We start from the raw sequence: 112,238 nt of genomic DNA, 5'->3' as shown, positions 1-112,238 counted from the left end.
GTGCGTGGGCGGCAGCGCCGCCGGCATCCGCGCGGGACGCGCCGCCGAAGGTGACATTGCCTGTCATTCCACCGCCCGCATATGGGTTTTCACGGTCGTTCATGTCGGCCTTCCTAGAATTGTCCGTCCCTTGAAACTTGCAGATAACAGCCGATCCGGCAAACGCAAAGCGGCTCCCGTGATGTGGCGTTCATTGCGTTATTTTCAAGATGGCCGGCTCGTGTCCGGTTGAGCGGAGAAAGCGTATCAAATCCACGTTGCGGATGGAAGTCGTGGCCTCGTTGTGAAGAGGATGGACGTTGATCACTTCGCTTTCAACAAGCGCCTCATCCAGGACGACCTGAACACGCCGCTCGATATCATTGATTACGCCGAACAGCGTCACGGAGCCCGGCGTCACACCAAGGAACGCCATCAGCTTTTCCGCGCTGCCGAAGGATACGTGACCGGATGCCCCCGATGAGCTGATGGATGGCTTTAAGGTCCAGTCGCGCCTCCTCTTCCACAGTCAGGAGAAAGAGCCTGTCCTTCTTATCCTTCAGGAACAGGTTCTTTGTATGCGCGCCGGGGATTTTGCCGCGCAGGCTACGCGACTCCTCAACCGTGAAGAGGGGCGGATGCTCAAATGTCTTCACCTCGATGCCGAGTTCGTCGAGATAGCGCATCAGGTCTTGAGTGGTTGCCGGCACGCTGGCTCTCCAATTCGCGAAGCGGTCTGTTTAGGCGCTTTGCCTGACTATGTGCAAGCCGAGGCGCAATGTCGGTAAGGAAACATGAATTCCCTGTTGCAATCGCCGAGGAGTTCGGCCATATAAGCGCCGCTTGCGGTGTTTCACCGCGCGAGCGGGTGTAGCTCAGGGGTAGAGCACAACCTTGCCAAGGTTGGGGTCGAGGGTTCGAATCCCTTCGCCCGCTCCAGTTTTCCTTAAAATTGAATGGCTTAGGGCTCGGGGCATCCGAGCCTTCTTGCTGTCTGGACGCCGGGGAGCGCGCGGGGAAGCAGATGCACATCCACCTTGGCCCTGATTAGCAGCAAGAAGGCCGCCCAGGTATCCAGGCGGCCTAGTTGAACATGTCCGCTCTATACGTGCGAGCGACGAATCATGGCCTCGGCAGATGCCAAAGCGGCCTTGGCCGCAGCCAACGCGGCCATCGCGTCAATGAGCAACCCGACCTGCAGGATAAGGGCCGGGAGGTGGAAGGTCAGCCACATCAGCCTGCGCGACCCAATCATACCGAGAGCCGGTGGCAATTTCCGCAATGCGGCCGCCGTTCACTCCGAACCATGCAGCAACATCATGCTGCCGGTCGCCACAGGCCAACACCCCCTTCACGATTGCCGCATCGTCCGCCGAGAGGATGATGCCACTGGGTTCAGCGCGCTTCGCCATGACACACCTCACTGCACGCTGATCTTAAGGAGGCGCTGCTGCATCTTCGCAACCAGCACACGGCGCCCAGCACTGCTCGAGCAGGATCCAGCGGCACCCAGCGGGGCAGCGCGCCAGAAGGTGACGCTCTTGACGGGATCGCCCGAAGCGTTCTCGCCTTCGACCTCTTCGAGCGCGCCGCGCAGGATGCTGGCGTAGCTCGCGGGTTCCGTGACCCCATCCCCCGCGAGCGAGCAATATCGATCACCTGGATCAGGAGCATGTGGAGCGCGGTCACGCCTATGCCCTTCTGCACCGAGAACTCCGACGGTTCATCGAAAGCCTCGGGCACGACGTTCCTGATGCCACGCCAGTAGGCGTCTAGGATCGACCCTGCTGCTCAGGCGAGAGCGCCTTGAAGTAGGGCGAGTTAAGCGCCGGCTTGAGCGAAGACACCATAGACTCAGACGGCATAACAGTATCGCCCTTCTCCATCGCGGCGAAGCGGATGCGGTTGCGCCAGACGGGGCTGTTCTCGACAGCTGCTTAACGATGTTCGTGGCATGGACCTGCCCGTCGCGACCGCGCTCAACGAGCGATTCCATCACTTCGGGGTCTGCGCCCGCTGCGACAGGAGCTCTTAGGCGAGATCGGTGCGAACCGACTTGGCCTTCGAGTTGACGATGTAAAACTGGTCCATTTCTTCGTCTTCCGTCGCGCCGAGCATGCAGGTGAAGGGAATCATGTACTTCGACCACCGATCTTCCTCGAAGTCCTAGATCAGGCGCATAAGGGCAAGGATACGGTGCTGCCCGTCAACGACATAGAACTTAGGTTCGTAGCCTAGGGACCGCCCCGAATCGTTCAACGATGGCAACGCGCTCTTGCGTCTGGCCGAGTTTAAATGGCGGTGGCAATGTGGCTTTGCGGTTCTGTCAAATGGGACTCGATCCGACTTCTGCATTTGAGGCAATACAGCTAGCCCGGGAAGAATTGGGGAATGCTCTGCAAGACGCAGCGGCTATCCAACCACGATCCGTTTGCCTGGTTTTGGCGACGACACTTCCTATTGGTGGAGGCGCTGCTCGCCGCCGCCTCGGTTGCGGTGGAATTTGCGGTTTGGCTTCTCCAGTACGGAGGCTCGGTTGTCGTGGAGTGCCCTCTTCGAGAAAATAGGGCAACACTATACGGCACCACTGCATCTATCTTTGGTTCGCTGCTTGGTTTTGCGATTACAGCGACCTCCATTGTCCTCGGCTTTCCGCGTCCGATCGGCCCGCAGTAATTCGGGGAAGCGCCCATTATCCCACGCTATGGAAAGCCATTGTTAACATTGAACAGTAGGCGCTTCGTCCAATTCAGCCAGTGCAGGGGACACATCTCTTGGCGAAGATGTGAGATGGAGCTCACCTGGATTCGTCCGTTAGACCCACAGCCCGCCGACGGCGCTGTCAAGCACTTCGAGGTGCGCCACCGCGACTACGGCGCGCTGACGCTGCTGCGTAGGGAGGTGGTTGGTCCGGAACTCCCAGGACCGCAACATGTTCGCGGCGTTATTCGCGCCAGCGGACCGGAGGTTCGGCGAGAAAGACCTGCTGCAAACTGTTCAGGACGGAACAACTGTAACAGCTGCCGGAAAATAATGTTGGCCACTAGCTGTTATTCGCAATGAATCGACTTTCCCCACCTGGGTTCGTTCCAGTCGCCGGACTCAACAAGACGCGGTCACCGCATTTGGCTATGGCGGATCCTCAGCGGCAGCTTTCCGTAAAATGTATTTTGGATTGAAACACCGAAGTGGAAGCTCTATAAGCCAATGGTAGAACCATTCTATTGGTTTACAGTTGCGCGGCTCGTGGGAGCCATTGGAGGAGAAGCGGAATGACCCAGATGCAGCATCCGGGACGGTTTGCAGGCGTGACCACTCTTGATCAGCTCTACGAGAAGCTGAAGGACGTCAAGATGGGTCCCGGATGGAACAAGCCCGAGCCTTCCCTTTACCCGGCGCCGAAGAAGACCTTTGTTCCTGCTCACTGGTCCTACAAGGACGCTCGCGCGGCTTTGTCGATTGCGGGCGATCTGGTGAGCACTGAGCTTGCGGAAAGGCGCAACCTGATCCTGGCCAATCCGATCCCAGGAAACACCTATGCCACCACGCGCACGCTGGTTGCCGCCTATCAGATGGTGCGCGGGCATGAAACGGCGCGTAGTCACCGCCACACGCCCAACGCGCTGCGCCTGGTCGTCGAGACCGGACCGGAGACTTATACGATCGTCCAGGGTCAAAAATTCCTGATGGAGCCGGGCGATGTGCTTTTGAGGCCAAACTGGCTGTGGCACGGCCATGCCAATGGAAGCGATTCCGACGCATACTGGATCGATTTCCTCGATGCGCCTCTGGTGCAGCTGCTTGAGCCGATGTTCTTCGAGCATTTCCCCGATGGGGTGGAGAAAGCGACCAACATCGCGCACGACTCGCCTATGCGCTTTGCCTGGAAGGACACAAAGGCGCGGCTTGCCGAGGCCTCGCGGAAAGGAGGTGTCCGCGAAGTCTCGCTTGGCAATCCTTCTGGGGGCCCGGCCCTCGATTCAACAGCGCTTTATGTCCAGGAAGTCGAGGGCGGAGCGACCACCGACCGCGCCCAGACAACGGCAAACAGCATTTTCGCTGTCATTTCGGGTGAGGGCGAAAGCGACATCGATGGAATGCCGTTTCGTTGGTCGCGCGGCGATGTCTTCGCGGTGCCCTCATGGCGCCCCTTCACCCACACCGCAATCGGCGGTTCGGCCTACCTGCTGCGCGTCACTGACGAGCCGGTGATGAAGATGCTGAATTGGCTGCGTACCGCCGGCTGAGCGGCCAATAAAACCACCCTTTGTGCCTGATCTCAGGCCGGCGGCAAATATTCGGAGGGAGCAATGAAGCTTGCATGTTTCGACGGAGGACGCATCGGCGTCGTGTCCGGTGACAGAATCGTTGACGTGACGCCGGCGGCTGGGGTCGACCCCGCGTCCTGGCCTCCGGTCGGCATGGTGCAGGTGATAGCGAATTTCGAGCGGCTGCGTGCGACATTTCAGCACCAGCTGGATGCAGGCGGCGGGAAACCGCTTGCGTCGGTGCGGCTCGAATGTCCCATCGCATGGCCGAATAAGGTGGTAGCCTTCCCTGCCAATTATCACGCTCATATCGATGAGATGAAGGCCGGCTCGGGCCTGATCTCAAATTTTGCCGCGGCCGGCCAGGGCTTTTTCCTCAAGGCCAATTCGAGCCTGAGCGGGCCAGCCGACCCTATCGTGCTGCCCAACCTAGACGGCCGGGAGGTCCATCATGAGAGCGAACTTGCGGTCATCATCGGCAAACGAGGGCGCAATATCCCGAGGGAGAACGCCCTCCAACATGTTTTCGGCTATTCCTGCCTGATCGACGCCGTGGTGCGCGGCAAGGAAGAGCGGGTGATGCGCAAATCTTACGACACATTCTGCCCGCTCGGGCCTTGGCTTGTCACCGCCGAGGAAGTACCTGACCCGGCCAATATCGACATTGAGCTGACGGTAAACGGCGAAGTCCGGCAAAAGGCCAACACACGCGCCCTGATCGTGGACGTGCCGGAGATGATCGCGATGGCCTCTTCGGTGATGACACTTGAGCCGGGTGACATCATTGCCTCGGGAACGCCGTCAGGAGTAGGCCCGATGCTGCCCGGAGATGCCGTTTGCATCACGATCGCCGGTGTCGGCGAAATGCGGCTGAATGCGGTGCGTGGCGAGGGACCCGTCCATCCCGTGTGGATCAAGGATTGAGGTAAGAGGCCTAGATGCTGCACAGTTTTCGTCTGGACACGTCAAAGCTCCCACCCGCGCTTGAAACTCTCCGCGAGGAGGTCCGCGATTTCATCGAGTCCGAAAGAAGGGAGGGATCCTTCACCATCGGGCCAGGGGGATGGCAGCGCTATGACCGCAGCCTCAGCATGAAAATTGGCGCCAAAGGCTGGATCGGAATGACCTGGCCGAAGCGCTACGGAGGCCACGAGCGGAGCGCCATGGAGCGTTACGTAGTGACAGAAGAACTACTGGCCGCCGGCATGCCATTGCGTGCTCACTGGGTGGGCGACCGGCAGATCGGCCCGAACCTCCTGAAATTCGGCACCGAGGAACAAAAGTCGTCCATACTTCCACGGATTGCACGCGGTGAGCTTTCCTTTTGTGTCGGACTAAGCGAGCCGGATTCCGGCTCCGACCTCGCTTCCATCCGCAGCCGCGCCATTGAGGTGGATGGTGGCTGGCGGGTGCAGGGGACGAAAATCTGGCAGAGCATCGCGCACAAGGCCGAGTACATGACGCTGTTCGTGCGGACCTCCCCACTGGGAGAGAACAAGCACGAGGGCATCAGCCAGTTTCTGGTCGACATGACCTCGCCAGGAATCTCCGTACGCCCGATCATCAATCTCGTCGGTGAGCACGATTTCAACGAGGTGCACTTCGAGGACGTCTTCGTTCCCGACAGTGCGGTGATCGGGACGATCGGCAACGGCTGGAACCAAGTTTCAGGTGAACTCGCCTATGAGCGATCGGGCGCGGACCGCTGGTTTGGCACTTTCGACGTCTTCGCCGCCGGGGTCGACCGTACTGCGGAGGGCGCTGAGAACGAATGTGCGATCGGCCGGCTGGCCGCCCAGTTCTGGACATTGCACCGCATGTCGCTCGGCATCGCCCAAATGCTTGAAGAAGGCGTCACCCCCAATGTTGAGGCGGCGCTGGTGAAGGACCTTGCGACAAATTTCGATCAGGAGATTCCGGCCGTGCTGCGCCAGGTGGTCCCGGCGGACGCGCGGGCGCGCTTGCCCGAAGACGATCCTTTTCCCGCTATGCTCGACCATGCGCTGAAGTTTGCTCCGGCGCTTACGATCAAAGGCGGCACGAAGGAGATCCTGCGCGGCATCATTGCCAGAGGGCTGGGGTTGAGATGATGGACAATTTACTCCTTAATACTGCCACGCGGGTGTTCTCGGACATCTGCACCCCGGCGCTCAAGGAAGCGGGTGAGGAGGGGCATTTTTCAACCGAGGCCTGGGCCCTCCTCGTGGAAACGGGACTGGTTTTGGCCAACACCTCGGAAGATCGTGGGGGTGTTGGCGCTTCAGCCTACGAGATGGCCGAGATCCTTCGCATCGCCGGCTCCCAAGCTCTTCCGCTCCCCTTGCCCGAGGTGTTTCTTGCGGAAACCGCCCTGTCCGCGGCTGGGTTGCCCCCCGCGGAGACTCCTCTGACAGTGGCGCCGGCGATCTCCGGAGAGCGGCTTGAAGCGGTGTGCCACAACGGCGCGTGGACGGTTCGGGGAACGCTTCACATGGTGCCATGGGGGCGGCATCTAGACATCGTCACGATCGCCGCGACTTGCGATGGGCCATTAACCGTGGTGCTGCGCCGTCCGGCGGAGATCAAGGCGGGCATGAATCTCGCCAACGAACCGCGCGATCGCGTTACTTTCATGGGCGCCGAGGTGCTCGCCGCCGGGGAGCCGGGAAAAGGTCTGTCCGCCACGCAGCTTTATCTCGCCGGTGCGCTGGCCCGATCTGTCCAGACCGTCGGCGCAATGGAGCGCATCCGTGACCTAACGGTGGAATACGCTCAAGCACGCCAGCAGTTCGGTCGTCCTCTTGCGAAATTCCAGGCGGTTCAGCAGCAGATTGCGGTTCTCGCCAGCCAAGTGGCAGCGTGCCAGGCAGCGGTGGATGGCGCGGTCGAAGCCTCGGCTGCCGGGCCTGCCACCTTTGAGATCGCTGCCGCCAAGGCGGTAACGGGCGAGGCGACAGGGACCGTGGCCGCCATCGCCCATCAGATCCACGGTGCGATGGGATTCACGCATGAGTATCCCCTGCACCTCAACACGCGGCGAATCTGGTCCTGGCGCGAGGAATTCGGAACCGAAGCGGAGTGGCAGCGCTGGATCGGCCGGAACATGAAGGCACTGGGAGGTGCAGGAATTTGGCCGTTCCTTTCCGCCAAGGCAAAAAACCCGCCGGTGGAAATCGATGCCTAGGCAACTTGCGTCCAAGCGTCCGCCCCGTGCGTTATTTGAGGAGAACAGGCAGTGACTTCCAGCGTCAACCCACCCCTCCATGGCGTGAAGGTGCTCGACTTCACTAGCATCCTGGCGGGTCCTTATTGCACGCGGATGCTGGCGGATGCCGGTGCCGAGATCATCAAGGTGGAGCCGCCGGAAGGAGATCACAAGCGCACCGTGCCGCCGGTACGAGCGGGCTATTCAACCCCGTTCGCTCAGGCCAATGCCGGGAAACGCAGTGTCGTTCTCAACCTTAAAACGCCGGAAGGCCGGGCAGCGGCAACCGCGCTGGCAGCCAAGTGCAACGTGGTGGTCGAGAACTGGCGCCCTGGCGTCGCCAAGAGGCTGGGGCTCGATTACGATACGCTCGTTAGCGTAAACCCGTCCATCATTCACTGCGCCATTTCGGGTTATGGCCAGGAAGGACCCAATGCGCTGCGGCCGGCGCTAGCGCCCATTCTCCACGCCATGAGCGGTTATGAAATGGCACAGATGGCCTATCAGGAAGGTGCCGACCGGCCGGCGGCGACCGGCATTTTCCTGGGTGACGTGGTTTCCGGCCTCTCGGCTTTCGGCGCCATCAGCTCGGCGCTCTATCGCCAGCAGCAGACGGGAGAGGGTGCCTCCATCGACGTTGCAATGTTCGATGTGATGCTGAACCTACTGGTCTATGAATATCATCAGGCGATGTTCCAGCCCGTTCACCGGCGTATTTTCCCACCCCTCAAGGCGCGCGACGGGTTCGTCGTCGTGGCACCCGTAAGCGCGAAGAATTTCGAGAATACTGCACGCGCGATGGGTCACCCTGAATGGATCACCGATCCGCGCTTTTCGACGCCGGCGGCCCGCGTGGCAAATTGGAAAGAGCTGATGACTCTGATCGAGGAGTGGACGGTTGAGCGAGACGCCGCTGAATGCGAGCGCATCCTTGTGGCAGGAGAGGTCCCGGCTTCGCGCTATTATACCGTGAAGGAAAATTTACAGGATCCCTACCTCTATGAACGCGGCACTCTCGCGCGAGTGATGGACGGGGCCGGAGAACTGACGATTCCGGCCGCTCCCTTCCAGTTCGGCGACCGCAGCGTTTACCCTCACCCCTATGTGCCTGGCCTCGGCGCCGACACGGGAGATGTGCTCAGGGAGTATCTGGGATATTCCGATGGCCAAGTCGCGTTGCTCGAGGAGCAGATGCGCAAGGGAGGAGGCAATCATGGATGAATTGGCCGAGATCGCGCCCGCCGCAGGTATGGTCGAGGATTTCCTGACGGCAGAGCAGGTCGCCATTCGGGAAATGGCCCGTGACGTCGCGGAAAACCTGGTTAAGCCCCTCGCCGCTCAAATCGATGAGGATGACGCATTCCCGCGGGAGCTGATCGAGGAGTTTGGCCGCCTTGGGCTCATTCAGCTGGCCGTGCCGGAAGAGTTCGGCGGTGCCGGCGGCCGGGTGACGGAAATGTGCCTGGTCCGGGAGGAGATCAGCCGGGTATCCGCCTCCGCCGCCTGGCTCGCCGGCAATAACACTGCAGGCGGTGTCATGCCGCTTTTGCTTGGCTCGACCGAGGAAATGCGGCGTCGCTACCTGCCCGAACTTGCGACAGGCAAGCATCTGACCTGCATCGCGATGAGCGAATCCGACGCGGGCTCCGATGTCAGCGCCATTCGCACGACGGCGGTGCGCGATGGAGATCATTATGTGGTGAATGGCACCAAGACCTTTATCTCCTCGGGCCCCGTGGCGAGCTTCGGCACAGTTCTTGCCAAGACCGGCCCCGTATCGGCAGGCAAGGACGCTATATCGTCCTTTTTCTTCGACGCCAGCTGGAAAGGCATCAGCGTCGGCAAGAAAGACCGGAAATTGGGGATGCGCGGCACGCCAACCGGCGAAATCCGGTTCGAGGATGTGCGCATACCGGCCTCGCACATTCTTGGTGGCGGCGAGGGACGCGGCTTCGCGCTGGCCATGAAAGTGCTCAATCGAAACCGGCCCACGGTTGGTGCATTTGGCTGCGGAATCGCTCGCGGCGCCGCGGATTATGCCCTCGCCTACACAAAGGAGCGCCGCGCCTTTGGCCGGGCCGTCTATGATTTTCAGGCCACGCGCTTTGCCTTTGCAGACATGTACATGCAGATCGAAGCCGCACGTTCTCTCCTTTATCGGACGGCTTACCGCCTGGATAGCGATCCGGATGCGCCGGAGACGGAATGCTTATCGGCCATGGCGAAATGCTTCGCGTCCGAGATGTGCATGCGAGTGGCGATCTCGGCCATGGAGCAGCTGGGCGGCCATGGCTACATGGTTGATCACCCACTTGAACGCATGATGCGGGATGCCAAGGCCCTTCATTTCCTGGAGGGAACGAACCAGATTGCCCGGATCGTGATGATGCGCGACAAATGACCGTGCGGAAGAACTGATGATTCGGGAGACCGCTACTGTGAAGGAATTTGCTCCGCTCAAATCTAGCCGGCTAAGCGATGCTATAGGCGAGCAGATCCGCACCCGGCTGGCCACTGGCGACCTGCGTCCGGGGGATAAGCTTCCCTCGGAACGCGAGCTTGCCAATCAACTCAATGTCAGCAGGAATGCGGTGCGCGAGGCGCTTCGCATGCTCGAGATGAGCGGCGTCGTCAAATTGCAGAAGGGCGCCAAAGGCGGAGCCTTCATTGGCGACGGCAATGCCGAGGTTCTGGCGACCGGGCTCAAAGACCTGCTCAATTTGCGCGGATTGACGATCGAGCAGCTGACTGAATCCCGAATCTGGTTAGCAGAGATCGTCGTTCGTGTAGCCTGCGAACGCGCAACGGAGCGCGATCTCGATCTACTCGAGGCAAATATAGATGAAGCGGAGCGCTGCTTTGCCAGGGGCGACCTGGACGGAAAGCTCGCGTGTCAGATTGAATTCCACAACATCTTAGCGCGGGCTACCGGCAATCCCGTGCTGATCATCATCATCGCCTCTACTATGGATTTAATGCATCACGTAGCCCAGACGGTGGGCGCCGAAAGCAACGATCTCGCGCTGAAATCACGGCGACGGTTCATGAAGTATTTTCGCGCGCGCGACATTGCGGCCGCGGTGGCCGAAATGACCGATCATCTGGAGCAGCTCAAGGCTCGCTATGTAGAGCTGATGCATGAGCGAGAGAGCCGCATGACAGGAGTCGGCGCTAATTCGGCGGTGCAGACGAACGTAAAATAGCGGTTACGTTAAAAAAGAGCGAGGATGATAAATGGGGCCGCTTGCGGGCTTCAAAGTGGTTGAGTTTGCCGGCGTCGGGCCGGGCCCGATGGCGGCCATGCTTATTGCTGATCTCGGGGCGACGGTGCTACGCATCGATCGGGCCAAACCGGTGGAGCTTGGACGGCCGCGGCCGCTCAAATACAACCTGCCGCTGCGCAACCGACACTCGATCGCGCTCGACCTCAAGAATCCCGATGCGGTTCGCTTCGCGCTGTCGCTCGTGGCGAAGGCCGATGCGCTTATCGAGGGCTTTCGCCCCGGCGCCATGGAACGCCTGGGTCTGGGACCTGATGAATGCCTGAAGATGAACCCACGCCTCATCTACGGCCGCATGACGGGGTGGGGCCAGGATGGACCGCTCGCCAAAACCGCGGGTCATGACATCAACTATATCGCGCTTGCCGGCGCGCTGAACGCCATTGGCCGGCGGGATCAGCCCCCCTCCATACCTCTGAATTTTGTCGGAGATTTTGGGGGCGGCGCGCTTTACCTTGCCTTCGGCATCATGGCTGCCGTCTATGAAGCGCAACGCTCAGGCAAAGGGCAGGTGGTGGACGCGGCGATTGTCGATGGCGTCGCTTCCATGATGGTGAACTACTGCGGACTGACAGCAGCCGGACTTACCTCCCCGCGCGGGACCGGACCAACCGATTCGGGCTCGCATTTCTATGACAGCTATCAATGCGCGGATGGCAAATGGGTTTCTGTCGGCGCAATCGAGAAGCGGTTCTACAAACAGCTTTTGAGCATTCTTGGCCTAGACCCCGTCACTTTGCCGGACCAATGGGACCGGGAAGGCTGGCCGACAATGAAGCAGCGTCTCGCCGAAATCTTTTCGACGAAGACTCAGGCGGAGTGGTGCGCGCTTCTGGAAGGAACCGACGCCTGCTTTGCTCCGGTGCTTGAAGTCGGGGATTTAATGCAACACCCGCACCTCAAAGCAAGGAAGACTTACATCAAGGTCGATGATGTTGTGCAGCCCGCCCCCGCTCCCCGTTTCAGCCGCTCCCGCCCCGAACAGCCACGGCCGCCGCAACCCGCCGGAGCGGTACCCTGCGAGGTCGCGCTTGAAGGATGGCTCGACAGCGCGGCCATTAACGTGGCGAAAGACGCGAAACTGATCTGACCCGATGCCAAGGAGCTGAGTCGATCGCGTGCCGGATCGGCACGCGAACTGCCGCGTACGTCCATACGCGCAAGACGGATCGGTCTTCCCGCTCCCTCGCAAACGACGCATTTCATGCAAAACCGTTGACGTCTTTTATCAATGGTTCTACCAATAAAATAGATCATAGGTCCAGCCAGTGGAGGACGGACATTCGCATGAGTTTTGACACCGACGTGGTAATCGTGGGGGCTGGTCCTGTTGGCCTTGCGCTTGCGGGGGACCTGGGCTGGCGGGGAAAACAGTGCATCGTGATCGAGCGGGGAACCGGGCAGATCTACCAACCCAAAATGGACATGGTGGGCATCCGCACCATGGAATATTGCCGCCGCTGGGGGATCGTTGGCGATGTGGAGTCGTGCCCCTATCCGCGAGACTATCCGCAGGACAATGTTTATCTGACCTCGCTCAACGGCTACGAGCTTGGGCGGGAAAAGTTTCTGTCGATGGGTGCGGACCGCCCACCTCCCGTAAGTCCGCAAAAGCGGGAGCGCTGCCCGCAAAACATGTTCGACCCGATTCTGAAGAAATTCGCGTCTTCTTTTGACACGGTGTCGATGCTCTACCGGACCGAGAGCGACGGTTTCGAGCAGGACGAGGATGGCGTCACAGTGAACGTCACGGATCTTGAAACCGGGTACCCCCGCAGCATCCGCGCGAAATTTCTGATCGGTTGCGACGGGGCTCGCAGCCGGGTGGCGGCATCGCTTGGCATTACCTATTCAGGCGCGGGGGTGCTTACCTATACCACGAATGTGATCTTCCAGACACCCGACCTCAATTCGCTTCACGATAAGGATCCCGGTTACCGGTACATCTTCATCGGGCCTGAGGGTACTTGGGGGACGTTGGTCGCCATCAACGGACGCGATCAGTGGCGCATGTCGATTGTCGGCTCCGGCAAGGAGCATAAGACTTACAGCGAAGTGGAGGTGCGCGAGTTTGCATGGCGCTGCCTGGGGCGCAAATTCAACCTGGAGATCCTGTCCGTTGTCCCTTGGATCCGCTCGGAATTGGTCGCCGACAGTTATGGCGCCGGCCGGGTCTTCATCGCGGGAGACGCGGCGCATGTCATGTCTCCCACGGGCGGCTTCGGCATGAATTCCGGTATTGGTGACGCCGTGGATCTTTCATGGAAACTTGCGGCAGTTCTCGATGGATGGGGCGGGCCGGCGTTGCTCGCTTCATATGAGCCGGAGCGCCGCCCGGTCGCGGTGCGCAATGTGACGGAAGCAAGCACCAACCTCCGCCACATGCTGTCACCAGGCCGCAATCCGGCCCTGCTGGACGACACGGAGGAGGGGCGCGCCTTACGCGAGGATCTCGGCAGAAGATTTTCCGAGGCGATGAAGAACGAGTGGTACACGCTGCATATCCATCTCGGCTATGTTTATTCTGACTCGCCTGTCGTCATCCCGGACGGCACTGCCCCGGACTGGAAGGCATCCAGGAAATACGTACAGAACACCGTGCCAGGCGCGCGCGCGCCGCACGCTTGGCTGGAAGAGGGCCGGAGCACGCTCGACCTTTTCGGGAAGGGCTATGTACTCATGGCCTTCGGCGACGTGCAGACCTCCGGCCTGGAGGCGGCAGCCTCTCAACTCCACCTGCCGTTGAGCGTCTACCGGAGCGGCTCTACGGAGCTTGCACGCCTTTATGAGAAGGCGCTCGTTCTCGTGCGCCCGGATGGCCATGTTGCTTGGCGCTCCGACGGGGCGCCGGACGATGCCGCCGAGATCTTGCGCTGGGTGTCCGGCTGGAAGATGACAGATGCCGGCCGGCCTCCCGCCGCAAGCGGTAAGGAGCGGGCATCGGTGAATTAACGGGAGTATCCATGAGCGAGTTGCTTTTTGATGTGCAGGACAGCGTCGCACTGCTGACACTCAACCGGCCGGAGCACAAAAACGCTTTCACCACGTCCATGCTCGATGCCTGGTCAGAAGCGCTGCTGCGCTGCCGTGACGACGAGCGCATTCGAGCTCTGGTTCTGACCGGCGCGGGCGATGCGTTCTGCGCAGGCGGCGATGTGGGGCGGATGAAGGACAATGCCGATGCAGGCGTGGAAACGCCGCTCGATCAGAAGGACTACATCTGGAAAAATATTGCCCGCATTCCAAGACTCCTCCAGGAGATCGACAAACCGTTCATCGCGGCGGTGAATGGTGTGGCGGCCGGCGCCGGAATGGACATGGCGCTAATGGCCGATATCATTTTTGCCGCGCGCAGTGCCCGTATGGGTGAAACCTACATCCGGGTCGGGTTGATTCCGGGGGATGGAGGGGCATGGCTGCTGCCTCGGATCGTCGGGATGTCGAAGGCGCTGGAACTCCTATGGACCGGCGATATGATCGACGCCGAGGAAGCCCTGCGCATAGGACTCGTGAACCGTCTCTTCGAGGACGAACGGCTGCTGGATGAAACGCTGGCATTCGCCAGCCGGCTTGCTCGCGGACCATCGGTGGCGATCCGAATGACCAAGCGCCTGTGCCGTCAGGGCCTGCAGACTGGCCTGATCGAGCATCTCGATCTTGCCACTTCTCACCAGCCCGTTCTCAAAGGGACGGCGGATCACAAGGAGGCGGTAGCTGCCTTCAAGGAAAAGCGAAAGCCCGAATTCCGCGGCCGCTGAAGCCCGAGGTTTTCAAGCGAGTAGGCCGCGAGAGCACGCCCGCTCCTGCTTCACTTCACGGGCGCGACCTGTGGCGGCTCTTTCGTGCGAGAGCCCTGGCAGGCGCGGATTGTCTCCTTACCATAGCCCAGAAGCTCCGACAAAACCTCTTCCGTCGAGGCGCCGAGCGCCGGTACATCCGTGCGGGGGCGCGCGTCCACACCGGGCATCTGCCAAGGTGCGGTTGGGATCAGCACATCGCCCGCGCCATCAACGACGGTGGCCAAAGAGCCCCGTTCGGCAAGCGCGGGATCGCTGAGCGATTCGGCGACCGTGCGGTAGCGCGCGCAGGGCACCTGATGGGCTGTCATCAGTTCCTCGCACTCTTGCGCGGTGCGCTCGCGCACCCATTCCGCCGCGAGCACCATCAGCTCCTGCCAGTTGCTCACGCGCGCCGAGGGGCTCGAAAATCTCGGATCGCTCTTGATCTCCGGCCTGCCGATGCAATCTGCCAGTGCGTGAAAATTGCGCTGCGTGACCGGCGCTACCACGATGAAGCCGTCGCTGGCGCGCAGCGGCGGATAAATCCTTCGAGGCACCTCGAAAAACTGCGCCTGGTGCCATTCGAACATGAGCAGGTTGAGCATTCCATCATACATCGAAACGTCGATGAACTGACCCCTTCCCGTCCTCTGCCGGCGCAGCAGGGCAGCGTTAATTGCGCCGAAGGCCGACATGCCGGCGAAAATATCGGCGATGAAGATACCGGTTGCCGCTGGCTCTGTCGCGCCGGGCTGATATTGCATCTGGGCCAGTTCGTAGCCGCTTGCGGCGTGCACGATCGGCGCATAGGCGGGGCGCATGGCCCTTTCGCCTTCCTGACCATAGCCCGAGATCGCACAATAGACGAGGGCAGGGTTTTCCTTCGAGAGCGCCGCATAATCCAGCCCGAGCCGGACCGCCACGTCCGGCCGCCAGTTCTGTACCACGACCGCTGACCGGGCAGAAAGCTCGCATGCCGCCTGTGCGCCCTCCGGTGACTTCAGGTCCAGCACCACGCTCTTCTTCCCGCTGTTCACGTGAGCGAAGGTGGATCCATGGCCGCTGCGCAGCGGTGGAACCAGCCGTTTGTGATCGCCCTCCGGCGGCTCGATCTTCAGCACTTCGGCGCCGAGATCCGCCAGCAGACGCGTGCAGTAGGGGCCGGAAAGCACACTCGTGAAGTCCAGCACACGAATTCCGGACAGCGGGCCGGGAGCAATCTTGATGTCAGTCATTCAGTTTCCAATTCCATCTCCGCGGGCCGGTACATTCAGGTTACGTTTGGGACAATACATATTGCCCCGGCCATGCCAAATTGCCGTTCCAAGCCAATCTATCAGTTGACGAAAAATGTGAAAGGTTCTACCAATAAAAAAAAGACCACCTAGAGGCTAACGGGAGGAAGGAATGCGCGCAGTGGTATGTCGCCAGTTCGGCGACCCGGAAGTTCTCGCGGTCGAGAATATCCCGGCTCCGCGTATCGGTCCTCGCGACGTGCGGATATCGGTACAGGCCGCAGGCGTGAATTTTCCGGACGTCCTTACCGTTCGAAACCAATACCAGCATAAGCCGGAATTACCTTTCGTTCCGGGGCAAGAACTTGCCGGAATCGTGATCGAAACAGGCAGCGACGTGACGGAGTTCGAGGTCGGTGACCGGGCGGTCAGCCGCTGCCGGCTCGGGGCCTTCGCCGAGGAAGCCGTTTGTGCCGCCGATGGCCGGACGGTGCGGCTGCCGGACAGAGTGGATTTCGTCACCGGTGCAGCCTTCGCCGCCACCTACGGCACCGCGTACCACGCTTTTAAGCGGCGCGCGAGCCTCAAGCCCGGCGAGACCGTGCTGGTGCTCGGCGCTGCGGGAGGCGTCGGCCTCGCCGCCGTGGAACTTGCCAAGCTGATGGGTGCCCGCGTGATCGCTGCAGCGTCATCGCCGGAAAAGCTGGAGGTTTGCCGCAGGGCGGGAGCGGACGAACTTATCGATTACACTCAACAGGGGCTGCGCGAATCGATCCGGGAACTGACCGACGGACGCGGTGTAGACGTGGTCGTCGATCCGGTGGGTGGCGATCTTGCAGAACTGGCGCTGCGCGGCATGGCATGGGGAGGCCGCTATCTCGTCATCGGTTTCGCCGCAGGCTTCATCCCCCGCGTTGCTCTCAACCTGGTGCTCCTGAAGGGTTGTTCCGTTATCGGCGTTGCGGCAGGTACAGCCGCCAAGCACGACATGGCGGGCGCGATTCAAGAGATTGAGACGCTGGCACGGTGGATTGCCGAAGGTCGGTTGAAGCCGTTGGTCTCCGCCACGCTCCGGCTCGAGCAGGCAGCGGAGGCGCTCCGCAGCCTTGCCGAGCGCACGGCGACGGGAAAAATCGTTCTGATGCCGCAGAGATGATCTGCCGCCACTGCATAAACGAGCAGCCGGTCGCGTCGGCTGTGGGCGGCAAGGTCCATACGGTCCAAATGACAGCGCAGGCTAGATCCTGCGTCAGCGTAGTCGAAAACGAGGCAGGAACTCCGGACCGGTTCTGCCTTTCAGCAGGAGAGGAGAAACAATGAGACTGTCTTTGAAATTTATTGCCGGCGCCGTGATGGCCGCGTGCCTTGGCCTGGCACCAGCCTCGGCCCAGGATTATCCAACGCGGTCGATCACGATCGTCGCTCCCTTTGCCGCAGGCGGCTCAGTGGATGTCGCCGCCCGCATCTTCGCCGAGGCGATGAGCAGATCCCTAGGGCAGCCGATACAGATCGAAAATGTCGGCGGGGCGGGCAGCATCCTTGGTGCGCAGCGCGTCGCAACGGCGGCTCCGGACGGCTATACGATCCTCTACAATTCCTCCAATCTGGTGCTAAACCTCTCCCTCTACGCCAAGCTCGACTACGATTTGTTCAAGGATTTCGACCCGATCGCGCTAACAGCCACGGGCCCCCAGGTCCTCGGGGTGACCAAGTCATTGCCGGTCGAAAACTTCACGGACTTTGTCGAATATGCCCGCGCCCATCCGGGCGAGATGAGCTTCCCCTCATCGGGGCCTGGCAACATCACGCACATCATGTGTGAGATGCTCATGTCGGAGATCGGATCGAGCGCCGCGCACATTCCCTATCAGGGTGGCGCCAGCCAATATCCCGACCTCATTTCGGGCCGCACCCATTTTGCGATGGCCTCGGCCAGCTCAATGATACCGTTCCACCAGAACGGAGAACTGCGCATCCTGGCCGTTACAAGCGAGCAGCCCATCCCGCAGCTTCCCGGCGTGCCGACTTTCGCGGAGCTTGGCTATCCGAACATGACCGTCGGCGCCTGGCAGGGACTTCTCGCCCCGGCGGGAACGCCGCCCGAGATCATCGCAAAGCTTGAGAAGGCGGCGAACGATGCGGCCGCCGATCCCAAGGTGATCGAAGCTCTAGGTAGACATGGGCTCATCCCTTTCCCTTCCACCGCTGAAAAATACGGGGAATTCCTTGCCTCCGAAGCAAAGCGCTGGGGCCCAATCATGACCTCCATGGGCATCCAGCCTCAATAACAGTCTCGGTCCGCGCCGCACAGGAAGTGCGGCGCGGCCGAATATCGAACGCCGGCAATCAGGCATGCCAAGGGGGACAGCCCATGAAAGTGAACCGTAAGGATGTGGCCTCGGCCTTCATCTTCCTGGCTATCAGCGGCTTTTTCGCGATGTATTCCCTGGGGACGCTTTCCATGGGCAGGCCTTCGCAAATGGGGCCTGGTTTTTTTCCGGTCGCCGTCGCAGCCATTCTTGCCCTTCTTGCCCTGATCATCCTCATGAAGAGCTTTGGTTCCGAGGATACGTCGATTGGCGCCTGGCCGCTGCGGGGGGCCGTCTTCATCCTCGTTGCACCTCTCGTCTTCGCCTTGATGATCCGCACGGCGGGCCTGGCGCTGACAATCTTCGCCATAAGCCTCCTGACGGCCTACGCCTCGCAGCGGATGAAGCTCACTATAGCCCTGCCGCTTGCGGTGGGGCTGGCGGTATTCTGTGCGATCGTCTTCATCTGGGCGCTCGGCCTCGTCATGCCGATTCTTCCGCCGGCCCTGGTCTACTGAGGAAAAGCCCATGGAATTCGCGTTTCTCGATCATCTGGGCCTCGGCTTCGCCACGGCTTTTACAATCGGCAATCTTGGATACTGCCTTGTCGGCGCACTGCTCGGAACGCTGATCGGCATTCTTCCCGGCGTCGGACCGGCCGCCACCATCGCCATGTTGCTTCCGGTCACCTTCACACTCTCTCCCGTCTCCGCCCTGATCATGCTTTCCGGTATCTACTACGGCGCGCAGTATGGCGGCTCGACGACCGCCGTCCTCCTCAACCTTCCAGGCGAATCGGCATCCGCCGTCACCACGATCGACGGTTACCAGATGGCCCGTCGCGGTCGTGCGGGACCGGCCCTCGCCATTGCCGCGCTCGGATCCTTTGCAGCCGGCTGTTTCGCCACGCTCCTGATAGCCCTCTTCGCGCCGCCGCTCACTCGGGTTGCGCTGATGTTCGGCCCTGCGGAATATTTCTCGTTGATCGTCCTTGGCCTAATCGCCTCCGTGGTGCTCGCGCGGGGCTCGTTGGTGAAGGCGCTTGCGATGATCGCGGCCGGAGTGCTCTTCGGAATGGTCGGCACCGACATCTACACCGGGGCCGCCCGTTTCACCTTCGGTACGACCGAGATGCGCGAAGGGATAAGCTTCGTAGCCGTGGCGATCGGCATCTTCGGCATCAGCGAGATACTGAGGAATCTCGAGAACGAGCGCGACCGCGATGTCTCCGTGCAGCCGATCGGCAGCCTCATGCCCTCGCGAGAGGATCTGCGCCGTTCCGCCGGGCCGGTCGCCCGGGGCACTGTCATCGGCTCCTTACTTGGCATCCTGCCAGGTGGCGGTGCGCTTCTTTCTTCCTTCGCCGCCTATGCGCTTGAAAAGAAGATCTCGCCGCGTTCTTCCGAGTTCGGCCACGGGGCGATCGAAGGCGTCGCTGCGCCGGAGAGCGCTAACAATGCGGGCTCCCAGACCGCCTTCATCCCGATGCTTACCCTCGGGATCCCGGGTAACTCGGTGATGGCACTCATGATGGCCACGCTGATTATGCAGGGCATCGTCCCCGGTCCCGCGGTGATGGGCAATTATCCCGAGCTTTTCTGGGGCGTGATCGCCTCCATGTGGATCGGCAATCTGATGCTCGTCGTTCTCAACCTGCCGCTCGTAGGCCTGTGGGTGCGCCTGCTCAAAGTGCCCTATTTTGTGCTGTTCCCCTGCATTATGGCCTTCAGTGCGATCGGCGTCTATAGCATGGCTCTCAGCACTTTCGACGTGATCTATATCAGCGTCTTCGGCCTGATCGGCTATACGCTGGTGAAGCTCGACTGCGAGCCGGCGCCCTTCGTGCTCGGCTTCATCCTCGGACCGATGCTGGAAGAGAATCTGCGTCGAGCTATGCTGGTCTCCCGCGGGGACTTCAGCGTCTTCCTGACGGAACCCCTGAGCGCAGCTCTCCTGTTCCTCGCAGCGCTTGCCATTCTGATCGTGAGCCTTCCGACCATCAACCGCAAGCGCGACGAAGTGTTCGTGGAGGACTGACCGAGTTTCAAAGCCGGCATTTTGCATGCCCGGCCCGCTGCCCCACGCGAAACACCACCCCAGGGAGAACGCTGTGCAATTCGCACTCAACGCTGATCAGATCGCTGTTCAAGATCTGGTTCGTCGCTTTGCCAATGAGAAAGTGGCGAGCCGGGCGAACGAAATCGACAGGCTGGGCGAATATCCCCAAGACATGTTCGACATGCTTAAGGAATTGGAGCTGTTCCGGCTCCCCTTCCCCGAAGCCTATGGCGGTATGGGCAGCGTACTCTCGGCAGCGGTCGCCGCGGAGGAACTGTGCCGCGTCTGCTACAACACAGCCTATGTGATGATCGCCCAATGGGGACCCTTTGGCGCCATCCACCATGGCGGCACGGACGAGCAGCGGCTGCGCTTCCTTCCGGGTCTGTGTTCGGGCGACCTGCGCGCGTCGATCGCTGTCACCGAGCCGCAGAACGGCTCCGACGTCGCGGGCATCAAGTCCCGCGCCCGCGCTGTCTCCGGTGGCTATCTGCTGAACGGCGCGAAGATCTGGTGCACAAACGCTGCGGTCGCCGATTTCATTGTCGTAGGAGCCAAGCTCGGCGATGACGACTCGCGCCACGCAGTCAACCTTTTCATCGTCCAAAAGGGAACGTCGGGCCTAACGATCGGGCCCAAGGAGGATAAGCTTGGCGCTCGGGGCCTTCCCTCTTGCCCGCTTTTTTTTGAGGATGTTTTCGTCCCGGAGGAAAACAGGCTCGGCGGCAACGACGGCGGCGGGTTCAAGGCCGTCATGGCTGGGTTCAACGAGTTCAGGCCGATCATCGGCGCCCGCGCCGTGGGCCTTGCTCAGGGCGCGATCGACCATGCGATCCAGTTCGTGACCAACCGCTATACCTTCGGCGCAAGGGTGAGCGACAATCAGGGCATCCGCTGGATGCTTGCCGACATGGCGATGCAGACCGAGGCAGCGCGCATCCTGGTCTATAGCGCCGCTGCGATGGTCGATAGCGGCGAGCGCGGTGAAAAACTCGCCCAGCAGGCGGCCATGGCCAAGGCCTTCGCCACCGATGTTGCGATGAAGGTTACCACCGATGCCGTCCAGCTGTTCGGCGCGGCGGGCATTTCGAACGATTCTCCCATCAACCGATATATGCGTGATGCCAAGGTGACGCAGATCGTGGAAGGGACCAACCAGATCCAGCGCACCATCATCAGCAATGTCATGCTCGGACGTCCCGAGAAGAAGCGCGCATGAGCTGACGCGAGGACATTCAATGAATCTGCCCGAATTCAGGTATTATTTCGAGGATTTTACTGTCGGAACCACCTACTGGACGGCGGGTCGCACGATCACCGAGGCCGATCTCGTCGCCTTTGTGAACTGCTCGGGTTTGAATGGCGAGCTTTTTACCAACGTCGAGTATGCCAAGTCGGCTTCCGTCTTCGGCGCTCGCCTTTCGCCGGGGCTTCTGCCTTTCGTCCTTTGCGAGGGTCTCAACAGCCAGGGCCCGATGCGCGGCTCCGGAATGGCTCTGCTCGGAATTGAGATCGAATTCAGCGAGCCCGTTCTGGTGGGTGACACGGTGCATGCGGAGGTCGAAGTGATCGAGGCGCGCCGCAGCAAGAGCCGCCCCGGCGCCGGGCTCGTGAGGTTCCGCCATCGCATCATGCGGCAGGACGGCCAAGCCGCGATTACCTACACCGCCTTGCGCATGATCAAGGCACGCCCAGCCGAAGGAGATTCCGAATGACGCAGGTCCATCTCAAACCCTCGAGCCGTTCCGGACTAGAGCAGCCACCAGGCACCGTCCGGCTCACCGTCGAAGGCGCGCGCGACCTCACGCGCCGCGCGCTTGTCGGGGCCGGCTACTCCGTGGAGGAAGCGAAAATCATTCAGTCTCAGCTGGTAACCAACGCGCTGGACGGCTATGGGCCGGCCGGCTTGAACCGCGCGCTGGCGATTATCATGGAGCCGCGCGCCCGTGAGCCGCGCCGGGCGATTCGGATCGTCCACGAGACGCCGAACTCCGCACTGCTCGACGGTGGCAACAATGTGGGCTACCTCGCCTGCTGGCGGGCGAGTGAAGTCGCCCTGGAGAAGGCGAGGGCAACGGGCTTCGCCGTGGTGGGCGTGAACAATTGTCCTTTCAGCGGTCGCAATGCGCATTATGTCGAGCCACTGGCGCGCGCCGGCTTTGTTGCCCTCCACACAACGTCCGGCATGCCGCATGTGCTGCCGCTGGGCGGCCGAAAGGCAGTCATGGGCACAAACCCGATCTGCTTCGCTTTTCCGACGAAGGGCCGGGATCCGATCATCGTCGATATGTCCACTTTGGCTATCATGTGGGGCGACGTGCTCTTGCATGCGCGCACGGGCGAGCCCCTTCCGGAGGGGGTGGGTTTTGACAGCGATGGCAACCCGACCACCGACGCGTCCAAGGCCGCCAAGGGCGGTGTGGCCCCCTTCGGCGGGCACAAGGGTTACGCCCTGTCATTAGTTGTCCAGATCCTCGGGCTCATGGCTGGCGCCCATCTGCCGCGCGGTCTAAGCAGCGACTATGCTGGCCTTTTTATAGTAGTTGATCCGAAGCTCACCCTTCCAGCCGGCGCATTCGAGGAGCATTTGGACCTGTTCATCCGCGACCTCAAGTCAACGCCGCGCCGAGAGGGCGTGAACGACATTCTCGTTCCCTCCGAACGCGCTTTCCGGCAGCGCCGTATTCAGCAAGAGGCCGACGTGGTGGACATTGATGTCGCGCTGCACTCGGCCTTAGAGCAGTGGGCAAGCGGCGAAAAGTCAGCGGTGATTCAGCCCTGCGACGCAGACTGATGTCGCGCCGCTTCGTCTCCGCCGTTGCGCTGCTAACGCCATCACGGTCTGCCGACGAACATGACAGCTCTCTGGCGTTCCGGCGGGGGGAGGTTTAGCACCCATGTCGGCGCCTTCCGCAGGCAGTTTGCTTCGCAGACGCTTCTTGCTTCAGGTTTTTCCGGCAATCATGCTGCCGATGTTCATCTCGGTCTCAGATCAAACGATGATCGCCATGGCTTTGCCGGCCATCGCCGTGGACCTGGGCGAGGCAGACATGATCTCCTGGACGGTTGTCGCCTACCTGATGGCGGCCGCCGTGGCCACTCCTGTTTACGGGCGCCTGGGAGATCTTGCCGGCTGCAAGCACATGCTCAGTATAGCGCTCTGCATCGTCGTAGCCGGCGCCCTGGTCTGCTGCACGGCGCCCAATCTCTATGTGCTGGTGCTCGGGCGCGTTATCCAGGGCCTGGGCGGCGGCGGGCTCATGGCGCTTTCCATGGCTTTGGTCGGCCACATCATACCCCCGCGTGAACGGGGCAAATACCAGGGCTATCTCGCGATCGTGCATCTTTGCGCCTCGACACTTGCCCCTCTGATCGGCGGTGTCATTACTGAGCATTTCGGCTGGCGCTTTCTGGTCGCCGCCGCCGCTCCGCTCGCGGTATTCGCCCTGATCATGGTGCGGCGTCTTGACGTCGTGCAGGTTACCTATGGCAAGCTGGGCATCGATTTTCCCGGCATCTTTCTCTTCTCAAGCTTCGTGGTGCCTTTCATCGTCGCGATGAATGAGCTCCGCACCCCGCAGATGGACAATATGGCGGCTGGCGCCGGGTGTCTGGCGATTGCCGGAATGGCTCTTCTCCTTTTGCTGCGCTTCGAGCGCCGAGCGCTCATGCCGCTTTTCCAGCTGGATGTGCTCTCGCAACCGGCGATAAGCCGCAGCGCGGCCATAGCCTTCTGCCATGGAGCAGCCATGATGGCGATGATCACGCTCACGCCGTTCTATCTACAGACCGAGCACGATCTTACGCCCATGGAGATTGCTCAGTATCTGATGACGCTGACCGTCGTTCTGGCCTTGAGCTCAATCGCTACCGGGCAGATGGTCAGCCGGACCGGCCGCGTCGGCATATTCCCCTCTTTGGGCCTAACGCTTCTGGTGCCGATCATCTCCCTATTCGCCATCTTCGGAACAAGGACGGACGCCGGCATCTGGTTGGCTCTGTGGTATGCGGCCATCGCGCTCTGTTTCGGAACTGTAATGAACGTGCTGCAGCTTTCGGTGCAGATCGCTGCCGGTGCCGCGCATCTTGGGGCAGCGGCGGCGGTTCTGCAGATGGCGCGAACATTGGGCGCGGCAATGGGAGCCTCTGCCGTCACTGCGGTTTTTTTCGCGATCATGGCATCACAGGGGACTAGCGCTGAAAAAGCCGTTCTGGAAGCGCTTGCCAACGCGTCCTCCGGCGACACATCATTCGTGCACAACCAACTCACAACCGCTTTCCAAGGCGCTTTCTTTGCGATCGCCATTTTCGTCGGAATCGGGGCTGCACTGGCGTGGCGAATGCCGCTTCGAAAGCTAGACTAGCCAAGTACCAATGCAGCGTGCTTCCCGACGAAAGGATGCAGAGAGGACAGTTAGAACAAGGAATGTAAGAAAGACTATCGTGATCAAAATTCGTCATACAACCGCGAGAGGCGCGACTTACGCCGCCTAAGGGTCGCCTGAAACTGGTCAGCTCGATGGGCAACGGACACCACGCGGTTACACATCCAGGATTTCAGAGCGGTTCGCACCAGTTCAATTCCATATAAATCCAGAACACGTGCAGCCACTCGAAGAGTGTCGGAGAAGAGAGAATTCTCACGCGTTAGAGGATTGCCAAGTCAATCCTCATGAAATACAATGACGATGCAATTTTTGCTTGCCAAGGTTGGGGTCGAGGGTTCGAATCCCCTCGCCCGCTCCAGTTTCTAAAGCTTCTCAAAGCCGCGGAACGCCGTGGCTTTTTGCGTTTCCAGGGCGGTCGAAATCGCAATCCGAAATCTTAGCTCGATAGGCCAGGTTAAAGCGCGGTCACCAGTTTGCGAATTCTACGCAGCGTGAAATCGCGGCGTTCGCCCGCTGCCACACCGTCGACAGCCCTGCTCCAGAACGCGAACTCCAGCCCGAGCACCATCCCCTCGGGTGGGCCCACCCCGCAATACTCCAATGAAGGACCCTGACTGAATCCATGAGCAAGAACGCTATCCCGGATTTCAACGATCGCCGCAAGCAGCAGGCAGAGGCACGCCAGGCCATGCTGGAAAAGTTCCGTTCGGCGCCGGGGCCGGATGATCCGCGCATGATCGAGAAGCGCCGCGAGCGAGAGGCCATCGCCGCGGCCCGGGCGAAGCGGCAGGCCGAGCGTGAGCGCGCGCGGCAGGCTGAGGAGGCTGAGCTTGCCCGTCAGGCCGAAATTGCGGCGGCCGCCGCCGCGGAAACCGAGCGCCTGGCAGCCGAGGAAGCGGCGCGCCTTGCCGCCGAGGAGGCGGAGCTCGACAGGCTTCTCAAGGCCGAGCAGAAGGCCGCCCGCGACGCGCGCTATGCAGCCCGCAAAGCCGCGAAGAAGGATCGCCGCAAGGGCGGCGGCAGGGGATATTAAGCAAGCAGCGCATCCGAGTGTGCAGCGGTCTCAACAAAAAGACCGCGGACAAAAATCCTCAGAAAGACGAAGCCCGGCGCGCACATTCTTCCGGTCTTGACGCCGCGGTCTGGCGCGTATAATTTCAGTTTTAGAACTTAATTTCTATAGAGTAGAAACTTGAAAGAGTCCGATCGACATATCCTGGCAGTTTCAGCGGCGCTGGAAGTTCTGACGGCTTTTGACCGGGATGTTCCCCTTCGCCTCAAGGACTTGCACGAGCGCACCGGACAGAACAGGAGCAAGCTGCTGCGGCTGCTCGGGACGCTTGAGAACCACGGCTTCGTTCAGTTCAATCCAGGCGAGGGTACATACGAACTCGGCGGCGTACTCCACCGTCTCGGCGCGCTGATGAACGACCGCCTCTCACGCGTCGACGCGGCTGTGCGGCCGATCCTCGCCCGCCTCGCGGCCGAGACAGGCGACACCGCCTTCTTCTCGACCGTCGAGGGATTGCGCCGCGTCGTCGTCGTGGCGGAGGAATCGACGGAAGGACTGCGCTTCACCGCCCGTGAAGGGCAGATGCGTCCGCTGCATCTCGGCGCCAGCAGCAAGGTTTTGCTCGCCTTCACCGACACCCAGACCCGCGAGAAGGCTCTGGCCATCGCGCCCGAGGAGGAACATGCGGCCATTCTGCGCGATCTGGAGGAAATTGCTGCGCGAGGATTCGCCGTCAGCCGTGCGGAGCTGACGCCCCATGGCTTCGCGATTTCGGTGCCCATCCGGAGGGCCGACGGCCGTGTCTACTCGCTCAGCCTTGCCGGCGTGCTCAGCAAGCTCACCCCCGAACTCACCGACGCCCATATCGAGCGGCTGCGCGACGCGGCCGCCAAGATCGAGGCGTCATTTGGATCTGCAGTTTCCGCCCGCTGACGGCCTTTCAAAACAGGAGCAACACGTGACCAAAACCCGCGACCAGATTGACCGTGAATATGAGGAATACAAACTTGCCGGCCGCGTATGGGGCCAGGTGCCTCAGGAGCGCATTTCCAAGATCAAGTTCCCGCGGCCGAGCAAGGAAGTGATCGCCGAATTCGAGGCGCTCGACGATCTGACCACGACCGTTTCGGACGTGCTCGACTCTTTCGGCATTCGTGGCGCAATAGCAGCCTCCCATCTGCCGCCGCTGATCCCCGGTAAGAAGATCGTCGGCACGGCTGTCACCGTGCGCTCCATCCCCGAGCGCAAGACCCCGACGCAAGGCCATATCGACAAGGACTTCATCCAGATGTCGACGCGCGAGTCGTATTATCTCGGCGAACCCGGCGACGTCCTGGTCTGCGATTTCGGCGGCAATCTCGACGTCTCGAATATGGGCGGTCAATCGGTAACCGTGGCGAGGTCCATGGGCTTTGTCGGCGCGATCGTGAACGGCGCGGTGCGTGATATCGATACAATCCGAAATACCGACTATCCGGTCTGGAGCAAGGGCGTGACTCCTATCACGGGCAAGTTCCGGATGCAGGCGATGGAGCTCAACGGTCCGGTGACGGTGCACGACATCATGGTCGATGCCGGGGACCTGATCGTGGCAGACAGTTCGGGCATCTGCGCCATCCCGTTCGACCTCATCGATACGGTGCTCGCCAAAGTGAAGTCGATCCTCGCGGAGGAGGCGACGATGCGCGATCTCATAGAAAACCGCCGGCCCCTTGACGAACTGCGCCCGCTGTACCGCAAGCGCTATTCCTAAGCCTCCGCGAGGCGGAATATCCGACAAGGGAGGAACGGCTTGAACCGGATCATCGTCAATACCGATTTCTTGAGCGGAGCGCTTTTTGTGCTCCTGGGAGGGGGCTTCGTGCTCATCTCCCGCAATTATGATCTCGGGACCGCGGTGCAGATGGGGCCAGGCTATTTCCCCCTTGTCCTCGGATGCTGCGCCGTGCTCATAGGGCTGGCATTGATAGTCAAGGCTATCTTCGCCAGCGACGGCGAGCACGCGCATTTCCATCTTCGGCCCGGCTTCTTTGTGCTTGGCGCCATGGTTGTCTTCGCGCTTGCGCTGCGCCCGTTGGGCCTGATCGTGGCGGCAGCGCTAACGATCCTGGTCGCCAGCTTTGCCGGCTCGGAGCGGCGGTGGTGGGAGATCGCCCTTCTGGCGGCGGGACTTTCCATCTTCGGCGCGCTTGTTTTTGTTGAGGCGCTCGGCGTTCCGATGCCGATCTGGCCACGGGGCCTCTGATGGATTTTGTCTCGAATATCGCGCTCGGCCTCGCCGTCGCCGTCACACCCTGGAACATCCTTTATTGTTTCGCGGGCGTCACACTCGGCACGCTCATTGGCATCCTGCCCGGCATAGGTCCGCTGGCCACAATGGCAATGCTCTTGCCCGCCACCTATGCACTCGACCCGACATCCGCGCTCATCATGCTTGCCGGCATCTATTACGGTGCCCAATATGGCGGATCGACGAGCGCGATCCTCCTTCGTCTGCCCGGCGAATCCTCTGCCGTTGTGGCGACGCTGGACGGCTATGCCATGGCCCAGAAGGGGCAGGCAGGCGTCGCGCTGGCAATCGCCGCCATCGGATCACTGATCGCCGGCACTTTCGGCACGCTCGTCCTGGCCGCTTTCGCGCCGGCTCTCGCTAACTTTGCGATCAGCTTCGGCGCCGCCGAATACTTCGCGCTCATGGTGGTTGGCCTGGTAGCGGCGATTGTCCTGTCGTCCGGCCCCATCCTGAAATCGTTCGGCATGCTGATACTGGGCCTGCTTTTCGGTTTGGTCGGCGCTGACATCAATTCCGGCATTGATCGTTTCACCTTTGGCGTACCGCAGCTTTCGGGCGGTATCAGCTTCGTCGTCGTGGCTCTGGGCCTGTTCGGCATCACCGAGATCCTGGGCAATCTTGAGCGCAGCGAAACACGCCGTCTCGTCTCGGCCAGAATAGGACGCCTGCTGCCGCGCCTAGCCGAGCTGCGGTCGGTGATGCCGGCCATCTTGCGAGGGTCCGGGCTCGGCTCGCTGTTGGGCATCCTCCCCGGCGGCGGCGTGACGATGGCCGCTTTCGCCTCCTACACCATGGAGAAGCGGGTCGCGGCTCAGCCGGAGCGCTTCGGCCAAGGCGCGCCGGAGGGGCTCGCCGGACCGGAATCGGCCAATAATGCGGCTGCCCAGACCTCTTTCATCCCGCTGCTCACCCTCGGCATCCCCTCGAACGGGGTGATGGCGATGATGATGAGCGCCATGCTGATCCACAACATCCAGCCAGGGCCTCAGATCATCTCCGGAACGCCTGACCTTTTCTGGGGTCTCGTTGTCTCCATGTGGATCGGCAATCTGATGCTCGTGATCCTGAACCTGCCGATGATCGGCATTTGGGTACGGCTGCTGCTCGTTCCATACCGGTTCCTGTTCCCAGCCATCCTGCTGTTCTGCTGCATCGGTCTCTACAGCGTCCAAAACGACGTAACGGATATATATCTGGCAGTGATCTGCGCCGCGCTGGGCTACGTTTTCTTGAAGCTGCGCTGCGATCCTGTGCCACTCCTGCTCGCCTTCATCATTGGGCCGATGCTCGAGGAGAATCTTCGGCGCGCCATGCTGCTCGCCCGTGGCGACTTTGGCATGCTGCTCACGCGCCCTCTCACGGCGAGCCTTCTCGCGCTGGCGCTCATCCTGCTCGTCATGGCCGTGCTGCCCAAAATCCGACGCACGCGAAAAGTCGCGTTCCAGGAAGAATAACCGTCAATAGAAGGAGGAAACTATGTTCAGACACATATTGAGCGGCTCGGCCGCTCTGGTCGCCGCGGTGGCAATCGCCCTGCCTGCCGTTGCACAGGAATGGAGGCCCTCGCGCCCGGTCGACCTGATCGTACCCTCGGGCGCCGGCGGCGGCCACGACAACAATGCGCGGCTGCTCGGCGCGATCATGGAGAAATATGCCGGCCAGCCGATCAACATTATCAACCAGCCGGCCGGCGGCGGCGTGGTCGCCTATCGCGAGATGCGCGACGCCGAGCCGGACGGGCACAAGATCGGACAGGTCTCGGTCTCCATCGTCTCCGACCAGTTTCGCATCGAGGGTGTCGATTACAACAAGGACTCTTACGCCTATATCGGCCAGATCTCGGCCGACCAGAACGTGCTGGTGGTTGCTGCCAATGGCCCATATGGCGAGATGGACGTAACGCAGTTCATCGAGGCTGCGAAGGCCGAACCGCAAGCGATCGCCTTTGGCGTTTCCGGCAACTGGACCAATCACGACTACACACGTTACCAGATCGAGCAGGCAACGGGCGCGCAGTTCCTGCGCGTGCCGATCAAGGGCGGTGCGCAGATCGTGCTCTCGCTACTGTCGGGCGATGTGCAGGCGGGCGCGCTCTACCCGTCCGAGATCAAGGCGCAGGTCGACGCCGGTCAATTGAAGCCCCTTGCGCACAACGGATCCGAGCCGCTCGCGGCTTGGCCGGACGTTCCGAGCTTCAGTTCCCTCGGACTGGAGGTAAATCTCGCGATCTGGCGGGCGCTGGTGATGCCGAAGGATACGCCGGAGGAAATCCGGAAGGGCTGGGAAAGCATCCTCGAGCAGGCCATGAACGATCCTGCGCTCAAGGAAGGCTACGCCAATGCTGGAATTGGTTATGCCTACAGAAATGCCGAAGACACGATCGAGCTCGTGAACGAAGCGGAAGCCGCTTATCGCTCCATTTCTGAAGCGGCCGGCGTGCAGAAAGCGTCGCAGTAAATCAGCAAAAAAGAGGATGGCGCTCGCCGTTCTGCTCGACAAAAAACGGCGGGCCGAGCCCGCCGTTTTTTGTCAGCGAGGAGTTTTGCCACCATTCATTCCGGCCAAAGCCCGGTGGCGGCTCGATATCGGCTTGCTCCCGCCGGCGGCAACGGCCTGGAACTAGTGAGCCCTATTGCCACTATGCGCCCAGCTGGCATTTGGTGGAAAGGATGATGCGCGAGGATCTCGTGAAGCTCGAAATGGATGCGCAGTTTGCCGAAATCGGCAAATCAGGCATGCGCACTCTCGCCTACCCGCTCTATGTTGCGGCTAAAACCCGTATTTAGCTCGCGCACCACTGAACGCGCCTGCTCTATCAGCACCTGATGATGCTGGCTGAGGTCCGCCTCTTCCTCATAGGCAAGCGTGTTATAGAGAAAAGTCACGGTCGAGTTTTCAACGCCACAGTAGATGGCAATGCCATCGTTAAGAAGGTCTTCCATGTAGCGATCCTTATGCTCGCGCACGAAGCGTGTCTCACCACCGCCCACAAGCGCGACCCAGCGGATTGCTGAGAATGGCAGTCGTTTGCCATTGCCGTAAAGAAGACCATAGTTCCACACGCGATCGATATACCCCTTGAGCATCGCAGGCAACGAATACCACCAGACCGGGAAAACGATGATGGCGGCATCGGAACCGGTCAGCGAGCCAGCGAGCTCCAAAACCTCGTCGGAATACCGTTTGTGGGGGTTCGTGAAATCAGGCTCATCCTCCGGCTCCAGCACGGGATCAAAGCCGGACCGGTATAGGTCGAGCTCAACAATTTTCATCCCCAACTGTTGCGCCTCGGTCGAGATTGCATTGACAACCCGCCCGGTCAGGGAGTCGCGGCGCGGGTGCGCCCAGATAATATGAATCCTTGGGGAATGAGTGCTGTCGTCCATTACGAGAGTTCCTATTCAAGAATGATGCGGTGTGCCTTCACGCACGCATCGCGGTTTGGAACTCGTAGTTAGGAGTGGTTGATTGTTATGATAATACGATGTATTCTAAAATAATAGATTAGCAGAGCTTAACAATGAAACCTTCGCTAGCTGAGTTGCAGACCTTCGTGTCGATTGTCAGGACTGGGAGCTTCCGCGCCGCGAGCGTGGAGCTTGAGGTATCGCCACCTGCCGTGAGTCTGTCGCTCAAGCAGTTGGAAGACCGGCTAGGTCTGAAACTCATCAATCGCAGCACGCGCAGCATGTCGCTGACGGAGGCTGGGGCAAGGCTCTACGAAGATCTCTCGCCGGCGCTCTCGAATATCGATCATGCCGTCAACAACCTGGCGGAATTGCGCGACCGGCCCGCCGGCACACTTCGTATCGCGGCATCCCGACTGGCTGCACGCCTGTATATGGCTTCACTGGTGCACGGCTTTGTCCGCCGCTATCCCGAGATGAAGGTAGAGTTGTGGGCGGACGACAATCTAACTGATTTGTCCGAAGACAATTTCGACGCTGGCGTGCGGCTCGGAGCCATCGTGGATGACCGGATGGTCGCGATTCCAGTCGGACCGAAGGCGCGTTTTGTCGTGGTGGCGACTCCTGCCTATTGGCACGATCATCCAGTGCCTTCGCATCCTCGCGATTTGTTGGCGCATGAATGCGTGGAATTTCGTTTTCCCACCAGCAGGCGTCCTTACCAATGGATGTTTCGCCGTGGTGACGAAGACATCTCGATCGAGGTCAACGGCAGCACGATAGTCAACGATATGGAGGTGGCAGCCGAACTGGTGCGCAATGGCTTGGGCGTGGGATATCTGTTGTATGACCAGGTCGCCGAGGAAATTGAATCTGGCCGGCTGGTGATGGCGCTTGAGTCATGGCTGCCCCCGCGCGCGGGCCACTATTTGTACTATCCCAGCAATCGATTGGTATCGCGAGGCTTTCAGGCCTTTAAAGACTTCGTGAGAGAGGCGGCGGTTGAATAAAAATCACGATACGCTGCCGGGTAGAGCGTGCTCCAAGTCACCCCCGCTGCCGCACACCGTAACAGGGAACCGCGCCTCTGCGGCTATGCTCACCGGGTAAGACTGATTTCGACATCACCGGCCACGCGCTTCACGCTTTCCGCGGCCATGCTGATGAAATCGGATGTGAACCGGGTCTTCGGGCCAAACACCGCCACCGTGAGAAGGAGATCGCCCTGAGCATTGCGGATAGGGGCGGCCACGGCAGCAATATCAGGCTCGGCATCACCATAGTTTTGTGCAACGCCGTCGCGGCGAATGGCTGCGAGATCCGCTTCGAGGCCGGGACGATCAACGAGATGCGACTCGCCAGCGAGCAGTTCGTCTCGCTCCCACGGTTCGAGGCTTGCCAGCCATAACCGCCCTTGCGCCGATGTGAGGAAATTGAGTGTGGTGCCGATCCGTATGGCGACGGTGATTGGCCGCTCGGCGAGCGCAACGGCAACGCAGGTCGGTCCGGCACGGCTAAACCTGCAGAGCATTACCGACTCGTTGAGACGTGCGCGGAGCGCGTCCAGAAATGGCTGGATGGCCTCAAGGTGAGGAGTGGTGGATTCCGCAAGCCGCCCCATTTTTCCGACGGACGGGCCCAAACGGTAGACGCCGCGCCTTATCGAGATGAGCGCTCCCGCCTCCTCAAGCGTCACGAGGAAACGGTGAGCAGTGGCAAAATTCATTCCAAGTTCCGACTGGACGCGTTGCGCCGATATGTCCGGCCGCTCGAACGAGGCGAGCCGAAGTATCTGGAAAGCCTTCAAAATTGTGCCGTTCAGCGGCGTCGCCATCACAACCCTCCACTGGCCTGCGCCCTCGAATTGACTCGCTGGCGCATCTTTCGTATCCTAAGATATATATCTCATTATATGAGATTAGAAAAGTTTTTTGTACCGGGAGTAGGTGAGATGGGCCGAATAACTGCGGGGGCGGCACTGTTGTCGCGATTGAAGCGTCTGGGTATCGACGTCATTTTCGCGAACTCAGGAACAGATTTTCCGCCGATCATCGAAGGCCTTGCGGAAGCCCGGGCAAAGGGAATGCCGCTGCCCGAAACGCTGGTGATGCCTTTCGAGGGCGCGGCCACGGGCATGGCCTATGGTTATTACCTGGCCACCGGGCGGCCGCAGGCGGTCATGGTCCACACGAATGTCGGCCTGGCTAACGCCGCACTGGGCGCAATCAACGCTGCCTGTGAGCAGATCCCGATGATGCTGATCGGCGGACGGACGCCAACGCTCGAAAAGGGGAGATTCGGTGCCCGGACCGTTCCCATCGGGTGGGGGCAGGAAATGCTCGATCAGGCGGGGCTGGTGCGTGAAGCCTGCAAATGGGATTACGAGCTCCGTTTCCCGGAACAGATAAACGACGTGATCGATCGCGCTCACGGCATCGCCTGCTCATCGCCAAAAGGTCCGGTTTACATCAGCCTGCCCAGGGAGGTTTTATGTGAAACGATTCCCGAGGAAGGCAGTGCCCGGCGTCCGCAGATGCAGCCGTCGCAGGTAGCATCGCTCCGTGCCGATTTGGAGCATGCGGCGGATATACTGGCCGAGGCAAAACATCCGGTGATCTTTGCGCAGCGCGGGGCAGGAAACGAGCGCGCATTCGCTACGTTGGCGGAGTTAGCAGAGGAATGGGGAATTCCCGTCTGCCAATATTGGGCCGTTCAACTCGCTTTACCGACAGATCATCCGATGGCGGCCGGCCCGGACCCAAAGCCGCTCCTCGAGAAGGCGGATGCGATCCTGGTGATTGACAGTCTCGCGCCTTGGTCTCCTGCTGAGATGGAGCCGAGCGAAAATGCCTTTGTCATCCAGATTGGTGCTGATCCCTTGCACGCCCGGACCGCAGTGCGAAATTTCCGGTCCGACCTCTCATTGGTCGGCGATGCCGGTTCGACGATTTTGGCTTTGAAAGCGCTGCTGGATGCACGGATGTCCGGCCATCGCGCGCGCAACGAAGAGCGTGCGGCAACGGTCGGTCGCACCAATGCCTTGGCTCGGAACGCGCGGCTCGATGCAATTCGCAAGCGCCGCGACGCGCCGCAGCTCACGAAGGCGTGGGTCAGCTACAGCCTGTCGGAAGCGCTTCGCGGCACGAAAGCGGCTGTCTTCAACGAACTTGGCGTGCAGATGCATGCGATGCATCTCGACCATCCCAAGGCATGGTTCGACGGGCCGCACTCCGGCGGATTGGGTTGGGCATTCCCGGCCGCCCTGGGTTTCAAGATGGCCGACCCGGAACGCCCTGTGATCGCCGCGATGGGTGACGGATCTTACATATTTTCCAACCCGGTCGCTTGTCACCAGATCGCTGAAGCGCGCAATCTCCCGATCATCGTCATTGTCATGAACAACGCTGAATGGGGAGCAGTCCGCCAGTCTGTCGTGGAGCTCTATCCGAACGGACATGCAGCGCGGTCCAATACGGTGCCGCTCACAGCGCTCTCGCCCTCACCTGATTTTGTCCGCGTCGCCCAGGGCAGCCGTGCCTGGGCACGCAAGGTAGCGACCCCTGGTGCGTTTGAAACGGCACTTGCCGAGGCGCTGGTACACACAAATGCGGGCAAAGGCCTCGCCCTGATCGAAGTGACGATCGGACAGGACTGATCCGGGATTAGCAAAGGGAAATAGTGAAATGGAAATAGCGCTTTTAATCAAAGGCGAAGACCGCCCCGCTTTGGGCGGGGGGACGTTCGACCGGAAAAATCCCGTGACCAACGAAGTCGTGACGACTGCCCCGGCTGCGAAGAAGGTGGATGTGGACGCGGCGGTTGCCGCCGCGGATGCGGCGTTTGCCGATTGGTCGAAGACCGGCCCCAACGCGCGGCGCACACTCCTGAACAAAGCGGCCGATATGCTGGAGTCGATGGCGGACGAATTCGTCAGGACCTCGATCGACGAGATAGGCTGTACCGCCGCTTGGGCAGGTTTCAATGTGATGTTCGGCGCTAAGATCCTGCGCGAGGCCGCGTCCATGACCACGCAGATCCGCGGGGAAGTGATCCCCTCCGATAAGCCGGGCTGTCTGGCGATGGCCATCAAGCGGCCGGTCGGGGTTCTTGTCGGGATGGCGCCTTGGAACGCCGCGGTGATCCTTGGGGTGCGCGCGGTGGCTATGCCGATCGCGTGCGGCAACACCGTCGTTCTGAAGGCTTCGGAGAAATGCCCGCGTGTCCACATGCTTATCGGGGAGGCGTTCCGCCGGGCAGGATTTCCAGACGGCGTTCTCAACGTGGTCACCCACTCGCCCCAGGACGCTCCAGAAGTCGTCGAGGCGTTAATCACCCATCCAAAGACGCGCCGCATCAACTTCACGGGATCGACCAGGGTTGGGCGGATCGTGGCCGAGATTGCAGCACGCGAGCTGAAGCCGTGCCTGCTGGAACTCGGCGGCAAGGCACCGCTGGTCGTCCTCGACGACGCTGACATCGACGCCGCGGTGAACGCGGCGATATTCGGCGCTTTCATGAACCAGGGGCAAATCTGCATGTCCACGGAACGGATCATCGTCGACGAGCGTGTCGCGGACGATTTCGTGGCCAAGTTCACCGAGCGTGCGTCTCAGCTTCCCGTGGGCGACCCCAATGGGAATGTGGTCATCGGCTCGGTCGTTGATTACGAGACCATCGAACGTGTTGACAAGCTGGTGGATGCCTCCGTCGCATTGGGCGCCCGTGTCACGACGGGCGGCAAGAGCAACGGCAGCACCATAATGCCCGCGACGGTTGTTGATCACGTCAATGAGACGATGCCGCTGTTTTCAGATGAAAGTTTCGGCCCGGTGGTCTGCGTCGTGCGTGCCCGCGATACCGAGCACGCTGTTGAGATCGCGAACGCCAGCTCCTATGGCCTCTCTTCCGCGGTCTTTGGAAGCGACATCAACAGAGCGATCAGCGTGGCCGAGCGTATTGAGGCAGGAATATGCCATATCAACGGCCCCACCGTCTCTGATGAGGCGCAGATGCCGTTCGGCGGGATGCGGGATAGCGGCTACGGCCGCTTTGGCGGCACGGCGGGGATCGACGCGTTCACAGAGACGCGGTGGATCACCGTCGAGGATCCGCATCAGCATTACCCATTTTGAGCTCTGCTGATCTTCTAAGGTTTGGCTTAGCGGATCTGGTTCGAAATGATGCTGGAGAACATCGCCGGCCGTTCAAAAGGACAGTCGGCGATGGTCACGTCAGTGGCGGGCTGACAGGCTGGCCCAAAGCAAAAAGGCCGGGCAAAGCCCGACCTCTCCTCTCGTCTCGACGAACCGTGCCAGTACATCCGTGGTCACGGTTCGAAGACGAATGCTTATGCAGCCTGCAGGTTTTCCGCGGCGCTTTTGCCCGAGCGGTTATCCCTGACGACGTCGAAGCTCAGCTTCTGGCCCTCAACGATGGTGCGCATGCCGGCACGCTCGACGGCGGAAATATGGACAAACACGTCCGCGGCGCCGTCATCAGGCTGGATGAAGCCGAAGCCTTTGGTTGCGTTGAAGAACTTTACGGTTCCGATAGTCATGACGAATTCCTTTCAATTGGTCACGATAATAGCGCCCGTCACGCCGAATGCGTGACGATGCATTGAATCGACTTTGATAAGGAAGATCGCCATAAGCGCGGCTTGCCGCGCGGTAACAAAGTTCAGCAAACAAGATCGATCATCGCCATATAAGCACGACCGGCGCGTAATACAAGACGCTGCAGAAGGAGCTCTATCGCGAATGCGATGATACGCAATATCAACTATCTCGCACCGAGCCGTCGTGAAATTTCGTTTGCGGCCTCAACCACCCACTGCCCGATCTCGCGAACCTTGGAGTCAGGCAGCCTGATGGTCGGGCCGGATACCGATATTCCAGCAACCGCCTCGCCGTAGCTGTTGAAAATGGCGGCGGCTACACAGCGCATGCCGATTGTCCGCTCCTCGTCATCCAGCGAATAGCCTTGCCCGCGCGTTTGGCGCACCGCTTCTCGCAGTTGGTCTGCATTGGCCACCGTCTTGTCGGTGAAGCGGATGAACCGCGCTCTATTAATGAATGCCTCCAGCCTTTCGTCGTCGAAAGCGCTCAGCAAAGCCTTCCCGATACCGGAAGCATGCAGTGGCGATCGGGTGCCGGGCGGAAAAAATGCGCGGATTGTCTCATGCGTTTCAACCTGGCTGACAAAGAGAACATCGCCGTCACGCTCGATCCCCAGATTGGAGGTCTCGCCGGTCCGCGCCATGAGGTCCCGCATGATCGACCGGCTGCTCTCGACGATATTGGTGCGCCGCAGGAAGGCCGAACCCAGGCGGAATGCCTCAGGGCCGATGAACCATTCCTGACGCTCGGGGTTGATCTCCACATACTGGCGTCGCTCCAGTGTCGACAGAACGCGATACATGGTTGCCGCCGACTGCCGGAGATGATCGGAAAGTTCGGTAAGGGTCATCCCGTCATGGGAGGCGAGCGCCTCCACCACATCAAGCGCCCGGTCGAGCGCCTGTATGTTTGAGCCCGGCGGCTCGTTTCTGCCGCTCTTTGGGCGGCCACGGCGGCGGACAGGTAGTTGCACGAGAGCACTCCAGTTTGGTTTGCCTTCAGACAAAAAATCATCATGAAATTCGATTGCGCACAATGAAAAAATATAGGCTGCTGCTTTGCATACCAAAAAGATCGATATTCCGCTGTTTTGAAAAACGATTTCGAAAAAATTTACTGGACTGCACTCCTGTGCTAACGTCCCCTTGAACGAGGAGGAATGGTGGTGAGCACACAGAATCCGATCTTCATTCCCGGCCCGACGAACATTCCCGAAGTCCTGCGCAAAGCGGTCGACATGCCGACCATCGATCACCGCAGCCCACTCTTCGGCAAGATCCTTCACCCGGCGATCGAGGGGGTGAAGAAGGTGCTGAAAACCAAACAGGCAAAGCTCTTCGTGTTCCCTTCCACCGGCACGGGCGGTTGGGAGACGGCGATCACCAATGTCCTTTCGCCCGGCGACAAGGTGCTCGCCACCCGCAATGGCATGTTCAGCCACCGCTGGATCGACATGTGCCAGCGGCACGGGTTGGATGTCATCGTCGTGCCGCAGGATTGGGGCGAGAGCGTGCCGGCCGATCGCTTTGAGGAAATACTCGCCGCCGATAAGGCGCATAAGATCAAAGCCGTCTTGGCGACCCATAACGAAACCGCCACCGGCGTCCGCTCGGATATCGCCGCAGTGCGCCATGCGATGGACGCAGCCGCTCACCCGGCGTTGCTTCTCGTCGACGGCGTCAGCTCGATTGCCTCGATGGATTTCCGGATGGACGAATGGGGCGTTGATATTGCCGTTACCGGCAGCCAGAAGGGCTTCATGTTGCCGCCCGGCCTGGCAATCCTTGGCTTTTCGCCCAAAGCTCTGGAAGCGGTTGAAGCCGCAAAGCTGCCGCGGACCTTCTTTGATATTCGCGACATGGCCCGGAGCTACGCCAATAACGGCTATCCTTATACGCCGCCGGTCGGGCTCTTGAACGGCCTGAAGATCGCCAGCGAGATGCTGCTGGAAGAAGGCATGGAGAACGTCTTTGCCCGGCATCACCGCATTGCCGAAGGAATCCGCCAGGCTGTCGCCGCCTGGGGCCTCAGGCTTTGCGCCGTCCGGCCGGAACTTTACTCGGACACGGTCAGCGCCATCCGCGTGCCTGACGGGTTCGACGGAAACAGGGTCGTCGCCCACGCACTCAACGTCTATGGCGTCGCATTCGGAACCGGGCTTGGCGATGTCGCCGGCAAGGTCTTTCGCATAGGCCACCTGGGCAGCCTGACCGATGTCATGGCGCTATCGGGCATCGCCACTGCCGAGATGGTGCTGGTCGATCTCGGCCTGCCGATCAAACTCGGTTCAGGCGTGGCGGCAGCACAGGAACATTATCGTTTGAGCGCGGGCAACGCACAAAAAAGGGCAGCGTGACGATGGATACGCCGATTTATATTCCGACATTGAACGACATGCTCGCGGCACGTGAGCGGATTAATCCTCATATCCATCATACGCCGGTCCTGACCTCGCGCATGCTGAACGAGCTGACCGGGGCGGAACTGTTCTTCAAATGCGAGAATTTCCAGAAGGCCGGGGCTTTCAAAGCGCGCGGCGCCTCAAACGCCGTCTTCGGCCTTTCCGAGGAGCAGGCAAAGAACGGCGTCGCCACCCATTCCAGCGGCAATCATGGCACCTGCCTGTCCTATGCCGCCGGGCGGCGGGGCATTCCCTGCACAGTGGTGATGCCGCGCACGGCGCCGCAGGCCAAGAAGGATGCCGTTCGGGGCTATGGCGGGCGTGTGGTGGAATGCGAACCTTCGACCAGCTCCCGCGAGGCAGTCTTCGCCGAAGTCGTTGCCGAAACCGGCGCCGAATTTGTGCATCCCTACAACGATCATCGCGTGATCGCCGGGCAGGCAACCTGTTCGGCGGAACTGATCGACCAGGTCGAAGGCCTGGATGCGGTTATTGCGCCCATCGGCGGAGGCGGAATGGTTTCGGGAACCTGCCTGACGCTGTCGAATCTGGCGCCGCATATCAAGATCTACGCCGCCGAGCCCGAGCAGGCGGACGATGCCTATCGCAGCTTCAAGGCAGGCCATATCATCGCCGACGACGCGCCGGATACGATTGCCGACGGGCTGAAAGTGCCGCTGAAGGAGCTGACCTGGCATTTCGTCAGCAATCATGTCACCGACATCCTGACCGCCTCCGAGCAGGAGATCATCGACGCGATGAAGCTGATCTGGAAACGGCTCAAAATCGTCATGGAGCCGTCGAGCGCGGTGCCCCTGGCTACCATCCTGAAGAATCCGGAAGTGTTCGCCGGCAAGCGCGTCGGCGTGATCGTTACAGGCGGCAATGTCGATCTCGACAAATTGCCCTGGAATTGAGGAGAGCAATGATGAACGCACCTGCAAGCCTTGCCGGCCTTGAAGTCGGTTACGATGTTCCCGCACTGCCGGGCATGGCCGAAGCCGATATCCAGACGCCGTGCCTGATCCTCGATCTGGATGCGCTGGAACGCAACATCAAGAAGATGGGTGACTATGCCAGGGCGCACGGGATGCGCCATCGCGCCCACGGCAAGATGCACAAGTCCGTCGACGTGCTGAAGCTCCAGATGGAACTGGGCGGGGCGATCGGCGTCTGCTGCCAGAAAGTCTCGGAGGCCGAGGTTTTCGCGCGGGCAGGATTCAAGGACATTCTGGTATCGAACCAGGTGCGCGATGCGGCGAAGATCGATCGTCTTGCAAAGCTACCGGCCTATGGCGCCCGCGTGATCGTTTGCGTCGACGATCCGGCCAATGTCGCCGATCTGTCGGCGGCGGCACAAAAACATGGCACGGTAATCGAGTGCTTTGTGGAGATCGACTGTGGCGCCGGGCGCTGTGGGGTCAAGACAAGCCCCGAGGTCGTCGAGATCGCCACGGCGGTCGATGCCGCGCCGGGCCTGAAATTCACCGGTATCCAGGCCTATCAGGGAGCGATGCAGCACATCGACGGCTATGAGGAACGAAAGGCCAAGCTCGACGCCGCCATCGCGCAAGTGAAAAAGGCGGTCGAAGCCCTTAAGGCCGTGGGTCTTGAGCCCGAGCTGGTCTCAGGCGGCGGCACGGGCAGCTATTATTTTGAAAGCAATTCGGGCGTCTATAACGAGCTGCAGTGCGGGTCCTATGCCTTCATGGATGCCGACTATGGCCGCATCCGCGATGAGGAGGGAAAGCGCATAGATCAGGGCGAATGGGAGAACGCGCTGTTCATCCTGACATCGGTGATGAGCCATGCCAAACCGCATCTGGCGGTCGTCGATGCCGGTCTCAAGGCGCAGTCGGTCGACAGCGGCCTGCCCGTTGTCTACGGCCGCGACGACGTCAAATACATCAAATGCTCCGATGAGCATGGCGTGGTCGAAGACCCCAACGGCGTCCTCAAGATCAACGAAAAGCTCCGCCTGGTCCCTGGCCATTGCGACCCCACCTGCAATGTCCACGACTGGTATGTCGGCGTTCGCAACGGCAAAGTCGAAACGCTCTGGCCCGTTTCGGCCCGCGGCAAGGCCTATTGAAGCAGTGCCCGGGCAAACGTCCCGGGTATCGTCTCACGGAGAATATTCATGATAATTGTCCCCGAGCGCGAGATCTCCGGGCTTATTTCTGCCGCCGACTGCTTCACGGCGGTCGAGCAGGTCTTTGCCTCGATGGCCAGGAAGTCGGCCACCAACTTCCCGGTCATTCGTGAAGCCATCGGCCATGCCGGCGCCCTTTACGGCTTCAAATCGGGGTTCGATCGCGAGAGCCTGGCGCTCGGTCTCAAGTCGGGCGGCTTTTGGCCGAACAACGTCGAGAAGGGACTGACGAACCACCAATCCACGATCTTCCTGTTCGATGCGGATACCGGCCGCTGCCGGGCGGTGGTCGGCGGCAATCTTTTGACCGCGCTGCGCACGGCGGCCGCTTCGGCCGTCTCGATAAAATATCTCGCGCGCCGCGATGCCCAGGTCATCGGGATAGTTGGCGCCGGCCATCAATCGACGTTCCAGCTCAGGGCAGCCCTTGATCAGCGCGCCTTCAAGAAGGTGGTGGGCTGGAATATCGACCCTGAGATGCTGAGCCGCCTCCAAGTCGTAGCGGCCGAACGGAACATCCCCTTCGAATCGGTTGATCTTGACCGCCTCGGCGCGGAAGCGGACGTGATCATCACCATCACCTCGTCCTTTGCCTCACTCCTCAAGGCCGCGCAGGTCCGTCCCGGCACGCACTTGGCCTGCATGGGAACCGACACAAAGGGCAAGCAGGAGGTAGAAGCCGAACTCGTCGCCATGGCGACGGTGTTTACCGATGAGGTCGCTCAGTCGATCTCAATTGGCGAGGCGCAGCATGCGGTCGAAAAGGGGCTATTGGCTGCCGGCGATATCATCGAGCTCGGGCAGGTCATCAACGGTATGCATCCCGGACGCAGTTCTGATGATGAAATCACATTGTTCGACGGCACAGGCGTGGGCCTGCAGGATCTCGCGGTCGCCTCGGCCGCCGTCGATCTGGCAATTGCCCGCGGAGTGGCCCTAGAGGTGGATTTCTAGACTGCGATAACCGCTTCCGGCAGCGCTCTCGGTACAGCCGTCTTAAGAAGCTCAGCTTCGCTTCTTCAGCCTCTGAACTTCGCGCTCCAGAAGCGGCTGATCGTGGCCGAACCGCTCGTGCAGGTCGCGCGCCTGTTCCAGAGGTAGGCCATAACGCTCGGCCAGATGCCGAACGGCGGGATCGTCGCCGTGCGGCACCCGCGCCCGATTTTCGGCGTCTGTAAAAGTCTTGTCGTCGCCCATCATTGCCTCTTTGGTGGCGATCAATGCACGTCGGCGACCGCTTCGCGGCAGGCATCCGCACAGCTCATGCATGCTTCGGCACAAATACGGCAATGCTCGTGCTGATCCGCATGCATGTGGCATTCCTCGCCGCAGGTGCGGCAGGCCTGCTCGCAAACCTCGATCATCGCCCTCATCACATCCGCGTTCCGGCCGGTGCGCCGAGAAGCAACCGCCCCCGTCACCGCACAGATATCCGCGCAGTCGAGGTTTAGACGGATGCATTGTTTCAGCATGTCCACAGACGATTCGGCCAGGCAGGCATCGGCGCATGCCGTGCAGGTCTGGGCGCAGTTATAGCATTCCTCTATGCAGCGAAGCAGCCTGTCAGCGGTGCTTCCCTGAACGTCCGGATGGGCGCTGATCATCTCCTGCACATGCATGGTGCTCTCCCGGTCGAAGGTTCCAGAACCCTCCAAAGCGCCCGCTTGTGTCCTTTGTTCCGTGGAGGTGCTTCGACCAAATGACGGGTTGCCAATCGGTCGGAGCGTGGCTACCCCAAGCCCAGTGGAGCCGTCGCCTACGGTGATATTCCCTGCTATTGTGCTGATTGCCGGATAAGGGGGACCGAGCGCAAACAGGCCGGCCTCATGAATGATCGAGAGAAAGGGAGGATTTGCCCGTGAAGCATTTTATCTTGGGAACCATCATTGCCGGTGCGTTGGCATTGCCGGTCCATGCGGCGGATTACAGGATCATGGCGCCGGCCGCACCGGGCGGCGGCTGGGACCAGACCGCGCGCGCGATGCAGACGGCGCTTCAGGACGAAAATATCTCCAGCAGCGTGCAGGTGGTGAATGTACCGGGCGCGGGCGGCACGATCGGTCTTGCGCAATTCGTGAACCAGGCCAAGGGCGACCCATTTCAGCTTATCGTCGGCGGCTACGTGATGGTCGGCGCGATCCTCACCAACAACTCGCCTGTCACGCTTGAACAGGTCACGCCGATCGCCCGCCTGACGGGGGAATACGAGGTGATCGTCGTTCCCGCCAATTCGGACATCCAGGACATGGCCGGCCTGGTGGAAAAACTGAAGGCAGATCCCGGCGCTGTCTCCTGGGGCGGCGGCTCGGCCGGCGGCACCGACCACATCACCGCCGGACTTATCGCAAAGGCCATCGGCGTCGATCCCACCCAGGTGAACTACATCGCGTTTTCAGGCGGCGGCGAAGCCTTGGCCGCCATCCTGGGCGGGCAGGTGACGGTTGGCATCTCCGGCTATGGCGAATTCGAATCGCAGATCGAGGCCGGGCAGCTCCGTCTTATCGGTATTTCCAGCGAGGAGCGCGTGGAAGGCATCGACGCTCCCACCTTCAAGGAAAGCGGCGTTGACGTCGCGATTCAGAACTGGCGCATGGTCGCTGCAGGACCTGACCTGACCGAGGAGCAGACGGCGGCGATCACCGCCGATATCGAGAAGATGGTGAATTCGCAAACCTGGCAGAACATCCTCGAAGAGAGAGGGTGGGCGAACACATATCTTGCGGGCGACGCCTTTAAGCAGGAACTTCAGAAGGACGTCGAATCCACCGAAGCGGTCCTGAAAGAGATCGGCCTCGTGCAATGAGCCTGGGCGGCGGATCGGGCGCCGGGCGCCGCCCGGACTGGGCGGCGCTCGCCATTGCGGCGGCGCTCGCCATGGTGGCGGGCGTGATTGTCTGGAGCACGGCGGGCGGCACAAGCGGAGGAGGCTATGCCCGCATCGGCCCGGCCGCTTTCCCTTACGTCATAGCCGCAGGGCTTTTTCTCCTCGCCATCTGGACGGCGATTGCCGCCTGGCGCGGCGATTTTCCCAAGCGCGAGCCACAGCAACTGGGCCCCTTGGCGTGGATTGTCGGCGGTCTGATCGCCCAGATGCTTCTTCTGACGACAGCCGGCTTTTCGATCGCAACCGGCATTCTTTTCGCAGCCACCGCGCGCGGCCTGGGCCGCGGTCCCCTCTGGCTCACCGTGCCGGTCGGCATCGTGCTCGCCTTCGTCGTCTGGCTCATTTTCGCCAGGCTCCTGCAGCTTTCTCTTCCGGCGGGGCCGCTGGAGCGGCTCTTCTGATTCCGGACATACCCGATGGATACATTCTCCCTCCTCGCGCAAGGACTTCTCACCGCGATCGAGCCGATCAACCTGCTCTATGCGCTGATCGGCGTTACGCTCGGTACGGCGGTAGGGGTGCTGCCCGGCATCGGCCCGGCGCTTACCGTGGCGCTGCTCCTTCCCGTCACATACAAGCTCGATCCCGCCGGGTCGCTCATCATGTTCGCCGGCATTTATTATGGCGGCATGTATGGCGGGTCCACCACGTCTATCCTCCTCAACACGCCGGGTGAGAGCGCCTCCATCGTCACCGCGCTCGAGGGCAACAAGATGGCCCGCGCGGGGCGCGGCGGTCCCGCGCTTGCCACGGCCGCCATCGGCTCCTTCGTCGCCGGCCTCATCGCCACGATCGGCCTTGCCTTCGTCGCGCCCTGGATTGTGAGCATCGCTCTCTCCTTTGGCCCGGCGGAATATTTTGCGCTGATGGTGCTCGCCTTCATGACGGTCTCGGCCGCCTTTGGAGAATCGACGCTGCGCGGGCTCACCGCGCTGTTCATCGGTCTGACCCTCGGTCTCGTCGGCATCGACCTGCAGACGGGGCAGGCCCGCCTTGCCTTCGGCATCCCCGACCTGCTCGACGGCATTGAGGTCACCACCCTTGCCGTGGCCCTGTTTGCCGTTGGCGAGGCACTTTCAGTCGCCTCCTCCAGGGCGGCCGCTCAGCAGACCATCGTCCCGGTCAAGGGCTCTGTGTGGATGAACCGAGAGGATTGGGCGCGCTCCTGGAAGCCCTGGCTGCGCGGAACGGCTGTGGGCTTTCCGATCGGCGCCATGCCTGCCGGTGGCGCGGAGATCGGCACCTTCCTCTCCTATTCCATGGAAAGACAGCTCACCAAAAGGCCGGAAGAGTTCGGGCATGGCGCCATCGAGGGCGTTGCTGGCCCCGAGGCCGCAAACAATGCCTCCGCCGCGGGCACGCTCGTCCCTCTCCTGACATTGGGGCTCCCCACCACAGCCACCGCCGCCATCATGCTTGCGGGTTTCCAGCAGTTCGGGCTGCAGCCTGGACCGCTTCTCTTCTCGAGCAATCCGCAGCTCGTCTGGGGCCTGATCGCCAGCCTGCTGGTGGCGAATTTCATGCTGCTTGTCCTCAACCTGCCGCTGATCGGGCTCTGGGTGCGGCTCCTCGCCATCCCCGCGCCCTGGCTTTATGCGGGCATTCTGATGTTCGCCACCTTGGGCACGATCGGCGCCAACCCATCGACTTTTGAACTGGGAATGCTCCTCGCCTTCGGCGTTCTTGGTTACATGCTTCGGCGCTTTGGTTATCCGATCGCGCCCGTCGTCGTCGGCCTGATCCTCGGGCCGTTGGCCGAGCAGCAATTGCGCCGGGCGCTCTCCATCAGCCAGGGCGATCCATCTATTCTCGTCGGATCACCGATCGCAATAACGCTTCTCCTGCTTGCGCTGGCGGCAGTTGTCGTGCCACTGATCCTGCGGGCGCGCGGCAAGGGCCAGGCCCTTGCCCAACTCGGTGCCAACGAGGATTAGGAATGAGATCGCCATTCGAGCAGATGTGCCGGGAGGCAAGCAAGCTCATCGCCTTTGCCGGCAACACGCTCGATCGCCGGTCCGAGCAGCGGCCCGAAGGATGCCTGGAAGAGGCGCTTGCCGATCCGCGCGCGGCCCTATACGGCAGCACGGAAGGCCGGCTGCTCATCAAGTTTGATGGGGCGACGGCCGAGCCCACCTTTACGTTGAGCGAGTTGCGGCCGCTTGATCCCGAAACTGCAGCAGCGGTCCTGCTTGGCTACACCGAGGCAGGCGAGCCGCGCCTGATGGTCCCGGTGAAGACTGAGGCCGAAGCGCTGCCAGCACCCTTAAAGGCGCTCGACTACCGCTCCCTTTTTCATCAACGCCTGCTCTCAAGCGAGCAGCTTGGAGAGGTGGCGCAAGGCGCAAGCCTTCTGGCCTGGAACCGGTCCTCGCTTCATTGCGGCCTCTGCGGCGAACGGACAGAGGCAAGAGCAGGCGGATACCGCCGTTACTGCGCAGCCTGCGCGAAGGAGTTTTTCCCGCGCACCGACCCCGTGGTCATCATGCTGGCCGTCGACGAGAGGAACGACCGTTGCCTCCTCGGCCGCAGCCCCCACTTCCGCCCCGGCATGTTCTCCTGTCTCGCCGGCTTCGTGGAACCGGGCGAAACGATCGAAGACGCGGTCCGCCGGGAAACACTGGAAGAATCGGGCATCACGCTCGGCCGCGTGCGCTATCATGCGAGCCAGCCATGGCCGTTTCCGCATTCCCTGATGATCGGCTGCTACGGCGAAGCGCTCTCCGACGAGATCCGCTTCGATAGCTTGGAGCTCGAAGACTGCCGCTGGTTTTCCAGCGCCGAGGCCCGGGAGATGCTTGCCCGCCCCGCCGGCGAGGGAATGACTGTCCCGTTCGAAGGCAGCATCGCGCATCGGCTCATCGCGGATTGGGCCGGGCAGCATCTTCACACGGGCTTAGGCGGCGCTTAGTTTCCAATCATGGCTCAAAAGAAGGCACACGAGGTCGACGGCTGGCTGGCAAGGCCCGACTCCACTATCGTCGTGGTGCTGCTCTATGGTCCTGATCGCGGCCTCGTTTCCGAGCGCGCGCGCCTTTTTGCTCAAAAAAGCGGCTTGCCGCTCGATGACCCCTTCTCCGTAGTCAAGATCGACGCAGCGGAAGCCGACCAGCCGGGACGCCTGCTGGATGAGGCGCGCACCGTTCCCATGTTCGCGGACCGGCGCCTGGTCTGGGTGCGCGGCGTCGGCAGCCAGAGCGCAATCGCAGCCGATATCGCAGCCCTTGTTGAGGAGCCGCCTTCCGACTGCCTCGTCCTGATCGAGGCCGGTGACCTGAAGAAGAGCGCAAGCCTGCGTACCACCGTGGAGCGGGGAGATCGTGCGATTGCGCTTCCCTGCTACAGCGACGATTCGCGCAGCATCGACGCGGTGATCGACGACGTGTTGTCGAAGGCCAAGCTGACGATCACGCTGGACGCCCGGCACCTCCTCAAGGCCAATCTTGGAGGAGACCGGCTCGCCACGCGCGGCGAGCTTGAAAAACTCGCGCTCTATTGCGCGGGCGCCAGCGAGGTGACCGCAGACGATATTCGCGCGCTTATCGGCGACGTTTCCGGGATCAGCGTGGACGAAGCGGTCGACGCCATCATGACCGGCCGGATCGCCGATTTCGACCATCTCTTCACCCGCCATGTGGCGGGCGGCAGTCCAGCATTCCTCATGCTTTCCGCTGCTTTGCGGCATGTCCAGGGGCTTCAGCTCATGCGGGAACAGGTGGAAGCGCAAGGCAAATCGCCCGCCGCCGCTGTCGCATCCGCCCGCCCGCCGGTGTTCTTCGCCCGGCGGTCGGCCGTCGAGCAGGCGGTCCAGCGTTGGAACCAGGCGATGCTGCATGCCGCCGCGGAACGGTTACAGGGTGCGATCCTGAAATCACGCCAGCACCCGGCCGTGGCTGAGCCCGTCAGCCGCCAGGCGCTTCTCGCCCTCGCCATAGAAGGGGCCCGGGCCCGGCGTTGATCAGGCGAAGATCCTGCGTTCCTGCGCCACGATCTCGCCGATGAAGGCGGCGGCGGCCTGTATCTGTCGGGTCATCCTCATGGATTCGTGAAAAACCAGCCAATAGCTACGCCGGATGGGCTGCGCGAAGGGAACCGCAACCAGATCCTCCATGCCGCGTGCGATGAAGCAGTGCAGGATACCTATGCCCGCGCCGGCGCGCACCGCCTCCACCTGACCCATGGCGGAGGAGACAGCAAAAGCGGCATCCCAATGTTCCGAGATTTCCGCCGCATAATCGAGCGTCGGGCTGAAGACGAGATCCGGCACATAGCCGACGAGCCTATGGTGCGCCAGCTCCGCCGCGTTCTGCGGCAGGCCGTGCCCCGCCGCATAGGCTTTTGAGGCAAAAAGGCCCAGCGAATAGTCCACGAGCTTGGATGCCACCAGCCTTCCCTCGGTGGGGCGATCGACGGTGATGGCGATGTCGGCCTCCCGCCGCGACAACGACAGGGAACGCGGGACCGGCACGAGTTGGATTGAAAGCCGCGGGTGGCGTTCTGTCAGCCGCCACAGCCGCGGCGCGAGGAAGGCTACGCCAAAACCGTCCGGCGCGCCGATGCGAACGCTGCCCGAAATGTCCTCGCCCTCGCCTGCGATCTCGGCGCGGGCGGCAATCATATCGGCTTCCATGCGCTCCGCCGCCGCCAGCAGGCGCTCGCCGGCCGGCGTCAATTCGCTTCCTGTGGTAAGCCTGCGGAAAAGCTTTGCGCCGGCGGCGTCCTCAAGCGCGGCCACGCGCCGGGAAACAGTGGCGTGGTTGAGGCCGAGCCGCCTGGCCGCGCCGAGTATCTGACCGGCGCGGGCGACCGCGAGGAACACACGGACATCGTCCCAATCCATAGGCGCCACCTTACATGATTTTATGCACGCACTTGCTAGCAGCGCTTTAATTTCTGCACAACGGCTTCGATTTTCCTCGCGTTGCATTCAACGCGTCAAAGCGGGACAATCAATCCAATCACAAGCCAGGGAGAGACTCTCATGGAGGAAATCGGTCATTTCATCGGCGGCAAGCGCGTGGCCGGAAAAAGCGGCCACTCGCAAAACGTAATGCAGCCTATGGACGGCACGGTGCGCGCGACGGTGGCTCTCGCCTCGGCCGCCGAAGTGCGCGAGGCTGTTGAGAACGCCAAGGCCGCTCAGATCGCCTGGGGCGCCACAAACCCGCAGCGGCGGGTTCGCGTGCTCATGAAATTCCTGGAGCTGGTGCACAAGGAGTACGACTCCCTCGCCGAGCTTTTGGCGCGCGAACACGGCAAGACGATCCTCGACGCCAAGGGCGACATCCAGCGCGGATTGGAAGTCGTGGAAGTGTGCATCGGCGCCCCGCACATGATGAAGGGCGAGTACACCGAAGGCGCGGGCCCCGGGATCGACACCTATTCCATGCGCCAGCCGCTGGGCGTGGTGGCAGGAATCACGCCCTTCAACTTCCCAGCCATGATTCCGCTTTGGAAAATCGCGCCGGCGATCGCCTGCGGCAACGCCTTCATCCTGAAACCCTCAGAACGCGACCCGGGCGTGCCGATGCGGATTGCCGAGCTTTTCGTCGAAGCAGGCCTGCCCGCGGGCGTTCTCAACGTCATCAACGGCGATAAGGAAGCCGTGGACGCCATCCTGGACGATCCCGACATTCAGGCCGTCGGCTTTGTCGGTTCCACCCCGATCGCGCAGTATATTTATGGTCGAGCCACCGCCAACGGGAAGCGCGCGCAGTGTTTTGGCGGCGCGAAAAACCACCTGATCATCATGCCCGACGCCGATCTGGACCAGACGGTCGATGCGCTGATCGGCGCTGGCTACGGCTCGGCGGGCGAGCGCTGCATGGCGGTTTCCGTGGCCGTGCCCGTGGGAAAGGAAACGGCGGATCGGCTAGTGGAAAAGCTCATTCCGCGTGTAGAAAGCCTGAAGGTCGGTCCATCGACCGACGCTAGCGCCGATTTCGGCCCGCTGGTCACAAAGGAGGCCCTGGAGCGCGTCAAGGGCTACGTGGATATCGGCGTGAAGGAAGGCGCCAAGCTCGTCGTCGATGGCCGGAATTTCAAGATGCAGGGCTATGAGAACGGCTTCTATATGGGCGGCTGCCTCTTCGACGAGGTAACGCCGGAGATGCGGATCTACAAGGAAGAGATCTTCGGCCCGGTTCTGTCAGTGGTCCGTGCAAACAACTATGAGGAGGCGCTGCGCCTGCCCAACGACCATGAATTCGGCAACGGGGTTGCGATCTTCACCCGCGATGGTGACGCCGCCCGAGATTTTGCTGCCCGGGTCAATGTCGGCATGGTGGGCATCAATGTGCCTATTCCGGTGCCTATCGCTTATTACACGTTTGGCGGTTGGAAGGCATCTGCCTTCGGGGACCTGAACCAGCATGGACCGGACGCTTTCCGTTTCTACACGAAAACGAAGACGGTTACCTCCCGCTGGCCATCCGGCATCAAGGATGGAGCGGAATTCGTCATACCGACCATGCGCTGAGCCTGAGGGCCCGCAGGAGGGCCACTCTTACCTCGCAAAAACGTTACCACCGGTCGCGGAATCTGCCCCGGCCGGTGGAACAGCTTTCTGTCTCCAATCGTTAACGATCCGAAAGCACCGCGCTCAGCGCGGCAAAAACGGTAGTCGCCCCTTGGCCAAAAGAGCTCCTCGGCGGCGGCAGGAGGTAGAGATATGAAGAAGGCCCTTAGAGCCGGGTTCGGGCTCGCGGCAATAGCTTCTGTTGCGCTTTTTACCGGCGCCCAGACCGCAACGAGCCAGAGCAACAGCAATGTCTGCGCCCCGCGTGACGATCTTGTTTCTCAGCTCGGCGACCAGTTCCGGGAGAGCCAGAAAGCCGTTGGCCTGCTCGGAGATCAGGCGGTAATGGAGGTGTTCGCCTCCGACCAGGGCACATGGACCATTCTGACCACCGATACCAATGGCACAAGCTGCATCGTCGCGGCCGGTGAGGGTTGGGACGACAATTTCGCGACTCTGGTGGGCGAAGGCGTCTGAGCTTGCAATCAGAGGCGCGCAACGCTTTCGGCATGCATGCGCAGGAGGCCCATGAGAGCTTCCGCTTCGTTCCCGGCGTCCTCCTCGTTGCGGTCGATGACGGCGCGAATGAGGCGCACATGCCGCTCGGCCGCAAGCGCGAGGTCCTGCCCGGACTGATAGCGATACCAGAAGCGGCGGCAGTGGGTCTGTAGGGGGCCCGCAACCTTCGCAGCATAGGCATTGTCTGCCGTTTCGGCCAGCACCTCGTCGACGCGCTTGTCCGCCTCCAGGAAGTTGACGGGATCGCCCGAGACGACCGCCCGCTCCATCCGCAAAGCTGCCTCATGAAACTGGGCGACGACAGGACCGGTCGCATAGCGGGCCGCGGACCGGGCGAGCAGTATCTCCACACTGTGACGCGCATCGATGATCTTCAGCCAATCCGGGCGGTTGAGCGGCGCAATGGCGACGCCCGCCCGCGGACGGACTTCCACAAAACCTTCCCATGCCAGGCGCTGTATGGCCTCCCTCACCGGCGTGCGGCCGAGACCCAGATTTTCGATCAAAGCCCCCTCGGTGGTGACGGTGCCGGGAGCGAGCTCCAGCGTAATAATCATTCTTTCGAGCTGAGCATAGGCCTTGGCCGCGACCGGCCCGAAAGATTGTCTGCTAAGCTGAACCGCCATTGGTAAGTCGCTGAATCCCAAATGATGTATCATTCGACGATTATGCTTCACAAAGCACGTTTTCCGTTGTTATATACCCCTGATATATCAAAGTCACGCCCTTTGGAGTACAATCCTGCCGGCCACTTCAATATCAGTCTTCAGCATCTGCCTGCGGCCAGGCCGCTCCGAAAGCTCCAGCGGGAGAGCTTCGCGCGGCAATGCCGACGCGGCTTCTGCCAGCGAGAGCATGTGCTGATATGCAAACGCGCAAGCCGGCCCAAGACACCGACGTCATCATCATCGGCGGAGGAATCATCGGCATCTGCATCGCCGCCTATCTGGCCGAGGCCGGCAAAAAGATCCTGGTGCTCGACCGTTCCGGCATCTGCGAGGAAACGAGCGCGGGCAATGCTGGCGCTCTGGCCTTTTCCGACATCCTGCCGCTCGCCCACAAGGACATGCTGTCCCAGGTCCCCGGCTGGCTGCGGGATCCTTTGGGTCCGCTCGCGATTCCGCCCGCCTATCTGCCGCGGTTGCTCCCCTGGTTGTGGCGTTTTCTGAAGGCAGGGCGCGCTGAATATTTCGAAGCCGCGGTATCCGCCCAAGCTTCGATCATGGCGCTTGCGGAACGAGAATGGATGACATTGATCGGCCGGCTTGCCATGAAGGATATGCTGCGCGAGGACGGCTGCCTGGAACTTTACGAAAGCGACGAAGCGTTCCGCGCGGCAGAGGAGGGATGGAGGCTGCGCCGGCGCTTCCATATCCCGTACCAGCAGCTTGAAAAGCACGAGATAGCCCGATATCAGCCCGGACTTTCGGACATCTTTACCCGGGCCGTTTTCGTCCCCGGCTGGAAGACAGTCTCCGATCCGCAGCAGGTGGGACATGCCGTCTGGGCCCACGCCGAGTTTCACGGCGCCCGCCTCATGCCCCTTACCGCTACCGCTGTGAAAACGGAGGAGGATCGCATCGCCGTCAGCGTCTCCAACGGCGAGAAATTCATCGGCAACCAAGTGATCATCGCTGCCGGCGCATGGTCGCGGCCCTTTGCAGCCTCTTTCGGCGACCGGGTCCCGCTGGAGACCGAGCGCGGCTACAACACCACGCTTCCCGCCGGCTCCTTCGATTTGCAGCGTCAGCTCATCTTTCCCCGCCACGGCTTCGTGATCACCCCGCTCGACACCGGCTTGCGCATTGGCGGCGCGGTGGAATTCGGCGGTCTCAAGCGCCCGCCCAACTTTGCGCGTTCCAGGGCGATGCTTGAAAAGGCAAGCCGGTTTCTGCCTGGGCTGAAAACGGAAGGGGGCCGTCAGTGGATGGGTTATCGCCCCTCCTTGCCCGATTCGCTTCCGGTAATCGGCCGTTCGCGAAAGGAACCACGCGTGCTTTATGCCTTCGGCCACGGGCATCTGGGGCTCACGCAAGCGGCGGCAACGGGCAGGATCGTTCGCGACCTGCTTCTGGACCGCCCGCCTCCGATCGCCCTGGAGCCCTTTGCAGCCGATCGCTTTCAAACGAGATAAGAACGAGGCCTCCCTCGACCTCTCTGGTTGCGGCATGCCACGTCGCGATTATGCTCCGCCGCCCCCGGCCGTCCCGTTGCAAAAGAGAGGTGGGCACGCAAGAATGCCTCCCGAAGGCCGTTGTCGCGCGGGGTTCCTTGAAGACAATAAGCAAAATCCGCCGTCGAACAGGAGGACATTGCGCGATGCGAATGTTAGCTTGCGCAGCGCTCGCCATCCGCCGATTATGCGGAGCCTAAAAAGAGCCGGAAGGAGATGCGGCGCCTAAGCTGCCCTCTGAACCGGACAGGGGAAAGACAACAACGGAATGCGCCATGGGTGACATTCGATGGGAGTTCTGCCTGCATGGAGTACTTTATTCAGCAGCTGATTAATGGGCTGACGCTCGGGTCCATTTATGGCCTGATCGCTATCGGCTACACGATGGTCTACGGCATCATTGGCATGATCAACTTCGCCCATGGCGATATTTTCATGATCGGCGCCTTTATCTCGCTCGCCGTCTTCCTGATCCTCACAAGCGTGCTCGGCTTCGCCTTTCTGCCGGTGGTGCTTCTTATCGTGATCATCGTGGCGATGCTGTTCACCTCCGCATGGGGCTGGACGGTGGAGCGCGTGGCCTACCGGCCCTTGCGCGGCTCCTTTCGTCTGGCGCCGCTGATAACCGCCATCGGCATGTCGATCGTGCTTCAGAATTTCGTGCAGGTCACCCAGGGTGCGCGCGTGAAGCCGCTGCCGCCGCAAATCCGGGGCGGCGTGACGCTTATCGAGGGCTCGACCGAGGCGGGCACAATCGTCGTGCAGCTTTCCTACATGCAAATCATCATCATCGTGACCACGGTGGTGCTGATGGCGGCCTTTACGCTTCTGATCTCCCGCACATCGCTGGGCCGCGCCCAGCGCGCCTGCGAACAGGACCGCAAAATGGCCGCTCTTCTTGGCGTCGACGTGGACCGGACCATTTCCCTCACCTTCGTCATGGGCGCCGCGCTCGCCGCCGTGGCGGGTTTCATGTTCCTGCTGCTTTATGGCGTGATCGATTTCTATATCGGCTTCGTCGCTGGCGTGAAGGCCTTCACGGCGGCAGTGCTCGGCGGCATCGGTTCCCTTCCAGGAGCGATGCTGGGCGGGCTCCTGATTGGCTTGATCGAGGTGTTCTGGTCTGGCTATTTCTCAGTCGAGTATAAAGATGTGGCGGCCTTCTCGATCCTTGCCATCGTCCTCATCTTCCTGCCATCGGGCCTGCTTGGGCGTCCAGAAGTGGAGAAGGTCTGATGGCTGCTTCCGAAACGCAGGTCCCAACATCCACGCAAAAGCCTGTGGGCGCACAGGCGCAGTCTGAAGCCCGCCGCGCCGCGCCTCACACCACCGAAGCCGCATCGAAAAACCGTCTTGCCGCATCGCTTCGCGATGCCGCCCTTGCGGCCTTTCTCGCCGGTGTGCTTGGCTTCTTTTTCATAGGCCTCAGGACCGATCTTGCCCCGGGCGGGCTGGATATCCGGGCGCGCTGGGGCGCCTGGCTGACGTCCATCGCCATCGTGTTTATCGGCCGTCTGGCGCTGAACGTCTTTGTTTTCAAGGCCGCCCATCCTGTCGGTGAAGGTGTCGGTGCAAAGATTGCAGGCGTGGGGAAAGCCGCGCCAAAGCTTGGAAAGTGGCTCACCCGTGCGCTGTTCATATTCGCGCTGGCGCTGCCCTTCTTCTTCACCACCTTTTTTCCGGGCCGCGATCGCCAGTTTATCGATCTCGCCATTCTCATCATGACCTACATCATGCTGGGATGGGGATTGAACATCGTGGTGGGGCTCGCGGGCCTCCTCGACCTGGGTTACGTCGCTTTTTATGCGGTGGGCGCCTACTCCTTCGCGCTGCTTGCGCAGCACTTCGAGATCGGCTTTTGGGCAGCCCTGCCGCTTGCGGGCCTTCTTGCCGCCTTCTGGGGCATAATCCTGGGCTTTCCTGTCCTGAGGCTGCGTGGCGATTATCTGGCGATCGTCACCCTCGCCTTCGGTGAGATCATCCGCATCGTTCTTCTCAACTGGTATAGCTTCACCGGCGGGCCGAACGGCATTTCGGGCATTCCCAAGCCCACCTTCTTCGGTCTCGAATTGGGCCGGGGCGACGATGGCTTCGCTGCCTTCTTCGGGATCGAATATGATCCGATCCAACGCTTCATCTATCTTTATTACATCATCTTTGCGCTGGCGCTTCTCACCAATCTGGTGACCCTCCGTTTGCGCAAGCTGCCCATCGGGCGGGCCTGGGAGGCTTTGCGCGAAGATGAAATCGCCTGCCGCTCGCTCGGCATCAACACGCGCAACACCAAGCTCACCGCCTTTGCGATCGGCGCGATGTTCGGCGGGTTCGCGGGTTCCTTCTTCGCCACGCGGCAGGGCTTCATTTCGCCGGAGAGCTTCACCTTCATCGAATCGGCGATGATCCTCGCAATCGTGGTGCTCGGAGGGCTTGGTTCGCAACTCGGCATCGTGATTGCCTCCATTGTGATGATCGGCGGCATCGAGATGCTGCGCAATCTGGGCTTTCTCACCCAGATCTTCGGGCCAGGCTTCGATCCCGTTCAGTACCGCATGCTCATTTTCGGTCTGGCGATGGTGCTTATCATGGTCTGGAAGCCGCGCGGCCTCGTAACGACGCGCGAACCGACGGCAGCGCTCAGGGAAAAGAAGCGCATCGGCGCGGATATGGTGGCACAGGGTGAGGGGCACTGATGTCTACGATAGCTGAAATAGACGCATCCGCAGGTGCCGCAACCCGCCGCTGGGAGCATGATCCGATCCTCTCGGTGGAACATCTGACCATGCGGTTCGGCGGCCTGGTCGCAATCAACGATCTTTCCTTCAATGTCGGCCGGGGCGATATCACGGCGCTGATCGGGCCGAACGGCGCGGGCAAGACCACTGTCTTCAACTGCGTGACCGGATTCTATAAGCCGACAGAAGGGCGCATCGTGATGCGCCATGGCCTCGGTCGGCAGGACGAGTTGGTACGTCAGGTCACCGACAGCGGCCTGCGATGGAAGAAGGAGGGTGGTCAGGGCATCTTCCTGCTGGAGCGCATGCCCGACCATGAAATCTCAGCCAAGGCCGGGGTCGCCCGCACCTTTCAGAACATCCGCCTTTTCGGGGGCATGACCGTTCTGGAGAACCTGCTTGTCGCCCAGCATAACCGCCTTGTGGTCGCGTCGGGCTATAGTTTCGGAGGCATTCTGGGCCTGCCCAGCTACCGGCGCGCGGAACGAACCGCGATTGACCGGGCAGTTTATTGGCTGGAGCACACCAACCTCATCGACCGTGCCGACGATCCCGCCGCGGATCTTCCTTATGGCGCGCAGCGGCGGCTGGAGATCGCTCGCGCCATGTGCACGGAGCCGGAGCTTCTATGCCTCGATGAACCCGCTGCCGGCCTTAACCCGCGTGAATCCGCTGAGCTCAACGAGCTTTTGAAATTCATCCGTGACAACGGCACATCGGTGCTCTTGATCGAGCATGACATGGGCGTGGTCATGGAGATTTCGGACCATATCGTCGTACTGGACTACGGGGTGAAGATTGCCGACGGCGACCCAACAGCCGTCAGGACCGACCCCAAAGTCATCGCAGCCTATCTCGGAGTGGAGGAGGAAAAGGAAATCGACGTGCCGGAAGTTCTGGAGGACGTCGTCGAGCAGGTTGGGGAATTGCCCTCCTCGCTCGCGCCTCAGCCCCAGGCAGCGCCGGAAAAGCCCGCCGACAAACGGCAACGGAGCGGCGCGACCAAGGGAGGCAAGTCATGAGCGGGAACGCGCAGACGCTGCTCGAAGTGAGGGGCGTTGAAACCTATTACGGAAAAATTGCTGCCCTCAGGGGCGTCGACCTGAGCGTTGATCGCGGTGAAATCGTCACCATGATCGGCGCAAACGGCGCCGGGAAATCGACGCTGATGATGACCATCTGCGGCAGCCCGCAGGCACGCACCGGCCAGATAATCTACGATGGTGCGGACATCACGCATGTGCCAACCCACGAGATCATGCGCCTGGGCATCGCCCAATCGCCGGAAGGCAGGCGCATCTTCCCGCGCATGACCGTGATGGAAAACCTGCAAATGGGAGCGGCGCTCGTCGACCCCAAATTATTCGAAGACGATCTGAGGCGCGTCTTTACGCTGTTCCCCCGATTAAAGGAGCGGATCTCCCAGCGCGGCGGCACTCTATCGGGAGGTGAGCAGCAGATGCTGGCGATCGCTCGCGCGCTGATGAGCCGCCCCAAACTGCTCCTGCTCGACGAGCCTTCGCTCGGTCTGGCGCCGCTGATCGTCAAGCAGATTTTCGAGGCGATCCGTGAACTCAATGAAAATGAGGGACTTACCGTGTTCCTTGTCGAGCAGAACGCATTCCATGCTCTGAAGCTCGCGCATCGCGGCTATGTCATGGTCAACGGTAACGTGACCATGAGCGGCACCGGCGCCGAGCTTCTCAAACGGGAAGAGGTGCGCGCGGCCTATCTCGAGGGCGGGAGGCATTGATGGAGAAAGCAAACGCACTCTTCTGGGAAGTTTCCTTTGGCGAGTTTTTCCTCGTCACGGTGCTTCTCGCCGGCGGCGCAGCTTACCTGACCGGCCGCGCGATAGCACGTGCCTGGCAGCCGAATTTGCTCCTCGCCGCCTATATCGTGCTTCTGGCCGCCGCCACGCGTTTCATTCATTTCGCGCTCTTCAGCGGCTCTTTGCTGACATTGCACTACTATCTGGTGGATTTGGTGGTTCTGCTCTTTTTCGCTTTTCTGGGCAAACGCATCACGCGGGCGCGCCAGATGACGACACAGTACTGCTTTCACTATTCCCGTAACGGACCGATCGGCTGGCGTGCAAAGAGCTGAGTGGTTCAACGATGACTGGCAACAAGTCTTTATTTCACGATGAAATTGCGCTTTGATGCCGGCAAGCGGGAAGTGCCCGCGCTGCATAACCGGAAAGCAGACACCATTTCCGGAATGTTGAGGGAACATCTGGTGTTTCAAAGGGAGCAATCATGAAAAAGATACTCTTGGCCGGCGCTGCGCTGGGCCTTGTGATGACCGGCTCCGCCTGGGCGGACATCACGATTGCCACTGTAGGGCCGATGACCGGTCAGTACGCCTCCTTCGGCGCACAGATGCGCGCCGGAGCCGAACAGGCCGTCGCTGACATCAATGCCGCGGGCGGCGTCAATGGCGAAATGCTGAGGCTGGAAGTGGGCGACGATGCCTGCGATCCGAAGCAGGCGGTTGCCGTCGCCAACCAGCTCGCCGGATCGGGCGTCGTGTTTGTGGCCGGGCACTTCTGCTCCGGTTCCTCGATCCCGGCTTCTCAGGTCTATGCCGACGAGGAGATCGTCATGATCTCGCCGGCTTCCACCAACCCGACCTTCACGGACGAGCGTCCCGGCCCCGGCATCTATCGCGTCTGCGGCCGTGATGACCAGCAGGGCAACGTAGCCGGCAAGTTCCTGGCCGAGAAATTCGCGGACAAGAAAATCGCCTTCATCCACGATAAGACCGCCTACGGCAAAGGCCTCGCCGACGCCACCATGGCCGTCTACGAGGAAGCCGGCGGCTCGCCGGCTCTCTACGAAGCCTATACCGCCGGTGAGAAGGACTATACCGCCCTTGTTTCCAAGCTTAAGCAGGAAGGCATCGATATCCTTTATGTCGGTGGCTACTACACCGAGGCTGGCCTGATTGCGCGACAGATGCGCGAGCAGGGCATGCAGACCATCCTCGTCTCGGGTGATGCGCTCGTGGCCGACGAGTACTGGGCCATCACCGGCGATGCCGGCGAGGGCACGCTGATGACCTTCTCGCCCGACCCGCGCAAAAATCCGGAAGCCAAGCCCGTTGTCGATGCGATGCTGGCCGCCGGCAAGACGACCGAGGGCTACTCGCTCTACACCTATGCGGCAATCCAGGCTTGGGTTGACGCAGTCAAAAACGCCGGCTCGACCGACTTCGAGCCGGTTACCGAAGCGCTCAACGAAGGCAAGTTCAACACGGTGCTCGGCACGCTCGAGTTCGACGACAAGGGCGACGTCACTCTGCCCGGCTATGTCTTCTACGAGTGGAAGGACGGCACGTACGACTATCTCGAGCAATAAGCATCGAGGTTGGAATTTATCAGACGGCCCGGCTGCCATGCCGGGCCGTTTGCTTTGGCGCGAAGGGATGTTGCATCGCAACATAGTGCAGGGTAAGCAGTGGGGCGGAGGAGGGCTGCGCATCTTTCCGCGACGCAAACCCTTTGCGTAATGGTAGGGCGGAACAGATCGCACCGCTCTCCTGTTCGTAATGGAGCTTGCCCGTGCAGATTAAGAAACTCCTTGTCGCCAATCGTTCCGAGATTGCCATTCGCATCTTCCGCGCCGCGAACGAGCTTGGCATCCGAACGGTCGCCATATGGGCGGAGGAGGACAAATACGCGCTGCACCGTTTCAAGGCGGACGAGTCTTATCAGGTCGGCCGCGGCCCGCATCTGGAGCGCGACCTTGGCCCGATCGAGAGCTATCTCTCGATTGACGAGGTGATCCGCGTCGCCAGGCTTTCGGGTGCCGACGCCATCCATCCAGGCTACGGCCTCCTTTCCGAAAGCCCGGAATTCGCCGAGGCCTGCGCGGCAAACGGCATCGTCTTTATCGGCCCCTCCCCTGAAACCATGCGCCGGCTCGGCAACAAGGTGGCCGCGCGCAACCTGGCAGTTGAAGTGGGCGTGCCCGTCGTCCCGGCAACGGAACCCTTGCCGGACGACATGGACGCGGTCGCGAAAATGGCGGCGGAGATCGGCTTCCCCGTCATGCTGAAAGCCTCCTGGGGCGGCGGCGGGCGCGGCATGCGCGTCATCCGTTCCGAGGCCGACCTTAAACGCGAGGTAATGGAAGCCAAGCGCGAGGCGAAGGCGGCCTTCGGAAAGGACGAGGTCTATCTGGAGAAGCTGGTCGAGCGCGCCCGTCACGTGGAAGTGCAGGTGCTGGGCGATACGCACGGCAATGCCGTCCATCTCTTCGAGCGCGACTGCTCGATCCAGCGCCGCAACCAGAAGGTCGTCGAGCGCGCTCCGGCGCCCTATCTCGACAATGCAAAACGCGGGGAATTGTGCGGTTACGCGCTGAAGATCGCCGAAGCCACCAAGTATATCGGCGCCGGCACGGTCGAGTTCCTGATGGACGCCGATACGAGCGCCTTCTATTTCATCGAGGTCAATCCGCGCATCCAGGTCGAGCATACGGTGACCGAGGAGGTGACCGGCATCGACATCGTCAAGGCCCAGATCCGCATCCTCGAAGGCGAGCGCATCGGCGATCCTCGCTCCGGCGTCCCGGCGCAGGAGAATATCAAGCTTAACGGCCATGCTCTCCAGTGCCGCATCACCACCGAAGACCCGGAGCAGAATTTCATCCCCGACTATGGCCGCATCACCGCCTATCGCGGCGCCACCGGCTTCGGCATCCGGCTCGATGGCGGCACGGCCTATTCCGGCGCGGTCATCACCCGCTTTTACGATCCGCTTCTGGAGAAGGTGACGGCCTGGGCGCCGGCGCCGGAAGAGGCGATCGCCCGCATGGACCGCGCGCTGCGCGAGTTCCGCATACGCGGCGTGGCGACGAACCTCACCTTTCTCGAGGCAATCATCGGCCATCCGCATTTCCGCGACGCTTCCTACACGACACGCTTCATCGACGAGACCCCGGAGCTCTTCGCGCAGGTCAAGCGCCGCGACCGGGCAACGAAGCTTCTCAATTATCTCGCGGACGTGACCGTGAACGGCCATCCCGAAGCACGCGACCGGCCACGGCCCAATCCGGATGCAGCTGCGCCATGCGTGCCCTATATCGACGCGCCGCTGCAGGACGGGACAAAGCAGCTTCTCGACAGGCTCGGGCCGGACGAGTTTTCCAAATGGATGCGCGCGCAGACCCGAGCGCTCGTTACCGACACGACCATGCGCGATGCACACCAGTCGCTGCTGGCAACGCGCATGCGCACATTCGATATCGCTCGCATCGCCAATGTCTATGCGCGCGCCCTGCCGCAGCTTCTCTCGCTCGAATGCTGGGGCGGAGCGACGTTCGACGTCGCCATGCGCTTCCTCACCGAGGACCCGTGGGAGCGTCTGCATCTCATCCGTGAGGGGGCGCCGAACCTGCTCCTGCAGATGCTTCTGCGCGGGGCAAACGGCGTCGGCTACACGAACTATCCCGACAATGTGGTGCGTTATTTCGTGAAGCAGGCGGCGCAGGGCGGGATTGACCTCTTCCGCGTGTTCGACTGCCTCAACTGGGTTGAGAACATGCGCGTCGCCATGGATGCGGTGCGCGAGGAAGGAAAGCTCTGCGAGGCGACGATCTGCTATACGGGTGACATCCTTGATTCCGCCCGTGCCAAATACGACCTCAAATATTATCTCAGCCTTGCCAAGGAGCTCGAAAAGGCCGGAGCCCATATCATCGCCATCAAGGATATGGCCGGGCTCTTGAAGCCGGCGGCGGCGCGTGTGCTCTTCAAAGCGCTGCGCGAGGAGACGAATCTGCCGATCCATTTCCACACGCACGACACATCCGGCATCTCCGCCGCCACGGTGCTGGCGGCGGTGGAAAGCGGCGCGGATGCAGTCGATGCCGCGATGGATGCGCTTTCCGGCAACACTTCCCAGCCGTGCCTCGGCTCGATCGCCGAGGCGCTGAAAGGCACCGAGCGCGACCCCGGCCTCGACACGGAATGGATCCGCCGGATCTCCTTCTATTGGGAAGCGGTGCGCAACCAGTACGCCGCCTTCGAGAGCGATCTCAAGGGACCGGCTTCAGAGGTCTATCTCCACGAGATGCCGGGCGGCCAGTTCACCAATTTGAAGGAGCAGGCCCGGTCGCTGGGGCTTGAGACCCGCTGGCATGAGGTGGCCCGCGCCTATCATGACGTGAACATGATGTTCGGCGATATCGTCAAGGTCACCCCCTCCTCCAAGGTCGTGGGCGACATGGCATTGATGATGGTGAGCCAGGATTTGAAGGTCGCTGACGTGGAGAACCCTCAGAAGGATATAGCCTTCCCGGATTCGGTGGTCTCCATGCTGCGCGGCGATCTCGGCCAGTCGCCGGGCGGTTGGCCGAAGGCACTGCAGAAGAAGGCTCTCAAGGGCGAAAAGCCAATCACCGTGCGCCCCGGCTCCCTGCTCAGGCCCGCCGACCTCGACGCCAGCCGCAAGGAACTGGAGGAAAAGCTTGGCCGCAAGGTCAGCGATTTCGAGTTCGCCTCCTGGCTTATGTATCCCAAGGTCTTTGTCGATTTCGCCACCGCCTCGGAGATCTACGGTCCAGTCAGCGTCCTGCCGACGCCGGTCTATTTCTACGGCATGAGCCAGGAAGACGAGATTTTCGTTGAGATCGAGCGCGGTAAGACGCTGGTTATCCGCTGCCTCGCCGTGGGCGAGCCAAATGAAAAGGGCATGGTGACGGTCTTCTTCGAGCTTAACGGCCAGCCGCGTCGCGCCAAGGTGCCGGACCGCCGCCGTGGAGCTTCCGCGCTTGCCGTACGCCGGAAGGCGGAGACCGGCAACGACAGCCATGTCGGGGCACCGATGCCAGGCGTTGTCTCATCGGTTGCCGTATCGCCCGGCCAGGAGGTCTCGGCAGGCGACGTGCTCCTCTCCATCGAGGCGATGAAGATGGAGACTGCGCTGCATGCGGAGCGCGACGGCAGGATAGCCGAGGTCCTGGTGAAGGCGGGTGACCAGATTGACGCCAAAGACCTGCTCATTGTCTTGCAAAACGGCAGTTCCGGTGATTGACCTTGGAACATAAACCGATTTAACCAGTTCTCCCACACCTTCTGCCGGAATGCGGGACAGCTGATAATGTCGGGACAAAACGCGCTTTACGGCCGCTGGGCAGTTGCGGCCTTTTTCTTTGCCAATGGCTTTATAACGGGAAGCTGGGCGCCGGAAATTCCGGTTCTGGTGGCCCGGTTTTCGCTCACCGAAAGCGCGCTCGGTCTCCTCATCATGGCTTTTGGCCTGGGGGCGGTCGCGGCGATGCCCCTCTGCGGCTATCTCATTGGCCGGTTCGGCTCGCGCCCTGTCTCGCGGGGCACAGGCGTGCTCTGCTGTCTCTCGCTTGCTGGCATCGCGGCGGCCCCTTCCTTGCCCTTCCTGGCGATTGCTCTGATTTTCTTCGGGGCCTTGCTCGGGGGCATGGATGTGGCGATGAACTCCAACGCGGTGGTGGTGGAGCGGCGCCTGCAGCGCGCGATCATGTCGTCATCCCACGGCTTCTGGAGCCTCGGCGGCTTTGCCGGCGCTGGCATAGGCGGGCTGATGATCGAAAGGTGGGGCTATGTGGCCCATATCTCCGCCGTTACGGTATTTGCCCTTTTGCTTGTTCTCCTCGCAATGACCTTCCTTGTCGCCGAGAACAGGCCCGTCATATCGGCGGGAAATGGCAAGCGCGGCCTCCCGCGCGGTACGCTGGTCTATATAACCGGCCTGATTGCCCTTTTCTGCATGATTCCTGAAGGCGCCGTGCTGGACTGGGCCGCCCTCTACCTGCAACAGGAGATGGGCGCCGATTATTTCACTGCGAGCCTTCCCTTCGCCGCCTTTGCGGGCGTCATGGCTGTCATGCGCTTTCTGGGAGACGGCGTGCGCAACCGCCTTGGCGCGGTTACCACCATGCGCATTTCTGCCGGCGTCGCGGCGATAGGCATGCTCTGCGCAGGCTTTGCACCGAACGCTCCCGTTGCCACGCTCGCTTTCGCATTTGCCGGTCTCGGGGTCGCCAATATGGTTCCGATCGTCTTTTCCGCAGCCGGAAACCAGCCCGGGATATCTTCGGCCGCGGGCATGAGCGTGGCCACCACGATGGGCTATTCAGGCATCCTTTTCGCCCCGTCCCTGATAGGCTTTGTCGCCGAGCACACCGGCTTCTCGCCGATCTTCATCGGCTTCGCTTTCGTGCTGGGCCTCGTGTTCATGATGGCCGATCTGGTACGCCCCGCCGATCAAATCGCCCCCCAGCCGGCACCCTCCACCTGATCCGGAAGGTGCAAGCTGGGGCGGCTGGGGCCCGAACCAGAAAAACCCCTAGATCCTGCCCATCAAGGCAAGAATAAGCACCACAATAAGGATGATCCCGAGAATACCGGACGGGCCGTATCCCCACCCCCGAGAATGTGGCCATGCGGGGACGGCGCCGATCAGTATCAGGATCAGAATAATAATGAGAATAGTGCCAAGAGACATCGCAATTATCCTGCCGATGTTGAGTTAACGGCAAGGTAACGCATTGGAAACGCGGCGGTTCCGCCGCGTTGCCTTGTGGGTCTATTCGGCTGCCTTCGGGAAGGCGGTGAAACCGCCGTGGTCAGCATCGGGCTTTTCTTCGTCAGCCGCCTTCTCGCCCTTGCGGCGGCGGAAGAGTCTGGAGATAAGCCCGCCCCTTTTTTGGCCTGCGGGACGTTTCTCCCGCGTGAAGACCATCAGAGCCGATGGCGTGACAATGAGCGTCAGCACTGTCGCGAAGGTGAGGCCGTAAACGATCGCGCTCGACAGCGAAATCCACCATTGCGTGGAAGGTGCACCGATCGTCACCTCGTGATGGAACAGCTCAAGCCCAAGGCCGAATGCGATCGGCAGCACGCCGAGCACGGCCGAGAAGGCGGTAAGCAGAACAGGGCGTGCACGCTCTCGGCAAGTCTCGATAATGGCATCGTACTTGCTCATGCCCTCGTCCCGCAGCCGGTCATAGGTGTCGATCAGCACGATATTGTTGTTCACCACCACCCCGGCGAGCGCAATCACACCGATGCCCGACATCACGATGCCAAAGGGCTGGCCGGTGATCAGCAGGCCGAGGAACACGCCGATGGTTGCCATGACCACCGTCATCAGCACAAGGAATACGCTCGTGAACCTGTTGAACTGCGCCAGCAGAACGACGAAAATCAAGAAGATCGCCGCGCCGAAGGCATTCGTGAGGAACGAGGCCGCGGCGTCGCTTTCCTCGCTCGACCCGGCCAGCTTCCACCGTGTTGCCCCGAGATTCATGTCTTGGAGAGCGGCGGTCACCTGTGCCTGCACCTCCGCCACCTGATACCCCGACGCGACATTCGCCGTAACCGTGATCGTGCGCTGGGCATCGATGCGGTTCAGGATACCCGTGCTGCGCTCCGGCTGGCGAGTGACGAAATTGGAGATCGGCACCGGCCCTTCCGGCGTTTCCACCCGCAGCTGATCGAGCATGGAGAGCGTCCGCCGGTCCTCTGGCAGACGAAGCCGGATATCCACCGCATCATCCGCGCCGGCAGGCCGGTAATCAGACAATTTCAAGCCGTTGGTCACGAGCTGAACAACGGTCCCGACCGCGACGGGACTGACGCCGAACTGCGCGGCTTTCGCCCGATCCACCTCGAGCGCCCAATCAACGCCAGGCGGAGGCAGGCCGTCGGAAATGTCGATGACACCATCAATCTGACCGATCCGCTCGGCGACCATGGCCGCTTGATCGTTGAGGTACTGAGGATCTGCGGCCGATAGCTGGATTTGGATCGGCTGTCCGGTAGGAGGACCGGCATCTGGCACGCGAACTTCTATTTCGGCGCCCGGCATACCCGCCATTTCGGCGCGCAGGTCGTTGAGGATTTCGCTCGCGGGCTTGCGCTCACGCCAGTCGACAAATTCGTACTGAATAATGCCGATCACATCCTCATCGATGTCCTGGCCGCCGCCGCGGGTCTGCCCGACACGGGTGTAGACCGATTCGATGCCCGGCCAGTTCAGGAGCTTCTCCTCGGCGGGCCGCACCAGGCGATCCATCTCGTCGAGCGACATGTTCCCGCGTGCATGCACATACATCAGGCCGTATTCCGGCTCGACGCTCGGGAAGAACTCGACCCCCGCGCCCCATTTGGAATAGGACCATTGCACGCCGACCAGAAGCGCGATGGTGAGCAAGAGCACCGTCTTGGGAAAGCGGACCGCCTGCTTGACCAGCCTGATATACCAGCCGTCACGTTTCCGCTCCTCCTCCACATGCGCCTTGGCGAACATGGCGCCGAGCGTCGGCGCGAAGATCAGCGCATAGGCCATGGAGGCGGCGAGCGTCACGATAAGCGTGATCGGCAGGTATTTCATGAATTCGCCGACAATGCCGGGCCAGAAAAGCAAGGGCGAGAACGCGGCAATGCGCGTCATTGTTGCAGCGATGACCGGACCCGCCATGCGCTTGGCCGCAAGTTCAAAGGCTTCCGCCCGCGGCATACCCTCGTTCATTCGCCTTTCGGCGAATTCCGTCACGATAATCGCATCGTCCACGAGCATGCCGACGGCCAGGATAAGGCTGAACAGCACCACCATATTGACGGTATAGCCGAGCATCGAAAGGGCGAAGATGCCCATGAGAAACGAGGCGGGCACCGCAAGCCCGATCAGGAACGAGGCGCGGCCGGAAAGCGTATAGAGAACGACGATGAAGACGAGGATGATCGCAATCACCACATGATTCTGAAGCTCGTCCAGCATGTCGCGGATCATGGTCGACTTGTCCTGGCTGAATGTGACGGAGACCCCTTCGGGCATCGCCGTCACAAATTCCTCCGAGATTTTCTTTACCGCGTCGACCGTCTCTACCAGATTGGCGCCAACGCGCTTCTTCACCTCGATCGCGATGGCGCTATGGCCATTGAGACGCGTAATCGTCTCCGCGTCGGTGAAGGTGGAGCGCACGGAAGCAAGATCGCGGGCGCGGACAACGGCATCGCGCGTCGCCACGATGGGCAGATTGGCGATGTCCTCCGAGTTTTCGATGAGAGCCGGCACCTTGACGGCATAACGGCCCTCTTGACCCTGCAGCGCACCAGCGGCAACGAGACTGTTCGAAGCGTTAATGCCGCTGATGAGCTGATCGAGCTGGATGTTATAGGAAGAAAGCTTGACGGGATCGATGATGACCTCGAGAAGCTCGTCGCGAGACCCTTGCAGCGCGCCTTCCAGAACCCCCGGCACCTCCTCGATGCGGTCGCGCAGCTCCTTCGCCGCGATGGTAAGCTGCCGTTCGGGCAGGTTGCCGGAAAGCGTGACGACGAGGATCGGGAACTCCGAGACATTGACTTCGTTGACCGTCGGCTCCTCAGCGTCTTCCGGCAGCTCGCCCTTGGCGTCGGAGACCTTGGCGCGCACATCCTCGATAGCGTTGGAGAAATCATATCCGGCCTGAAACTCGACCAGCACGAAACCGCCGCCCTGATACGCGGCCGAGCGCATCTCCTTCACGCCCTCAAGACTCTTGAGCGCGGTCTCGATCGGCCTGAGCAGCAGCCGCTCGGAATCCTCCGGCGAGATGCCCTGGTAGGCGAGGCTCACATAAATGATCGGAATCGGAACGTCCGGCTCCGCTTCCTTCGGAATGTTGATGTAAGCCAGGCTGCCCGCGACGATGAAGAAAAGAAGGATCGACAGCGTCAGGCGGGCATTGCGTATGGCAAGTCGGACAATATCCATGGGATCATTGCTCTTGCTGTGGCCGCGCCGCGCTGGCGAGCTCACGGATGGTAGCGGCGTCTGCCTCTTCCGCCTTCACCTTCTCTCCGTCGGTCACGAGGTCCTGGCCGGCGACAATGATGCGCATTTCCTGCGGTATGCCGGCCAGATAGAGCGCTTCGGGCGTATCATCCACGATATCGATCGGGTAGAAATGCACCTGGGCGGCCTCATCCACGGCGCGGACGCCAAGTTCTCCGTTGTTGCTGAGCGTGATGACGGACCGCGGCAGCGCTACGGTTTCCACCATCTCCGTCTTGATGCTGATTTCCGCCGTCATTCCTGCGGGGATGCCGTTGTCCGGATTGGGAGCAACGACTTCGATCCGATAGGTACGCGTCTGCGGGGAAGCGGCGCGGCTCACATGGCGAATCGTGCCGGAAAGCGTCTCGCCATTGACCAGGCGCACCTCGGCCTTGTCACCCGGCCTGATCGTGCCGAGATCGCGCTCGCTCACCTCGCCCGCGGCCACGATGGGATCGAGCTTCAGGAGAGTGGCCACTTCCGCGCCCTGCATGGCGGCGGTGCCCTTTTCGACTTGAATTTTGTCCACCACCGCATCGAATGGCGCGCGCACCGAGACGCGGTCGAGTTCGGCCTTCGCCTGCTCCAGGGCCGAGCGGGCGGCGGCCAGATTGGCGCGCGCGACATCGAGCTGCAGGCTGGCGAGATTGCCACTCTTGGAAAGCCGTTCCGCCGCGGCAAATTCAGCCTCTCTGTGGGCAAGCGTCTGCTGCGCCGATGTCACAGCCGCCTCCTTGCCTTCGTTTTCGAGGCGCAGGATCAGGTCCCCCTCCTTCACACGGGAGCCTTCCTCGACAGGCAATTCTTCCACGATTCCGGCGACGCGCGCCGCTAGATTTACGTTCTTGTCCGCCTCTGTCCGTCCCGAGACATGGATGGTGCGCGCGTGCTCAACCCGCGGCGGCACTGCGACCTGCACCGTCTTCAAAACGACAGGGCGATCCGGCTCGGCGCCTGCGGGCTTCGCCTCCTCTCTGGCGCTGCCCACTGAGGAAAATTGGCCGGTGGCAATCCAGCCTGCCGTTGCGACGAGCACCACTATTGCTGCGATCTTGTGGAATTTCAGCTTAGCCATGGATATTTTCCAGTGAACAGTTGCGCCACTTAGACGGCTAGGACCGCGCCGATATGGGCAGGGCAGCGGGCTATTTCAATCAGGCCTAGAAAGCGCATTGCATTTTTCATCTTTATCGCGACGTCGCGCTGCAAAATAGTCACACCCGTCCTCACTCCTGACAACACCCTGTCATGATGCTCTAAATGGGCTGGGTGCAGACGAACGCGCCCCTCGCATCCAAGCGCAGCCGGGCGAGCGACACATTGACAAATTCTGTATTTTTGTCAATGACTGATTTGGGAGTAAAAGTGAGCGCACTGAAGGATAACGAAAAACAGATGGAAGACGCCAAGCGGGCGCGCGTGCTCGAAGGCGCCATGCAAGTGTTCCTTGCCTATGGCTTCTCGCGGACAACCATGGACGACATCGCGCGCGCGGCGGAAATCTCGCGGCCTGCGCTTTATCTCCTCTTCCGCAACAAGGCGGATATTTTCAGGGCCGTCGAACAGGATCTGCTTAGGAAATCGCAGACAAACGCCTGTGCCGCGCTTCGGGAAGAAGGCGCATTCCCGGACCGTTTGTTGGCGGCGCTCGACCAGGCGCTTTTCCAGCTCCTGCAAAAAGTCTACGAATCGCCGCACGGCGACGAGCTGGTGGACTTCAACAACCAGATCGCCGCTGACCTCGTGGCGGACTGGCGCCGCCATATGGTCGAGAGGTTTGCGGCATTTATTGGCGAGGAGGCGGAGCGCCGCGGCATAAAGCTGGAAGACAGGGGACTATCGGCCCAAAGCCTCGCGGAGATGCTGTTCGACATGCTGGCCGGCCTCAAGGCTCGCGGCAAGCGCGGATCGCAAGCCGAACCCCATTGCCGACAGTTCATCAAGCTGATCGAACTCGCCCTCAAGCAAAAATAACGCTCTTCCCGCCCTTATTGCGCCGTCCAGCCACCATCAATCGAGAGCGTCGTGCCCGTGATCTGCGCCGCCGCATCTGAGCACAGGAATATCGCCGCCGCCGCCACTTGTTCCACCGCCACGAATTGCCGTGTCGGCTGCTTGGCGAGCATCATCTTGCTGACCACCGTCTCCCGATCCATGCCATGTGTCGCCATCTGGTCGGGAATTTGCGCCTCCACCAGCGGCGTCAGCACATAGCCGGGGCAGATTGCGTTGCAGGTGATGCGCGCTTCCGCGAGCTCCAGCGCCACGGTCTTCGTCAGCCCGATAATACCGTGCTTCGCCGCCACATAGGCGGATTTGAAGGGCGAAGCCCTAAGGCCATGTGCCGAGGCTATATTGATAATGCGCCCGCCTCCTTTGCTTTTCATATGCGGAATGGCGGCCGCGATCGTGTGGAACGCCGAGGAAAGATTGACGGCGATGATCTCATTCCACCTTTCTGGCGGAAATTCTTCCACCGGCGCTACATATTGGATGCCCGCATTGTTGACCAGGATATCAACTGAGCCGAAGCGCCGCGCGGCCTCTTCCACCAGCCCCCTGCACTCCTCCTCGCGCGCCATGTCGGCCTTGAAGTAAACCGTCTCGGTTCCGAACGCTTCGGCCAGCGAAGCGGCCAGGCCCTCGTCTTCCTCCCGCTCCGTGAAGGAATTGAGCACGACGCGACAGCCCTCCGCCGCCAGCGCGCGGGCGATCGCCAGACCAATGCCTGAAGTGGATCCGGTGATAATGGCAGTTTTTCGATTCGGCATCGCATTGCCTCCTCAAAGGAGGGTATTGCAATGCAGCAATGCTTGCCAAGTCCAGTCGTTTTAACGCCGCATGAAAAGGCTCGCGGCCAGCCCAAGCACGATGACGCTTGCGGCGGCCACTGCCGCCGTCGTTCCCGGGTGCTCGCGCGCACGATCCTGGATCTGGTAGGCGCCGCGGCGGATATCGGGCATCGCGGCACTCAAATAATCCCGCACCGTCTCGACGATTTCCTCGCTCATATGACGGCTGTCGCGAAAAGACCCACGGCCGCGCCGCATCATCTGCTTCTTCATCGCCGCGATTTCGTGGCTGAGGCTTGCGATCTGATCGCGCAGGTCTTCACCCAGATCCTCGTGCCTGTGACGCATAACGGCCTCCTGAAAATTCGGTTTGAAAATTCCTGCACATAACGGACACGCAACCCCAGGGTTCCACGAAAGCGGGAAAGATGCACGGCGCCGTGGTTTGCAACGCTGGCCTTTTGAGCCAGCGCGCAAGGTGGGCCGAGCGTCGCAGCCATTGACATCGGCGCGTTGCTCCTCCACCTCCTAGCGCATCGGTCCGAAAACCGGAGTCGGTTTTCGGAAAGCGAAATGGTAACTTCTCGATCATCTGCAGCGTCCTTTTTGTCCCGGAGGAACGCGAGGCGCTGCAGGCGTTACGGCTGACACGGAACAGGCTTATGACCAGCCAAACGGCAACCGGCTATTTCTCGTCACCCTTCCCCCGCAGGCGGTCCGTCGGCGTCGACGTTGGCGGTGTTATGGTGGGCGGCGATGCGCCCGTTGTCGTGCAGTCCATGACCAACACAGACACCGCGGATGTGGACGCCACGGTCGCCCAGGTGGCCGCGCTTCATCGAGCAGGCTCCGAGATCGTGCGCATTACCGTAGACCGCGACGAATCCGCGGCCGCAGTGCCTAGAATTCGCGAGCGGCTGGAGCGGCTCGGCGTCTTCGTGCCGATTGTCGGAGACTTCCACTATATCGGCCACAAGCTGCTCGCCGACCATCCGGCCTGCGCCGAGGCGCTTGAAAAATACCGCATCAATCCCGGCAATGTCGGCTTCAAGGAAAAGAAGGACCGGCAATTCGCCGAGATCGTCGAGATGGCGATCCGCTATGACAAGCCGGTGCGCATCGGCGTCAACTGGGGCTCGCTGGACCAGGAATTGCTCACGCGCCTGATGGACGAGAACCAGGCGCAAGGCTCGCCGCTAACCGCCGCGCAGGTCACGCGCGAGGCGATCGTCCAATCGGCGCTGCTTTCAGCCGAGCTTGCGGAAGAAATCGGTTTGCCGCGCAACCGCATCATTCTTTCCGCGAAAGTGAGCCAGGTACAGGATCTCGTTGCAGTTTATACGATGCTCGCGGAACGCTCCGACCACGCGCTCCATCTCGGCCTTACCGAGGCCGGCATGGGCACGAAGGGAATCGTCGCCTCCTCGGCAGCCATGGGCATCCTCCTGCAACAGGGCATTGGCGACACCATCCGCATCTCGCTGACGCCGGAGCCCGGCGGCGACCGCACGCGCGAAGTGCAGGTAGCCCAGGAACTGCTCCAGACTATGGGCTTCCGGCAGTTCCTGCCGGTCGTTGCAGCCTGCCCCGGCTGCGGGCGAACCACCTCCACGGTTTTCCAGGAACTGGCTCAGAAGATCCAATCCGATATCGCCCGTAACATGCCGGTCTGGCGCGAGAAATATCCGGGCGTCGAAGCGTTGAAGGTTGCCGTCATGGGCTGCATCGTCAACGGGCCCGGCGAATCCAAGCATGCCGATATCGGCATCTCGCTGCCGGGCACGGGCGAGACACCCGCCGCCCCCGTCTTCGTCGACGGCAGGAAGGCCGCCACCCTGCGCGGCCCCGACATCGCCGCCGATTTCGAGAAGATGGTTGCCGATTACATCGAGCGCCGCTTTGGAGAAGGCCGCGCCGCCGCGGAATGATCGCTCTGCTTGATAGCCGGCCCGATCAGCTCGATGCGATTGGTCCAGAGATAGCCATCAAAACGGCTTTGTCGCAAACTCTCGGATGGCTATTTGGGCCAGGTCACGTAGAAGCTCCCGACAAGCTCGTGATAGCCGAATATCTGGGTCAAACCTTTGCCTTCTTGAAAAAGATAGAAGTCTTTATTGATGTGCGAAAAACCTACAGAGCCGGTGTACTGACCGTTGCTGTAGGCGGCGTAAGTAACGGAGCCCTCGCCAAGGCCCGCAACTTCCGACGGCCGGGAAATCGTGAGATTTCCGTTTTTCACCGCCGCCAGAAAGGTGGGGTCATCGCTGTGATTCTCTTGAAGAAGGTTGAAGACCATTTTCTCAAAAGTGGCTTGGTCCACGCCCTTCTCATCCAGTCTGACGAAGCTGTCGCCATATCCGCGCAGCTTGTCCGCATGTGTTGCTGGAAGTTCCGACAGTGATAGAGCGCCGTTTGGGGCGCCAGTAGAGGAGCTGACCAGCTCTTTTATGCGTAGAATTGCGTCGGCGGTCGTCGGTGAAAGGGAGTTTCTGCCAAGCGGACTAGGCCCGGCAGCAGGCCGCTTCGCAGCGGCATCCGGTCGAATGTCGATGTTCTGCATCGACTTTAGAATGTTGAGGCTGGTAACGGCGGAGGTGTTGAAATTGACAGGCAGCATGATTCGCTCCACGGACCCGCTCATCAGCGAACGATCATTGTTCGTCAGAATAGAGCTCCTAAAGCATCATGCTTTGCTGGCACTATTTACATCATCGGTTAACGGCCAATTAAAACTCCCGTGTGAGTTGCAATCTTCCAAGCAGGCGGCGCACAATTGCTCTGAAACCTGGTGAATGCCCCAAGTCCAGGCCCACGCGATAAGCCGCCGGCAGGCAGGCTAGAAGACCGCTAGGCGCAGGACCTATTAATTTGGTTTGAGAAGTGAGGGTTGTGGGATGCACGTCAAGTTCCGCCACATCGCCCCGCCTCGAAGGCAGCTTGCATCGAAGGAACCGTGTTCTCGATGAACTCATGCGTGGGCGGGTAGATGCGCTCAGCCAGAACCTTCCGCATTGCGAATCTCCCCGCCAGGATATGCGGAGAGCTTGCCGCCATTCTTGGTTAGAATAGGGCGCCAAGATGCGAAAATGCCGGCAACGAGGCCGGCATTTTGCACACGCTGAAAGGATTAGAGGCTCAGCTCGCCGCTTCCTCCGCAGGAGCTTCCGCGGGAGCAGCAGCCGCAGCTTCAGCAGCTGCCTTGGCCTCTTCCTCGGCCTGACGGGCAGCGGCAAGGCGTTCCTGTGCCTTCTTGCCCGGCTCTGCCTTCTTCGGGTTGCTTCGCGCCGGGCGCTTGGCAAGACCCGCCTGATCGAGGAAGCGCAGCACACGGTCGGTGGGCAATGCGCCATTTGCGAGCCAGTGCTTAATGCGCTCTTCATTGAGCTTCACGCGCTCGCTGTCCTTGGGCAGCATCGGGTTCCAGGAACCGATCTGCTCGATGAAACGGCCGTCGCGCGGCGCGCGCACGTCGGCCACCACGATGTGGTAGTAAGGGCGCTTCTTGGAGCCCGCTCGGGCCAGGCGAATTTTCAGTGCCATCTGTCTTCCTTTCAATAATGGCTTTTCAAGCCGGCAACATGTGCCGGAAACGCGTGCGCGGCTCTCCGCGCAAAGTCGTGGGAGGCCTAGGAATGGCTCCCCGCCTGCTTGCTGCCGTCTGCGACGGCAGGTTTAGCGGACCGAGACGGCTCATGCTTTCGCTCCCCGCCCTGCGGGGGCGGCATGCGCCTCAGCAATCGCTTCGTGATGTCGGATCACCTCGCGAGCGATAAAGGTGAGCAGTTTCTCCGCAAAATCCGGATCCAGATTCGCTTCGTCGGCCAACCGGCGCAACCTGGCGATCTGCTGCTGTTCGCGCGCGGGGTCCGCCGGCGGCATGTTGTTTTCGGCCTTGAGCTTGCCCACAGCCTTGGTGCAGCGGAAACGCTCGGCCAGAACGTGGATCAGCGCGGCGTCGAGATTGTCGATCGAGGCGCGCAGTTCCAACAGGCGTTCCCTGGCGGGATCCACATCCATGCTCATTGGCTTCTCCCCCTCATTTCTTCTTCGGCAGGCCGGGCAGGCCAGCACCGGGAAGCCCAGGCAAACCCGGAAGGCCTCCGCCCCCCGGCAGGCCGGAGAGCCCCTTGGGAAGGCCAGGCGGCAGGCCACCGGCGCCGCCTAGCTGTCTCTGCAATGCTTCAAGCTGCTTCGGGTCCATCTTGGAAAGGTCCGGCATGCCTCCCATGCCCCCCGGCATACCGCCGAGACCCATTTTCTGCGCCATCCCTCCCATGAGGCCGCGCATCATGCCGCCTTTCTTGCCCTTGCCGCCCATCGCCTTCATCATGTCGGCCATCTGGCGGTGCATCTTGAGCAGCTTATTGATCTGCGCGGCATCGGTACCGGAGCCTGCGGCGATGCGCTGTTTGCGGCTGTGCTTCAGGAGATCCGGATTGGCGCGCTCCTTGGGCGTCATCGACTGGATGATGGCGATCTGGCGGCCAAACATCTTGTCGTCAAGGCCGGCGGCAGCAAGCTGATCCTTCATCTTTCCCATGCCAGGCATCATGCCCATGATGCCGCCCATGCCGCCCATCTTCTGCATCTGGCGAAGCTGATCGGCGAGGTCGTTCAAGTCGAACTTGCCCTCCTGCATCTTCTTCGCCATCGCCGCGGCCTTCTTCGCGTCAATGGTTTCGGCAGCTTTCTCCACGAGCGAAACGATATCGCCCATGCCGAGAATGCGGTCGGCGATGCGCCGGGGATGGAATTCCTCCAGCGCGTCCATTTTCTCGCCGGTGCCGATCAGCTTGATCGGCTTGCCGGTGACCGCACGCATGGAAAGCGCCGCGCCGCCGCGCCCGTCGCCGTCCATCCGGGTAAGCACAAGGCCGGTAATGCCGACGCGCTCGTCAAAATTCTTCGCGAGGTTCACCGCATCCTGACCGGTCAGCGAGTCGGCCACGAGCAGGATCTCATGCGGGTTGGACGCCCGCCTGATATCGCTCATCTCGGCCATCAGTGGCTCGTCGATATGCGTACGGCCGGCCGTATCGAGGATCACCACGTCATGGCCGCCGAGCTTGGCCGCCTGCACGGCGCGCCGCGCGATATCGACAGGAGTCTGCCCCGCCACTATGGGCAGCGTGGCAATGCCCGTCTGCTCTCCGAGCTGGCGAAGCTGCTCCTGCGCGGCGGGCCTACGCGTGTCGAGCGATGCCATCAGCACCTTCTTGCCCTGGCGCTCCGACATTCGCTTGGCGATCTTGCCCGACGTCGTGGTTTTGCCGGAACCCTGCAAGCCCACCATCATCACGACGACCGGCGCCGGGGCATTGAGGTCAACGCTCTCGCCCTCGCTGCCCAGCATCTCGACCAGTTCGTCATGAACGATCTTGACGACCATCTGGCCCGGCTTCACGGATTTGAGCACCTGGGCGCCAACGGCCTTTTCGCGCACCCGGTCCGTGAAGGAACGTACGACATCGAGCGCCACGTCGGCCTCGATCAACGCCCGGCGCACCTCGCGCAGGGCGGCGGAAACATCCGCCTCCGAAAGCGCTCCGCGCCCGGTGAGATTGTTCAGGATTGCGCCAAGGCGTTCCTGGAGAGTCTCGAACATCCGCGTTCCTCTTGTCCCGTGTTGTCAGACACGAGAGGTAATGCATCCGCGGCGAGGGTTAAACCTCGCAAAACCGAAAAGCACCCGGGGGCGCATTGCGCTGCCGGGTGTTGACCTCCGGGATCTATGCCCCGGTCGGCGGCTCGGAGTTTTCACTCGTCGCGGAAAGTCGCGTCTCTAGACCTGAAAAGCACGCAAAAGTCAAGTTGCCGGCACGATGGCCGGCCATTTCGGCCACGAGGAGGCGGCGCCGCCCTTCAAGGGCGGCGCCCGGAAGGCGGTTAGCGCATCACATAGACGATCCGGCGGCTCTGCGGCTCGACCAGGACCGGCTGATTGTTCACATACACATACCGATACTCGTAATCCGGTATTTCCTGCACCGCTACCGTTTCCGGGAGCTGGGCGCCGACCACGACTTCGCCTTCCAGATAAACGGGCTGGGCCTCGTTCTGGCGGACATAGCTCACCACCCGCTCCGGCGGCGTGACTGTGTCGATTGCGCCACCTGCCACGGCACCGGCCGCGCCGCCGACGGCAGCGCCTACGGGACCGCCGATAATGGCACCCGCAACGGCACCTGTCGTGGCGCCGGTCAGGGCCCCGGCACCATCCGTGCTGGCCGTCGTCTCATAAGTGACCGTCGGCACCGCATCGGCCGGCCGTTCAGTAAGCACCACGGTCTGGCCGCCGCCCATGGTTGCGGTCAGATAATCCGAATAGGCCCAGCCCTGCACGCCGTTATGGCTGACCTGGCACCATTTGCTGCCCTGAATGCAGCCGTTCACCGTCGTCTGCTGCGATGCGCCGATAACACCCACGACCGCATAGTTCGGCCCAGGTCCTGCGCGCACATTCAGGTCGGTCGTCGCCGTCGCCATCGTCTGCGCCGCGGCGATGCCGGAAAGCGCAAATAGAGCCACAGCGGCGGTTGCGCTTTTCATGGCAAGTAATTTCATTTTCATTCTCCTCAGTAACTGTCCCTTGCGCAAACGAACGAGGAGATCCCTATTTCGTTCCAACACTGTGTGATAGTTGCGCTTGATCGTAACCAAGTGCTGATACATTTCAGCAATACTGGACCAGGATTCGAGTAGGAGATTCCGTATGAGTCGGGGTAGAATGAAGAAAGGTTTCGCTGCGGGTCTGTTTGCATTCCTCTTCCTGGGCAGTCCGGCTCTTGCCGCCAGCTGCGGAAACGGGGGCGGAGGTTTTGAGGCGTGGAAGGCTGCCTTCATCCAGGAAGCGGCGGCGCGCGGGGCAAGCAGGACAGCGCTCGATGCGCTGGCACGCACCAGCTATGCGACCAAAACGATAGCCGCGGACAGAGGGCAGAAGGGCTTCAAGCTTTCTCTTGAAAGCTTCATGCAGAAGCGCGGCGCAAACGTGATCATTTCGCGCGGCAAGACCATGAAGAAAAGACATGCCGCTCTTTTCGATCGGATCGAGCGGCAATTCGGCGTGCCCGCCGGACCGTTGATCGCGATCTGGGGCATGGAGACCGGCTTTGGCGGCTTTATGGGAAACCAGCACACGCTTTCAGCCGTTGCCACGCTCGCCTATGACTGCCGTCGCTCGGAATTCTTCACCGACCACCTCTACGCAGCGCTGACGCTGATCGACAGGGGCATGCTGAGCCCTGCTGCGGTCGGAGCTGCGCACGGCGAAATCGGCCAGACGCAGTTTCTGCCCGGCAATGCCCTGCGTTTTGCGGTGGATGGCGATGGTAACGGACGCATCGACATGATCGGCTCGACCGCAGACGCGTTGGCTTCCACAGCCAACTTCCTGCGGGCTCACGGCTGGCAGCCCGGAGCTGGTTATCAGCAGGGACAACCCAATTTCGTAGCGATCCAGGGCTGGAACGCGGCAAGCGTCTACCAGCAAGCCATTGCGATCATAGCCAAGGAAATCGACGGATAATCGATGCTGGCGATTGGCGGGCGTTGTGGTGAACAGCGCCCGCCCGCTCGGTCAGCCTTGAAGCCGCTTGCGCGCCGCGAGCGTCCTCAATCTTAGCGCATTGAGGCGGATGAACCCTGCCGCATCCTTTTGATCATAGGCGCCGCGATCATCCTCGAAAGTGACGAGCGCATCCGAATAAAGAGACTTGTCCGAACGACGGCCCGTGACGATGACGTTGCCCTTATAGAGCTTCAGCCGCACTTCGCCCTCGACATCCTCCTGGCTCTTGTCGATGAGCGCCTGGAGCATCTCACGCTCGGGCGAGTACCAGAACCCGTTATAAATGAGCTCGGCATAGCGTGGCATGAGCTCATCCTTAAGGTGCGCGGCGCCCCGGTCGAGCGTGATCGATTCGATTGCGCGATGGGCGGCAAGAAGGATCGTGCCTCCTGGCGTTTCATAGACGCCGCGGGATTTCATGCCGACAAAGCGGTTTTCAACCAGGTCGATGCGGCCGATGCCATTGTCGCGGCCAAGATCGTTCAGCTTGGCCAACAACGTGGCGGGGGACACCGCCTCGCCGTTGAGCGACACGGCGTCGCCGCGCTTGAAGCCGATCGTGATCTCCGTTGCCCGGTCCGGCGCATCGAAGGGCGAAACCGTGCGCTGGTGGACATATTCCGGGGGCTCGCTCCATGGATCTTCCAGCACTTTCCCCTCGGAGGAAGAGTGCAGAAGATTGGCGTCGACGGAGAAGGGCGCCTCACCCTGCTTGTCGCTGGGCACTGGAATCTGATGGTCGCGCGCGAAGTTCAGAAGGTCCGTGCGGGACTTGAACGTCCAGTCACGCCACGGAGCGATCACCTTGATGTCGGGGTTCAGCGCATAGGCGGTGAGTTCGAAGCGGACCTGGTCGTTGCCCTTGCCCGTCGCGCCGTGAGCGATGGCGTCTGCCCCCGTTTCGGCGGCGATTTCGACAAGGCGCTTGGCGATCAGCGGCCGTGCAATGGAAGTGCCGAGCAGATAAGTGCCTTCGTAAAGCGCATTTGCGCGGAACATCGGGAAGACGAAATCGCGGACGAATTCCTCGCGCAGATCCTCGATGTGGATCTCCTTGATACCCAGCATCTCGGCCTTACGGCGAGCGGGCTCAAGCTCCTCGCCCTGGCCAAGGTCGGCGGTGAAGGTCACCACCTCGGCGCCGAGTTCCGTCTGCAGCCATTTCAGGATGATCGAGGTGTCGAGGCCGCCGGAATAGGCCAGCACGACCTTCTTAACATCTTTATGTGTCGCCATCGTCTTTTCCGAGTGAGTTCGTGTCGCGGGCATCCGCGATGAAGCGCGATCCCGGTGCCGGGCGAACTATTAGCAGGAAAAGACGCGCGGGCAAGGGCGCGCGGCCGGCAGCGCCGAAATCACGTGGCCGCGCGGAATGCCGTTATTTGCAGGACTGGATCGACTGTAGCGCCGCAGACAACCCGAGAAGCGAAAAGGTGTAATTCGTGTTGTTGCCGCGGCGCGATGTCGCCGTGATACGCATATCCGCGCCCGCACGCATAGCGGCAATGAGCTGCGGCTCTTCCGCGGCGTTCTCCATCCATGCCGACTTGCCCTGGGTGAACATGGAGAAGGAATTGTTTCCGACGGTAACCGTGACCTTCGAACCCTCGCGAAGGTCGTAACCGGCGATGAACTGGGGCTCAAAGGCGACGTTCTGTCCAGGCTTCTGGCTCACGAAGAAGAAGATGTCGCCATGGTCCAAGCTGGCGGGCTCCTTCTGCTTCGGAACGCTCATTACGTAACAGACTTTGCCGTTGTTCGATTGATAGCTATAGGTGCCCCAGTCGCGATGCTGGCCGACCGCAGTCGCCTGCGCGAAGGCCGGCCCCGCGGCCGCAAGCGTGCAAAGCATAAAGAGGGACGAGAAGAGTCTACGCATTGGTCCTACCGTTCTTCTGCTTGCCAAATCACCCCTGAGCCATCAGGCACCGGACCTGATTGCTTCTTTTTTATTTAATTTGGGTTACCGAAAGATAATTCCGCCCAAAGTTTCCTCACCGCTTTTGCCTTCAGCCACACGCAACGCGCAAAAAACAAGGCACAACGACCGGTTTCCAAGCCCCATCCGCTGGTTGAATCGGAGGAAAAAGGCGAGATTTTGACCCATTTACCCCGAATGCGAAAAGTTGGGGACGCTGGCCGGCTAACCCTCGGTGTTTTCCAGCGCTTTCTTGGCCGCCAGGCGGTGCGCCGGCGTGATATGAGCGCTCACCGCCCCCAGCGCTGCGGCGAGCACCGCCACATCGTCCGTAAAGCCCAGGAGGGCGAGGAAATCGGGAACCGTATCGAACGGAAGTATGAAATAGAAGAGCGCCGCAATCAGGATGCCGCGCACGCGCGTCGGCGTGTTGGAATCGAGCGCGCAGTAGTAGCCGGCGACGACATCTTCCATGAAGGGCACATGGCGCGCAGCCTTCTTCGCCTTTTGCCAGAACCGCCGCTTCACGATCTGTTCGCGACGGGTTTCTTCACCGGGCCTGACCGGAGCCAGGATCTCGCCAATTTTCACGTTGTCCATCGAGCCACTCCTCAGCCGGGATGTGGGGAAGGGCCTTGGTAAATGCAATCCTTGCCGCGGCGGCACCTATTTGGCTGCGTAAGCATTCATCTTCTTGGCCAGCTTGAAATCGAGCTCCGTCAATCCGCCGGAGGCATGCGTGGTGAGGGTCACATCGACGGTTTTGTAGACATTCGTCCATTCGGGATGGTGATCGAGCTTTTCCGCTGCAAGCGCTGCCCGCGTCATGAAGCCGAAAGCCTCGTTGAAATTTGAAAAGACGAACCGCCGGTGGATCGCATTGCCGCCTTCCGCAAGCTCCCACTCATCGAGTTCCGACAGCCCGTTTTCAATTTCTTTCCTGTCGAGTTTCTGCCTTGCCATGAATAATCTCCATGCTATCGCATTGGCAGAAGGATAATACCTCAATCATGAGCGAACCGCCCCGCATCGCCATCCTTTTCGTCTGCCTAGGCAATATCTGCCGCTCGCCGCTCGCCGAAGGTGTCTTCCGCACGGTGCTACAGGAGCGGGGATTGGAGCACCTTTTCCAAATCGATTCGGCCGCTCTTGGCGATTGGCACGTGGGACAGCCCCCCGATCCCCGGTCCGTTGCGGCCGCCCGGCGCAACGGCATCGATACCTCAGGCCAGACCTGCCGGCAGGTGGGCCCGGAGGACTTTGAACGCTTTGACCTCATCTTCGGCATGGACCGGGACAATATCCGCAGATTGAGCCGCCTTGCGCCGAAGGAACCCTGCGGGCGCATCCACCTCTTCCGGCAATACGCGCTGGATCGAGCCGAAGAGGTCCCGGATCCCTATCATGGAGGCGAAGAGGGCTTCGATGCCGTTTACCGCATGATCCGCGAAGCTTCCGAAGCGCTGGCCGACAAGCTTGCCGACCGCGCGCTTTCGGTACGCAACAGCGGCCAGGCCTCCTCCACCACATAGGGCCCGCCGCCTACGGAATCCCGTGAGGACATCAAAACGAAGCGGTTTACCCGGAAGGGCATCGCAGCGAAATTGCCACGGGCCGACAGATAGGAAGCGACCTCATGTGGGGAGGCGTTCTTGAGCCGGGCCAAGGTCACATGCGGAGTAAACTTCCGTTGCTCGGCCGGCAGGCCCAGGCGTTGGCAGATCCGCTCGATTTCTCCCTGGAGCGCCTGAAGATCAGGCGATGCCGCAACACCGGCCCAGACAGAATGCGGCTTCTTCTGTCCGAATGCGCCAACGCCGGAAAGAGTGAGGAGGAAGGAGGGCCGGCGCACCCGGTCCAGCGCGTTGGCGATCTCGTCGGCCACATGGCCTTCCACATCCCCGATGAAGCGCAATGTCAGATGATAATTCTCGACATCGATCCAGCGGGCTCCCGGCAATCCGCCACGCAGGAGCGAGAGCGATAAAGCCGCATCGCGCGGAATTTCGAGGGCGGTGAAAAGTCGCGGCATGGCAACCTCCTCGATTCGCTATGTCACCATCAGCGAATCATCGATTGAGTGTTGGGGCAAGCGGTTTCTCCCGCTCTCCCCTCACATGTTCGGCTTGTCCCCCTGAAGAAGGAGTTCCACCTCGGGCAGAACGTTCTTCACCATGAGATCGATCCCCTGCGCGTTGGGATGCATTCCATCGGCGAGCTGGAGCGATGCGTTTCCGGCAACGCCCTCGAGGAAGAAGGGCACAAGCGGCAGCTCGTGTTTTTCCGCAAGCCGCGGATAGATGGAATTGAAGGCCTGTTGGTAGTCAGGCCCGAGATTTGGAGCGGCATACATTCCGACCAGCAGAATCCTTATGTCCCGCGCCTTTAGCCTTGTGATGATCTCTTCCAGGTTCTTTTCCGTGGAAGCGGGCGCGACGCCGCGCAGCATATCGTTTGCGCCGAGTTCGAGGATCACCAGGTCGGTGCCGTCGGGCACGGACCAGTCCAAACGCGACAGTCCGCCACTCGTTGTATCGCCCGACACCCCGGCGTTTGCGACTGTCACCTCATGGCCGCGCTCGCGCAGCGCGGCTTGCAACCTGTCCGTGAAGCCTTCGCCGGGGCCGAGCTCATATCCTGCCATCAGGCTGTCGCCGAAGCCGACGATGTTGAAAGGCTCCGCCTGGGCGGGCAGTTGGGCGGCCAAAACGACGAAAAGAGCGGCCGCCGCCGATAACATTTTCGCGAGGGGCGAGACAGCGGCTAAAAACTTGCCCAAGAATTTGATTGCCATGGAATCCAACCCATATCTGATCACGCCCCACGCTACCCCTCACATATAGGACGCCCCAAACGTGACTGCACCGGTGATAGACCTGAAAGACGTTTCCCTGCGCCTGGGAGAAGGGCCTTCGTCCGTTCAAGTGCTCAAGGGGGTGAGCCTCTCTGTTGAACGTGGCAAATCCACGGCCATCATCGGTCCATCGGGCTCGGGCAAGTCCACGCTCCTGATGGTGATAGCCGGGCTGGAGAAGATTGACAGCGGGACAGTGCGGATTGCCGGCGAGCGAATCGACCAGCGGAACGAGGATGCAATCGCCGCCTTCCGCGGCCGCATGATCGGCATTGTCTTCCAATCCTTCCACCTTATCCCCAACATGACGGCGCTCGAAAACGTGGCCGTGCCATTGGAGCTTGCGGGTCATCCAGATCCTTTCGGCGTGGCCGAAAAGGAGCTGGAGGCGGTCGGGTTGAAAGAGCGGCTGACGCACTATCCGGGCGAGCTTTCAGGAGGCGAGCAGCAGCGGGTGGCGATCGCCCGTGCGCTTGCGCCAGAACCTGCCATCATGATTGCCGACGAGCCCACCGGCAATCTGGACCAGGTAACGGGGCGGCAGATCGCAGACCTTCTCTTTTCCACTGCGCGCGAGCGCGGAACGACACTGGTGCTGGTTACCCATGACCCGGCGCTTGCGCGGCGTTGCGACAAGCAAGTGGCCATGCGCTCTGGCCGGATCGAAACGACCGACACTGCGATGGCGGGCTAATCCATGCCATCGAGCGATGCCGCCATCGACGAAAGAAGCCTGCCAGGCAAGCAAGCCGGCAGGGGTAGCAGGAGAGAGGGGTTCGCCCTCGCGCTGCGCTTCGCGCTTCGCGAGATGCGGGGCGGTCTTTCGGGCTTTTTCGTTTTTCTGGCCTGTATTGCACTCGGCGTTGCAGCGATCGGCGGCGTCAACTCCGTCGCCCGGTCGATCGGCGATACCGTCGAAACGCAGGGGCAGGAGCTTTTAGGCGCCGACATTCGGTTCGAGCTCAACCAGCGCAAGGCGGATCCGGACGAGCAAGCCTGGCTTTCCTCCCTCGGAGCGATGGCCGTCAGCGCCAATATGCGTTCCATGGCGCGGCTGCCCGATGGCTCCGACCAAGCCCTGGCCGAAGTGAAGGCGGTCGATGAAAGCTATCCGCTCTACGGCGAATTGGTGACGCAGCCCCAGCTTTCCTTCAGAGCACTATTCGGCCTGGAGGACGGCGCCTACGGAGCGGCAGCACCCTCGCTTCTCATGGAGCGGCTTAATCTTTCCGTGGGCGACCGGCTGATGCTCGGGGCTCAGACCTTCCAAATTCGCGCGGAGCTTGTCACCGAGCCGGATCTTGTCTCCGAAAGCTTCGGCTTTGCGCCGCGCCTGATGGTATCGCTCGGGGGGCTCGAAGCGTCGGGTCTGGTCCAGCCGGGAAGCTTGGTCGAACATGCCTATAAGATTCGCCTTGCAGACGGGGCGAGCGAGGACGGCCTACGTGCCCTGCGCGAGGAAGCGGGAGAGCGCTTCCCGAACGCAGGTTGGAGCATACGAACGCGCGCCAATGCCGCACCCGCCCTCTCCTCCAATATCGAACGGTTCTCCCAGTTTCTCACGCTTGTGGGGCTCACTGCCCTCGTGGTGGGGGGCGTGGGTGTGGCAAATGCCGTTCGCGCCTATCTCGACGGAAAGCGCTCGGTGATCGCCACCTTCAAGAGCCTTGGCGCCTCCGGCGGTTTTGTGGTGACCATCTACCTGATCCAGATTCTCCTGATAGCGCTGATCGGCATCGCTGCCGGTCTCGTGCTTGCCGCGCTCATGCCGGTGGCGGCGAGCTCACTTCTGTCTTCAGTGCTGCCGGTGTCGGCTGAGGCCGGCTTTTATCCCGCGGCGCTCGGCCTTGCTGCCGTTTTCGGCATCCTCACCACTCTCGTTTTCGCGCTGTTGCCGCTGGGGCGCGCGCGTGACGTGCCCGCGACCGCCCTGTTCCGCGAAATGGGAATCGACACAAGGCGCTGGCCGCGGCCAATTTATGCGGCTGCGGCGGCGGTAATCGCGGTGGCGCTCGCCCTGCTCGCCATCGTCAATTCGGAGGAGCGGGACATCGCCGCCATATTCGTCGGCGCCACCGTTGCGGCCTTTCTGGTGCTGAGAGGCGTCGGTTGGGCGGTGCAGGTGCTCGCCCGCCGCGCGCCGCGCGTGCGCTCCACCGCTCTGCGGCTTGCGATCGGCAATATACACCGGCCTGGCGCGCTCACCCCGTCCGTCGTTCTTTCTCTTGGACTGGGGCTTACCCTGCTGGCCACTCTGGCGCTGATCGACGGGAATTTGAGGCGGCAGATTTCAAGCAACCTGCCCGAAATCGCTCCGAATTTCTTTTTCGTGGACATTCAGCCGAGCGATGTAGAGGCGTTTTCACAGCTCATCAAAGAGAATGCGCCAGACAGCGAACTGACGCGTGTGCCCATGCTGCGTGGCCGCATTACTGCCCTCAACGATGTGGATACCAGCGAGATTACACCACCGCCGGAAGGCGCCTGGGTGCTGCGCGGCGACCGCGGCATCACCTATTCGGCGGCCAAGCCGGAAAATGCGACGCTGACCGAGGGGGAATGGTGGCCCGCGGACTATGACGGCGAGCCTCTGGTCTCGTTTACTGCTGAGGAGGGCCGGGAACTTGGCCTGAAGCTCGGCGATACGATTACGGTCAACGTGCTGGGCCGCACCATCACGGCCCGCATTGCGAGCTTCCGCCAGGTGGAGTGGGAGACATTGTCGATGAACTTCGTAATGGTCTTCTCGCCCAACACCTTTGCGGGCGCACCGCATGCGTGGCTGGCGACGCTCACGGACGCAACGGCAACCGATCGGGAGGATGCCCGCTTACTCAATGCGGTAACGCGAGCATTCCCAACCATTACCACCGTCCGGGTAAAGGATGCGCTCGACGTCGTCAATCAACTGGTGGAGCAGCTTGCCGTGGCGATCCGGGCTGCGGCTGCCGTGGCACTGATTGCCTCGATTCTCGTACTCTCCGGGGCGCTGGCCGCCGGCAATCGCGCCCGTATCCACGATGCCGTGGTGTTAAAAACGCTGGGCGCCACACGGCGAATCCTGATCAAAGCCTTCACGCTCGAATATCTCCTGATCGGCCTTGCCACAGCCGTTTTTGCGCTTCTCGCCGGCGGCATTGCCGGCTGGTTCGTCGTCTCGAGCGTGATGAAGCTGCCATGGACCTTCCTGCCAGAGGTAGCCCTGTCGACCATTGTGATCGCGCTCGTTCTGACCGTCGGTTTCGGTCTCATCGGCACCTGGCGAGTGCTTGGGCACAAGGCCGCACCGGTGCTGCAGAATCTTTAGCGCCATAAAGGATTTCGCTGCCGGCGGAACACAATCTTTTGCGCCAGTTTGGTCTTGCCCTTGCACCAAACAAACATCATATTCACACCACGCATGCTGGACTCCCGCCAGCGGCGAGCGGCGTTGTGCCGACACCCGACGGGAGAGTAGCTAGAAAGAGGAACACATGGCTGACCTTCGCAACTATCAAGCCCGAGTAACGCCCGGTGCGCGCGTTGATACGGCGATCGACGAGGGCCTGCGCGCGTATATGATTCGCGTCTACAACCTCATGGCTCTGGGCCTTGCCATCACGGGCCTGGCCGCATGGGGTGCTTTTAACTTCGCAGTGGCGGCGGACGGCCAGCTGACGGCCTTTGGCCAACTGCTTTTCGTAAGCCCGCTCAAATGGGTCATCATCTTCGCCCCTCTGGCGCTGGTGTTCTTCATCAGCTTCCGGATCCACACCCTTAGTGTCTCTGCGGCGCAGTCGATCTTCTGGGTCTACGCGGCATTGGTGGGCCTTTCACTGTCAACGATCTTCCTCGTCTACACGCAGGAAAGCATCGTACGCACCTTCTTCATCACAGCAGCTTCTTTCGGCGCGCTGTCGCTGTGGGGCTATACGACCCGGCGTGATCTTTCCGGCATGGGCTCGTTCCTGTTCATGGGGCTCATCGGTATCGTCATAGCCTCGATCGTCAATATCTTCCTTGGCTCCTCGGCGCTGCAGTTCGCCATCTCGGTCATCGGCGTGCTCGTCTTCGCCGGGCTCACGGCCTATGACACGCAGCAGATCAAGGAAATGTATTACGAGGGCGATGATCAGCTCGTCGCCGGCCGCAAAGCCATCATGGGCGCATTGAGGCTCTATCTCGACTTCCTCAACCTGTTCATGTTCCTGCTGCAGTTCCTGGGCAGCAATCGCGAGTAGGCAACTGGAATTTGAAATGAGAAAGGGCGGTTTCGACCGCCCTTTTCTTTTGCCGTCTCTCCTGTCATGAAGAGACAAAGTCACGGCTGAAGAGCTTCGAACGTGATCAGCATCCGATCCGCTATCCCCGCCGACCTTCCCTTCATCACCAGCATCTATGCCCATGCCGTTAAAACCGGCACGTCGAGCTATGAGCTGGAGCCGCCGAGCCTGGAGGAGATGACCTCCCGCATGGAGGCCCTCCGCTCCAAGGAGTATCCCTATCTGGTGGCGGAGGAAGAACGCCGCGTGCTGGGCTATGCCTATGCGGGGCCGTTCCGGCCACGCCGGGCCTATCGCTTCATGGTTGAGGATTCCATCTATATTGCGCCGGATGCGCAGGGACGGGGCATGGGCCGGCTGCTGCTGACATCACTGATCGAGGAATGCAGGCGGCTCGGCTTTCGCCAGATCGTCGCCGTCATCGGCGACGGCTCACCGCAAAGCGCCTCGGTCAAGCTGCACGAGGCACTGGGATTTCGCCATGCCGGCGTGCTGGAGGCGAGCGGCTACAAGCATGGTCGCTGGCTCGATACGGTCTTCATGCAGCTCGAGCTCAATGGAGGCGGCGCCTTGCCGCCAGACCCGGAATCGCTGCCGGAAAGATTGTTCAGGCAGGGTTAAGAGCCATCGGGTACGAGAACGGGAATCCGCGCTAAGACAGGTTTCCCTAGCTCAAGGGCCCGTATGCCTGCCTGCTCACGTTCCGACGAGGCGGAGCTTCTTGTCGAAAACAGCCAGCACCCGGGCAAGCTCGTGTCCGCGCTTCAAGATCGCACCGGTGGCAGCCACCACGCTGTAAAGCCCTTGCTTGCGCGCAAGAGCGGGGTTCTTGACGATACGGAACAGCGGTACCTCGCTGGCACGCCGGTAGACGGAAAAGACCGCCCTGTCCTCCAGGTGATCGATCGCATAGTCTCGCCACTCACCAGCCGCAACCATGTGCCCATAGACGCGAAGAATCTGGTCAAGCTCACGGCGATCGAAGGTGATCGGAAGCTTCTGCCGCGCCCGGCGTGCATCGCCGAGCGGGATAAGGTTCCCGGAGCCGTCCCTACCCTCCCCTGCTCCCGCCAGATCGGTCATCAACGCACCTTCGGCTAAAATCTTGCAACGGAGAAGGTGGCGCGAGCAGCGGGGAATTGCAACCCCCAGGGTCGAGAAACGGGTCAAGCCAGTCTCACGCAAAAACTACCCGTGGTCGAATTTGGTGATCGCCCGCCTCATTATCGCCGTGATGTTACCCAGCTTGCGCCCGATTTTGCGAAGACCATCGCCTTGTTGCCTGAGACGGTTCGATCCGGAGCAGTCCTGTACCCCAAGCCCCCCCGCCCACAGGGCTGCTGTCGGATCGAACCACTCTGGGCCGCAATGGCCAGCAGAGAGGCAACGATCTCCTGAGATCAACGCCGGTACCGGCAGAGCCGTACCGGCGTTCTTTTGTGGAAGAGAGCACCGTATTCCGGTCAGCTTACGGTCTTGACCTGTGCTGCACCCAGGATAGCCTTGGGATTTCCATCCTCGTCGGTGGATTGCACCAGAACGGCGCAGCACCCTCCCTTGCTCTTGATCTCGGTCTTGGGAAACTCGAGCCGCATCGGTTTGCCGTGCCAGACCCCAACTGTCTGAAAATCCGTGACGATGTTACGGTATTCCACCGTCTTGCCCTTGTTTTCCCCTGCGCTGATTTCGACGGTATGGCGGGGTCTATAGTAGGCAAGGATGACGTGGGCGCCAGCCGCTTGTGCTATTCCCTCACCGATTTCGATCGCGATGTTCTGGTTGGATGAAGAAGAGGTGACATCGACGGTGAGTGCGTCCCCGGCACCGGGCGAGGATCGCAAAGCCTGAGAAAGGGCGTTACGGTCCGCTCCAACCACGTCGATATGGCCATTCACGACGATTTGGGGAGTGTAAACTCCTGTGCCGAGCACCTCACCATACGCGCGCTGCCTGTCGGTGTTTTCGGGCGTGGCAAACTGATCGTCCCAGCCGAGATAGTCCCAGTAGTCAATGTGATAGGAGAGCGCGATGATGTCGTTGCGCTCGGCAAGTTCCGCAAAGAGCGCGTCTGCCGGCGGGCATCGGCTGCAGCCCTGGCTTGTGAAGAGCTCCACCACAGCAGCCGGTCTTGCCGCTGCATTCGCAGTCCGGAACAAATGGGGCAGAGCTACCGCAACGAGGCCCATTTTCAACAGGGTTCTTCGCGCGGTGAGAATGCGCATATTTCCTTTTCCCTTGATCCGGTCACTTAACGGACCACCCTCAGTTGAAAGATCTCCAGCGATCCTACCGGCTAACAAAGATTCATGGAAAGTCACGTTGCGGTGAAAACCCGGTTAATGGTCGCCAGAGTTTTTCAACTAAATAAACAGGAGCCGCCGCACTGGCGGCGGCTCCCAAGGCGCTAGTTTGTCTTGGCCGGCTCAAGCAGCCAGATACCGCAGCACGTACTGCAGAATGCCGCCGTTCTTGAAGTACTCGAGCTCATCGAGCGTATCGATACGGCACAGCAAAGGCACTTCCTTCACCGAGCCGTCCGCATAGCTGATCTTCGCCACCATGGTGGCGCGGGGCTTGATATTGTCCAGGCCCTCGATCGTGACGATCTCGTCGCCCTTCAAACCCAGCTCCTTCCAGCTCGTCTCCTCCGCGAAAACGAAGGGGATGACGCCCATGCCCACCAGATTGGAGCGGTGGATACGTTCGAAGGACTGCGCGATGACGGCGCGCACGCCGAGGAGGTTTGTGCCTTTGGCTGCCCAGTCGCGGGAGGAACCGTTGCCGTATTCCACGCCGGCGAAGATGACCAGCGGCACCCCTTCCTGGCGGTAACGCATGGCAGCATCGTAAATCGGCATCTCCTCCTTGGAAGGATAGTGGATCGTGTAGCCGCCCTCGCGCCCGTTTTCGCCCAGCATGTGGTTGCGGATGCGGATATTGGCGAAAGTGCCGCGCATCATCACCTCATGGTTGCCGCGCCGCGTGCCGTACTGGTTGAAGTCGGCCACGCCCACCCCGTGCTCCATCAGATACTGCCCGGCCGGCGACTGGGCCTTGATGGACCCTGCAGGCGAGATGTGATCGGTCGTGATCTTGTCGCCGAACAGGCCCAGCACACGCGCGCCCTTGATATCGCCGCCCGGGCGCGGCTTGGGCTGCATGCCTTCGAAATAGGGCGGGTTCTGCACGTAAGTGGAGTTCTGGTCCCAGGCATAGGTCTGGCCCGCAGGCGCCTCCAGACCGCGCCAATACTCGTCGCCGTTAAAGACATCCGCATATTTGGTGGCGAAGAGCTCGCGGGTGACATGCTTGGCGATGAATTCCTGCACCTCGGCAGAGGTCGGCCAGATATCGCGCAGATAGACCGGGTTGCCGCTCTCATCTTCGCCGAGCGGTTCCTTGGTCAAATCCTTGCGCACGGTTCCGGCCAGCGCATAGGCCACCACCAGCGGCGGCGAGGCCAGATAGTTGGCCTGCACGTCCGGCGAGACACGGCCCTCGAAATTGCGGTTGCCGGAAAGAACGGCGGCCCCGATCAGACCCTTGTCATTGATGGTTTTCGAGATCGGCTCCGGCAGCGGGCCGGAATTGCCGATGCAGGTGGTGCAGCCGAAACCGACGAGATTGAAGCCGAGCTGGTCCAGCTCCTTCTGCAGGCCGGACTTCTCATAATATTCGGCCACCACCTTGCTGCCGGGCGCGAGCGAGGACTTGACCCAGGGCTTCCGCTTCAGGCCGCGCCTATTTGCGTTTCGGGCGAGCAGGCCAGCGGCCAAAAGCACGCTCGGATTCGAGGTGTTGGTGCAGGATGTGATGGCGGCGATAACCACGTCGCCATGGCCAAGGTCGAAATCCTCACCCTCGACCGCATAGCGCTTCGCGGTATCGACGGTCTTCTTGTACTCGGCCTCGAGCGCCTTCTCGAAATTGGAGGCGATATCCTCCAGCGCGATGCGCCCCTCCGGCCGCTTCGGCCCGGCCATGGAAGGCACAACGGTTCCAAGGTCGAGTTCGAGGATTTCGGTGAAAACCGGGTCCTGCATTTCCTCTTCGCGCCAAAGCCCCTGGGCCTTTGTGTAGGCCTCCACCAGAGCGATCTGCTCGGCGGAGCGGTTCGACATGGTGAGGTACTTGATGGTCTCGCCATCGACCGGGAAGAAACCGCAGGTCGCACCATATTCGGGTGCCATGTTGCCGATGGTGGCACGGTCGGCCACGGTCATGTTGGCAAGGCCAGGGCCGAAGAACTCGACGAATTTGCCCACCACGCCTTTTTTGCGCAGCATCTGCGTGACGGTAAGAACGAGATCGGTGGCGGTCACGCCTTCCTTGAGCTTGCCCGTCAGCTTGAAGCCGACGACCTCCGGGAGGAGCATGGAGACCGGCTGGCCGAGCATGGCTGCCTCCGCCTCGATGCCGCCCACGCCCCAACCGAGAACGCCAAGGCCGTTCACCATGGTTGTATGCGAGTCGGTGCCAACGCAGGTATCGGGATAGGCGAGGAGCGTCCCATCCTCATCGCGGCTCCACACCACGCGCGCCAGGAATTCCAGGTTCACCTGATGGCAGATGCCCGTACCGGGCGGTACGACGCGGAAGTTCTGGAACGCCTGCTGGCCCCATTTCAAAAAGCGGTAACGCTCGGCATTGCGCTGATATTCCAGCTCGACATTGCGGGCAAAGGCAAGCGGTGTTCCGAACTCATCGACGATGACCGAGTGGTCGATGACGAGGTCCACCGGAACAAGCGGGTTGATCTTCTGCGGGTCTCCGCCAAGCGAGGCCATCGCGTCACGCATGGCGGCAAGATCCACCACGGCCGGAACGCCGGTGAAGTCCTGCATGAGAACGCGGGCGGGCGAATAGGCGATTTCCACACCGGCGGAGCCGCGGTCGGAGAGCCATGCGGCCACCGCTTCAATGCTCTGCTTGGTGACCGAGCGGCCATCCTCCTTGCGGAGGAGATTTTCGAGGAGAACCTTCATGGAGAAGGGAAGCCGGGAAACGCCGGAAAGACCGTTTTTCTCCGCCTCCTTGAGGTCGAAGTAAGTGTATTCGGTGTTTCCCACTTTGAGGGTGCGGCGGCATTTATAGCTGTCGAGTGAATTAGACACGTGCGATCCCATCCTGGTCTGTTCATCCGAACGGGAACGGACTTCCTGAGGCGACAGCTCATAGGATGCGGGTACGGTCATTTCCGCGTCCGTCCCCCGCGTAACAGCCGGTCAAGGCGGCAGTGCGCTGGTTCGGCACAAAGGCTCTCCACGCCGACCGCTGGCGTGGTTGTCCGCCATATAGAGAATTTCGTAAAAGAGTTCTATAGCGACAAACGCATTTCTGCCGCATTCAGAAAAATCGGGGAAAGCCATTGCCGGAGAGGAAAAGCCATGCGGCTTGCCGCTGAAAATTTAAGCGGCGAGCGCGGCGGGGAAACCGTCTTTTCTGGTGTTTCCTTTGCGCTGGGCCAGAGCGAAACGCTCCTGGTCACCGGCCCCAACGGAGCCGGCAAATCCACGCTTTTAAGAATTATCGCAGGACTGTTGCCCGTGGCAAAAGGCCATGTGGCGTTTTCAGGAGGCGGAGAGATTTTCCCCGATGCCGGCGCTGCATGTCATTATCTCGGGCATCTCAACGGAATGAAGCCCGCGCTCAGCATAGAGGAGAACCTTGTCTTCTGGCGCGATTTCCTCGGCGAGGAGCGGCTTTCGCCCTTGGAGGCATTGGAGATCGTCGGCCTCGGCGAAATCGCTCATCTGCCCTTCGGCTATCTCTCCACCGGCCAGCGGCGGCGTACGGCCATCGCGCGGCTGCTCGTCTCGTACCGTCCTGTCTGGCTGCTCGACGAGCCTACAGCCGGGCTCGACCGCGCATCGGAGGCGCAATTCGCGGAAGTGATGCGTGCGCATCTATCGGCAGGCGGAATCATCGTTGCCGCGACGCACCTGCCGCTGGGCCTTGAGGGAACGCAGGAGTTGAAGATGGGAGCAGGGAACTAGTGCTCGCCCTCTATCTCCGCGAAATAAGGCTGGGAATCCGCGCCGGTAGCGGGGCCATGACCGGCATATTGTTCTTCCTTGCCGTGGTGGCGGTCATCCCCTTCGGCGTGGGGCCGGATCTCAATCTTCTCGCCCGTATCGGTCCCGCGGTTCTCTGGATCGGCGCGCTGCTCGCAAGCCTGCTCGGCCTCGACCGCCTGTTCCAGGCGGACCGGGAGGACGGCTCGCTCGACCTCCTGCTGATGGCCGGGAGCCGGCACATGGTCGCGCTTACCGTCTTTACGAAGTGCCTGGCGCATTGGACGACCGCCGTGCTGCCGCTCGCCCTCATCACGCCGCTGCTCGGGATCTTCATGAACGTGCCGCCCGGCGGACTTGCCGCAGCCACGCTGACGCTTCTTGTCGGCACGCCGGCAATTACCTTTATCGGCGCGGTCGGCGCCGCGCTCACCGTGGCGCTGCCGCGAGGCGGCCTGCTTGTCTCGGTCCTCATTCTGCCGCTGACGATCCCGGTGCTGATCTTCGGCGTGGCGGCGAGCCGGGGGGCGGTGGCGGAGCCCGATCCGTTCCTGCCGCCATTCCTCCTCCTTTCGGCGCTCACCCTGTTCTTCGCCGTCATCGGGCCGCTTGCGGCGGCGCTCGCATTGCGGGGGGCAGCCGACTGAGAGAGCGCCCGGACAAAAGGCCTCATACGGGTTTGACCGCCGTCAATTGCACGATTGCCGCCACCGTTCTATTTAGAGCCTCATGAACGAAAAAACCGTCCGCCGCTGGACAGACATTGCCAACCCGACCCGCTTCCTGGAGCTGGCGGGCGCCGTGCTGCCATGGCTTTGGGGGGCGACCGTGCTGGTATTGGCCGCGGGCCTTACCATGGCGTTCACGGCGCCGGAGGACTACCAGCAGGGCATCACGGTGCGCATCATGTATGTCCACGTGCCCTTCGCGTGGCTTTCCATGCTCTGTTACACGGTGATGGCGGGGTCGGCGCTGGGCACACTGGTGTGGCGGCACCCGCTGGCCGATGTTTCGCTCAAGGCGGCCGCCCCCATCGGAGCCGTCTTCACGGCATTGGCGCTCGCCACCGGCTCCATCTGGGGCAAGCCGATGTGGGGCACCTGGTGGGTATGGGATGCGCGGCTCACTTCCGTCTTCGTGCTCTTTCTCATGTATCTCGGGATAATCGCGCTCACGCGTGCGCTGGATGATCCGGGGCGCTCGGCTCGGGCTGCAGCCATCCTCACACTGGTCGGCTTCATCAATATCCCGATCATCAAATTTTCGGTCGACTGGTGGAACACGCTGCATCAGCCGGCCTCCGTCTTCCGCCTTGACGGGCCCACAATCCATCCGAGCATGCTCTGGCCTCTTCTGGTTTGCGCGGTCGGGTTCACGCTGCTTTTCCTGGCCTTGCATCTGATGGCCATGCGAACGGAGATCTGGCGGCGGCGCGTGATCGCGATGCGGCGGCTTTCCGCACGGGCAGCGGAAATCAAGCCACTGGAGGCGGCACGATGACACATCTCGCCTATGTGGCTGCCGCCTATGCCATTGCAGCGCTGGCAATCCTTGGGCTTGTCGGCTGGATCCTTCTTGACCAGTCAGCCCAGCGGAGGGCGCTGAAAGAACTGGAGGCGCGCGGAATACGCCGCCGCTCCACCGGGAATTCGAAATGAGCACCGTGGAAGGGTATTCGCAGAAGAGACGGGTGCTCATCCTGCTCGTGCCGCTCTTCGCGTTCCTTACCCTTTCAGCGGTGTTCTTCCTTCAGCTTCTTTCCGGGCGGGACACGTCCGTCGTCCCGTCTGCGCTTATCGGGCAGGCAGCACCGCAGACGGAACTGCCGCCGCTCGAGGGCCTGGCTCTTCCCGGCCTCCGGCCCGCCGACTTTTCAGGCAATATATCGCTGGTGAATGTCTGGGGCTCCTGGTGCGTGCCTTGCCGGCAGGAGCATCCGCTGCTCATGGAACTGGCAAAGGACGAGCGCGTCCGTCTCATCGGGATCAATTACAAGGACCAGCCGGAGAATGCGCGCCGCTTCCTCGGGGAGCTGGGCAATCCATTCGACGCGATAGGGGTGGACCAGAGCGGCCGCGCAGCGATCGAATGGGGAGTCTACGGCGTGCCGGAAACCTTCCTCGTCAGTCCCGACGGCAAGATCCGCTACAAGCATGTGGGCCCCTTCACGCCCGAAAGCATAAGCAACGAGCTGATGCCGGAGATCGAAAAGGCGCTGGCGGAAACGTCCTAACGGCTGGCGATCGCCGCCGCTGCCCCAGCCATCAATGAAGCACTCGTGCGATTGGCGATGCGCATGGCGCGGGCGCTCCTCAAAAGGCGGCGGGCTTGAGCCGCTGCTATTGCCCAGGCGAAATCCACAGCAACCAGCACCAGAAGCATCGTCAGCGTCAGCTCGGCCCAGCCCAACAGGCTCACGGCCGACAGATCGATGATCGTGGGCAGCAGCGCCAGGTAAAACATCATGATCTTCGGATTGCCGAGGGTAACAGCCATCCCGGTGAGGAACAGCTTCCAGCGGTTATCCCCCCGCGGGAGCTCGCCTTGCTCCACCGCGACCGGCGCGGTCCACATCTTCCAGGCGAGCCAGAGAAGATAGGCGACGCCCACATATTTGATGATGAGGAACGCGAGGTGGAACGTCTCGGCGATGAAGGCAAGGCCAAAAATCGCGCAGGAAAGCCAGATCGCCTCGCCGATCCACATGGCAAGCAGGAACGGGAACACATCGCGGAAGCCGCGCGAGATGACCCGCGCCACAAGCGCTGCTATGCTCGGGCCCGGAGAGCCGGCTGCTACGAAGAGCACGCCGGCGAACATGATCAGCGAGGAAATATCCATGATGCCGCCTGGCAGTTAAGCGGCGGCATCATATCAATTTCGAGCAGAACGGAAAGCCTTCGCAGCCGCTTAGGCGACTGCCAGCTTCTGCTTCTCGAAGCGCTTGCGCTCGTTGGGGTCGAGATACATCTTACGCAGGCGGATCGATTTCGGCGTCACTTCCACCAGCTCGTCGTCCTGGATCCAGGAGAGAGCGCGGTCGAGAGTCATGCGGATCGGCGGGGTGAGCTTGACCGCCTCGTCCTTGCCGGCGGCGCGGATGTTGGTGAGCTGCTTGCCCTTCAGCACGTTGACTTCCAGGTCGTTGTCGCGGCTGTGGATGCCGATGATCATGCCCTGGTAGACCTTTTCACCCGGCTCGATGATCATCGGGCCACGATCTTCGAGGTTGAACATGGCATAGGCGACCGCCTCGCCCGCGGCGTTCGACAGAAGCACGCCGTTAATCCTGCCGCCGATCGCGCCCTTGTAGGGCTGATAATCGTGGAACAGGCGGTTCATGACCGCGGTTCCGCGCGTATCCGTCAAAAGCTCCGACTGGTAGCCGATCAGGCCGCGGGTCGGCGCGTAAAAACGCAGGCGAAGACGATTGCCGCCCGACGGACGCAGTTCGACCATCTCGGCCTTGCGCTCGGACATTTTCTGCACGACGACGCCGGAATACTCCTCATCGACGTCGATGACGACTTCCTCGATCGGCTCGAGAAGCGTGCCGTTCTCGTCCTTGTGCATGACGACGCGCGGCCGCGAGACCGCGAGTTCGAAGCCTTCGCGACGCATTGTCTCGATGAGAACGGCAAGCTGCAATTCGCCGCGTCCGGAAACATAGAACGAATCCTTGCCCTCGGCTTCCTCGATCTTCAGCGCGACATTGCCCTCGGCTTCCTTGAAAAGACGGTCGCGGATGACGCGGCTCGTCACCTTGTCGCCCTCGGTGCCGGCAAGCGGGCTGTCGTTGACGATGAAGGACATGGTGACGGTCGGCGGATCGATCGGCTGCGCCTTCATGGCTTCCGTGACGACCGGGTCGCAGAAGGTATCGGCAACGGTGCCTTTGGAGAGGCCGGCGATGGCGACGATGTCACCCGCATGCGCCTCTTCGATCGGCTGGCGCTCGATGCCCCGGAAAGCGAGGATCTTGGAAATACGACCTTGCTCGATGAGCCGGCCGTCCTGGCCGAGAACCTTGACGGCCTGGTTGGGCTTGACCGAACCGGAAGCGATGCGTCCAGTGATGATGCGGCCGAGAAAGGGGTTGGCCTCCAGAATCGTGCCGATCATCCGGAATGGGCCTTCCTCCACGGTCGGCTCCGGAACATGGCTGAGGACGAGATCGAGCAGCGGCGCGAGGCCCTGGTCCTTCGGGCCTTCCGGATTGAAGTTCATCCAGCCGTCGCGGCCAGAGCCGTAGAGGATCGGAAAATCGAGCTGCTCGTCGGTGGCGTCGAGATTGGCGAAAAGGTCGAAGACCTCGTTGATGACTTCCTGGTGGCGGCCGTCCGGACGGTCGATCTTGTTGATCGCGACGATCGGGCGAAGGCCAACCTTCAGCGCCTTGCCGACTACGAACTTGGTCTGCGGCATCGGCCCTTCGGATGCATCTACTAGAACGATCGCGCCGTCCACCATGGAGAGGATACGCTCGACCTCACCGCCGAAATCGGCGTGCCCCGGCGTATCGACGATGTTGATGCGCACGCCCTTCCACTCGACCGAGGTGGCCTTGGCGAGAATGGTGATGCCGCGCTCTTTTTCCAAATCGTTGGAGTCCATCACGCGTTCGGCAACGCGCTGGTTCTCGCGGAACGAGCCGGACTGTTTCAATAGTTCGTCTACAAGGGTGGTTTTCCCATGGTCGACGTGGGCAATGATCGCGATATTGCGGATTTTCATGGTCGCTCTTCGGAGGTCGCGGGGACGCAGCTTTACACGCGTCCATATTTCGTTGGCGCGCTCATACAGGTTTTTCCGCAGTTGCGAAAGGGCAGTGTGCGGCAGTGACCGCGCATATGGGGCGGCGCAAGGCCAAACGGTAGGCGTGCCCCGAAGAAATTTTTGTCAGGGGCGCCGTAGGCTTCGATAAAACGGATCACAGTTCCAGTCTTCAAAACGTGGATTTGTAAGCCGCTCCTGTCGCGCTGCGACGTCATCATGCAAAGGAACGCCATTCACGATCACCGACTGTTCAGCCGAAGGAACGGAGCTCTGCGAGCAGGTTAGGTTGTGGCTTGCCGGCTCACCGGGTGTATTGCAGCCCGTCAGAACAAGCAGCGCAACGAAGGCTGATAAATGCGTGGGGAGATACTGCAGGAAGCTAAATTGCATAAAAATATGACCGTCTAACAACAAAATGATGAACGCCTATGGCCAATCGGCTTGTCGAAAATGCGGCGGTAAATCCTCCCGTTCAGCGGAACCGGCCAAGCGCATTCAGAGGAATCTTCAGATAGCGCCGGCCATTTGATTCCGGCTCCGGTAGCCTTCCGCCATTGATGTTCACCTGCAACGCGTGAAGGATGAGGTTCGGCATGGGCAAGGTTCTGTCGCGGGCCTCACGCAGCCTCACGAACTCTTCCTCGGTGCGGCATTTCGCGATGTGGATATTTTCGGCCTTTTGCTCGGCGACGGTGCTTTCCCAACGCAGCTCCCGGCCGCCTGGCTGATAGTCGTGCCCGGTAAAAACCCTTGTCTCATCCGGCAGCGACAGGATTTCTTCGATGGAGCGCCAGAGCCTTGCCGCGCTGCCGCCGGGAAAATCCGCCCGGGCCGTCCCTCCGTCCGGCATGAAGAGCGTATCATGCACGAAGGCCGCATCCCCGATCAAATAGGTGATCGACGCCAGCGTATGGCCTGGGGAAAAAAGCACGCGTGCTTCGATTTCACCCACGAGGAAGTTTTCGCCTTCGGCAAAAAGCTTGTCCCATTGGGAACCGTCGGCGGGAAAATCCGGCAGGTTATAAATATCCTTCCAGAGCCTCTGCATGTCGATCACATGTTCGCCGATGGCGGTGGGCGCGCCGGTCTTCTCCTTGAGATAGGCAGCCGCCGAGAGGTGGTCCGCGTGCGGATGAGTGTCGAGTATCCACTGGACGGTAAGGCGCTGACTGGCGATGAAATCAAGGATGGCATCGGCACCATCCGTCGCCGTGGCGCCGGACTTCTCGTCATAATCGAGGACCGGATCGATGATCGCACATCTTCCCGTTTCCGGGTCGGCGGCGACATATTGCAGCGAAAAGGTGCGCTTGTCGTAAAACGCCGTTACCTGCGGCGCCTTTGGGGATCCCATCGCCACCTCCTGACGAACCTGTCCAATACGCGCTCGTGCTTTAGCCGAAGGAAGCCGGTGTGTCTTCATGCCAGCCGGATGAGTCCCGCGTTCCAAGGCAGTATGCCTTAGCCTCCAGGAATGGGGAACAGGTATCGAACGGCCTTGACCTCGCCGTTTCTCTAAGGCATCGAAACCCGTCTTTTGCCCGCATTCCGAGTCGGGCTTAATCCTTCCAGCCGGAGAAAACCATGGTCGATGAAATCACGAACGAGACTGCGCAGACCGTTGCCGCGGGTCAGCTTCGCGCCTTTATCGAGCGCATCGAGCGGCTTGAGGAGGAGAAGCAGACGATCTCCGATGATATCAAGGATGTGTACGCGGAGATGAAGGGCAATGGATTCGACGTGAAGGCGGTGCGCGCAATCGTTCGGCTCCGCAAGAAGGACCAGGCCGAACGTCAGGAGGAGGAAGCTATCCTCGATCTCTACAAGGCAGCACTGGGAATGGTCTGACCGGTGCCCCAGCGCCGCAGACCGTCGAAAGCCGCGGAATGCCTGGGCCGTTCGTCAAAAATCCGCTCACAGGCTCGGATTCTCCGCTGAACGCTAGCTGTTCCGCGTCGTTTCCCCGGCGAAGGCCTTTGCCAGAGCGGAAATTTCCATCGGAAACGGGAAAACGATCGTCGAATTCTTCTCTCCGGCTATGACATTGAGCGTGCTGAGATAGCGAAGCTGCATTGCTTCGGGCTGCCGCGACAGGATCTCCGCCGCTTCGAGCAGTTTTTGTGCCGCTTGCTGTTCTCCTTCCGCATTGATGACCTTCGCGCGCCGTTCCCGCTCGGCCTCGGCCTGTCTGGCGATGGCGCGGACCATGGATTCATTGATGTCGACATGCTTGATCTCGACATTCGCCACCTTGATGCCCCAGGCGTCGGTCTGAAAATCGAGTATCTCCTGTATGTCCTTGTTGAGCTTGTCGCGCTCAGCCAGCATTTCGTCGAGATCATGTTTGCCTAGGACGGAGCGCAGCGTCGTCTGCGCGAGCTGGCTGGTGGCCATCATAAAGTCTTCCACCTGGATCGTCGCTTTTTCAGGGTCGATGACCCGGAAATAAATCACGGCGTTGACCCGGACTGATACGTTGTCGCGCGAAATGACGTCCTGGCTCGGCACGTCGAGAACCAGCGTGCGCAGATCCACCCTCACCATCTGCTGGACGAGAGGGACGAGCAGGATGAGGCCGGGTCCTTTGACGCCGGTGAACCGGCCAAGCGTAAAGACGACCCCACGTTCGTATTCGCGCAGGATCTTGACCGCCGATGCGAGCAGGATCAGCAAGATGACGAGCGGAACAATATATAATCCGATATTGCCAAGCATGTTCATGGTTTTCTCCTGCCTTCTTCGGAAGCGCTATGTTCCGGTTCGAGAGCGGCTACTTTCAGCACAAGGCCGTCGCGGCCGGTAACGCGTATCTCCGTGCCTGCTGCAAGCGAGGCAGCCGAAACAGCCTTCCACCGTTCGCCATGAACGAGGACATAGCCGCTGCCATTCGACCAACTGTCCACCTTGCCTCTTGCGCCGATCATCTGCTCCGCGCCGGTTGCCACCGTGCGGCGATGCGCAACCATGGCAAGACGCGCCACGAGGAGGCTGAAAGCGAGGCTGGCAATAGCAATGCCGCCGAGCACGGGCCAATAGATTTCCAGTCCCGGGATTTCGGTATCGAAAAGGATGGTCGCCCCAAGTACAAAAGCAACGGCCCCGCCGATGCCCAAAATGCCAAACGAGGGAGCGAAGGCCTCAGCCAGCACGAGCGCCGCCCCCAGGATTATGAGGCCGACGCCGGCATAGCTTACCGGCAGAACCGCGAGGGCATAAAGGCCGAGCAAAAGGCTGATGCCGCCGATCGTGCCCGGTATGAAAGTGCCCGGATTGAGGAATTCAAAGATCAGCCCATAAATGCCAATCATCATGAGGATGAGTGCGACATTCGGGTCCGTGATGACTGAAAGCAAGCGCGTGCGCCAGTCCGGGTCTATCGCCTCTCGGACCAGCCCCGAGGTCTCCAGCACGGTCTGTGACTGGCCCACCTGGACGGTGAGACCGTCTGCCTTTCTCATAAGATCATCGATGGAGGAGGCGGTGAAGTCGATGACATCCTGCTGCGCCGCTGCGGCCGATGACAGACTGGCAGCCTCGCGCACTGCCCTTTCCGCCCATTCGGCATTACGGCCGCGCAGTTCGGCGAGACCACGTATGTAAGCGACCGCATCGTTGATGGCCTTCTCCTCCGAGGCATTGCGCGGTGACTGGCGTCGGCCGCCGCGATCCTCGCCGCCTTCCTCCGCTGAATCCTGCGCTTCCTGTTCCTCTTCCGGGTTTGCTCCGAACGGCGATCCCCCTCCCAGCGCGATTGGTGTCGCGGCCCCGACATTTGTCCCTGGCGCCATCGCGGCCACATGACTGGCATAGAGGATATAGGCGCCGGCGCTGGCGGCGCGCGCGCCGCTTGGCGCTACGAAACTGGCAACGGGGACGGAAGACGCCAGAATAGCGCGAATGATTTCGCGCATAGAGGTATCAAGACCTCCGGGAGTGTCTATCAGCAGCACCACAAGGCGTGCCTCGCGTTCCGCGGCGATTTCCAGGCCATTGGTCACATAATCGGCCGTAGCAGGACTAACGGCGCCCTCCAGCCTCAGCACAATGGCTGTGCCGCCTGTTTCCTGCGCCTTAGGGCTCGAAGCGACGAAGCCGCCGCTTAGGACCAGAAAAAAGGTGATCAGAACACTCGCCGTTCGGTGAACGACCGAGGCGGATCCTGCGGTCTTATGGCGATCTTCCATATCCGCGGATATAGGCGGCAGGCCCGGTCGGGCTAGGCCTTACCGCTCGCGGCCCGCATCTGCCGCCTTCGCTGGCTTGCCCGCTGTCACGACTTGAGCTGGTTTGAATGCCGCAAGCCTACCATGCGACTCGCAAGCCGAGGGTGCCGCTCAGCAGCCGGCTGTCGCCGAAGTTCTCAAAACTGGTTCTCGCCTGTGCTTCGCCATAAACGGAGTACTTGTCATCCGCCACGTTAAGGGTTCCGCCGATGCCGAGACCTCCCCAGAGCGGTTGATTTTGATGCTCGAGCACTGTGCTGGCGACATCCACATGCCAGCTGCCCGCGAAGTCATAGTGGAGATTGGCAATACCGTAGAGATGAGAGCGGTTCGTCGTGCCCGACCCGTTCATCCATTCGGTTTGGCGGTCCACGGTGATTCCGAGGCGGCCCAAGAGACTTTCGCTCTTTTCGAAAGTGACCGCTGCGCCGAACGGATCGACGAAATTTTCGAAGTTTATCCGCGAATAAGCAAATTGCGCCTGGGGCGTCGCCGACCAGCGCCTTCCAAACCAGAATCTCTGGCCCACTTCGAGGCCCAGATTGTAGCCGAATGCGTCCCGGTCCTTCGCAAGATCCATTCCGGCAGTGCTTGAATATAGATCGCTTTTATACCAGGTCGCGTGACCCTGACCGTCAACATAGAAGTCGTTGGTGCCGTACCAGGTGAGCGCGCCTCCTACGCCGCCGCCCGCGCTCTCGATCGAGCCTTCGCCGTGGATGGAATACACATCGGAGGAGACCGTCCCATAATGGCCGATGAGACTGCCGATGAGGCTGCCGAAGGATTCTTCCGCCAGAAGCAGATCGGCGCCCGCCTCAGCCCTCCAGTTGGTCACGTCGTACTCGACGCCGCTTGTGGAGATCTTCGGCAGAAAACGGCTGTCCGAAGCCTCTAACCGTCCCCAAAGGCCATTCCCTTCGATCAGGCCGTATTGCGAAGGCATCCCCTTCTCGACCGGCTCGGGTAAGGTTGCCCAGAAGCGGTTGCCGAGGCGCTGCTGCATGGTGCCCAATTTGTTGAAGCTTTGCAGCGTGCTCGCATAGGTTTCGTAGATCGGCACGCCGGCCTGATATAGCGATCGTAGATACCAGTCCCCGTCGTCCGGTGTGCTCATCCCGCCCTTATAGAGCCCGTAGGCATATGCCCCCGCAACGATAACCTCGCTGCCCTGCAGGGTGTAGGATCCGATAAGCGAGAAAAGGCCATTGGACGCGCCGCCGACATCGATGACCTTGATGCCTTCGGTCGTCAGAGCGCCCACCCCGCCGAGATTGATCACGCGCACATCGGTCTCGCCTGATGTATCGCCCGTGATGACAAGAAGATCAGCCACGGAACCATCGCCGCCCAGAACGGTCTCGATCTCCAGCATGCCTCCATTGCCGACATAGTTGCCATCGATCGTGAAGGTGCCGATGCCGTTGCCAGGCGCGACGACGCCCATATTCGTTGTATCGCACACCGTTCCAGTGCCCTGAAGGCGGGCAGTCTTCCCTACGGTCATCGGTCCGCAAAGGCTGCCATTCACGACGAGAGTGCCCGCATCCACCAAGGTGGACCCCGCAAACCCCGAACTGTTGCCCGTCAGCACCAATGCGGCATTTCCATTCTTGACGAGGGGACCCGTGCCGCTGATCACGCCGGTTAGCGTAAGATCGGCATTCGTTTGGATTGTGCCCCCGGCGGGGTTCACTACGAAGTTGCGAGCGGAGGTAAAATCGTCCGTGTTGCGAAGCGTACCGCCGGAAAAGGTGAGCACACCGGCAGTTGCGCCGAGATTGCCGTCCTCCGAGACCTCGAGAACGCCGTCATAGATCGTCCAGGGGGTCAGCGCGGTCGTCGTTCCGGTCAATGTCCAGGTGCTGGGGCCCCTCTTTTCATAGATCCCGAACCCTTGGATTTGGCCGCCGGGGTTGAATTTCGACACATCGAAGGTCCCGTTACCAACACCGCCGAGCACGAATATGTCAGGCGAGGTAAGGGAGTTGCTGCCTGAGACCCTGCCATAGATTTCATAGCCGGAATGCAATTCGAGCGTGTTGCCGCCGCCCGTGAATTGAAGTGCGGTGCCGAAGCTGTCGTTCCCGTTCCGTCCTGCATTTATGACACCGCCATTGACGACCGTGGTGCCCCCGGTGCCGATCACGGCGATGCCGCCAAGCGCCTGTGGCCCCATCAGCGGGCCGGCATTGCCGCCATTGATCGTCCCGAAATTTTCAAGCCTGCTGTTGACGAGGTTTATGCCCGTTGCACCATGGTTGCCGGCGCCCAGCGTTCCGCCGCCGTTTCGGCCGTCGGCGCCCGAGATAATGCCCGTGTTATAAAGCGTGCCGTTGGTCAGCTGGGCGCCCATGCCCGGCGCCCCGTGGCCGGTTGCCCCGGTATTGACGCCTTCACCTCCCCTGCCGCCCCTGATGATACCGCTGTTTCGGTGGTCGCCGCCGTTCAGTATTGCGCCGGTGCCGCCGGCACCGCCGAAGTAATTATCTGCGCCGGTAGCCGGCAGATGACCGAACATGCCGCCCGAGCCGCCTTCGATGAGGCCCCGATTGTCCAGCGATCCACCGGTCAGGGTTAACCCCACCCCTCCGTCGCCTGTTCGCCCGCCGACCGCTCCGCCCGGCATGTTCTGGGCATCAAAATTGCCTCCATCTCCGCCGGAGATCACGCCGTCTACCCCGTTGACGACAGTCGTGTTGGTGAGTGCGGCGCCTACACCTCCCCGGCCGGCATTGCCGGCGGTTCCAGATCTGCTCGTTCCCCCACCCGTTCCGCCTTTGATGACGCCCCGGTTTTCAAGCGAACCGTTGTTCTTCTGGATACCGGCGCCGCCCGTACCATTGCTGTCCGTTATATCGGCATTCCCCCCCTTGAGTGTGCCGACGATGGTGATGGGGCCGCCGGGAATGTTGATGCTGCCGCCATTTCCGGACACGCCCGTTCCCGGCATGCCCCTCAATGTAAATTCGCCGGTGATGATGGTGATCGGAATGTTCACCGCTGGCAGGGGAACCGTGTTGCTCAGGGTGATGTCGGCCCGCAATGTTATTGTGGAAGACTGGCCGGTGCTGTTTGCGTTGTTGATGGCGGTAATCAGCTCGGCCTGAGTTGATGCCGTGAAATCCGCAGCAAAGGCAGATGTGCCCATGAAGAGCCCGGTCGAAAGGGCGATGAGCGAAACCGCGGCCTGTAGATCAGTCGCAGAGCCGATCTTTTCCCTGATTCGCAATCCTGGAACAGGGAGAAGTGATCTGCCAAATTTCACGCATATCGGTTTCTGCATTCCTCGATCCCTTGTTAAACCGCGCCGCCGGCCGTGACTGCTTCGGCAAGGACCCTCTCCAGTCGCCACCGCGGACCGCGCCCAATACCGGTCACGCCATTCCCGGCGTAACGCCGCAGCCGCAAACGCGGCTGCTTCCGTCAGGCACTCAAAGCGCACGATTTCAGTCTGAGGAGAGACTTAGGATCATCCACGCAGCATTATCAAATAACAGCCTTGATATCCTCGCAGGATATCGAAAATAAATGATGTTTTTAAAGCATAATTGGAGCGTTAAAACTTACACCATATTGTGATTATTCGAAAAAATTCGCATAGCGGGCTACCTCCGCTTCAGTGCAGCTCTTCAACTCTAAACTACACCAGTTTAGTCGCGGCCGTTAAGATGGCGCGCTTTGCGCAGCTCGGGAAAAAGCCAGGCCCAAAGCCCCGCAACGGCCATGGCACCCACGCCGCCGAAAACCACTGCCGGGACAACGCCGATAAAGGCGGCCATCGTACCGGCGCGGAACTCGCCGAGCTCATTGGATGCGCCCACGAAAACCATATTCACCGCATTGACCCGGCCACGTAGCCGGTCGGGTGTCCAGAGCTGGATGAGGGTCTCGCGAATATAGACGCTTACCATGTCCGCGGCGCCCAAGCCGGCAAGCGCTGCAATCGACAGCAAGGAAATCGTGGAGAGGCCGAAGACCGCGGTGAATAGGCCGAACAGGGCGACGAAAAAGAACATGATGACGCCGGCATGGTCGCGGATGGGATGACCTGCCAGCCAAACCGCAACCGAAAGCGCCCCTATCCCCGGAGCCGATCTCAGCAGACCAAGGCCCCATGGTCCCAGCTCCAGGATGTCGCGGGCGTAGACCGGAAGCAACGCGACCGCCCCGCCCAGCAGCACGGCAAAAAGATCCATGGAAATCGCGCCAAGGACGATCTTTTCCCTCCAGATGTAGCGGAAGCCGGCAAATAGAACTTCCAGCGTCGGCCGCTCGGATTCTGTCCGCTGCTGCGGCTTCGAGATCAGAAAGCAGAGGACGGCCGCCGTAAACATCAGCACTGTCGCAACGCCATAGGCGGTCTCGGCCGACAGGCCATAAAGCAATCCACCTGCCACAGGCCCGACGATCATGGCCGTTTGCCAGGCAGTGGAATTCCACGCCACGGCATTGGCGAAATGTTCGGCGGGCACGAGATTGGCTATCAGCGACGAGGACGCCGGTCCCATGAAGGCCCGCGCCGTACCGAAAACGGCGAGAGTGGCAAAGACCGGCAACACCGAATCGAGACCGCGCAGCGTAAGAAGAAGCAGTGCCAGCGCGCAGGCTCCTTCGAGAGCTGCGGAAAGGCCCATGATCATGCGCCGGCCAAATCGGTCCGCCACCGCGCCAGTGACTAGGAAAAGCATGAGCGAAGGCGCGAATTGAACGAGGCCCACCAGCCCAAGATCGAAGGGGTTGCGCGTCAGATCATAGATTTGCCAGCCGACCGCAACGGAGACGATCTGGGTTGCAAATGAGGCCAGCAAGCGCGCTACCCAATAAAGGGTAAAAGCGCCGTGACGGAAGGCAATATATCGGTCGTCGGGGCTGGAGATCTCTGCGGTTTCCATGAAGCTGCGAAGCGTTGTCTCGCCGCGGTCTTGCGGCAATTGTCGGCAGCTTTTAGCGTAATCTATTCTGTCGCGCGCGAGAGATTTGCATTCTGGACCAAACTTTTTTTAAGTTCGCTTTGTTGGAATTGCTGCCTCTTTTTCAGCGAAAAAGGCCACAGGCCGCAGATACCCGATCGGGCGATTCGGCTTCCTCGGACTTCCGGTAAGGGACCTCCGCCCGGCCGCCAATCCCGTCAGCGGGAAATAATGACTTTGTCGATACCGTAATGCCGGGCCTTCTGTTGGTTTCTTGTGGTGTCGGGATCACTGCTTTCAAAATCGTCGTCAGGTTAAAGGAAGGTCGATCCCGATTGATAGTCAAGCGCTGAAGGGGGAAGGACGACGAGATCTTGGCCCGCGCTGATTGCACGCTCCGCGAGGCCTTTGTGCATCAGATATTCCTGATTTGCAGCTCCAATCCAGTGTCGAGGGCACCCAGATACAATAGGACCTCGCCGATGCGAGGATTCCCATTCATATAGGTCCCCAAATAAAAACGAAGCGGGCGGCTAGTCTCCTCCTACGAACCACCATAAATCGCGAGTTACGGGGTATAGCCAGAGCAGGTAGATGGTCGCCGCTGCAGCAGCGGCGAGAGAAAGCACCCCGCTCCAATCCCAAGACGTGCTACTCGTCGCCGGCAATGGATTTTCGCGCGATGATGTAGCGCGGACGAGTGCGTGATTGGGCCCACGTGAACGGGCGAACGGTAAGATGTAGGCGCCTGGTGAATTATCCGGTGCGACTTGGTGGAGCTGAGGGGAATCGAACCCCTGACCTCATCATTGCGAACGATGCGCTCTCCCAACTGAGCTACAGCCCCGATCGCCGGAATGGTGCGCATTTAGGTCGTGGTCGAGGGGTGTGTCAAGCGCCACGTGGCAAGGACTTGCCGCGTGACACGCCAATGGCTACATGTCGCGAAACTTTGTGGGAGAGTGGCATGCTCGCATTATTGCGCACCATAGACATGGCGCTTGGCATTTATTGGTGGTTCATCATAGCGGCAGCCATCTTTTCCTGGCTCTATGCCTTCAACGTGGTCAATCCGCGCAATCAATTCGTGGGCTCGGTAGGCAATTTCCTTTATCGAATCACCGAGCCGGCACTAAGGCCGATCCGCAATCTGCTGCCGGATTTGGGCGGTATCGACATCTCGCCTATCATCCTGCTGCTCATCATCTATTTTTTGCGGCAGCTTCTCTGGACGACAATCGCGCCAATCCTGCTCTAAAAGCCTAGCTTTTCGACATGGCGTCGAGCTTTCGCTGCATGTCGGCGATCTGCTCACGCAATTCCTTCAGATCATCGGAGCTCGACATTCCGGTGCTCGGCTGCTCGTGATCCTGCCGGGCACTATTTGCCGCGTGTGGCGACGGCGTGAACATACGCATGGCGTTCTGAAACATTTCCATGTTCCGCCGCGTCTGCTCCTCGATCAGCTTCATCGGAATGTTCATGGAAAGCACATCCATGGGGCTTGCACCAAAGGCTTGGCGCATCTGCTCGCGCATACGCTCCTGCTCCTTTGCAAAGGCCAGCATGGACTGCTCAAGAAAACTCGGCAAAACCACCTGCATCTGGTCGCCGTAGAATGAGATGAGTTGGCGCAGGAAGGATATGGGCAGCATATTCTGCCCATTCTTATCGTTCTCCAATTCGAAGATTATCTGTGTCAGGACAGAATGGGTGATGTCCTCACCGGTCTTGGCATCCTGAACGACGAAATCCTCGTCGCTCCTCACCATTTGCGCCAGATCCTCCAGCGTCACATAGGTGCTGGTGCCCGTATTATACAGGCGGCGGTTGGCGTATTTCTTGATGACCACCGGGTCGTCCTTCGCGGGCATTCTAAAAGCTCCCCACACGCGCGAGATGGTGGCAAAGCCGGCGGGCCCTGCCTGCCTTTTGTGCAGGATATGCGAAAGGTTGCAGCAATTGAAAGCAGTTTTCGCTGCGCTGCCGCATTCGAGCAAATTTCTGCCACAACCGTTAGGCGCAACTTCTAAAAAAAGCTGGATTGACCTTAGCGAAAACGAGCAGATACCATCCTTTCGCAGTGCGAAGCACAATGCCTGGATGTTTCGCGCCAGATGCCGCTAGTCCGGCGTCTCCTTGCTCTGTTCTGGGTGGTTACTGGAGAAAGAAATGGCCTCTTCCAATTCCGTAGTGATCGCGAGTGCCGCGCGTACGCCGGTCGGCTCCTTCAATGGATCTTTCGCCCAGATACCTGCGCATCAGCTTGGAGCGTCTGTCATTCGCGCCGTGCTCGAGCGCGCCAAGGTCGCAGCCGATGAGGTGAATGAGGTCATTCTGGGCCAGGTGCTGACCGCAGGCCAAGGGCAAAACCCCGCTCGCCAGGCGGCGGTCGCCGCTGGGCTTCTTGCGGAAACCACCGCTTGGGGGGTGAATCAGGTATGCGGCTCCGGTCTTCGTGCGGCGGCTTTGGGAATGCAGCAGATTGCCTGCGGGGATGCGAAAATCGTCATTGCCGGCGGGCAGGAATCCATGTCGCTCTCTCCTCATTGCGCGCATTTGCGCAGCGGGGTGAAGATGGGCGACTACGCGATGATAGACACCATGATCCGCGATGGCCTCTGGGATGCCTTTAACGGCTATCATATGGGGATCACGGCGGAGAATGTCGCCCGGGCTTTCCAGATCACGAGGGACGAGCAGGACCGGTTCGCGCTCGCCTCGCAGAACAAGGCTGAAGCCGCGCAGAAGGCAGGTCGTTTCAGGGACGAGATTGCGGCTGTGACCGTAAAGACGCGAAAGGGCGACGAGGTCGTGGAAAACGACGAGTATATCCGCATCGGCGCGACCCTTGAAGCGATGCAGAAGCTTCGGCCCGCTTTCGACAGGGAGGGTACGGTAACTGCCGGCAACGCCTCGGGAATCAATGATGGTGCGGCGGCGCTTCTCTTGATCAGCGAGGAGGAGGCAAGCCGTCGCGGCATTGAGCCCATGGCGCGCATCGCCTCCTGGGCCACTGCCGGTGTTGATCCCGCGGTCATGGGCACTGGGCCAATTCCAGCCTCGCGGAAAGCGCTCGAAAAGGCCGGCTGGCGCGCGGCCGATCTAGACCTGGTGGAAGCGAATGAAGCTTTCGCCGCGCAGGCCTGTGCCGTCAACAAGGAGATGGGCTGGAACCCAGACATCGTCAATGTCAATGGCGGCGCCATCGCCATCGGGCATCCTATCGGCGCATCCGGCGCGCGCATTCTCAACACGCTGCTTTATGAGATGCGCCGGCGTAATGCGAAAAGGGGGCTTGCAACCCTCTGCATTGGCGGCGGTATGGGAGTTGCGATGTGCGTGGAACGATAGCGGCTTAGGAAGCGAAGACGATTGGCAGGGATATTGTTGTGAGGTGAGGGCCAAAAGAAGCGGCAGCAGGCCGCTCGATGCAACCAGAGGGGGTTGCCCCGGCAAAGAACCGGACGCCTCACAACCAGTTCCGCTCTGCCTTACGGGAGAATTAAATGACTAGAACTGCACTTGTGACCGGCGGAACACGCGGGATCGGCGCAGCCATTTCTGTCGCCCTGAAGGAGGCGGGCTACCGGGTCGCCGCCAACTACGCTCGCAATGAAGAGGTGGCGCAGCAATTCTCCGAGAGGACCGGCATTCCCGTCTATCGCTGGTCCGTTGCCGACTATGATGAGTGCGCAGCCGGTATTCGCAGTGTTGAAGCGACGCTCGGGCCTATCGAAGTTCTGGTCAACAATGCCGGCATCACGCGGGATGCCATGTTCCACAAGATGACGCCTGGACAGTGGCGTGAAGTCGTCGATACCAACCTCTCGGGCGTCTTCAACATGACGCACCCGATTTGGCCGGGTATGCGCGAACGCAAGTTCGGACGCGTCGTCATGATCTCGTCGATCAACGGCCAAAAAGGACAGGTGGGCCAGGCGAACTATTCCGCCTCCAAAGCGGGTGAGCTTGGCCTCGTGAAATCACTGGCCCAAGAAGGCGCGCGGTGGAACATAACCGTCAACGCCATTTGCCCCGGCTATATCGCCACAGAGATGGTGATGACCGTTCCGGAAGCCGTGCGCGAAAAGATTGTCGAGCAAATCCCGGTCGGCCGCCTGGGGGAAGCGAGCGAGATTGCGCGCTGCGTCTTGTTCCTCTCTACTGATGACGCGGGATTTATAACGGGCGTGACTCTGTCGGCCAATGGTGGGCAGTACATCGCCTGAGCACCGTCCGCGCGCGCCTGCCCCAAAACGGCACGGGATCGTTAACAGGCGGGATGAGGCACCTGCGAGCGCCTGTGGATATCCTGTGGGTACTTGGTCATTAAGTCGCCTGAAGCACAACATGTTGTGCGGAACAATCGCGGAACACCTGCAGATCAGTGATTCGTCGCTGATTCGTTCCGGCTTTGGCCGCATTCTTAACGGCCAGGCCCCGGCAACTGGAGAGCGGCTTTACGTTTCCTTTGGTTTTCCTAACAAATGCTTGAGTTTGGCGGCACGTCGAGGATCGAACGGAAACCAATCAGAAAGAAAAGTTAACGGACGGGTGAAGTGACTGCGAATCCCTTCAAGGTACCGATTCAGCATGTAGGGCAGGTGAATGACGAAAGACCCATATCTGGTGCCGAACAAAAACAGAATCCTTATGAGTCAGTGATTCGTCGCTGATTCGTTCCAGAGTCGTTCCAAACATTAACAGGGACATCATTTTGCCTTTTGATCCCGCGCTTCCTTCCTATATGTCTGCGGCAGTGGCGGACCACTTTCGCCGCTGCAAATCCCTGAAAGCGGGATGCCGCAAATGAATGTTCAGCCACTAAGAAGCGAACCCGCCGCTTTCGACGGGCGAGGCATTACAGCTGTCCTCGGACCGACGAATACCGGGAAAACCCATCTCGCCATTGAACGCATGG

At 61.0% G+C, this 112,238-nt stretch carries 105 protein-coding genes, 2 tRNA genes and 1 pseudogene (2 of these 108 cut by a window edge); 67 read left to right on the top strand and 41 right to left on the bottom strand.

The window, feature by feature from the left end; all coding sequences use genetic code 11:
• Positions 1 to 103: the beginning of a thioredoxin gene (trxA, locus tag GNP00_RS17415; RefSeq protein WP_011582585.1), read on the bottom strand. Its footprint begins 878 nt before the window's first position; the window shows 103 of its 981 coding nt (coding positions 1–103); its start codon is at positions 101 to 103; its stop codon lies off the left edge, out of view.
• 87 nt (positions 104 to 190) lie between these two features.
• Positions 191 to 665: pseudogene (locus tag GNP00_RS17410) on the bottom strand (prolyl-tRNA synthetase associated domain-containing protein).
• A gap of 178 nt (positions 666 to 843) precedes the next feature.
• On the opposite strand from GNP00_RS17410, the gene GNP00_RS17405 reads away from it, so the two are divergent.
• Positions 844 to 918, top strand: a tRNA-Gly gene (locus tag GNP00_RS17405).
• Positions 919 to 1,157: 239 nt separating this feature from the next.
• Here GNP00_RS17405 and GNP00_RS17400 read toward each other — a convergent pair.
• On the bottom strand, positions 1,158 to 1,391 hold the full coding sequence (locus tag GNP00_RS17400) for a hypothetical protein (protein ID WP_246259118.1): 234 nt from the start codon (positions 1,389 to 1,391) through the stop codon (positions 1,158 to 1,160).
• A gap of 979 nt (positions 1,392 to 2,370) precedes the next feature.
• Here GNP00_RS17400 and GNP00_RS17395 point away from each other — a divergent pair.
• The 11 genes from GNP00_RS17395 to GNP00_RS17345 all read left to right on the top strand — a co-directional run bounded on the left by GNP00_RS17395 (position 2,371) and on the right by GNP00_RS17345 (position 14,470).
• Complete coding sequence (locus GNP00_RS17395; RefSeq protein ID WP_011582587.1) at positions 2,371 to 2,655, top strand: hypothetical protein; 285 nt, start codon at positions 2,371 to 2,373, stop codon at positions 2,653 to 2,655.
• Between the two features lie 596 nt (positions 2,656 to 3,251).
• A complete protein-coding gene (locus GNP00_RS17390; RefSeq protein ID WP_011582588.1) occupies positions 3,252 to 4,226 on the top strand; it encodes a cupin domain-containing protein in 975 nt (324 codons plus the stop codon).
• A 63-nt stretch (positions 4,227 to 4,289) separates the two neighbouring features.
• A complete protein-coding gene (locus GNP00_RS17385) occupies positions 4,290 to 5,171 on the top strand; it encodes a fumarylacetoacetate hydrolase family protein (protein WP_011582589.1) in 882 nt (293 codons plus the stop codon).
• Between the two features lie 14 nt (positions 5,172 to 5,185).
• On the top strand, positions 5,186 to 6,337 hold the full coding sequence (locus GNP00_RS17380) for an acyl-CoA dehydrogenase family protein (protein WP_011582590.1): 1,152 nt from the start codon (positions 5,186 to 5,188) through the stop codon (positions 6,335 to 6,337).
• Entirely contained in the window at positions 6,334 to 7,410 is a 1,077-nt protein-coding gene (locus GNP00_RS17375; protein WP_011582591.1) for an acyl-CoA dehydrogenase family protein, read from the top strand. Before GNP00_RS17380 ends, GNP00_RS17375 begins: the two co-directional genes overlap by 4 nt.
• A 51-nt stretch (positions 7,411 to 7,461) precedes the next feature.
• Positions 7,462 to 8,652 carry a CoA transferase gene (locus GNP00_RS17370; protein WP_011582592.1) on the top strand — a complete coding sequence of 397 codons (1,191 nt, stop codon included), beginning with the start codon at positions 7,462 to 7,464 and terminating at the stop codon, positions 8,650 to 8,652.
• On the top strand, positions 8,645 to 9,832 hold the full coding sequence (locus GNP00_RS17365; RefSeq protein WP_011582593.1) for an acyl-CoA dehydrogenase family protein: 1,188 nt from the start codon (positions 8,645 to 8,647) through the stop codon (positions 9,830 to 9,832). The genes GNP00_RS17370 and GNP00_RS17365 overlap by 8 nt, the downstream gene beginning before the upstream one ends.
• A 16-nt stretch (positions 9,833 to 9,848) precedes the next feature.
• Positions 9,849 to 10,634, top strand: a complete 786-nt coding sequence (locus GNP00_RS17360) for a FadR/GntR family transcriptional regulator (RefSeq protein WP_011582594.1) — start codon at positions 9,849 to 9,851, stop codon at positions 10,632 to 10,634.
• A 31-nt stretch (positions 10,635 to 10,665) separates the two neighbouring features.
• Positions 10,666 to 11,802, top strand: coding sequence for a CaiB/BaiF CoA transferase family protein (locus tag GNP00_RS17355; protein ID WP_011582595.1), 1,137 nt, complete (start codon positions 10,666 to 10,668; stop codon positions 11,800 to 11,802).
• A gap of 197 nt (positions 11,803 to 11,999) precedes the next feature.
• Positions 12,000 to 13,664: an FAD-dependent oxidoreductase gene (locus tag GNP00_RS17350; RefSeq protein WP_011582596.1), complete on the top strand. Its 1,665-nt coding sequence runs from the start codon at positions 12,000 to 12,002 to the stop codon at positions 13,662 to 13,664.
• Between the two features lie 11 nt (positions 13,665 to 13,675).
• On the top strand, positions 13,676 to 14,470 hold the full coding sequence (locus GNP00_RS17345; protein ID WP_011582597.1) for an enoyl-CoA hydratase-related protein: 795 nt from the start codon (positions 13,676 to 13,678) through the stop codon (positions 14,468 to 14,470).
• Between the two features lie 50 nt (positions 14,471 to 14,520).
• On the opposite strand, the gene GNP00_RS17340 is transcribed toward GNP00_RS17345, so the two are convergent.
• Complete coding sequence (locus GNP00_RS17340; RefSeq protein WP_011582598.1) at positions 14,521 to 15,726, bottom strand: CaiB/BaiF CoA transferase family protein; 1,206 nt, start codon at positions 15,724 to 15,726, stop codon at positions 14,521 to 14,523.
• Positions 15,727 to 15,898: 172 nt separating this feature from the next.
• On the opposite strand from GNP00_RS17340, the gene GNP00_RS17335 reads away from it, so the two are divergent.
• The 8 genes from GNP00_RS17335 to GNP00_RS17300 all read left to right on the top strand — a co-directional run bounded on the left by GNP00_RS17335 (position 15,899) and on the right by GNP00_RS17300 (position 24,457).
• Positions 15,899 to 16,882 (top strand): NADPH:quinone oxidoreductase family protein, encoded by a 984-nt coding sequence (locus GNP00_RS17335; protein ID WP_011582599.1) that lies wholly within the window; start codon positions 15,899 to 15,901, stop codon positions 16,880 to 16,882.
• 160 nt (positions 16,883 to 17,042) lie between these two features.
• Positions 17,043 to 18,014 (top strand): Bug family tripartite tricarboxylate transporter substrate binding protein, encoded by a 972-nt coding sequence (locus tag GNP00_RS17330; RefSeq protein WP_011582600.1) that lies wholly within the window; start codon positions 17,043 to 17,045, stop codon positions 18,012 to 18,014.
• Positions 18,015 to 18,097: 83 nt separating this feature from the next.
• Positions 18,098 to 18,553 carry a tripartite tricarboxylate transporter TctB family protein gene (locus GNP00_RS17325; RefSeq protein WP_011582601.1) on the top strand — a complete coding sequence of 152 codons (456 nt, stop codon included), beginning with the start codon at positions 18,098 to 18,100 and terminating at the stop codon, positions 18,551 to 18,553.
• 10 nt (positions 18,554 to 18,563) lie between these two features.
• Complete coding sequence (locus GNP00_RS17320; RefSeq protein ID WP_011582602.1) at positions 18,564 to 20,072, top strand: tripartite tricarboxylate transporter permease; 1,509 nt, start codon at positions 18,564 to 18,566, stop codon at positions 20,070 to 20,072.
• A gap of 73 nt (positions 20,073 to 20,145) precedes the next feature.
• Positions 20,146 to 21,312 (top strand): acyl-CoA dehydrogenase family protein, encoded by a 1,167-nt coding sequence (locus GNP00_RS17315; protein ID WP_011582603.1) that lies wholly within the window; start codon positions 20,146 to 20,148, stop codon positions 21,310 to 21,312.
• 19 nt (positions 21,313 to 21,331) lie between these two features.
• The gene (locus GNP00_RS17310; RefSeq protein WP_166016180.1) at positions 21,332 to 21,808 is read left to right on the top strand and encodes a MaoC family dehydratase; all 477 of its coding nucleotides are present in this window, start codon (positions 21,332 to 21,334) and stop codon (positions 21,806 to 21,808) included.
• The gene (locus GNP00_RS17305; protein ID WP_011582605.1) at positions 21,805 to 22,887 is read left to right on the top strand and encodes an Ldh family oxidoreductase; all 1,083 of its coding nucleotides are present in this window, start codon (positions 21,805 to 21,807) and stop codon (positions 22,885 to 22,887) included. The genes GNP00_RS17310 and GNP00_RS17305 overlap by 4 nt, the downstream gene beginning before the upstream one ends.
• A gap of 145 nt (positions 22,888 to 23,032) precedes the next feature.
• A complete protein-coding gene (locus tag GNP00_RS17300) occupies positions 23,033 to 24,457 on the top strand; it encodes an MFS transporter (RefSeq protein WP_166016177.1) in 1,425 nt (474 codons plus the stop codon).
• 478 nt (positions 24,458 to 24,935) lie between these two features.
• On the opposite strand, the gene GNP00_RS23620 is transcribed toward GNP00_RS17300, so the two are convergent.
• A complete protein-coding gene (locus tag GNP00_RS23620; RefSeq protein ID WP_281352075.1) occupies positions 24,936 to 25,067 on the bottom strand; it encodes a hypothetical protein in 132 nt (43 codons plus the stop codon).
• A 36-nt stretch (positions 25,068 to 25,103) separates the two neighbouring features.
• Here GNP00_RS23620 and GNP00_RS17295 point away from each other — a divergent pair, with 36 nt between their 5' ends.
• The 6 genes from GNP00_RS17295 to GNP00_RS17270 all read left to right on the top strand — a co-directional run bounded on the left by GNP00_RS17295 (position 25,104) and on the right by GNP00_RS17270 (position 30,243).
• Positions 25,104 to 25,514 carry a DUF6481 family protein gene (locus GNP00_RS17295; RefSeq protein ID WP_011582607.1) on the top strand — a complete coding sequence of 137 codons (411 nt, stop codon included), beginning with the start codon at positions 25,104 to 25,106 and terminating at the stop codon, positions 25,512 to 25,514.
• A gap of 159 nt (positions 25,515 to 25,673) precedes the next feature.
• Complete coding sequence (locus GNP00_RS17290) at positions 25,674 to 26,426, top strand: IclR family transcriptional regulator (RefSeq protein ID WP_011582608.1); 753 nt, start codon at positions 25,674 to 25,676, stop codon at positions 26,424 to 26,426.
• 25 nt (positions 26,427 to 26,451) lie between these two features.
• Entirely contained in the window at positions 26,452 to 27,246 is a 795-nt protein-coding gene (locus tag GNP00_RS17285) for an RraA family protein (protein ID WP_011582609.1), read from the top strand.
• A gap of 39 nt (positions 27,247 to 27,285) precedes the next feature.
• Complete coding sequence (locus GNP00_RS17280; RefSeq protein ID WP_011582610.1) at positions 27,286 to 27,738, top strand: tripartite tricarboxylate transporter TctB family protein; 453 nt, start codon at positions 27,286 to 27,288, stop codon at positions 27,736 to 27,738.
• Positions 27,738 to 29,240 (top strand): tripartite tricarboxylate transporter permease, encoded by a 1,503-nt coding sequence (locus tag GNP00_RS17275; RefSeq protein WP_011582611.1) that lies wholly within the window; start codon positions 27,738 to 27,740, stop codon positions 29,238 to 29,240. The genes GNP00_RS17280 and GNP00_RS17275 overlap by 1 nt, the downstream gene beginning before the upstream one ends.
• A 22-nt stretch (positions 29,241 to 29,262) precedes the next feature.
• On the top strand, positions 29,263 to 30,243 hold the full coding sequence (locus GNP00_RS17270) for a tripartite tricarboxylate transporter substrate binding protein (RefSeq protein WP_011582612.1): 981 nt from the start codon (positions 29,263 to 29,265) through the stop codon (positions 30,241 to 30,243).
• Between the two features lie 272 nt (positions 30,244 to 30,515).
• Here GNP00_RS17270 and GNP00_RS17265 read toward each other — a convergent pair whose 3' ends face one another.
• Positions 30,516 to 31,172 (bottom strand): NAD(P)H oxidoreductase, encoded by a 657-nt coding sequence (locus tag GNP00_RS17265; protein ID WP_011582613.1) that lies wholly within the window; start codon positions 31,170 to 31,172, stop codon positions 30,516 to 30,518.
• A 134-nt stretch (positions 31,173 to 31,306) separates the two neighbouring features.
• On the opposite strand from GNP00_RS17265, the gene GNP00_RS17260 reads away from it, so the two are divergent.
• The gene (locus tag GNP00_RS17260) at positions 31,307 to 32,203 is read left to right on the top strand and encodes a LysR family transcriptional regulator (protein WP_011582614.1); all 897 of its coding nucleotides are present in this window, start codon (positions 31,307 to 31,309) and stop codon (positions 32,201 to 32,203) included.
• Positions 32,204 to 32,292: 89 nt separating this feature from the next.
• Here GNP00_RS17260 and GNP00_RS17255 read toward each other — a convergent pair whose 3' ends face one another.
• Positions 32,293 to 33,027 (bottom strand): IclR family transcriptional regulator, encoded by a 735-nt coding sequence (locus GNP00_RS17255; protein WP_011582615.1) that lies wholly within the window; start codon positions 33,025 to 33,027, stop codon positions 32,293 to 32,295.
• 117 nt (positions 33,028 to 33,144) lie between these two features.
• Between GNP00_RS17255 and GNP00_RS17250 the strand changes: the two genes are divergently transcribed.
• Entirely contained in the window at positions 33,145 to 34,848 is a 1,704-nt protein-coding gene (locus GNP00_RS17250) for a thiamine pyrophosphate-requiring protein (protein ID WP_011582616.1), read from the top strand.
• 28 nt (positions 34,849 to 34,876) lie between these two features.
• Positions 34,877 to 36,325, top strand: a complete 1,449-nt coding sequence (locus GNP00_RS17245; protein ID WP_011582617.1) for an aldehyde dehydrogenase — start codon at positions 34,877 to 34,879, stop codon at positions 36,323 to 36,325.
• A 215-nt stretch (positions 36,326 to 36,540) separates the two neighbouring features.
• Here GNP00_RS17245 and GNP00_RS17240 read toward each other — a convergent pair whose 3' ends face one another.
• Both GNP00_RS17240 and bhcR read right to left on the bottom strand, forming a co-directional pair.
• Entirely contained in the window at positions 36,541 to 36,750 is a 210-nt protein-coding gene (locus GNP00_RS17240; protein WP_011582618.1) for a cold-shock protein, read from the bottom strand.
• 224 nt (positions 36,751 to 36,974) lie between these two features.
• Entirely contained in the window at positions 36,975 to 37,784 is an 810-nt protein-coding gene (bhcR, locus tag GNP00_RS17235) for an HTH-type transcriptional regulator BhcR (RefSeq protein ID WP_011582619.1), read from the bottom strand.
• Between the two features lie 192 nt (positions 37,785 to 37,976).
• On the opposite strand from bhcR, the gene bhcA reads away from it, so the two are divergent.
• The 4 genes from bhcA to bhcD are packed head-to-tail and all read left to right on the top strand — an operon-like array spanning position 37,977 to position 42,318.
• A complete protein-coding gene (gene bhcA, locus GNP00_RS17230; RefSeq protein WP_041545642.1) occupies positions 37,977 to 39,167 on the top strand; it encodes an L-aspartate--glyoxylate aminotransferase BhcA in 1,191 nt (396 codons plus the stop codon).
• Positions 39,168 to 39,169: 2 nt separating this feature from the next.
• Entirely contained in the window at positions 39,170 to 40,129 is a 960-nt protein-coding gene (bhcB, locus tag GNP00_RS17225) for a beta-hydroxyaspartate dehydratase BhcB (RefSeq protein WP_011582621.1), read from the top strand.
• Between the two features lie 11 nt (positions 40,130 to 40,140).
• Entirely contained in the window at positions 40,141 to 41,304 is a 1,164-nt protein-coding gene (gene bhcC / locus GNP00_RS17220) for a 3-hydroxy-D-aspartate aldolase BhcC (RefSeq protein WP_041545644.1), read from the top strand.
• A 48-nt stretch (positions 41,305 to 41,352) separates the two neighbouring features.
• Complete coding sequence (bhcD, locus tag GNP00_RS17215; RefSeq protein ID WP_011582623.1) at positions 41,353 to 42,318, top strand: iminosuccinate reductase BhcD; 966 nt, start codon at positions 41,353 to 41,355, stop codon at positions 42,316 to 42,318.
• Positions 42,319 to 42,369: 51 nt separating this feature from the next.
• Here bhcD and GNP00_RS17210 read toward each other — a convergent pair whose 3' ends face one another.
• Positions 42,370 to 42,561: a hypothetical protein gene (locus GNP00_RS17210; RefSeq protein WP_083764603.1), complete on the bottom strand. Its 192-nt coding sequence runs from the start codon at positions 42,559 to 42,561 to the stop codon at positions 42,370 to 42,372.
• Between the two features lie 20 nt (positions 42,562 to 42,581).
• Positions 42,582 to 42,983 carry a four-helix bundle copper-binding protein gene (locus tag GNP00_RS17205; RefSeq protein WP_011582624.1) on the bottom strand — a complete coding sequence of 134 codons (402 nt, stop codon included), beginning with the start codon at positions 42,981 to 42,983 and terminating at the stop codon, positions 42,582 to 42,584.
• A gap of 239 nt (positions 42,984 to 43,222) precedes the next feature.
• Between GNP00_RS17205 and GNP00_RS17200 the strand changes: the two genes are divergently transcribed.
• From GNP00_RS17200 to holA, 5 genes are read left to right on the top strand one after another with little or no spacing between them, the layout of a single operon-like run.
• A complete protein-coding gene (locus GNP00_RS17200) occupies positions 43,223 to 44,167 on the top strand; it encodes a tripartite tricarboxylate transporter substrate-binding protein (RefSeq protein WP_011582625.1) in 945 nt (314 codons plus the stop codon).
• Positions 44,164 to 44,649, top strand: a complete 486-nt coding sequence (locus GNP00_RS17195) for a tripartite tricarboxylate transporter TctB family protein (RefSeq protein WP_011582626.1) — start codon at positions 44,164 to 44,166, stop codon at positions 44,647 to 44,649. The genes GNP00_RS17200 and GNP00_RS17195 overlap by 4 nt, the downstream gene beginning before the upstream one ends.
• Before the next feature lie 15 nt (positions 44,650 to 44,664).
• Positions 44,665 to 46,182 (top strand): tripartite tricarboxylate transporter permease, encoded by a 1,518-nt coding sequence (locus GNP00_RS17190; RefSeq protein ID WP_011582627.1) that lies wholly within the window; start codon positions 44,665 to 44,667, stop codon positions 46,180 to 46,182.
• A gap of 2 nt (positions 46,183 to 46,184) precedes the next feature.
• The gene (nudC, locus tag GNP00_RS17185) at positions 46,185 to 47,156 is read left to right on the top strand and encodes an NAD(+) diphosphatase (protein WP_011582628.1); all 972 of its coding nucleotides are present in this window, start codon (positions 46,185 to 46,187) and stop codon (positions 47,154 to 47,156) included.
• 9 nt (positions 47,157 to 47,165) lie between these two features.
• The gene (holA, locus tag GNP00_RS17180) at positions 47,166 to 48,203 is read left to right on the top strand and encodes a DNA polymerase III subunit delta (RefSeq protein ID WP_166016173.1); all 1,038 of its coding nucleotides are present in this window, start codon (positions 47,166 to 47,168) and stop codon (positions 48,201 to 48,203) included.
• On the opposite strand, the gene GNP00_RS17175 is transcribed toward holA, so the two are convergent.
• Positions 48,204 to 49,085 carry a LysR family transcriptional regulator gene (locus GNP00_RS17175; protein ID WP_011582630.1) on the bottom strand — a complete coding sequence of 294 codons (882 nt, stop codon included), beginning with the start codon at positions 49,083 to 49,085 and terminating at the stop codon, positions 48,204 to 48,206.
• A 141-nt stretch (positions 49,086 to 49,226) separates the two neighbouring features.
• Here GNP00_RS17175 and GNP00_RS17170 point away from each other — a divergent pair, with 141 nt between their 5' ends.
• On the top strand, positions 49,227 to 50,723 hold the full coding sequence (locus GNP00_RS17170) for a CoA-acylating methylmalonate-semialdehyde dehydrogenase (protein WP_011582631.1): 1,497 nt from the start codon (positions 49,227 to 49,229) through the stop codon (positions 50,721 to 50,723).
• 192 nt (positions 50,724 to 50,915) lie between these two features.
• Positions 50,916 to 51,239: a hypothetical protein gene (locus GNP00_RS17165; protein WP_011582632.1), complete on the top strand. Its 324-nt coding sequence runs from the start codon at positions 50,916 to 50,918 to the stop codon at positions 51,237 to 51,239.
• 8 nt (positions 51,240 to 51,247) lie between these two features.
• Here the strand turns inward: GNP00_RS17165 and GNP00_RS17160 are convergent, their stop codons facing one another.
• Positions 51,248 to 51,907, bottom strand: a complete 660-nt coding sequence (locus GNP00_RS17160; RefSeq protein WP_041545645.1) for a GntR family transcriptional regulator — start codon at positions 51,905 to 51,907, stop codon at positions 51,248 to 51,250.
• Between the two features lie 239 nt (positions 51,908 to 52,146).
• On the opposite strand from GNP00_RS17160, the gene GNP00_RS17155 reads away from it, so the two are divergent.
• The 9 genes from GNP00_RS17155 to GNP00_RS17115 all read left to right on the top strand — a co-directional run bounded on the left by GNP00_RS17155 (position 52,147) and on the right by GNP00_RS17115 (position 64,467).
• Positions 52,147 to 53,415, top strand: a complete 1,269-nt coding sequence (locus tag GNP00_RS17155; protein WP_041544850.1) for an NAD(P)/FAD-dependent oxidoreductase — start codon at positions 52,147 to 52,149, stop codon at positions 53,413 to 53,415.
• Between the two features lie 345 nt (positions 53,416 to 53,760).
• A complete protein-coding gene (locus GNP00_RS17150) occupies positions 53,761 to 54,690 on the top strand; it encodes an ABC transporter permease subunit (protein ID WP_011582635.1) in 930 nt (309 codons plus the stop codon).
• On the top strand, positions 54,690 to 56,144 hold the full coding sequence (gene livM, locus GNP00_RS17145) for a high-affinity branched-chain amino acid ABC transporter permease LivM (protein ID WP_011582636.1): 1,455 nt from the start codon (positions 54,690 to 54,692) through the stop codon (positions 56,142 to 56,144). Before GNP00_RS17150 ends, livM begins: the two co-directional genes overlap by 1 nt.
• Positions 56,144 to 57,208 carry an ABC transporter ATP-binding protein gene (locus GNP00_RS17140; protein ID WP_011582637.1) on the top strand — a complete coding sequence of 355 codons (1,065 nt, stop codon included), beginning with the start codon at positions 56,144 to 56,146 and terminating at the stop codon, positions 57,206 to 57,208. The genes livM and GNP00_RS17140 overlap by 1 nt, the downstream gene beginning before the upstream one ends.
• On the top strand, positions 57,205 to 57,939 hold the full coding sequence (locus GNP00_RS17135) for an ABC transporter ATP-binding protein (protein ID WP_011582638.1): 735 nt from the start codon (positions 57,205 to 57,207) through the stop codon (positions 57,937 to 57,939). The genes GNP00_RS17140 and GNP00_RS17135 overlap by 4 nt, the downstream gene beginning before the upstream one ends.
• Complete coding sequence (locus tag GNP00_RS17130) at positions 57,939 to 58,292, top strand: DUF6867 family protein (RefSeq protein ID WP_011582639.1); 354 nt, start codon at positions 57,939 to 57,941, stop codon at positions 58,290 to 58,292. The genes GNP00_RS17135 and GNP00_RS17130 overlap by 1 nt, the downstream gene beginning before the upstream one ends.
• Positions 58,293 to 58,444: 152 nt before the next feature.
• Positions 58,445 to 59,545 carry a branched-chain amino acid ABC transporter substrate-binding protein gene (locus GNP00_RS17125; protein ID WP_011582640.1) on the top strand — a complete coding sequence of 367 codons (1,101 nt, stop codon included), beginning with the start codon at positions 58,445 to 58,447 and terminating at the stop codon, positions 59,543 to 59,545.
• A gap of 203 nt (positions 59,546 to 59,748) precedes the next feature.
• Positions 59,749 to 63,225 (top strand): pyruvate carboxylase, encoded by a 3,477-nt coding sequence (pyc, locus tag GNP00_RS17120; RefSeq protein WP_011582641.1) that lies wholly within the window; start codon positions 59,749 to 59,751, stop codon positions 63,223 to 63,225.
• Between the two features lie 66 nt (positions 63,226 to 63,291).
• Positions 63,292 to 64,467: an MFS transporter gene (locus GNP00_RS17115; RefSeq protein WP_011582642.1), complete on the top strand. Its 1,176-nt coding sequence runs from the start codon at positions 63,292 to 63,294 to the stop codon at positions 64,465 to 64,467.
• Positions 64,468 to 64,515: 48 nt separating this feature from the next.
• Here the strand turns inward: GNP00_RS17115 and GNP00_RS17110 are convergent, their stop codons facing one another.
• The 3 genes from GNP00_RS17110 to GNP00_RS17100 form a co-directional block, all read right to left on the bottom strand.
• The gene (locus tag GNP00_RS17110; RefSeq protein ID WP_011582643.1) at positions 64,516 to 64,674 is read right to left on the bottom strand and encodes a DUF3309 domain-containing protein; all 159 of its coding nucleotides are present in this window, start codon (positions 64,672 to 64,674) and stop codon (positions 64,516 to 64,518) included.
• Positions 64,675 to 64,755: 81 nt separating this feature from the next.
• Positions 64,756 to 67,929, bottom strand: a complete 3,174-nt coding sequence (locus tag GNP00_RS17105) for an efflux RND transporter permease subunit (protein ID WP_011582644.1) — start codon at positions 67,927 to 67,929, stop codon at positions 64,756 to 64,758.
• A 4-nt stretch (positions 67,930 to 67,933) separates the two neighbouring features.
• The gene (locus GNP00_RS17100) at positions 67,934 to 69,067 is read right to left on the bottom strand and encodes an efflux RND transporter periplasmic adaptor subunit (protein WP_011582645.1); all 1,134 of its coding nucleotides are present in this window, start codon (positions 69,065 to 69,067) and stop codon (positions 67,934 to 67,936) included.
• Between the two features lie 290 nt (positions 69,068 to 69,357).
• Between GNP00_RS17100 and GNP00_RS17095 the strand changes: the two genes are divergently transcribed.
• Positions 69,358 to 69,966: a TetR family transcriptional regulator gene (locus tag GNP00_RS17095; RefSeq protein ID WP_011582646.1), complete on the top strand. Its 609-nt coding sequence runs from the start codon at positions 69,358 to 69,360 to the stop codon at positions 69,964 to 69,966.
• 14 nt (positions 69,967 to 69,980) lie between these two features.
• Here GNP00_RS17095 and GNP00_RS17090 read toward each other — a convergent pair whose 3' ends face one another.
• Both GNP00_RS17090 and GNP00_RS17085 read right to left on the bottom strand, forming a co-directional pair.
• A complete protein-coding gene (locus GNP00_RS17090) occupies positions 69,981 to 70,763 on the bottom strand; it encodes a 3-hydroxybutyrate dehydrogenase (protein WP_011582647.1) in 783 nt (260 codons plus the stop codon).
• A gap of 60 nt (positions 70,764 to 70,823) precedes the next feature.
• Positions 70,824 to 71,132 (bottom strand): hypothetical protein, encoded by a 309-nt coding sequence (locus GNP00_RS17085; protein WP_011582648.1) that lies wholly within the window; start codon positions 71,130 to 71,132, stop codon positions 70,824 to 70,826.
• Between the two features lie 314 nt (positions 71,133 to 71,446).
• Here GNP00_RS17085 and ispG point away from each other — a divergent pair, with 314 nt between their 5' ends.
• Positions 71,447 to 72,712: a flavodoxin-dependent (E)-4-hydroxy-3-methylbut-2-enyl-diphosphate synthase gene (ispG, locus tag GNP00_RS17080; RefSeq protein ID WP_011582649.1), complete on the top strand. Its 1,266-nt coding sequence runs from the start codon at positions 71,447 to 71,449 to the stop codon at positions 72,710 to 72,712.
• A gap of 89 nt (positions 72,713 to 72,801) precedes the next feature.
• Here ispG and GNP00_RS17075 read toward each other — a convergent pair whose 3' ends face one another.
• From GNP00_RS17075 to GNP00_RS17050, 5 genes are all read right to left on the bottom strand, one after another.
• Positions 72,802 to 73,401 carry a hypothetical protein gene (locus tag GNP00_RS17075; RefSeq protein ID WP_011582650.1) on the bottom strand — a complete coding sequence of 200 codons (600 nt, stop codon included), beginning with the start codon at positions 73,399 to 73,401 and terminating at the stop codon, positions 72,802 to 72,804.
• 518 nt (positions 73,402 to 73,919) lie between these two features.
• Positions 73,920 to 74,324 (bottom strand): 30S ribosomal protein S16, encoded by a 405-nt coding sequence (gene rpsP / locus GNP00_RS17065; protein WP_011582651.1) that lies wholly within the window; start codon positions 74,322 to 74,324, stop codon positions 73,920 to 73,922.
• Positions 74,325 to 74,474: 150 nt separating this feature from the next.
• Positions 74,475 to 74,807: a chorismate mutase gene (locus GNP00_RS17060; RefSeq protein WP_041544852.1), complete on the bottom strand. Its 333-nt coding sequence runs from the start codon at positions 74,805 to 74,807 to the stop codon at positions 74,475 to 74,477.
• 13 nt (positions 74,808 to 74,820) lie between these two features.
• The gene (ffh, locus tag GNP00_RS17055) at positions 74,821 to 76,389 is read right to left on the bottom strand and encodes a signal recognition particle protein (protein ID WP_011582653.1); all 1,569 of its coding nucleotides are present in this window, start codon (positions 76,387 to 76,389) and stop codon (positions 74,821 to 74,823) included.
• Positions 76,390 to 76,670: 281 nt separating this feature from the next.
• Positions 76,671 to 77,348, bottom strand: a complete 678-nt coding sequence (locus GNP00_RS17050; RefSeq protein WP_011582654.1) for a DUF1236 domain-containing protein — start codon at positions 77,346 to 77,348, stop codon at positions 76,671 to 76,673.
• A gap of 163 nt (positions 77,349 to 77,511) precedes the next feature.
• On the opposite strand from GNP00_RS17050, the gene GNP00_RS17045 reads away from it, so the two are divergent.
• Complete coding sequence (locus GNP00_RS17045) at positions 77,512 to 78,312, top strand: lytic murein transglycosylase (RefSeq protein WP_246259154.1); 801 nt, start codon at positions 77,512 to 77,514, stop codon at positions 78,310 to 78,312.
• A 51-nt stretch (positions 78,313 to 78,363) separates the two neighbouring features.
• On the opposite strand, the gene GNP00_RS17040 is transcribed toward GNP00_RS17045, so the two are convergent.
• The 4 genes from GNP00_RS17040 to GNP00_RS17025 form a co-directional block, all read right to left on the bottom strand.
• Positions 78,364 to 79,590, bottom strand: coding sequence for an argininosuccinate synthase (locus GNP00_RS17040; protein WP_041544853.1), 1,227 nt, complete (start codon positions 79,588 to 79,590; stop codon positions 78,364 to 78,366).
• Positions 79,591 to 79,732: 142 nt separating this feature from the next.
• The gene (locus tag GNP00_RS17035) at positions 79,733 to 80,233 is read right to left on the bottom strand and encodes an invasion associated locus B family protein (RefSeq protein WP_041544854.1); all 501 of its coding nucleotides are present in this window, start codon (positions 80,231 to 80,233) and stop codon (positions 79,733 to 79,735) included.
• 264 nt (positions 80,234 to 80,497) lie between these two features.
• Positions 80,498 to 80,872 carry a YkvA family protein gene (locus tag GNP00_RS17030; RefSeq protein WP_011582658.1) on the bottom strand — a complete coding sequence of 125 codons (375 nt, stop codon included), beginning with the start codon at positions 80,870 to 80,872 and terminating at the stop codon, positions 80,498 to 80,500.
• A 66-nt stretch (positions 80,873 to 80,938) separates the two neighbouring features.
• Positions 80,939 to 81,235, bottom strand: coding sequence for a 4a-hydroxytetrahydrobiopterin dehydratase (locus tag GNP00_RS17025; RefSeq protein WP_011582659.1), 297 nt, complete (start codon positions 81,233 to 81,235; stop codon positions 80,939 to 80,941).
• 47 nt (positions 81,236 to 81,282) lie between these two features.
• Here GNP00_RS17025 and GNP00_RS17020 point away from each other — a divergent pair, with 47 nt between their 5' ends.
• Positions 81,283 to 81,804: a low molecular weight protein-tyrosine-phosphatase gene (locus GNP00_RS17020; RefSeq protein ID WP_011582660.1), complete on the top strand. Its 522-nt coding sequence runs from the start codon at positions 81,283 to 81,285 to the stop codon at positions 81,802 to 81,804.
• On the opposite strand, the gene thpR is transcribed toward GNP00_RS17020, so the two are convergent.
• The gene (gene thpR / locus GNP00_RS17015) at positions 81,705 to 82,304 is read right to left on the bottom strand and encodes an RNA 2',3'-cyclic phosphodiesterase (RefSeq protein WP_011582661.1); all 600 of its coding nucleotides are present in this window, start codon (positions 82,302 to 82,304) and stop codon (positions 81,705 to 81,707) included. The genes GNP00_RS17020 and thpR overlap by 100 nt on opposite strands.
• A gap of 81 nt (positions 82,305 to 82,385) precedes the next feature.
• Entirely contained in the window at positions 82,386 to 83,066 is a 681-nt protein-coding gene (locus GNP00_RS17010) for an arylesterase (RefSeq protein WP_011582662.1), read from the bottom strand.
• A 61-nt stretch (positions 83,067 to 83,127) separates the two neighbouring features.
• On the opposite strand from GNP00_RS17010, the gene GNP00_RS17005 reads away from it, so the two are divergent.
• The 4 genes from GNP00_RS17005 (at position 83,128) to GNP00_RS16990 (ending at position 88,009) form a co-directional block, all read left to right on the top strand.
• Complete coding sequence (locus GNP00_RS17005; protein ID WP_011582663.1) at positions 83,128 to 83,820, top strand: ATP-binding cassette domain-containing protein; 693 nt, start codon at positions 83,128 to 83,130, stop codon at positions 83,818 to 83,820.
• A 114-nt stretch (positions 83,821 to 83,934) separates the two neighbouring features.
• Positions 83,935 to 86,433, top strand: coding sequence for an ABC transporter permease (locus tag GNP00_RS17000; protein ID WP_166016192.1), 2,499 nt, complete (start codon positions 83,935 to 83,937; stop codon positions 86,431 to 86,433).
• A gap of 166 nt (positions 86,434 to 86,599) precedes the next feature.
• Entirely contained in the window at positions 86,600 to 87,346 is a 747-nt protein-coding gene (locus GNP00_RS16995) for a Bax inhibitor-1/YccA family protein (protein WP_011582665.1), read from the top strand.
• Positions 87,347 to 87,448: 102 nt separating this feature from the next.
• On the top strand, positions 87,449 to 88,009 hold the full coding sequence (locus GNP00_RS16990; RefSeq protein ID WP_011582666.1) for a GNAT family N-acetyltransferase: 561 nt from the start codon (positions 87,449 to 87,451) through the stop codon (positions 88,007 to 88,009).
• A 75-nt stretch (positions 88,010 to 88,084) separates the two neighbouring features.
• On the opposite strand, the gene GNP00_RS16985 is transcribed toward GNP00_RS16990, so the two are convergent.
• From GNP00_RS16985 to acnA, 3 genes are all read right to left on the bottom strand, one after another.
• On the bottom strand, positions 88,085 to 88,471 hold the full coding sequence (locus GNP00_RS16985) for a DUF2794 domain-containing protein (RefSeq protein ID WP_011582667.1): 387 nt from the start codon (positions 88,469 to 88,471) through the stop codon (positions 88,085 to 88,087).
• Between the two features lie 380 nt (positions 88,472 to 88,851).
• Positions 88,852 to 89,610, bottom strand: a complete 759-nt coding sequence (locus tag GNP00_RS16980; protein ID WP_011582668.1) for a DUF1223 domain-containing protein — start codon at positions 89,608 to 89,610, stop codon at positions 88,852 to 88,854.
• A gap of 201 nt (positions 89,611 to 89,811) precedes the next feature.
• Entirely contained in the window at positions 89,812 to 92,514 is a 2,703-nt protein-coding gene (gene acnA, locus GNP00_RS16975; RefSeq protein ID WP_198139743.1) for an aconitate hydratase AcnA, read from the bottom strand.
• 261 nt (positions 92,515 to 92,775) lie between these two features.
• Between acnA and ccmA the strand changes: the two genes are divergently transcribed.
• The 5 genes from ccmA (at position 92,776) to GNP00_RS16950 (ending at position 95,635) form a co-directional block, all read left to right on the top strand.
• Positions 92,776 to 93,384: a heme ABC exporter ATP-binding protein CcmA gene (ccmA, locus tag GNP00_RS16970; RefSeq protein ID WP_011582670.1), complete on the top strand. Its 609-nt coding sequence runs from the start codon at positions 92,776 to 92,778 to the stop codon at positions 93,382 to 93,384.
• Positions 93,384 to 94,049 carry a heme exporter protein CcmB gene (gene ccmB / locus GNP00_RS16965; protein WP_011582671.1) on the top strand — a complete coding sequence of 222 codons (666 nt, stop codon included), beginning with the start codon at positions 93,384 to 93,386 and terminating at the stop codon, positions 94,047 to 94,049. The genes ccmA and ccmB overlap by 1 nt, the downstream gene beginning before the upstream one ends.
• Positions 94,050 to 94,131: 82 nt before the next feature.
• A complete protein-coding gene (locus GNP00_RS16960) occupies positions 94,132 to 94,902 on the top strand; it encodes a heme ABC transporter permease (protein WP_011582672.1) in 771 nt (256 codons plus the stop codon).
• Positions 94,899 to 95,060, top strand: a complete 162-nt coding sequence (gene ccmD / locus GNP00_RS16955; protein ID WP_011582673.1) for a heme exporter protein CcmD — start codon at positions 94,899 to 94,901, stop codon at positions 95,058 to 95,060. The genes GNP00_RS16960 and ccmD overlap by 4 nt, the downstream gene beginning before the upstream one ends.
• Positions 95,057 to 95,635, top strand: coding sequence for a DsbE family thiol:disulfide interchange protein (locus GNP00_RS16950; protein ID WP_011582674.1), 579 nt, complete (start codon positions 95,057 to 95,059; stop codon positions 95,633 to 95,635). The genes ccmD and GNP00_RS16950 overlap by 4 nt, the downstream gene beginning before the upstream one ends.
• Here GNP00_RS16950 and GNP00_RS16945 read toward each other — a convergent pair.
• The 3 genes from GNP00_RS16945 to GNP00_RS16935 form a co-directional block, all read right to left on the bottom strand.
• A complete protein-coding gene (locus GNP00_RS16945) occupies positions 95,632 to 96,243 on the bottom strand; it encodes a LysE family translocator (RefSeq protein WP_011582675.1) in 612 nt (203 codons plus the stop codon). The two genes, GNP00_RS16950 and GNP00_RS16945, sit on opposite strands and share 4 nt — an antisense overlap.
• A 69-nt stretch (positions 96,244 to 96,312) precedes the next feature.
• On the bottom strand, positions 96,313 to 98,136 hold the full coding sequence (gene typA, locus GNP00_RS16940; RefSeq protein WP_011582676.1) for a translational GTPase TypA: 1,824 nt from the start codon (positions 98,134 to 98,136) through the stop codon (positions 96,313 to 96,315).
• Between the two features lie 514 nt (positions 98,137 to 98,650).
• On the bottom strand, positions 98,651 to 99,532 hold the full coding sequence (locus GNP00_RS16935) for an MBL fold metallo-hydrolase (protein WP_041544856.1): 882 nt from the start codon (positions 99,530 to 99,532) through the stop codon (positions 98,651 to 98,653).
• Between the two features lie 230 nt (positions 99,533 to 99,762).
• On the opposite strand from GNP00_RS16935, the gene GNP00_RS16930 reads away from it, so the two are divergent.
• Positions 99,763 to 100,026, top strand: coding sequence for a DUF2312 domain-containing protein (locus GNP00_RS16930; protein WP_011582679.1), 264 nt, complete (start codon positions 99,763 to 99,765; stop codon positions 100,024 to 100,026).
• A gap of 93 nt (positions 100,027 to 100,119) precedes the next feature.
• Here the strand turns inward: GNP00_RS16930 and GNP00_RS16925 are convergent, their stop codons facing one another.
• The 5 genes from GNP00_RS16925 to GNP00_RS16905 all read right to left on the bottom strand — a co-directional run bounded on the left by GNP00_RS16925 (position 100,120) and on the right by GNP00_RS16905 (position 108,161).
• Complete coding sequence (locus tag GNP00_RS16925) at positions 100,120 to 100,899, bottom strand: slipin family protein (RefSeq protein WP_011582680.1); 780 nt, start codon at positions 100,897 to 100,899, stop codon at positions 100,120 to 100,122.
• The gene (locus GNP00_RS16920) at positions 100,896 to 102,362 is read right to left on the bottom strand and encodes an NfeD family protein (RefSeq protein ID WP_011582681.1); all 1,467 of its coding nucleotides are present in this window, start codon (positions 102,360 to 102,362) and stop codon (positions 100,896 to 100,898) included. The genes GNP00_RS16925 and GNP00_RS16920 overlap by 4 nt, the downstream gene beginning before the upstream one ends.
• A gap of 118 nt (positions 102,363 to 102,480) precedes the next feature.
• On the bottom strand, positions 102,481 to 105,687 hold the full coding sequence (locus GNP00_RS16915) for an autotransporter family protein (RefSeq protein WP_011582682.1): 3,207 nt from the start codon (positions 105,685 to 105,687) through the stop codon (positions 102,481 to 102,483).
• A 367-nt stretch (positions 105,688 to 106,054) separates the two neighbouring features.
• Positions 106,055 to 107,296, bottom strand: a complete 1,242-nt coding sequence (locus GNP00_RS16910; protein ID WP_011582683.1) for an MFS transporter — start codon at positions 107,294 to 107,296, stop codon at positions 106,055 to 106,057.
• 789 nt (positions 107,297 to 108,085) lie between these two features.
• Positions 108,086 to 108,161: transfer RNA gene (locus GNP00_RS16905), tRNA-Ala, on the bottom strand.
• 120 nt (positions 108,162 to 108,281) lie between these two features.
• On the opposite strand from GNP00_RS16905, the gene GNP00_RS16900 reads away from it, so the two are divergent.
• The gene (locus tag GNP00_RS16900) at positions 108,282 to 108,572 is read left to right on the top strand and encodes a YggT family protein (protein WP_011582684.1); all 291 of its coding nucleotides are present in this window, start codon (positions 108,282 to 108,284) and stop codon (positions 108,570 to 108,572) included.
• Between the two features lie 4 nt (positions 108,573 to 108,576).
• Here GNP00_RS16900 and phaR read toward each other — a convergent pair whose 3' ends face one another.
• Positions 108,577 to 109,188: a polyhydroxyalkanoate synthesis repressor PhaR gene (gene phaR / locus GNP00_RS16895; RefSeq protein WP_011582685.1), complete on the bottom strand. Its 612-nt coding sequence runs from the start codon at positions 109,186 to 109,188 to the stop codon at positions 108,577 to 108,579.
• A gap of 298 nt (positions 109,189 to 109,486) precedes the next feature.
• On the opposite strand from phaR, the gene GNP00_RS16890 reads away from it, so the two are divergent.
• From GNP00_RS16890 to GNP00_RS16880, 3 genes are all read left to right on the top strand, one after another.
• Positions 109,487 to 110,668, top strand: coding sequence for an acetyl-CoA C-acetyltransferase (locus GNP00_RS16890; RefSeq protein ID WP_011582686.1), 1,182 nt, complete (start codon positions 109,487 to 109,489; stop codon positions 110,666 to 110,668).
• 155 nt (positions 110,669 to 110,823) lie between these two features.
• Positions 110,824 to 111,546: an acetoacetyl-CoA reductase gene (gene phbB / locus GNP00_RS16885; RefSeq protein ID WP_011582687.1), complete on the top strand. Its 723-nt coding sequence runs from the start codon at positions 110,824 to 110,826 to the stop codon at positions 111,544 to 111,546.
• Between the two features lie 580 nt (positions 111,547 to 112,126).
• Positions 112,127 to 112,238: the start of a helicase-related protein gene (locus tag GNP00_RS16880; RefSeq protein ID WP_011582688.1), read on the top strand. Its footprint extends 3,002 nt past the window's final position; only the first 112 of its 3,114 coding nucleotides appear in the window; the start codon lies at positions 112,127 to 112,129; the stop codon falls past the right edge of the window.

The sequence above is a fragment of the Chelativorans multitrophicus genome, assembly GCF_011317445.1.
Lineage (GTDB): Bacteria > Pseudomonadota > Alphaproteobacteria > Rhizobiales > Rhizobiaceae > Chelativorans > Chelativorans multitrophicus.
This window is presented reverse-complemented; position numbering and strand designations above follow the sequence as displayed.

Excerpts from the sequence above, each read along its gene's own strand:
- GNP00_RS17350 (WP_011582596.1), top strand. The coding sequence starts at position 12,000 with ATGAGTTTTGACACCGACGTGGTAATCGTGGGGGCTGGTCCTGTTGGC.
- GNP00_RS17125 (WP_011582640.1), top strand. The coding sequence starts at position 58,445 with ATGAAAAAGATACTCTTGGCCGGCGCTGCGCTGGGCCTTGTGATGACC.
- GNP00_RS17330 (WP_011582600.1), top strand. The coding sequence starts at position 17,043 with ATGAGACTGTCTTTGAAATTTATTGCCGGCGCCGTGATGGCCGCGTGC.
- thpR (WP_011582661.1), bottom strand. The coding sequence starts at position 82,304 with ATGCCGCGACTTTTCACCGCCCTCGAAATTCCGCGCGATGCGGCTTTA.
- GNP00_RS17385 (WP_011582589.1), top strand. The coding sequence starts at position 4,290 with ATGAAGCTTGCATGTTTCGACGGAGGACGCATCGGCGTCGTGTCCGGT.
- GNP00_RS17320 (WP_011582602.1), top strand. The coding sequence starts at position 18,564 with ATGGAATTCGCGTTTCTCGATCATCTGGGCCTCGGCTTCGCCACGGCT.
- GNP00_RS17395 (WP_011582587.1), top strand. The coding sequence starts at position 2,371 with ATGCTCTGCAAGACGCAGCGGCTATCCAACCACGATCCGTTTGCCTGG.
- GNP00_RS17345 (WP_011582597.1), top strand. The coding sequence starts at position 13,676 with ATGAGCGAGTTGCTTTTTGATGTGCAGGACAGCGTCGCACTGCTGACA.
- GNP00_RS17170 (WP_011582631.1), top strand. The coding sequence starts at position 49,227 with ATGGAGGAAATCGGTCATTTCATCGGCGGCAAGCGCGTGGCCGGAAAA.
- nudC (WP_011582628.1), top strand. The coding sequence starts at position 46,185 with ATGAGATCGCCATTCGAGCAGATGTGCCGGGAGGCAAGCAAGCTCATC.
- GNP00_RS17305 (WP_011582605.1), top strand. The coding sequence starts at position 21,805 with ATGACGCAGGTCCATCTCAAACCCTCGAGCCGTTCCGGACTAGAGCAG.
- GNP00_RS16960 (WP_011582672.1), top strand. The coding sequence starts at position 94,132 with ATGAACGAAAAAACCGTCCGCCGCTGGACAGACATTGCCAACCCGACC.
- GNP00_RS17400 (WP_246259118.1), bottom strand. The coding sequence starts at position 1,391 with ATGGCGAAGCGCGCTGAACCCAGTGGCATCATCCTCTCGGCGGACGAT.
- GNP00_RS16900 (WP_011582684.1), top strand. The coding sequence starts at position 108,282 with ATGCTCGCATTATTGCGCACCATAGACATGGCGCTTGGCATTTATTGG.
- GNP00_RS16910 (WP_011582683.1), bottom strand. The coding sequence starts at position 107,296 with ATGGAAACCGCAGAGATCTCCAGCCCCGACGACCGATATATTGCCTTC.
- typA (WP_011582676.1), bottom strand. The coding sequence starts at position 98,136 with ATGAAAATCCGCAATATCGCGATCATTGCCCACGTCGACCATGGGAAA.
- acnA (WP_198139743.1), bottom strand. The coding sequence starts at position 92,514 with ATGGGATCGCACGTGTCTAATTCACTCGACAGCTATAAATGCCGCCGC.
- GNP00_RS17245 (WP_011582617.1), top strand. The coding sequence starts at position 34,877 with ATGGAAATAGCGCTTTTAATCAAAGGCGAAGACCGCCCCGCTTTGGGC.
- GNP00_RS17140 (WP_011582637.1), top strand. The coding sequence starts at position 56,144 with ATGTCTACGATAGCTGAAATAGACGCATCCGCAGGTGCCGCAACCCGC.
- GNP00_RS17360 (WP_011582594.1), top strand. The coding sequence starts at position 9,849 with ATGATTCGGGAGACCGCTACTGTGAAGGAATTTGCTCCGCTCAAATCT.
- GNP00_RS17020 (WP_011582660.1), top strand. The coding sequence starts at position 81,283 with ATGAGCGAACCGCCCCGCATCGCCATCCTTTTCGTCTGCCTAGGCAAT.
- GNP00_RS16920 (WP_011582681.1), bottom strand. The coding sequence starts at position 102,362 with ATGGAAGATCGCCATAAGACCGCAGGATCCGCCTCGGTCGTTCACCGA.
- GNP00_RS17040 (WP_041544853.1), bottom strand. The coding sequence starts at position 79,590 with ATGGCGACACATAAAGATGTTAAGAAGGTCGTGCTGGCCTATTCCGGC.
- GNP00_RS17135 (WP_011582638.1), top strand. The coding sequence starts at position 57,205 with ATGAGCGGGAACGCGCAGACGCTGCTCGAAGTGAGGGGCGTTGAAACC.
- holA (WP_166016173.1), top strand. The coding sequence starts at position 47,166 with ATGGCTCAAAAGAAGGCACACGAGGTCGACGGCTGGCTGGCAAGGCCC.
- GNP00_RS17325 (WP_011582601.1), top strand. The coding sequence starts at position 18,098 with ATGAAAGTGAACCGTAAGGATGTGGCCTCGGCCTTCATCTTCCTGGCT.
- GNP00_RS17060 (WP_041544852.1), bottom strand. The coding sequence starts at position 74,807 with ATGAGCATGGATGTGGATCCCGCCAGGGAACGCCTGTTGGAACTGCGC.
- GNP00_RS17260 (WP_011582614.1), top strand. The coding sequence starts at position 31,307 with ATGAAACCTTCGCTAGCTGAGTTGCAGACCTTCGTGTCGATTGTCAGG.
- GNP00_RS16935 (WP_041544856.1), bottom strand. The coding sequence starts at position 99,532 with ATGGGATCCCCAAAGGCGCCGCAGGTAACGGCGTTTTACGACAAGCGC.
- GNP00_RS16930 (WP_011582679.1), top strand. The coding sequence starts at position 99,763 with ATGGTCGATGAAATCACGAACGAGACTGCGCAGACCGTTGCCGCGGGT.
- bhcC (WP_041545644.1), top strand. The coding sequence starts at position 40,141 with ATGAACGCACCTGCAAGCCTTGCCGGCCTTGAAGTCGGTTACGATGTT.
- GNP00_RS16890 (WP_011582686.1), top strand. The coding sequence starts at position 109,487 with ATGGCCTCTTCCAATTCCGTAGTGATCGCGAGTGCCGCGCGTACGCCG.
- ispG (WP_011582649.1), top strand. The coding sequence starts at position 71,447 with ATGACCAGCCAAACGGCAACCGGCTATTTCTCGTCACCCTTCCCCCGC.
- GNP00_RS17335 (WP_011582599.1), top strand. The coding sequence starts at position 15,899 with ATGCGCGCAGTGGTATGTCGCCAGTTCGGCGACCCGGAAGTTCTCGCG.
- GNP00_RS17045 (WP_246259154.1), top strand. The coding sequence starts at position 77,512 with ATGAAGAAAGGTTTCGCTGCGGGTCTGTTTGCATTCCTCTTCCTGGGC.
- GNP00_RS17265 (WP_011582613.1), bottom strand. The coding sequence starts at position 31,172 with ATGGACGACAGCACTCATTCCCCAAGGATTCATATTATCTGGGCGCAC.
- GNP00_RS17275 (WP_011582611.1), top strand. The coding sequence starts at position 27,738 with ATGGATTTTGTCTCGAATATCGCGCTCGGCCTCGCCGTCGCCGTCACA.
- GNP00_RS17390 (WP_011582588.1), top strand. The coding sequence starts at position 3,252 with ATGACCCAGATGCAGCATCCGGGACGGTTTGCAGGCGTGACCACTCTT.
- GNP00_RS17250 (WP_011582616.1), top strand. The coding sequence starts at position 33,145 with ATGGGCCGAATAACTGCGGGGGCGGCACTGTTGTCGCGATTGAAGCGT.
- GNP00_RS17030 (WP_011582658.1), bottom strand. The coding sequence starts at position 80,872 with ATGGACAACGTGAAAATTGGCGAGATCCTGGCTCCGGTCAGGCCCGGT.
- GNP00_RS16950 (WP_011582674.1), top strand. The coding sequence starts at position 95,057 with ATGAGCACCGTGGAAGGGTATTCGCAGAAGAGACGGGTGCTCATCCTG.
- GNP00_RS17155 (WP_041544850.1), top strand. The coding sequence starts at position 52,147 with ATGCAAACGCGCAAGCCGGCCCAAGACACCGACGTCATCATCATCGGC.
- GNP00_RS16945 (WP_011582675.1), bottom strand. The coding sequence starts at position 96,243 with ATGGATATTTCCTCGCTGATCATGTTCGCCGGCGTGCTCTTCGTAGCA.
- GNP00_RS17110 (WP_011582643.1), bottom strand. The coding sequence starts at position 64,674 with ATGTCTCTTGGCACTATTCTCATTATTATTCTGATCCTGATACTGATC.
- GNP00_RS17105 (WP_011582644.1), bottom strand. The coding sequence starts at position 67,929 with ATGGATATTGTCCGACTTGCCATACGCAATGCCCGCCTGACGCTGTCG.
- GNP00_RS17190 (WP_011582627.1), top strand. The coding sequence starts at position 44,665 with ATGGATACATTCTCCCTCCTCGCGCAAGGACTTCTCACCGCGATCGAG.
- GNP00_RS16915 (WP_011582682.1), bottom strand. The coding sequence starts at position 105,687 with ATGCAGAAACCGATATGCGTGAAATTTGGCAGATCACTTCTCCCTGTT.
- GNP00_RS16995 (WP_011582665.1), top strand. The coding sequence starts at position 86,600 with ATGGCTGACCTTCGCAACTATCAAGCCCGAGTAACGCCCGGTGCGCGC.
- GNP00_RS17150 (WP_011582635.1), top strand. The coding sequence starts at position 53,761 with ATGGAGTACTTTATTCAGCAGCTGATTAATGGGCTGACGCTCGGGTCC.
- GNP00_RS17355 (WP_011582595.1), top strand. The coding sequence starts at position 10,666 with ATGGGGCCGCTTGCGGGCTTCAAAGTGGTTGAGTTTGCCGGCGTCGGG.
- GNP00_RS17365 (WP_011582593.1), top strand. The coding sequence starts at position 8,645 with ATGGATGAATTGGCCGAGATCGCGCCCGCCGCAGGTATGGTCGAGGAT.
- GNP00_RS17050 (WP_011582654.1), bottom strand. The coding sequence starts at position 77,348 with ATGAAATTACTTGCCATGAAAAGCGCAACCGCCGCTGTGGCTCTATTT.
- GNP00_RS17090 (WP_011582647.1), bottom strand. The coding sequence starts at position 70,763 with ATGCCGAATCGAAAAACTGCCATTATCACCGGATCCACTTCAGGCATT.
- GNP00_RS17205 (WP_011582624.1), bottom strand. The coding sequence starts at position 42,983 with ATGCATGTGCAGGAGATGATCAGCGCCCATCCGGACGTTCAGGGAAGC.
- phaR (WP_011582685.1), bottom strand. The coding sequence starts at position 109,188 with ATGCCCGCGAAGGACGACCCGGTGGTCATCAAGAAATACGCCAACCGC.
- GNP00_RS17115 (WP_011582642.1), top strand. The coding sequence starts at position 63,292 with ATGTCGGGACAAAACGCGCTTTACGGCCGCTGGGCAGTTGCGGCCTTT.
- GNP00_RS16980 (WP_011582668.1), bottom strand. The coding sequence starts at position 89,610 with ATGCGCATTCTCACCGCGCGAAGAACCCTGTTGAAAATGGGCCTCGTT.
- GNP00_RS17295 (WP_011582607.1), top strand. The coding sequence starts at position 25,104 with ATGAGCAAGAACGCTATCCCGGATTTCAACGATCGCCGCAAGCAGCAG.
- livM (WP_011582636.1), top strand. The coding sequence starts at position 54,690 with ATGGCTGCTTCCGAAACGCAGGTCCCAACATCCACGCAAAAGCCTGTG.
- GNP00_RS17000 (WP_166016192.1), top strand. The coding sequence starts at position 83,935 with ATGCGGGGCGGTCTTTCGGGCTTTTTCGTTTTTCTGGCCTGTATTGCA.
- GNP00_RS17160 (WP_041545645.1), bottom strand. The coding sequence starts at position 51,907 with ATGGCGGTTCAGCTTAGCAGACAATCTTTCGGGCCGGTCGCGGCCAAG.
- ccmD (WP_011582673.1), top strand. The coding sequence starts at position 94,899 with ATGACACATCTCGCCTATGTGGCTGCCGCCTATGCCATTGCAGCGCTG.
- GNP00_RS17130 (WP_011582639.1), top strand. The coding sequence starts at position 57,939 with ATGGAGAAAGCAAACGCACTCTTCTGGGAAGTTTCCTTTGGCGAGTTT.
- GNP00_RS17240 (WP_011582618.1), bottom strand. The coding sequence starts at position 36,750 with ATGACTATCGGAACCGTAAAGTTCTTCAACGCAACCAAAGGCTTCGGC.
- GNP00_RS17255 (WP_011582615.1), bottom strand. The coding sequence starts at position 33,027 with ATGGCGACGCCGCTGAACGGCACAATTTTGAAGGCTTTCCAGATACTT.
- GNP00_RS17100 (WP_011582645.1), bottom strand. The coding sequence starts at position 69,067 with ATGGCTAAGCTGAAATTCCACAAGATCGCAGCAATAGTGGTGCTCGTC.
- bhcD (WP_011582623.1), top strand. The coding sequence starts at position 41,353 with ATGATAATTGTCCCCGAGCGCGAGATCTCCGGGCTTATTTCTGCCGCC.
- GNP00_RS17380 (WP_011582590.1), top strand. The coding sequence starts at position 5,186 with ATGCTGCACAGTTTTCGTCTGGACACGTCAAAGCTCCCACCCGCGCTT.
- GNP00_RS17270 (WP_011582612.1), top strand. The coding sequence starts at position 29,263 with ATGTTCAGACACATATTGAGCGGCTCGGCCGCTCTGGTCGCCGCGGTG.
- GNP00_RS17375 (WP_011582591.1), top strand. The coding sequence starts at position 6,334 with ATGATGGACAATTTACTCCTTAATACTGCCACGCGGGTGTTCTCGGAC.
- GNP00_RS17165 (WP_011582632.1), top strand. The coding sequence starts at position 50,916 with ATGAAGAAGGCCCTTAGAGCCGGGTTCGGGCTCGCGGCAATAGCTTCT.
- ffh (WP_011582653.1), bottom strand. The coding sequence starts at position 76,389 with ATGTTCGAGACTCTCCAGGAACGCCTTGGCGCAATCCTGAACAATCTC.
- GNP00_RS17085 (WP_011582648.1), bottom strand. The coding sequence starts at position 71,132 with ATGCGTCACAGGCACGAGGATCTGGGTGAAGACCTGCGCGATCAGATC.
- phbB (WP_011582687.1), top strand. The coding sequence starts at position 110,824 with ATGACTAGAACTGCACTTGTGACCGGCGGAACACGCGGGATCGGCGCA.
- GNP00_RS17195 (WP_011582626.1), top strand. The coding sequence starts at position 44,164 with ATGAGCCTGGGCGGCGGATCGGGCGCCGGGCGCCGCCCGGACTGGGCG.
- ccmA (WP_011582670.1), top strand. The coding sequence starts at position 92,776 with ATGCGGCTTGCCGCTGAAAATTTAAGCGGCGAGCGCGGCGGGGAAACC.
- GNP00_RS17310 (WP_166016180.1), top strand. The coding sequence starts at position 21,332 with ATGAATCTGCCCGAATTCAGGTATTATTTCGAGGATTTTACTGTCGGA.
- GNP00_RS17010 (WP_011582662.1), bottom strand. The coding sequence starts at position 83,066 with ATGGCAATCAAATTCTTGGGCAAGTTTTTAGCCGCTGTCTCGCCCCTC.
- GNP00_RS17025 (WP_011582659.1), bottom strand. The coding sequence starts at position 81,235 with ATGGCAAGGCAGAAACTCGACAGGAAAGAAATTGAAAACGGGCTGTCG.
- GNP00_RS17075 (WP_011582650.1), bottom strand. The coding sequence starts at position 73,401 with ATGCTGCCTGTCAATTTCAACACCTCCGCCGTTACCAGCCTCAACATT.
- GNP00_RS16985 (WP_011582667.1), bottom strand. The coding sequence starts at position 88,471 with ATGACCGATCTGGCGGGAGCAGGGGAGGGTAGGGACGGCTCCGGGAAC.
- GNP00_RS17175 (WP_011582630.1), bottom strand. The coding sequence starts at position 49,085 with ATGGATTGGGACGATGTCCGTGTGTTCCTCGCGGTCGCCCGCGCCGGT.
- GNP00_RS16925 (WP_011582680.1), bottom strand. The coding sequence starts at position 100,899 with ATGAACATGCTTGGCAATATCGGATTATATATTGTTCCGCTCGTCATC.
- GNP00_RS17340 (WP_011582598.1), bottom strand. The coding sequence starts at position 15,726 with ATGACTGACATCAAGATTGCTCCCGGCCCGCTGTCCGGAATTCGTGTG.
- GNP00_RS17035 (WP_041544854.1), bottom strand. The coding sequence starts at position 80,233 with ATGCGTAGACTCTTCTCGTCCCTCTTTATGCTTTGCACGCTTGCGGCC.
- GNP00_RS17210 (WP_083764603.1), bottom strand. The coding sequence starts at position 42,561 with ATGGGCGACGACAAGACTTTTACAGACGCCGAAAATCGGGCGCGGGTG.
- rpsP (WP_011582651.1), bottom strand. The coding sequence starts at position 74,324 with ATGGCACTGAAAATTCGCCTGGCCCGAGCGGGCTCCAAGAAGCGCCCT.
- bhcB (WP_011582621.1), top strand. The coding sequence starts at position 39,170 with ATGGATACGCCGATTTATATTCCGACATTGAACGACATGCTCGCGGCA.